This is a genomic window from Effusibacillus consociatus (assembly GCF_042652925.1).
In the GTDB taxonomy this organism is placed as follows: domain Bacteria; phylum Bacillota; class Bacilli; order Tumebacillales; family Effusibacillaceae; genus Effusibacillus; species Effusibacillus consociatus.
Genome location: NZ_JBHSHC010000157.1, coordinates 1 through 86,362 on the forward strand (window position 1 = coordinate 1; position 86,362 = coordinate 86,362).

The window sequence follows — 86,362 nt, forward strand, 5'->3', positions numbered from 1 at the left end:
CCTCCCCAAAAAGCATGGGTACGGCAAATATTATGTTAAGTTAGGGTCTTGACATCGTACCGCTGCTCTTGAGCTAGTGTATCCCCCGTTATAACCTCCGTATTCGGCGATCGCAATCATTGTTCATAGAACTGTACCATTTTGATAATTTTATTGCGCGAAAATTCATGTATGATGTAATGTAGTATGGTAGAAATAAGGAAAGGGATTGGCTGGCTGTTATGAGGAGACATACCATTCGATCATTCGGGTCTATACTTATCTGGATCGGTTCTATTGGGATTATTGCAAGCTTCCTGACAAAAATTCTGTTCCAATTCAATACTCTTCAACCCTATAGCCCGCTCTTTTTTGCATGCATATTAGCCGGAATTGCCTTGCTGGTGATCATTAGAATCTGATAATGCTTTCCCTACTTCTTTGAGATCGTGTTTCAGCATTTCCCGCTTGGCCTCATCACGAAAAACGGCGGACGGGTGATAAGTTGGCATGATTCTTCTGCCTGCTTGTTCCACCCACTCTCCCCTGATTTGGGTGATTTTCGCCTTTGGATCGATTACGGCCTGAACAGCGATGCTTCCTAGACAAACAATAAAAATCGGTTGAATCAACTCGATTTGACGCAGCAAAAATGGGAGGGCCGCCTTTACCTCCGATTTTTTCGGAGTCCGGTTGTCGGGAGGTCTCACCTTAAGCACGTTTGTTACATATGTGCTTTCCCTCTCGATATCCGCCTCCGCCAGATATTTATTTAACAGCCTGCCTGAATTCCCAACGAACGGTCTGCCCGATTTTGCCTCTTCTTCCCCTGGGGCTTCACCGATCAACAGTAAACGGGCATGTTTCGGACCTTCCCCGAACACTAGTTTCTCCCCTTCGGACGGAATAAAGGAACGGACACAGAGACTTTCCAATGCCTCGAGATCCTTTATTGTTTCCAGCGTTTCAAGTACCCCTGTCACTTGGTGACCGCCTCCTTGTCCAACAGTTCCTTCAACATTCGGCCGTTAATTACAGCCTGTGCCCGATAGTGGTTATTCATGCTGATAAAAGTTTTTTCCGTATCTTTCGCCAGCTTCTCAATCTTGGGAACCCATTCTTTCAATTCGTCATCCGTATACAAATAGTCGTACCGCTCATAAGACTCTTTGTGCTGCCACCACTTTTTATAATTTCTCCCATGAAACCGGACATATCCGATCGAACTGGTTGACCTGACAACAGGAGGAACCAACGTTTTAAACTGGGGTTCGTCCACGCACACATACCCCAACCCTTCCTCCTCAAGCAGTTCAAAGACTCTTTCACTGATCCACTCTTCATGGCGAAACTCAATCACAACCGGGATATCTCCCATCAACTCTTTGAACTCTTTCAGATAATCCCTGTTTTCGTCCTTGTTTCGAAAACTTGTCGGAAACTGCGCCAGTATACATCCGAGTTTGTCCGCTTCGATCAATGGTTTCAAAGCTTCCTTGAAATCGGTGAAATGCTGCTCATTGTCCTCCCGCTTATGCGTCATGCCCTTGAATGCCTTAATGACGAACTGAAAATTGTCCGGTGTTTTTTCCATCATATGATAGAGCATGAATCGATTCGGCATGGCGTAAAAGGTGGAATTGACTTCGGTAAATGGGAATTCTCGGGAATAAAAGCCGAGCATCTCTTTTTTGTCCAGATCCTCCGGATAAAAAACCCCCCGCCAATCCTCGTAGCTGTAGCCGGCTGTTCCAATCAGAAGCATGGTCATCCCCCGAGTGCCTTGATTTTTTCCGCACAGATTTGCAAAGATCCATCGGTTCTGCGAAGAACTCCTTCCACTACTATGCCCGCAGGATTTAATTCATATAGACAATTCTTATAAGTTTCGGGATATAAAATCACTTCGGCCATTTCCGAATCATCCTGCAGCACAAGTATCAAGACATATTGCCCATTCGCGGCCGGTTGACGGCGGCTGTGAATAATCGTTCCGGCGATTCGTACTCGACCGTCCTTTCGTAACGAGCCTAATGAAGCAATCGGAACAATTCCATAATGGTTCAGAAAATGGCTCCATTCGTTTGAAGGGGACTGTTCCAAAGCGAAGCCAAGCAGGGCTTTTTCCATTCTTCTCTTTTCTTTTGCTGAAAAATCGGCTGCTGAATCCTCGTTTTCACCGGAGTTCTCATGAAACAGTTCCATTTGGGAAGAACACGATTTGCCCAATAGGACAACCATCTTACGCCGGTTGTCGCCCAAACTGTCACAGGCGCCCGCTTCAATCCACGATTTTAAAATTGGCCCTTTGATCCGATAAGTTTTCATTCTTTCCACCAGGTCCTGAACGGAGGCAAAATGTCCTTGTTTTCGGCGGGAGTCCAGCAAAGCAGCGACAGCGTCCGGCCCGGTTCCCTTGATTACATCCATTCCCACCCGAATTCCTTTCTTCTCAGCCCGAAACCCCAAACCGCTTATGTTTACATCCGGCCGCAGGAAACGAATGCCTTTTCGGGCCGTTTCCCTCAGGTACACCCGCCTGTCATAGTACCCGCCCTCCGAACTGAGCAGAGCAGCCATATATTCTTTTGGATAGTGAGTTTTCAGATAGACGGTCCAATAAGAAATATAGGCATACGCTGTGCTGTGCGCTTTGTTAAAACTGTAACCGGCAAAGCAGGTCAGGAATTCAAATATGTGGGAAGCCTCCTCTTTAGAATAAGCTTTCCGCATCGCACCTTGCAGAAACCTTTCCCGGTGCAGCGCCAATGCATCAACCGATTTTTTCGATAGGGCCCGCCGTAGGGCATCCGCTTCTCCCATCGAATAGCCGGCGACCACATTCGCGATCTGCATCACCTGTTCCTGATACAGAATCACCCCGAAAGTAGGGGAAAGAATCGATTCCATCGCAGGCAATAAAAAATCGGCTTTCGCTTCCCCCGAACGTCTGCGGAGATACGTTTCAACGATTCCTTCTTCCCACGCCCCTGGTCGGTACAACGACAACAATGCGGTGAGATCCTCAAGATGTTTCGGTTTCATTCTTCTCATCAAGCTTCGAAGCCCCATGCTTTCCAATTGGAAGCAACCGAGTGTGTCACCTTCGCCAAGCGTTTGAAAAGAGGCGGGGTCATCGAGGGGAATCTCACTCACCGACAATTCCTTTCCCGTCAGTTCCTTGATTGACCGAAATGTATCCTCAATAACCGTTAACGTTCGCAGGCCCAATACGTCTACTTTCAAGAATCCAAGAGCTTTCAGATCATCTTTGTTCAAGGGGGTCATCCATTCTCCGTTAGGAGTTTGCTGTATCGGGATCGTACGAGCTAAATCCTCATGGCCGATCAGAAGTCCCGAAGGGTGAGTCGAGTAATTTCTCGGCAATCCCTCGATCTGTTCAGCCAAACGGAATAGAGACTTATAAGGTTGTTTGTGAAGCGGCAGATTTTGCAGTTCCGGCAATGTTTGCAAGCAATGGGCGATTCCCCCGGTTCCCGAAAATGCCGGAAGAAGCTTGGCAAGGAGATTGACATGTTCCGTCGGCAGCTGCAAATATTTCCCCGCTTCTCTTACGGCGCCCCGCGTTCCAAAGGTGTTTACCACACCGATATGGGCAACCCGGTCTGACCCGTATTTTTCCTTGATGTAGCGCAGAACCTCGGGCCTCCGCTTCTGACAAACATCAAGATCGATGTCGGGCAATTCCGTACGGTCAAGACTTAAAAAACGCTCGAACGACAGTCCGTGTTCAAGCGGATTCACCTGGGTAATGCCGAGTAAATAAACAACCAGACTCCCCGCTGACGAACCCCGGCCCGGTCCGATTGGGATCCCTTTTTTACGGGCAAATTGAACAAGATCCCAGACAATAAGAAAATAAGAGGCCAATCCACGGCTGAAAATCACGGACAGTTCATAATTCAACCGCTCACGAATCATCTGTTCTTGCGAGAAACTCAGTGAATTTACCTCAAAACGTTTACGCAGACCTTCCAAACAAAGATGCTTTAGGTAGTTTTCCTCGTTCGAACCTTCCGGAACCGGGAATTTGGGCAATTTGTGCTTCCCGTGTTCGATTGTGAACTTACACCGCCGGGCAATTTTTGCAGTATTGGTCAGAGCATCCGGCAGTCCACTGAATTTTCTTTTCATTTCCAGAGGGGAGGGAAGGTAAAACAGACCTGAAGCGGCTTGTTTATCGGTACTGCCAGTCGCGGGTAAATGAACGAGATTTGCATCTTCCGGGCGAATGTAATGCACATCATGGGTTGCAACCAATGGGATCCCCGTGCTTTCAGACAGCTGAACCGTTTTCTCAATCAAGGCTGAGTCTTTCGGAAGTCCGTGGTTTTGAACCTCCAAGTAAAAATTCCCTTGTCCGAACATCTTGACATATTCCAATGCTTTTTCCCGGGCAGCCTCCACTTGGTCGTTCTCCAACAAACGGTGGATAAGTCCTCTTTGTCCTCCGCTTAAAGCAATTACGTCACCTGAAGAAGACTGTCTTCCAATTGAACCTGAATTCAGACATTCCACAATGTACTGATATCCACTCGCATTACATGCGAGAAGAATGAGCGAACCGTGTGTCTCCTCCCTGTCGATCTCACACCCAATAATCGGGTGAATCCCATATTTTGCAGCCAATTGAGAAAAACGGATTGCACCATTGATTGAATTTTTATCTGTGATTGCAAGAGTTGTCATATTCCAATCCGCAGCCTGCCTCAGCAGTTCGTCCAGCCGGCAGACCGCTTCCGGAAAGCTGTATTCGGTATGAACATGCAGATGGACAAAATCGTCTCTACTATGTAACATGGCAAGCCCCTTTCGATCGGAACGTTTGTTCCCATCATACTTTGAGCGATGATACTTGTCCAATGGGGTTTTTTGGTTCATAAAGCGTTTTGTATACTTGACTAATTTTGGTTAAATTTTCTAATCTGTTTATTGCATGGGTAAAATATTAAATTAAAGGTGATGGGATGAAAAGAATTCTTGTTGTTTTCCTAATGATTGCAGTTTTATTTAGTTCCTCTGGAGTTGTGGGGCAAGTTTCTGCCGAAACTGAAACCGTTTCTTTTCAACAGGACTGTAACTGTTACAAGGGAAGTAATAAGTTAAGTAAAGAAGAGGCTTTGAAAAAGCTAAAAGACTCAGGAACATCTGTTAATGAAAATCTTCCCCAACAAGAAATAGCGAGAGCGGAAAAAGCACTAAAAAATCTGAAACGTTTAAAGAAACACTGAAAAATATCGAAAAAGAAGGATTCAAAACGGTTAAGAATAGTGAAAATTATGTTAGTATTAATCACGTAGCACTGGGAAATAAGCTTTATAACGAAGTGATCGTTGCGAGTGGGCTTCTATCTCAAAAAGATAACAATTCAAGCTTGATATTTTATCAAGCATTTGTAGATGTCTCAAATGATGAAGTAATAAAGTACCAGGTATCTAAAATAGAAAAAAACAAGGCCCAAGTTAAGCAACTTGCCTCTTACCAAATTGCAAATAGTGAGGAAGTTGTAACTTATATTGATTGGCCCGGTGTTCAATGCGATCTTATTTCGTTAGTCTTGTGTGCTCATTACTGTTTTTTATGGGGACCTGCATTTGAAGTTTGCGACTTAGTTTGTGCAGTTACGTTTATATTTGTTTGCAATTGGAACTAATATAAAAATTTAGAAGGATACACTTGTTTAGAAACCAGTTAATTTAAACACGGGGTGATAGCGGTGTGGAGATGGGTAATTGCGATTGCTATAGGAGCCACTGTGGGCATTTCTACATTTAACTTTATAGTAAAAGACCTGTTATTGGCTATATATCTTTTTATTACTTGGTCGACAGCTATTAGATTTTCTTCCAACATTAAAAAATTAGGGAATAAAAAAGCAACTGTAAGCTTATTGGTATTAGGAGCAACTTTTTTAGGTGTTAGCGCCACTTTAAACATCCCGTCTGAATTACGGATAGCACTCAGATTATTGGTTCTAAGCACTGGATGGGCAGCTACAGTTTTAACAATCCATACTATTACCAAGTGGAGAAACCATCATAGTGAGTAAGAAGTAAAGAAGAATTAAAACCCCGATGAACTGATCGAGCGTTATAAATCTTCGATGATGACCACAATCGAGGGTTCATACACGATACGACAGCATATTTTGAGAACGGAGGGAATAAGTGACACGGATTTCAGGCGTTTCACCAGAATCGGCTGAAGGATTTATACGTGAAGTTTTCGATGCCCAACTCGAACGTTACGGAAAGGTTCTTGAAAATCATAAGCTGTATGCCAGAAGGCCATCCATTTTTCAAGCAGTAAGAGGCATGTGGACGGGACTTGAAGAATCCGGCCTAATCCCGAAACAACTGGTTACACTCGTTAACATGCGAGTAGCAAACCTCAACGGCTGCCCTTTCTGAATGGACATAAACGCTGCCGTCGGCAGTGGAATGGGAATTCCAACTGAAAAGATTCTTGCCTTGCCGCAGTATAAAACGAGCCAATTCTATGATGAGCGCGAAAAATTGGTGTTGGAGTACACCGATGCCATCACATTGTCCGATAAGGATGTGGATGATGATTTGTTCGAGCAGCTTCGCAGTCATTTCGAGGAAGACGAGATTGTAGAGCTAACTGCAGTCATTGCACGGGAAAACTTTTCGAGCAAATTCAATCGGGCACTGCGGATTCCATCCCAGGGATTCTTTGACACCGAATGTTCAAGCGAGGCCTAGATCGTTCCGACAAACCAAAAGGGCTGTACTCAAAAAGTAGTCTTCTACTTTTTGGGTACAGCCCATCTTCCAATCCGTCAAATGACACCTTCGAGTAATCGACAATCTCATCCCGTTTCTCCTATGGAAAAGGGTCATTCGCGTGACCGGTTTCGGAAAACATCCATAAAGAAAAGAGCACTTCAACCGGAGGCTCGATGCTCTTTCTGCTGGCTGGCTTGTCACAGGAAAAATTGCACGTTTTCCACACAAGCCGGACACAAGGTCGGGTGCTCACTTGTCTTGCCCACTTCCGATGTTACGACCCGGCAGCGTTCACAGGTCTCGCCTTCTGCCACTCGTACCCGGATTGCTAAACCGGAATATGCAGCCGCATCATTCGGAACGGTTTCACCCGGAGCAGCCAAATTCACCTCGGATACACCCAATACTTCTTTCAGGCGTGGTGTACCCTGCAGCGTATTGAGGACATCCTGAGTTTCCGGATAGAGATCGACAGCAGCCACCAGTGATTTGCCGATCACTTTTTCTTGGCGGGCAACTTCCAACGCTTTTAGTACTTCGTCGCGGACAGCCAGAATGGCTTCCCATTTTGCATCCAATTCTTTATCGAGATAATCGGTACGCACTTCACTCCACTGGGTTAACTGGACACTCTCCTCTGTTACACCCGGAACAAATTGCCAAACTTCATCCGCAGTGTGAGTGAGAATGGGAGCGGTTAATTTCACCAACTCAACAAGAATGTGATACATCGCAGTTTGGGCAGACCGCCGTTCCAGCGAATTGGGCGCACTTGTGTACACACGGTCTTTCAGAACATCAAAATAGAACGCCGACATATCAACTGTACAGAAGTTGTTGATATCGTGATACACCACATGGAAATCGTAGTTGCCATATGCTTTCATGGTTCGCCGCTTGAGTTCTTCCAGCTTGTTTAACGCCCAACGGTCAATTTCAAGCATCTGATCAAGCTGCACAGTGTGCTGGGCCGGATCGAAATCGTTCACATTCCCGAGCAGGTAACGGAACGTGTTGCGGGTCTTCCGATACACTTCCGCCACCTGCTTCAAAATTGCATCGGATACCCGCACATCGGAACGATAATCGACCGATGCCACCCAGAGGCGCAGAATATCGGCACCCAGGTTCTGCAGCACCTTCAGCGGGTCTACCACATTCCCGAGACTTTTGGACATCTTGCGTCCTTCGCCGTCCAATACAAAGCCGTGCGAAAGAACCTCTTTATAAGGAGCACGCCCCTTAACCGCAACCGCAGTGGTTAACGAAGAATTAAACCAACCGCGGTACTGGTCGGATCCTTCAAGATACAGATCGGCCGGCCATTGCAAATCTTCCCGGCTGTCGCACACCGCAATGTGGGAGGAACCGGAGTCAAACCATACGTCCATAATGTCCGTTTCTTTACGGAACTCCGTGTTGCCGCATTGACAAACCGTTCCTTCCGGAAGCAGGCCGGACGCCTCCCGTTCAAACCACACTTGTGATCCATGCTCCGCAAAGAGACCCGCCACATGTTCGATGGTATCTTTCGTAATCAATTCTTTATTGCAGTCGGTGCAATAGAAAATCGGGATGGGAACCCCCCACACGCGCTGACGGGAGATGCACCAGTCCTGCCGCTCAGCCACCATATTGTGCAGGCGAACTTCGCCCCAGGACGGATTCCATTTTACCTGCTGAATCTGTTCGAGCAGTTCGTCCCGGATTGTATCGATCGATCCGAACCACTGCTCCGTTGCCCGGTAAATCACCGGATTCTTGCAGCGCCAACAGTGAGGATAGGAGTGATCCATCGCCTCCTCATGCAGCAGGCTACCCGCTTCCTTCAAGGCTTCCGTGATAACAGGGTTTGCCTTTGCATAAAATTGACCCGCAAACGGACCAGCTTCTTTCGTAAATTTCCCATGGTCATCAATCGGTACGAGCACCGGCAATCCATAATGCTGCCCGACCAGGAAGTCTTCCATACCGTGTCCGGGAGCAGTGTGTACACAACCGGTACCGGCATCCAGAGTTACATGATCTCCGAGCACAACCAGTGATTCGCGATCAAACAGCGGGTGTTTTGCTTTCGCCTGTTCCAGTTCTGCCCCTTTGAACTCGGCAACAATCTCTGCCGGTTCCTCATGCCCTGCAGCTTTCAGAACAGCTCCAAGGAGTTCTTTCGCAACAACAAGTTTCTCACCGTTCACCTGCGCCACAACATACTGGATTTCCGGATGAACCGCAATCGCAACGTTGGCAGGAATGGTCCAAGGTGTGGTGGTCCAGATCACAATGAAAGAACCTTCCGGCAGCTTCCCTTTGCCGTCTGTAACGGGAAACTTCACATAGATCGAAGGCGACTTTTTGTCCGCGTATTCAATTTCCGCTTCCGCCAATGCAGTTTCACAATGCGGGCACCAGTACACAGGCTTCATCCCTTTGTAGATGTAGCCTTTGGTTGCCATTTCACCGAATACGCGAATTTGCGCTGCTTCATACTCGGGAAGCAGCGTGATGTAAGGGTTCTCCCAATCTCCCCGTACGCCCAAACGTTTGAATTGACCGCGCTGCCGGTCAATAAAATCAAGCGCATAGTCATAGCACATTTGACGGAATTGCGGAATCGGGATCTCATGTCGGTTGATCTTCTTGTTCTTGATAATCGCCTGTTCAATCGGGAGTCCGTGTGTGTCCCATCCCGGAACATAGGGCGCGTCAAACCCTTCCATTGTTTTCGATTTGACAATGATGTCCTTCAAGATCTTATTCACCGCATGCCCCAAATGAATATCTCCATTTGCATAGGGTGGTCCGTCATGCAGCACGAACTTCGGCTTGCCTTTTTGAGCTTGCTGCACTTTTTTATATAAATTCAGTTCTTCCCATTTGTTTTGGATCTCCGGTTCCCGTTGAGGGAGATTCCCCCGCATCGGAAACTCCGTCTCCGGCAGATTCAGTGTTTTGCTGTAATCGATTGACATTTATCTAACCCCCCAAATAAAAAAACCCCTCGTCCATAGGGACGAGAGGTTGAATTCCCGTGGTACCACCCTAAGTTACCCAACTATTCAACACATCCAGGAATGTCGGGTCACTCGTTTGAGCTTGTAACGGTGCCCAACCGGCTTATCCTACTTTTCACGAACAGGGAATTTCAGTAAGCAACTTCCGGGTGATTTTCCCAACCTTCCACTTTCCCGGCTCACACCAATCCCGGTTCGCTGCAAAGTGTTCAGCGGTACTTTCCCGATCATCGTTTTTAGAGGTTTATTTTAAAAATTATTATATGCAATGGCGAACCGCATTGTCAAATATCGCGATTATTCTTCGTTCAGTTTGTCCCAATCGCTTGTCTCGAGCATTTCCAGCTGAGCCTGAATTAAAGAACGGAAACGTGCACGATAAACAGAAGCCTGTTTCTGCAAGTTTTCCAATTCAAGCGAAATTTCGCGGGATCTCATCAGCGCTTCGTTGACAATCCGATCCGCATTTTTCTCCGCTTCCTTCACGATCAGTTGTGCCTCTTTGCGGGCATTGGCCTTGACTTCCTCTGCCGTTTCCTGTGCCACAAGGATGGATTTGCTCAAGGTTTCTTCAATATTTTCAAACCGTGTTAACCGTTCCTTCAGTTGGGCTACTTGATCTTCCAGGTTCTTCTTGTCACGAAGCAGCGCTTCATAATCCTTTATTACATGATCAAGGAATTCATTTACCTCATCCTCATTGTAACCGCGAAAAGTCCGGGCAAATTCCTTGTTATGAATATCCATGGGCGTTAATGGCATAGAACGGCACCTCCAAATATAGTAGGACGAAAAAGCTTCTGCCCATTATTTCGACAAAATCAAAACCGATTCCTGCCGAATTCTTAGAGATATTTGCCAATCCGAATCACCGTTCGTCCTTTTTTTGTCTGCCCCCCGATCTCGAGAATCCGAAGGCGCCCCAGTCCCCTTAGAGAAATCACATCTCCTTCTTCCACCTGTGTAGAGGGATCTGTAACGGTCTGCCAATTCAATTGAAGTTTTCCGCTTCGAATCGGATCGGTGATTTTATTGCGGGCCAGTTGAAATCCTTCAGCGGCCACTGCATCCACCCTCAAGGACATCACGGTAAATTCCCGTTCGGTGAAATGAATCTTGAGTGGACGATATTCCTCTTTTTTAATCGGGCGGACCAGCACGGAGGCACGCCCCACCTGGTTGAGATGCAGGGTTAAAAAGTCTTCAATTTCCTTCGCTGCAACAAGATCACAGCCATCTTCATGAACGGACAGATCTCCGATCTTTTCCCTTTTCAATCCAAGCCCTGTCAACGCCCCCAAATAATCCCCGTGCTTGAGTGTCACATAATCCCCCGGGATTTCAATCCGCAGCCAACATAACTCCATTTCTTCCGGTTCGGGCCTCCAATAGTCGGGAGCCAGCAGCACCCTTCTTCTTTCTGCCTCTTCCCATCCGCCGTCCGTAAAAACAGCAACATCGCCCACCGTTCGGGCGATGTTCACAGCAATCCGCACCTGTCGCGGATCCAGAAAAGCGGTTAAACTCGGGGAATGGCGGGAGGCTGCACGATTGGCCAGCTCAAGCGTCCGTTGGATAAACGGTTTTTCCTCCGGCCTGTAATGCATAAACACATTATCCGTCATATTTCCCTCACTTAGAATAAAATTCTTCTCAACACGGTATCCAAACCGAGTTGGATCAGATACAGCGCAAAAAACGCCACAATCGGAGAAAGATCAATCATCCCCAGAGGAGGAATAAATCTTCGGAAGAACCCCAGATAAGGTTCTGTTATTTTATAAAGAAACTGTCCGATTCCGGTCCGTTCCATATCCGGTACCCAAGACATTAAGATCCGGGCCAATAAAATATATCGAAAAATTTGAAACAAAAGATCAATAGCAGTTAGTAGTTGCGGCATTCCGTCACCTCATTTGACTTTTTGAAACTGCGTTGTTCAACTCAGCTTGCTGCTTCAGAAGATCGCTGATCACACCTTGAACTTCCACATTGTCCGGAGCGCACAGGAAAATCTGATGGCCGATTTTTTCGATCCGTCCTCCCAAAGCATACACCGTTCCGGAGATAAAATCCACAATTCGGATCGCATGGTCAAACTGCGCCTTGTGTAAATTCAAAACGATAGCCCTATGTGTCCGCAAATGATCCGCGATCATTTGAGCTTCATCAAATGATTGAGGCTCGCAGAGCACCAACTTGACCTGTTTTTGCGTATGTAAATTCACAATAGCCGCTTTGCGCTGCATAGGTACCACATCCGGCTGCGCATCCTCACCGGCTTTTTCCTGTTTGTTGGCTGTCCCTGCTTCTTCATCGGCCAAACCGAGAAATTGCATCATTTTATTCCACATGATGGTTTCCCTCCATGAGTTTATGGTTTTACCAAAATACTGCCTATCCGAACCATCGTGGCACCTTCTTCAACCGCTACCTCGAAATCATCGGACATCCCCATCGACAAATGGTTCAATTCGGGATAAACGGGCTTTAAAGAGTCACGCAATTCAAGCAAACCTCGAAAAACCGGCCGTACCTCTTCCGGATCTGCCGCAATCGGAGCCATGGTCATCAGTCCGCGTACTTGAAGGCGTGCCATTTCCGATATCTCAGCAAGGAACGGTTCTACCTCCTCTGGAGAGAATCCGCTCTTCGACTGTTCCCCCGATATATTTACCTGTACCAGGCAGGACACGGAAATATCAAGTTTCTCCGCCTGTTTCTGCAGTTCCTTTGCCAGTGACATGCGGTCAAGCGAATGAATCCACTGAAAATGGGGCAGGACGTCTTTTACCTTATTGGTCTGCAAATTGCCGATAAAATGCCAGCATACCGGTTCCTTAATGGCTGTCACCTTAGGAAGCGCCTGTTGAACCCGGTTTTCCCCGAGATCCCGGATGCCCGCTTCCAGAATCGCAAGAGTTTCCGGGACGCCCACATACTTTGTCACTGCTATTACAGTGACGTCGTTATGATCCCGACCGGATCGCTCGCATGCACGAAGAATCCGGTGTCGTACTGAGTCCGCTTTTTCACGATAGTCCATCTGAATCACCACGTTTGTCCCTTAGTTGCGCCATCCCTCACGGGCCATGTAGTCAAGTCCGTTTCATCGGCACTCGCGACGCACGTACACTAATTCCCCTCCCCTTTAGAGTGGGTACTTTGAATATTATTCTTCCTTTAGGGGGATTTTCCTGCCGAATATTCTATGTCAGAGGAGAACAATCAAGCCCGCGTGGCGACCGGTTTTTCCTTTTTCCGCCCGATGAGAGAAAAATGTATCCGTATTACATGCCGTACAGCCTCCAACACGGGTCACATGCTCCGGCAATAAACCGGCTTCCAAAAGGATTTGACGGTTCGCTGCAGGCAGTGACAACTGCCACCGCTGATTTTCTTTTGCCGTAAAAAACGATTCACCTTGCGGGTATTCTTCGATAAAAGGAATGTAAACCTGTTGGTCGACTTCATAACAACAAGTATCAATCGAAGGGCCAATGGCGGCTAACAGTTGCGAAGGGTCGCTCCCGAACTCCTTTTGCAGCGTAAGAATTGCTTCCTTCGCAATTTGACTTTTGGTTCCTTTCCATCCTGCATGAACGGCTGCAATCGCTTCATTGACCGGATCAAGCAGCAAAATCGGCACACAATCCGCGGCGAAAGTGGAAAGTACGATGCCGGGCTGATTGGTGACAAGGGCGTCTGTTCCCGGAATCGCCTCATCGTAAGAATAGGCTCCCCGCCCCCGATTTTCAGCCCGGATCACCGCCACCCGTTTTCCGTGTACTTGTTCTCCGCACACCCACAGATCGAGAGACAGGTTTACCTCTTTAGAGACAAGCTCGCGGTTGGCAATCACATGTTCCTTCCGGTCTCCCACATGAAGCCCCAGATTTAATCCTCGCCAATGACCCGTTGATACTCCCCCGATCCGGGTGGTAAATACAGCTCTTGCCACACCTGTTCGGTTTAACTCTTCCGCATCTATGAAACGAGTCTTCTCCACCACAATCTCCTCTTTTCGGTTCTTTTATTGAATGTAACATGTTATCGGGTTCCCCGCAAAGCACGACTTGGCTTTTTACTGCCAAAACGTGACTTGTGCTCTTTGAGTGCAAAACGAATCGGTATTTACTATTCGAAAAGCGGCTGGTATATTATGCTTATATTTAAATGAACTATAAAAAAATAAGTTGTTGCTCTGTTTGACTGGGAAAGGTGATGGTAATGTACGCGCGTTTAATCATGTTTACGTTAGGGCCAAACAAGAGATTTTTAGCTGAAATGATTGCGGATCGTTGCAATGGAATGGTAAGGAAACTAAAAGGCTTTAATAATATAATATACCTAATGGATGATGCAGCCGGTGAGTACGGAGCCTTGACTCTATGGGAGTCGAAGGAGGACGCAGAAGCTGCCATTCAAATCGTTTACCCGCGTGTGCGACGCACTTTGGATGATTATGTACAGGTTACTCCTGATATCCGACTCTTTGAGGTATACGAACCCACAATCTAATCTTTTTGTTGCAAACGTTAGTGTTCATGTATGTTAAATGTTCCATGGCAGAAAAAATGCGCCTTCCGGCGCAATGTTCCTTCCCGACTCTGTCCTTTAGTAACCGCCCGAATTTCCCCCGTATCCATCCGAACTACCGCTGTTTCGGAACGGCGTGGAGTTCGGAGGCACGTGGGTGGTCGAAGAAGTCAGTTCCACCAACACTACATCCGCCCCAATCTTCACGATTTGGCTCCATGGAATCACGTAATCTTGAGAAGCTCCGAACATACCGAAGAACCGCCCGGAACCCGGCACTACAATCGCCCGAATCATCCCGTTCTCAAGATCAATATCGAGGTCTCCGATCATCCCCAGCCGTTTTCCATCCGAGATATTCACCACATCTTTGGATTGCAGTTCCGATACTTTAATCATGCAAACCCCTCGTTGTAAATTATTGTCCTTTTACACTGTATGCACGATCAAAAAGAAAAAGTCGCCCAAGCGACTTTCTGAAAGAGTGGTTTCTTAAGGCCGGATATATTTCTGCATGTGACTGATCGCGGCTTTTTCGAGACGGGATACTTGCGCCTGTGAGATGCCAATTTCATCAGCCACTTCCATCTGGGTTTTCCCTTCAAAGAAACGCATTGATAAGATCCGTTTTTCCCGCTCATTCAACTTCTGCAAAGCTTCGAGGATCGCAATTTCTTCCACCCACTGGGAGTCCTGATTTTTCTCATCGCTGATTTGATCCATCACATAAATCGGATCTCCCCCGTCATGGTAAATCGGTTCAAACAAGGAGACCGGATCCTGGATCGCGTCCAAAGCAAACACCACATCTTCCTTTGGGACTTCCATCGCCTCCGAGATTTCGTTAATGGAGGGCTCCCGCAAATTTTTGTTCGTCAGCTGGTCGCGGACTTGGAGTGCCTTGTAGGCGATGTCCCGGAGACTGCGGCTTACCCGGATTGGATTGTTATCCCGAAGATATCGCCGAATCTCTCCGATAATCATCGGCACTGCGTAGGTCGAGAATTTCACATTCTGTCCCAGGTCAAAATTATCGATTGCCTTCATGAGACCAATGCACCCGACTTGGAACAAATCGTCTACATACTCCCCCCTGTTGTTAAAACGTTGAATCACAGAAAGCACAAGCCGAAGGTTGCCATTGACAAGCTTCTCACGGGCGGACAATTCCCCCCGCTGCAACTCCACAAACAACTTACGCATTTCCGTATTTGTCAAAACAGGAAGCTCCGCTGTGTTCACACCACAGATTTCCACTTTATTACGCTTCATGTCATTCCCTCCCCGTTGAAGGTCCGCCGTGGGATTCGTCAACAGTATTTCCTCGGAGGGAAGATTTATGCACTTATGGAAAATCAAAGCATCTTGTTGAATTCTTTGCGCAGACGCTTGATAATTCGTTTCTCCAAGCGTGAAATGTAGGATTGGGAGATCCCCAAAAGATCGGCAACATCTTTTTGCGTCATTTCTTTTCCATCTGCCAAACCAAAGCGAAGCTCCATGATGCGACGCTCCCGGTCCGACAATTTGTCCAGCGCTTTATAAAGCAGTTTCCTGTCTACCTGTTCCTCGATTCCCCGGTAGATCGTATCATTTTCCGTACCCAGGACGTCTGACAAAAGCAGCTCGTTACCGTCCCAATCGACGTTCAGCGGCTCGTCAAAAGAGACTTCCGAGCGAATTTTATTATTTCTGCGGAGGAACATGAGAATTTCATTCTCAATGCAGCGGGAGGCATATGTAGCCAGTTTGATTTTCTTTTCCGGATCAAACGTGTTGACCGCTTTAATCAAGCCGATCGTGCCAATGGACACCAAGTCTTCTATATTGATTCCCGTATTTTCGAACTTGCGAGCAATGTACACAACCAATCGAAGGTTGCGTTCGATTAAAACCGCCCGCACCGCTTCATCCCCGCTTGGAAGTTTTCCCAACAGAAATTCTTCCTCTTCTCGAGTCAAGGGAGGCGGAAGAGCCTCACTTCCACCCACATAATAAATCTCCTCAGGTTGAGTGCCCAGTTTGAACAGAAGCCGCAAATACCATAAACGAAGCTGCAGTCGGAGTTTGAATGGGATAATCATGTAGAGGTCCTCTCCTTCCTGGTAAGAAAGATAACTGGTTAGGACGCGATAGAAGAATCGGTTTCTGCTATGCACGCCGGAGGCAGAATTGCGTGATATGCTTCATCACCCGACATTGGCTTCGGGTTAATTGCCACCAAAATCTTGGAAACTGCACTTACCGTTTCGCCCTGACGAACCACGAATTTGGAAGGTCGAAAGGCCAGCAGCATACCAACTGTTCCTCCCACACCCCGATAGGGCACGATTCGCAAACGGGATTGCCAATCACCTTCTACCGCCTTCTCGCCAAGATCCATTGTTACATCGCGATGTTCCCGATAAGCCTCAAGCAGAGAGGGAGGCAGCAGCGGCTCCAGAGCGCGCCATTCGACTACAGCTACAGGCAAGCCGGAGATTGGATCCGTTAAGACATTCCCCGTATCCAGCAGCCCTGTGAATTCAACACGGACACCCTCAAGCGCAAGTTCGACATGCCACAGATTCCCTTCCCTCTTCTTGAAACGTTCGATTCGGTTCCATGCCACTTTTCCAATCAGATAGATGACAGGGATTGACAACAAGACAAATTGCTTATTCACTCCCCAAACAGCTTCATGAGAAACGAGAACCATTCCGCCAATGGGACGAGTTTCCCCCAGCAAAAAATTCAACCCGTAGGTGGCCCCCCCAATAACAAAAGAAGCAAGATAAAACAAACCCCAGAACCGTAAAAACTCCAAGACATTCTTCGGGTGAAACGTAAGGATCACCATTAGGCAGGAAAACAAAATTTTGGCACCCCAACTGATAAATGGCTCTGTTCCCCCCGGCATCAGAAACAGCAATGCATAGCTGGCACCAACCGCAGAACCTAGAGCAATTCGCCACCAGCGAACCTTCCTTCTGCCCATCCAGGCAGCTGCAACCAGAATTACCGCATCCATAACGAAGTTAATCAGCCAGACCACATCGATAAATATTACTGGCATGCGGTTTCACTCCCGCACTCTTCGATGTCCCTAGTATAGTACATATCTATTACAAATTTTGTCGCAACTTGACGGTAGAATAGGGAAATATTTCGACGCGGGATACAATCCTGTCAAGAAATCTGCCAAAACAAGACCCTCCTTAAGAGAAGTCCCGAGATTCCCGGAATTCCCCCTAAGCAGGGTCAATTTTGTTCAATCGGCCATTACGCCGCATTTTGCATTTGGTTCTTGGAACGAAATAACACACGGTCTAACAGCTCTCTCTCGTTAAAATTGAAAACCAATATGGCTTAACGTTCCGTAGTTATAGCTCCGGTGTAAAAGCTTTGGGGACAATTCCGGATTTCCGCTTCCGAGTGTGATAAACAGAGGTACAAAATGTTCCGCCCTGGGAACCGCACGTCGAGCATAGGGTGCCAATGTTTCATAAGCAAAAAGGGAATCCAGATCCCTCTTCTGCACCTTATCAATCAGCCAATCATCGAATTCCAACGCCCATGGCTCCGCAGTTTCTTTCCCCCACGCCAAAGTTCCCAAATTGTGCACGGTTGCGCCGCTACCAATCACCAAAATGTCCTCTTTCCCCAAATCCCTAATAGATTCACCGATTTTGTACTGCTCTTCAGGTGAGAGGTAGGGATTCACAGACACTTGAACGACCGGTACCTCCTCTTCCGGATACATATGTCGCAAAACAACCCAAGAACCGTGATCCAACCCTCTTTTTGCGTCTTTCCGTACGGGTATGCCTTGACGTTGAAACATTTCTTGCAGCATCGAGGCCGTTTTTCTGGAACCTTTCGCTGGATATTTCACTGAATACAGTTCCTCCGGAAAACCGCCAAAATCATAAATTGTCTCATAAATATCATCAGAATCCGTTATCGATAGAACCTGATTTTCCCAATGCGCTGTAAAAATTACGATCGCCTTCGGTTTTTGTGTTTGTTCGCCCAAATTGCGTAAAAAGCGGGTGTATTCGTTATCTTCCACCGCAAGTGTTGGGGACCCATGACAAATAAAGTACGATAATGCCATTATTCCACCTCCTTCTATCGGTTACTTTTCGTAAGTTAATATATAATAATAACCACATGATGTCAAGCATATAACTTTTTAAAAGTAAATTTCCTTTTGAAATTAAATTACCTCAAGGAGTATAATATGACAAAACGAGGTGATTCATAGTGAAAATCAATGCGGCAGACTCCTTTCCGGTAACGAAAAAACGGGCGTCCAAAATGGATACCCGTTTCATAGTATTTGCATTACTTATCGTTGTTACGACGAAGAAAAGCAGGTACGTCTAAGTTGTCCATCGAAGTTCCGGCACTGTTAAATGGACGGAGGTCGAGCTTATTCATAGGTTTGGCAGCTGCCGGACGCTCCTTATGTTCAAAGCCGGTAGCAATAACCGTTACAATGATTTCATCAGTCAAGTTTTCGTTGATCACGGCACCGAAAATCATATTGACTTCCGCATCAGCTGCAGATGAAACAATATCAGCAGCTTCATTTACTTCAAACAAGGAGAGGTTGGAACCGCCGGCAATGTGCATCAATACGCCTCGTGCCCCATCAATTGAAGTTTCCAGAAGAGGAGAGCAGATAGCTTTCTTGGCAGCTTCGGTTGCGCGATTTTCACCACTTGCAACTCCAATTCCCATAAGGGCCGAACCGCGCTCAGTCATAATCGTTTTGACGTCCGCAAAGTCCACGTTAATCAACCCTGGAACCGCAATCAAATCGGAAATGCCGGAAACACCTTGACGAAGTACGTTATCCGCTTCCCGGAACGCTTCTACCATAGGAGTATTCTTATCGACGATTTCAAGCAGACGATCATTCGGAATGACAATTAATGTGTCTACCTTCTCTTTCAGATTGGCAATCCCTTGCTCTGCCTGTATCATACGGCGACGGCCTTCAAATGTAAAAGGCTTGGTAACGACACCAACCGTCAGTGATCCCAGTTCTTTTGCAATTTCTGCGACGACAGGCGCTGCCCCGGTACCTGTACCGCCCCCCATACCGGCCGTTACAAACACCATATCAGCCCCGCGAAGTGCGTTTGTAATCTGTTCACGGCTCTCTTCCGCCGCTTTTTTGCCAATATCGGGATTTGCCCCCGCACCAAGACCGCGAGTTAACTTTTCGCCGATTTGGAGGCGATGGTGAGCTTTCGACAATTGAAGCGCCTGAGCGTCTGTATTGACGGTAATGAATTCGACGCCCTTTATTCCTGCCTCGATCATTCGATTGACCGCGTTACACCCGCCGCCACCGCACCCGATGACCTTTATCTGGGCAAGTGCGTCTATTTCAAGATCAAATTCCAACATACAGTTTCCTCCTCGATCATCATACCCATTAAGCGACTATGAACTGTTCCTTATACAAATTCGCTAAACCAACCCTTAACGCGATTCATAAAGCCACCGGATTTGCGGTGTACTTGAGCGGGATTCGTTACATGGGTTCGGCGCATATAGTTCCGAATCGCATATTGAATGATCCCAACACCGTTAACAAACGAAGAATCACGTACCCCCAAGTGCTCGGGAACCGAGATCCGAACGGGTGCGTTCAACTCGAATTCTGCCAACTTGTCGACAGCAGGCATACAAGCTACCCCACCGGACAAAACATAACCGCTGGGGATTTCTTTCTCATACCCCATACGTTCGACTTCTCTTCTGACCATGTGAAAAATTTCCTGCATCCGCGGCTCAATAATATTGGCCAAATCTGATTGAGAGTATTCCTTATCCACGTTGCTCCCAATACGGGGTACTTTAAATGTCAATTCGTGTGAGGCACCGGCTACCATGGCATATCCGTAACGAATTTTAACAGCTTCGGCCATTTCTGTTTGAGTACGCAAACCAATGGCAATGTCATTTGTTACGTGATCTCCGCCAATAGGAAGCACGCACAGAGCGACTAAAGCTCCATTTTCAAACACGGAGACTGTTGTTTGACCTGCACCAATATCAACCAGGACAACCCCAAGTTTCTTTTCATCACCGGAGAGCGCAATTGAACTTGCAGCCAGTGGCATTAGAACAAGTCCGGCATTCCGTATGCCCGCTCTTTCAACACAACGAATAAGGTTGGAAATGACGGTACGGGAACCGGTAACAATTGAGCCTTCCACTTCAAGGCGAACTCCGATCATACCTCTTGGATCGTTAATTTCATCAAGACCGTCAACAATGTATTGTTTGGGAACAATGCCGATAATCTCTCGTTCAGGAGGGACTGCAATTACTCTGGCCGCCTGAAGAACCCGTTCGATATCCTCGTCCCCGATCTCTCTATCGGGAGAAGATACGGCAACAACGCCTTGACTCGGTTGAAGTGTAATATGATTGCCGGTTATTCCGATAAAAGCGGATTCAATCTGAATCCCCACCATGCGTTCCGCATGCTCGACAGCTTCCCGGATGGATTGTACAGTTTTATCTATATCAACAATTGAACCTTTGCGTATCCCTTCACCGTCAGCAGACCCAACACCGATAATGCTAAGGGTCGAACCGTTGTATTCCCCGATGATAGCACGTATTTTGGATGTTCCAATATCCAGACTGACGATGATATCGCCTTTAGTCAAGCGGTGGCACCTCCCTAAACATAAACAGACCTTCTACATAAAGATTCAACGCGATATGTCGAATCCCTTTTTTCTCAGGAAACTTTTTTGCCTTTTTGCATTAAGAGCCGCCTAATTGTGGCAATATTGTTAAACAATCTCACACCGAACGCGAATACCGCAGCCAAATAGAGATCGACGCCTAATTCGGATCCTATATAAGCCAATAACGCTGCAAGTAATGTATTGGAGAAGAACCCTGAAATAAACACGCTGCTGTCAAAATGACGTTCGAGGCTTGCACGAATTCCTCCAAACACCGTATCAAGCGCCGCAAGAATCGCAATCGACATGTAACTGCTGTATTGCAAAGGGATGTTGACATTGAGAATCAATCCGAGGGAAATCCCCAAAGCCAGTCCAACAATCGGGATCCAGATCATTTTTTTGCTGCTCCTTCCGCTTTATCCTCTGTTGTGAATTGATAATTTGGGCTCCGTGTATAAGGGGGCAATACCAGCTTCTTCCCATCCCGATATTCGGTGATAATCAGCGCTTTCCCTTTGGATCGAAAGAAGTCTTCACCGATATAAGTTAAAACGGCTCCCTTCATCTTATCAATATCACCTACAGCATCGATTACATAAGGCAGGGTAACAACGTTAAAGTTCACCTGCATGGTCCCCGGATAGATGATCTGGTCGACTTTGCTGACACCGATTTCCCTGATTCCAGTAGATGTAACGACTCGCTGATTGTTAAACGAAACCGCTCGAGCACCATTGGACTGAAGGATATTGACCAGATAGACCAACTCGTGATCAAAAATATGATATTTTTCCTCATGCGGATCTCTGGGACTTGGGGAAATGATTGAAAACGTCGGATCTTCTTTAATTTCAATTCGAATCCCGTTTCCTTCAAGCGGGGTAAGGCCAGCCTCCACTTTCGCCTTGTTCAGGTCATCTTTCATTTTCGCAAGAACACTTTCCTGGTTACCTGGGGAACTTTCATAGACCTGCAGTTTTCGTTCCATCTTGTTAATCTGTTCCAGTAATTGCTCATGGTGGGTGCTTTCGTAAGCAAGTGCATTTTTAACCTGAATGATATCGGCACCGGCAAAGTTTGACTCTTTATTTTTACCGGATGTCATTTGGATTGTGAGCATTGCCCCAAGCAGGGCACTGACAGCAAACAGACTCCATTTAAATTTACTTACTGACTGGTTTCCCATTTTCCAGCCCTCTTTTCTATCTGGTTTCTCTCTCCTGGCATTTATTGACTGACACTGTTGGACGACAGCTTATTCGGGTCTCCCGAATAGCCCTTCATTTGAATCAGGGCAACTTCTTTCGGTCCCTGGACCTGCAGAGCTCGATCCTTCCCTCTCAGCTCATCGAGAATGCCACCGCGAAACGTCAAGCCGGTAATGAGGGTGGCCGGATCCCCGATCGCTTCGATTTTATAGGGAGGAGTCAGCAGACGGTCGTTCACGCGGACAGTCGGACCGACACACAGAATACCGGTAGCAGAACCGATTCGTTCCCCATTAATGCTGACCGCTTCCGCACCCGCGAGAAAAATCTCGTTCACAATTCGCATCACATCCGTATCGTGTGTTACAGGATTCGGTGAACTGGTCGCTTTCTTGCTGTCATCGATCGTAAGCACGATTCCTGGACCTTTCACAGGGGAAGTTCCTGCAAGAATCCTGGCCCGCTCCAATTGTTGCTGAATATCGGTTGTATCGTATTTTGCCGCTTCTTGCTCAATCGCAACAACTTTCTTGTTCAATTCGTTCAACTGGTTCTCCAGAGCTTTATTTTGCTGCTGGATCGCCGCAAGCTTTTCCTTAGCCTGCTGAACATCCTTGCTCGAAACACCCCAACTGACTTGTTCATTGATTTTTTGGGTATTCTTATATTGAACTGCCATCATCAATCCCAAGGTTAAAGAAATGACAGTTAGAGACACCGTGAGTTTGGTCTTTGCAGGGTTCACTTTTATCACTCCTTTTTGGGAACCCGCTCGCTTCCTTTTTCATACCAAGCTTCTTCCCTACTATAAATATAAATGATTCCGGAAGATTTGCCTTCTAGTTGCTTTTTCCAAAACTGCGTAAATACTTCCAGCGTAGTATTGATATCTCCGGGTGGAAAGCGGATTTCGAACGATGCGGGATCGGGATTCGTCCATGCTGACCATAAATTTCCTTCTTTGATCTCAAAGTTAGAAATAGGTTCAAGAAGCGAACGGTCCACTTTCACGATCTGTTCGCAAAATTTCTGGATATCCGGATCGGGGATTTGTTTTCCTACCTCAATTTGGAATTGACGTTTCGAAGAAAGCAAAGGTACGCCTGCTCCAGAAGGGTTTTTCACCAAATCGAATACCGTCCCATCACTTAACAACCGATAGTTTTTTCCGCCTTCCTTTGTGAGAATGGCGGCCACCGGTTTTTCAGCCACAGCAATCACGACATTCCCGGGAAATTTCACTTCAACGTCCGCTTTTGCAAGCAGCGGAAGCTGGCTCTTTAACCGCTTGTCCACTTCGGCAGGTTCCACTTCCCAAATATTCATGCCCACCTGTATACCGCTGATCCTAAGAATTTGATCTTTCACTATCTGGCTGTTGCCCACAACCTCAACGGACCGAACCTCGGACAACGGAGAGGTAAAAAAAACGGCAACCGCGATCCCCAGAAAAAAAATAATCAGCAATAGCAGAGCTTTCCAACTGGGCTTACGTTTTTGTTCAGGTACCATAAGATGCCCCCAAAAAGAATTCCAATCAGTAAAATAGAGCGGCATATCCGAAGGTATGCCGCTCGTTGTCTTGTATTCAATCATGAATACGGGTGATTCGTGCGCCAAGTGAGCACAGCACATCTTCAATCCGCTCGTATCCGCGATCTATATGATGAGTATTCTCCACAAACGTGGTTCCATTAGCTGCCAGGCCAGCTATAATGAGTGCTGCGCCCGCGCGCAGGTCGGTCGCTTCCACATTTGCCGCTGTCAATTCGGAAACACCTTCGATAAAGGCAGTTCGGAGATCGATTTTGATCTGTGCACCCATTCTTCGAAGTTCGCTTACGTGTTTAAACCGTTCTTCAAATACCGTTTCCGAAACAATCGAAGTTCCGTTTGCCACCGTAAGCATCGACATGAAGGGAGCTTGCAGATCAGTGGGGAATCCCGGATAGTAAGATGTCTGAATTCTGTCAACCGCGGAAGGTCGATTACTAGATTTTACAGTCATTATATCACGATCAACCTCGATTTCAACACCGGTCTCCCGCAGTTTGGTGATTACAACCCCCAAATGTTCCGATACCACATTCTCTAACTGAATATTTCCTCTCGTGATAGCTGCGGCTACCATTAAAGTTCCGGTTACAATCCGATCGGGTATGATCGAATGCTCAACCGGGTTTAATTCCGATACGCCTTCCACATAAATAGTCGCTTCACCCGCTCCGGTGACTCTGGCTCCCATCTTGTTCAGATAGTTTGCCAAGTCAACAATTTCCGGTTCTCTGGCCGCATTTCCGATCATCGTGGTACCTTCGGCAAGTGACGCGGCCATCAAGATGTTTTCGGTTGCTCCGACGCTAGGGATATCCAAATAAATCGACGTACCCTTTAACCGATTCGCTTTGCAGTGCATATACCCGTGACTGTCGTGAATGGTTGCCCCCATGGCCAGCAAACCTTTGGTATGCAGGTCGATAGGTCTTGAACCGATGGTACAGCCGCCCGGTTTCGATACACGGACGGAACCGAATCGGGCCAACATGGGCCCCATCAAAAAAATCGAAGATCTCATCTGCCGCATTAATTCATCCGGAATTTCCGTCAAGTGAATGGGAGTCGGATCTACAGTGACAGTGGAGCCATTCCTTGTGACACGAGCTCCCAAACTGCGAAGAATTGATTCCATCACTCGAATATCCTGCAAGTCGGGGACGTCATGAATCACGCTTTCCCCTTTAGCCAACACACTTGCAGCAAGGATCGGCAGTGCAGCATTCTTTGCTCCGTGAACACGAACAGAACCAATGAGCGGTTGACCACCCTCAATGGCAAATCGTTCCACGATGTCACCCCCTGATGTAGTCCTGTTGTCAATCCTCTCCTACGATTCGCACTTCAGGGATGAGAGTAATACCGTTTCGTTCACGGATCGTCGTTTGTACCAAATCAATTAGGGCCAATACATCCACCGCTCTCGCTTTTTGGACATTGACAATAAAGTTGGCGTGAAGATCCGAAATCTGGGCCCCACCGATTTTGGTTCCTTTCAATCCAGCCTGTTCAATCAGGAAACCTGCATGAGTTCCTTCCGGGTTTCGAAAAACGGACCCGCAATTAGGCAGCTGAAGGGGTTGGGTGGTCTGCCGACGTTTGGTCCAAGCCCTAACCTTTGCCTGCATCTCTTCGGTGCTTCCGGGCTGCAATTGAAAAGTTACCCGAACGACGATCCTAGGCTGATCTTTCAGGATGCTGTACCGATATGCAAACTGCAGATCACGATTTTGAAGAGTCCGGATTGAACCATCCTCTTCCACAATATCTGCGCTTAGGAGTACGTCTTTTGTTTCTCCCCCATGCGCTCCGGCATTCATCATTACGGCACCGCCGACGGTTCCGGGAATACCGGTTGCAAACTCGAGCCCTTGTAAGCCACTGCGAATCGCAGTATTGGCCGCTGAAACATAAGAACGTCCGGCTTGGACAGTCAACTGATCCCCTGATATCGATATGTCTGCAAAATTATCAGCCAGCTTGATGACAACCCCCCGCAGCCCACCGTCCCGCACCAAGAGGTTGGACCCCCTGCCAATCACATACCACGGAACTTTATTTTCAGCACATGTTTTCGCCAAAAGCTGCAGGTGCTCAGTCTTTGAAGGAATCACAAACACATCCGCCGGCCCGCCAATTTTCCACGTGGTGTGTTTGGATAGGGGCTCATTGAATAAGACTGTTCCCACATCCAGTCCGTGAAAAATGGCTTGCAGATCTTTGTTGCTCATACCATACCTCCGTTAACCCGGCCGTTGCTCAGCGTCTACGTACCCTATACTATGCGCACCTCTTCGATGTGTGACTGCAGCCCAGAATTACCCCGGAAAGTGAAGAACAGCTTTGCAGTCAATTCCGAGTACTTTCCGGGGACCCCGTAATAATATATTGGGCCCCCGGAAGAAACAACCAAAACAGAGTTGTCTGATTCCGGCACTTTTGCGGGCACACGTGATGACGCAAGTGGCTAAAACGACCGGATCTGATTGATTATTTTAATAAGTCCATAACAGCCTGATGGATATTGCTCAACGCCTCCGGAATCCCGAGACCGCGGCTCCGTTTTTTCATTTCCTGCAATTTGGAGGGGGATTCAATCAACGAGGAAATCGTATCATAAAGAAGATCTGGAGTAAGATCTGACTCCTTGATCATGATTCCGGCTCCCTCGTCCGCCAACCATCTCGCATTGTGTTCTTGATGGTTGTTGGTTACATAAGGGGAAGGAATGTAGATGCCCGGAATACCCAGTGCCGTAACTTCGGCGATGGTAGTTGCCCCTGCTCTCGAAACCAGAATATCCGTACCTGCCAGAAGAGGGAGGATATTGTAAACGAACGGTTGTGTAAAAATCCCTTGCTGCGGCCCGTAACCCTTTTCCTGTATTTGACGGACAACATCGTTATAGTGGATCTGACCCGTAATATAGATCAACTGAAAGTTTTTTTGTTTTGCAACCGATTCCAGCATACCTAATGTAGCATCGTTAATCGGCTTCGCTCCGCGTGAACCGGACACAACCACGACCGTTTTTTTCGTCAAATCAAGACCGAATTCCTGCTTCACCTTCCGAATATCATCGGGTGAAACCTTTACGACTTCGCTCGCTCGCGGGTTCCCCGCCACCACAACCTTATCCTTAACGTGCGAAAAGTACTTCACTGCACCTTCAAATGAGACGCCGATTCGATCCGCAATACGGCTTAAGGAACGATTCGTGAGACCCGGCAGTACATCCATTTCATGAATATACGTGGGAATTCCCCGCATCTTGGCCATAAAAGCAACAGGAGCTACGACATAACCGCCGCAGCCAATTACAACATCCGGCTGAAACTCCTTCAAAATCCGCCCGGCTTGCACCAGCCCTTTCCCCAAACGCCAAAAGGTTTTTACCGTGTCCAAAGACAAACTCCGCTTCAGTCCGCTGACCTCAATAGTTCGAAAAGCAAAACCCGAGCGGGGTACGATGTCGCTTTCAAGCCCCCGCTCGGTTCCTATGTAAAGAATCTCAGCGTTTTCCACGTCGGCGAAATATCCGGCAATCGCGAGAGCGGGATAGATATGTCCACCCGTTCCCCCGCCAGTAACAACAATCTTCATTGAAGACTCACACCTCACTAGCACCCACCAAAGTGACGCAACAAAGTAGCAAACAACGGGAACCGCAACTACGCGTGCAAGGTCTCGCTAAGGGCTAAGCCCAAGTCTCGCCGTGTTGGTGGGGGCCCGAAATACCTTTTCCATCATTATTATCTCGAATATCTGGAAATGTTCAAGAGGATGCCGACCCCCGTCAGCATCAACAGCAAGGAGGACCCTCCATAGCTGATGAACGGAAGCGTGATCCCTGTTACAGGCATCGATCCTGTTACCACACCGATATTGATAATGACTTGTACCGCGATCATTCCGGTAATGCCGATTGCCAGCAAACTGCCAAATGTATCCTTCGCGGTGACCGCGGTCCGAACCCCGCGCCATAGAAGCAGCAAGAACAGAATTAAAACCGTTGCTCCCCCAATAAAACCAAGCTCTTCCGCCAGTATAGCAAAGATAAAGTCTGTTTGCGGCTCCGGCAGATATAAAAACTTTTGCCGGGAGCGGCCCAGTCCTAATCCCATCAGCCCTCCGGGCCCCAATGCGTAGAGCGACTGAATGATCTGATATCCCGCGTCCAGTTCATATTTCCAGGGATCCAAGAAAGCAAAAATCCGCTTGAGACGGTAGGGTGCCACAATCACCAAAGCGACAAAAACCGGAATCGCAAGTGAGGCCAACGCAAGCAAATGTTTCACCCTGGCACCCGCAGCAAAAATCAGTATGAGCGTGGTGCCCGCGATTACTGTGCTTTGTCCCAGGTCCGGCTCGAGCATAATCAGGCCAACCGCCAACACCATTAAACCAAGGGGCGGCAATAAACCTTTTTTAAACTCATGAATTTGATCCTGATATCTCTCGAGATACCAGGCAAAGAAAATGATGAGCCCAAGCTTCGCCGCTTCAGACGGCTGGATTCCAAATGAACCGATGCCAAGCCACCCCTGCGTACCATTGCGTTCAACACCAAGCGGCGTGAGTACGATGATGAGCAGGAAGAAACAGCTCAGCATGATCACCTTGGCCCATTTTTTCAGGCGGGTGTAATCGAAATCCATCATAAAGAACATCATGCCAAGACCGGCCACCGCCCAAATTAACTGTCGTTTGGCAAAATAAAAACTGTCCCCGTAGACCTGGGCCTTTATTGCGCTTGCGCTGTAAACGGTCACTACACCTATACCCAGCAATAAAAGAACCGTCACAATGATAACCAAATCCGGATTTTTGCGATCGTGCGAAGTCAACTGGAATCCCCCTGTTCCTCGGTCTCGTCCAATCGCTACATTGTATGCACGGCTTTCTTAAAAATACGTCCCCTTTCCTCAAATGAGGTGTACATGTCCCAACTTGCACACGCTGGCGAGAGAAGTACCGAATCCCCGGCTTTCGCAAGACTTGCAGCCTTTACCACCGCTTCTTCAATGGAACCGACGCGGTGCCGTTCACGGATTCCCGCCTTCTCAGCGGCGGCAGCCAGCTTATCAGCCGACTGACCCAACGTAACAATCGCCTTCACATGCTTTTGAAAAACGGGAATCAGCTCGGCAAAATCGGTTCCTCGATCCAGTCCCCCGGCAATGAGTACAACCGGATTGGAAAAGGAAGTGATGGCACGGGTAGCCGCTTCTGCATTTGTGGCCTTGGAATCGTTATAATAGGCTACTCCGTTTACCTCAGCCACGTATTCAAGCCGGTGTTCCACACCCTTAAACCCGAGAATTCCTTCCCGAATGGCTTCGGGGCTTGCCCCTGCGGAAAATGTGATGGCAGCCGCCGCCAAAACATTTTCCAGGTTGTGGGCTCCTTTTAAGGGGATTTCTTTTACATCGCATACCTGGACGTCCTGACCATTCGAACGAATACAGATACTCTCATCTTTGACAAAAACGCCCTCATCCAGACTCTTTGTCAAGCTAAAAGGGAAAATTCGTCCTTCTATTGACGCGGCCAGTTCCATTACCACCCGCTGATCTGCGTTCAATACCGCGGTGTCTTCCTTCGTTTGATTTGCAAACATGCGGCTTTTGGCAGCAATATATTCTTCCATGGTTCCATGATAATCAAGGTGAGCTTGGTACACGTTCAAAAGCGCTCCCACCCGAGAACGAAACGAAGATGTTCCCATCAACTGGAAAGAAGACAATTCTGCCACCAGCCATTGATCCGGGGTTACGTCTTCGATAATCTCGGATAATGCGGTGCCAATGTTGCCCGCCACCACCGGCCGGAGGTTCGCAACTCGCAAAATTTCACCAGTCAGGCTTGTTGTGGTTGTTTTTCCATTTGACCCGGTAATTCCGATAATTGGAGCTTTCGAGAACTGATAAGCGATCTCAACCTCAGTCACGATCGGAATTCCAAGGGCAGCTGCCTGCTGAAGGGGAGCAGCCGAATACGGGATCCCGGGATTCTTGACCACCAGGTCCAAATCCGACGACACAATTCCTTCCGGATGTCCACCGCAAACAACTTGAATCCCCATTGTTTCAAGCTCATCCGGAACACGCCCGAATGATTCCCGCTCTTTCCGATCATTCACAAGTACGTTTGCACCGTGTTTGGTCAATAAACGAGCAACGGCCGCGCCGCTGCGGGCGAGGCCAAGCACCAAAACTTTTTTGCCTTGATAGTCCACGATTTCACACTCCCAGAAGGGGCCCATCAAAGTCCCTATTTCAGATACGCAGACAAAGCCACGATCGAACTTACTAACCCCGCCGCCCAGAAAGTGGTGACGACCCGCCACTCCGACCAGCCGGACAATTCAAAATGATGATGCAGCGGACTCATCTTGAACACCCGCTTGCCGAACGTTTGAAACGAGAAAACCTGGATCAGGACCGACAATGTTTCGGCAACAAATACAAACCCGATGATGACAAGCAGCACTTCTGTTTTCGTCAAAATCGCGGCCGCCGCCAATCCCCCGCCTAAAGCAAGAGAGCCGGTATCTCCCATGAATACCTTAGCAGGATGGGCGTTGAACACCAGGAAACCAAGCAGCGCTCCCACCATGGCCGCACAGAAGATCGCCACATCAAATTCACTCGCCCAAACAGCCGCTATGCCTGCGTACGTACCAAACGCAACAGCGGATGTCCCTGCCGCCAAACCATCCAATCCGTCCGTCAAATTTACCCCATTGGTAGCTCCAATGAACATGAGAAAGAGAAAAACGGAATAAAAAATGCCCAGATCCCATTTGATATCAGTAAACGGAATCGATACGTAAAAGTCAAATCCCCGCAGATATAACACCACAAAGAAAATGGCCGCCACAATAAACTGCCCGAGCAGCTTCTGTCTGGCCCTGAGCCCGAGGTTCCTTTTCATGACAACCTTGATATAATCATCGATAAATCCGACCAAACCAAACCCTAGAGTGGCCAACAGCATCAACCAGAGCTCATCGGAACGTTCTGAGAATTGGATGGCCGTAATCGTCAATGCCACCAGAAAAATCGTTCCCCCCATCGTAGGGGTTCCCGATTTTTTTTGATGCCCCTGAGGACCTTCGGTACGAATCGATTGTCCGAATTTTAATCTGCGCAAAAGCGGAATGAACAGCGGGCCAATTGCTGTAGCGACCAAAAAAGCCACACCTGCTGTCCAATACAATGCTTGCAATTCCATTTAGTGGTCCTCCTTACGCCAATAGCCCTGTTACGACTTCTTCCATCTTCATTCCCCGGGATGCTTTCACAAGAATGACCGGCTGCCGTTTCGTGGAAGTGGTACGGTTTATAAAATCAATCGCGCGTTGTTTCGAATCTGCAACAAAAATCTGTTCTTTTGCCAGACCGGCTGCAAGTGCACCTTCCGCGATATCACCTGCATGTTGGCCTACCGTTACAAGCAAATCAATCGCCAGCTCGCCGGCAAGATGTCCTACTTCGTAATGCATCTCACGGGCGACAGCCCCCAATTCCAGCATATCCCCAATCACGGCTACTTTAAAATCGGTATCCGGTGTTTCCGATAACATTCGAAGCGCCGCTTTCATTGAAGTAGGGCTTGCGTTATACGCGTCATTGACCACATATCCGCCCGCTGCACGTTTTTTCACTTCCATTCGCATGGCGGATAAGGAAGCCTTTGACAATCCGCTCGCAATCTCTTCTTTTGTCATGCCCAAACGGCGTGCAATTGCGACCGTAGCCAACGCATTGCCCACTTGGTGTCTGCCCGGAATCGGTACATGGTATTCAGAATGATCGCCTTCCAGACGAAAAACGGTTCCTTCCAGCCCCAGCGAACGAACTTCCACCGCACGAACATCGTTCGATTCTCCAAATCCAAACCATTCAACCTCGCAAGGAACCTTCTCCCGCAAGGCACGGAGGAGAGGTTCATCTCCATACAACAAAGCCAGGCCCGAATCGGGCAGTCTTTCAATCAATTCAAATTTCGCATCTGCAATCCGCTCTCTTGAACCCAGGTACTCAATATGAGCTTCTCCGATGTTTGTGATCACACCGATCTCCGGGGCCGCTATGTCAGCCAGAAGTGCAATCTCCCCTATCCCGCTCATCCCCATTTCAAGCACCGCAACATCCGTATCAGGTTCCAATGCCAGTACCATTAAAGGCAATCCGATGTGGTTGTTTAAATTCCCCTGTGTTTTCTGTACCTTGAATCGTTCAGCCAGAACGGCTGCAATTAAATCTTTCGTTGACGTTTTTCCGTTACTGCCCGTCACGCCTATTAAGCTCAACTGTAAGGTTTGACGGTATGACTTTGCAAGCTGCTGCAAGGCAAGGAGCGTATCTTCAACCCCAATGACGGCAACACGCGGGTCGAGAGCTTCCGGCAAAGGACGGTTGGTCTGCCACAGAGTGGCAACTGCCCCCTGCGAAATTGCCTGAGTCAGGAAATCGTGACCGTCAAAACGTTCACCCACCAACGGCACAAAAAGCCGACCGCTTATCCCAGCCCGTGAGTCGGTGGATACTCCCTTTATTTCTGCTGCCGGATTGCCGGTTAGCAATTCCCCCTGCGTCATTTGAACCAATTGACTTATCGTTGCTCGAATCATAGTTCCCCCCGGATCGCCTTGGCAGCTACTTCCCGATCATCAAAATGATGCTTTGTCTTGCCAATGATTTGATAGGTTTCGTGGCCTTTTCCCGCAATTAATACCACATCGTCTTCGGTCGCAAGCCGAATCGCATGCCGGATGGCTTCCGTCCGATCTGTCAATCGAACATACCGTTCCCGCGAACAATCTGCCAACCCTTCTTCCATATCGTCGAGAATGCGCTCCGGATCTTCCGTTCGCGGGTTGTCGGACGTAATGATTGCAACATCACTGTACTGGGCCGCAATCCGAGCCATTGTTGGCCTTTTCGTGCGATCGCGGTCACCGCCGCATCCAACAACGGTGTAGACCCTTCCTCTGGCAAATTCCCGAATGGTCTTCAGCACATTCTCGAGCGAGTCCGGCGTATGGGCATAGTCGACGATAACCGTAAAATCCTGGCCGGCTGCCACTCGTTCAAAACGTCCATCGACCCCTCGTACCGATTCGAGGGAGGACTTGATTGCAGACAGAGGTACCCCTTCACACAGGCAGGCGGCAGCTGCAGCCAAAGCATTGTAGACAGAAAATTTGCCTGTCATCTGAAGCGAAATCTCAGTTGTCCCTGCAAAACTGTCCAAAGTGAAAGAAGCCCCTTTTGCTTCAATTCGCACATTGGTTGCACGCACATCAGCCGTTTGATTGATACCGTAGGTGACCACCTGGGCAACAGTTTGCTGAACAAAGAAGCCGGCAGATGGATCATCCGCATTGATGACAGCAAACTGCGAATCATCCCGCTTATCCCCATATGTATTACCCAGCCGGGAGAAAAATTTCCCTTTTGCGATTCGATACTCGTCCATTGAACCGTGAAAATCCAGATGATCCTGTGTCAGATTTGTAAAAACGGCGGTCCGAAATTTTGTCCCTGCAACCCTTTTTAAATCGAGCGCATGCGACGAAACTTCCATGATCGGATAGACAGTTCCAATTTCACGCATTTGATGGAACGTTTCCTGCAGCTCCAGTGCCTCGGGAGTGGTATTGGCCATATCAAATTCCTGTGCGCCGATACGCTTTTTTATAGTACCGATCAAACCTGTCAAATGACCCTGATCCGTTAAAATTTTATCAATTAAATGGGTAACTGTCGTCTTGCCGTTTGTCCCGGTTACCCCAATGATCTTCATCGATTTGGAAGGATGTTGATAAAACACGGCTCCGAGAATCGGAATCACATCTCGGGTATCCTTTACGATAATTTGCGGAACGGAAAGGTTGTCGATAATCCTTTCCACTACAACAGCTACTGCTCCCCGGTCTACCGCCTGAGATACGAAATCGTGCCCGTCGACCGTATGTCCCCGCAGGGCAACGAACAAGGAACCGGGACCCGCAAGCCTTGAATCGGCGGTAATGGCGGAAATCTCCAGTTCATCTATCGAGCCAATCACTTTTTTTAACAAAACAGGAGCAAGTAACACATGTAGCTGCAATGCAACGGCCTCCTCAAAAAATTTGTCCGGTACTGACAGAAAGCCCGAAAAGAGCCGATCCCGGCAAGGCAGCCGGGATTCGGCACAAGTGGTACATCCCGCTAGTGTGAATGTAACGAGTCTACAGTTACCTGTCAAGGAGCAGGCTGTTCGCTCAGAAAGATTCTTATGGCAGAACCGGGTGGAACCTTGGTACCTGCAGCAGGCGCTTGCGCTACAACGTATTTGCCCTGTCCGACCGTCTCGACCCGAAGATGTGCAGCGCTTTGGATCATCACCTTCTGAGCTTCTTCAATTGAGAGTCCCGCTAATTGTGGAACCTCTACCGGACGAATGTCCCCATATTTGTATTCGCGAGAAATTCCGTTTTTCCTTGCCGGAACATTTAAATAATGAAGAGAATCTGCCAGAACGTTTCCTACTACCGGTGCGGCGATCACTCCCCCGAAAACCAGACCGGCTTTCGGATTGTCAACCGCAATATAGGCCACCAGTTTCGGATCATCTGCCGGAGCCATACCGATAAATGACACAATATAATGACCTTGCTTATACCCTCCGCCCGGAGCTGCCACCTGGGCGGTACCTGTCTTCCCTGCAATCCGATATCCTTCCCGAAACGCATTCTTTCCGGTTCCCCGAGCGACCACACTTTCGAGCGTCTCACGAACTGTCTTGGCGGTCACTTCGGAAACCACCCGCTGTTTTTCCTTCGGTTCAATTCTTTCGATCACTTTTCCGGTTTCCGGTTCAATCCATTCTTTCGCCACATGGGGTTCCATTAAAAGGCCGCCGTTTGCAATAGCGGAAACCGCCATTACTTGTTGGATAGGAGTCACGGATACCCCCTGACCGAACGAAGTGGTGGCAAGTTCCAACGGACCCACTCTGTTCAATTTGAACATAATTCCTTTGCCTTCACCCGGCATATCGATTCCGGTTTTTTGACCGAATCCGAATTTATAGATATAGCTGAACAGCTTCTCCTTTCCCAATCGCTGTCCCATAAGCATAAACCCGGGGTTGCAGGAGTTCTCCACAACCTCCAGAAATGTTTCCGAACCGTGTCCGCCAGCTTTCCAGCAGCGAATTTTGCGACCTGCAACTTCATAATAACCCGGGTCATAAAAGCGGTCTTTTAAATTGATTTTGTTCTCTTCCAAAGCGGCAGCAAGAGTTACGATTTTAAAAGTCGATCCCGGCTCGAATGTTTTCCAGATTGCCAGATTTCGATTAAATACTTCTTGCGGATAATCTTTATAGTTTCCCGGCTTGAACGTCGGGTAGTTTTCCATCGCCAGGATTTCGCCGGTCTTTGGATCTGCTACAATTCCCATGACCCCGTCAGGATTTGTTGTCGCCACGACATTCTCGATCTCCCGCCGCAAAAATGTCGAGATTTCCTTATCGATCGTCAATTTCAGATTTTGTCCGTTCTCCGGAGGCGTATAAGTATCATCTTCCCCACTTATTCTCTGTCCGGTCACGTTTGCCATAAACGAAATACTGCCCTTTTTCCCTCGCAAACGCTCATCATACCATTGCTCCAGTCCCGTCAGTCCCTGATTGTCAATTCCGGAGAACCCCAGAATATGAGCTGCCAAAGATTCGAAAGGATAATAACGTTTGCCCTCTTCGGTAACATAAATGCCAGGCAATTTCAAGGCACGAACTTCCTTCGCTTTTTGCTCCTCGATTTTGCGTCCCCCCGGCGTCACATATACAATTGATGTCCGTTTGCTGATCTTTGACAGAATGTCTTCCGTTTGGACTCCCAAGACCTTTGCCAGTTTCTCCGCTGTTGCCGGCTTGTCTTTAATCTGTGCCGGGATAGCAACCACAGTAGGAGCACTGCCGTTGTATGCAAGCACTTCTCCATTGCGATCCAGAATGGTGCCCCTTTTGGATTCAACCGGTATGTCTCGACGCCACAGGTCTTCCGCTTTCTTTGTTAACCACGGGGACTGGATCAATTGTATATAGGCCAGGCGTCCGATCAACGCCAGAAAAACCGTACCCAGTACGAATAATACCAAGACCAGTCTTTTTCGAAGAATCCCGTTTACAGCGCGCACACTTTCCGCCCCCTCTTGTCGCCACAGATTCATTACCAACCATATGCTTGTCATGCTCGGACTAGAAGTGGGAAGCTGACAAACGAAAAGATTGGACAGGCAGCGCAAACTATTCTGAAAGCGGGGACTAAAATGGACTCTCACATTTTAGCGCTTATCTTGCTTGCAACTGCCGTTGGCCTGGGATTCGTTACTATGGCCCGTCATGGTCTGAGAACAGAAGAAAGCGAACCCGAATAACTCCGTATTGAAAAATAAACAAGGCAGAAGTCATGCACTATGGCTTCTGCCTTGTTATTCGTCTCAATACTTCTGCGTTCCTGAGAGATGCTAGTGAAGTTTCACTTCAATTTCCGGAAGGATGATGGAGGCGGCATTACGGTCAATACCATGGATGCCCCCGAGTGATTCAACCTCCACCTGACGGGTAAGGAGCGAGTCAATCTGGGCGTCAATGTCTGCCAGAGATTGTTCCAGAAACCTGAGGTGTGCCCAAGAACCGCGGAGTAAAAAGCGATGGTGAAGGGAGAGCTTTATGTCCAGCGCATCAATCTCCCCATGATCCATGAGATGCTGGAGAATCACGCGACCTGTAACTCCAAACACATCGGAAACTGCAGAAGCCAGCTTGTTACCGGCTGTGTCCAAGAGTTTTTGGATTCGGTTTTTCTCAATCGTAATATTCTGAATGAGTTTTTTCTTATGGCGGGTGAGTTCCCGAAGCGTACGAATGTCTTGCGGGGGAACAAAACTGCCTGCAATGTGCCCGGAACGGAGAAGCTTTGCAATCCACTCCGCATCCGAAATGTCGTTTTTCCGTCCTGAAACATTCTTAATCCGCTGGGCATTGGCCAGCTTGATGTTGAAGTGTCCTTCCAATACCTGAAACACAGGCTTCCAGTAGGTACCCGTACTTTCAATGGCTACATGGGTGCAACGTTCAGATTGCAACCAAGCCAGAAGTTCTTTAAGCCCATTCGACATGGTGGAAAATGTACGGATTTCCTTACGGGGTCGTTGGTCCAGGGAACCGGCAAGCAAACAGGCTACCACAGTGTGCCGATGAACATCCAAACCGCAACAGCTTTCGAGAATTGCCTCCACATGCATCCCTCCAAAAGTAAACTTGGGGAAGAGAGCGGGTATTTCTTCTGCCTTATGCGATGATGTTGGGCAAAAAAGCGCGTCACCTGACGCGCTTCATCAAGACACTTTAACTGACTTAACCGGGGCCAAACGTTAATTTGATCTTGGAGCCGGCAGGGACAAACGAGCCGCCTTTCTGTTCTTGACCGGTTACATACCCTGACCCGGTTGGATCCGGAACCAGATCCAGGATCGATAAAATCTCAAATGCTTCTTTCATGCTTTTTCCTGTTAAATCAGGTACCTGCACGTTCCCTTGACTGTCTTTTCCGTTTCCGGCGATCACAATGCCGGACCCTCCAGCCAGAATCTTAGTCCCTGCTTTCGGCCACTGGGCCGTGACTTTCTCTCCCGTACCGAGGATTTGCAACCGGATCTGATTCACTTTGGCAGTCTCCAAAGCTTGATTCCGGTTCATTCCGATCCAATTTGGAACATTGGAGTATTTGATCAGATTGTTGGGGTTGACCTGGACCGGTTTGGAACCTTCTACCTTAAACCCGATATACGGAAGCACATTCGCAAACACTTCTTTGGCAAACGGAGTAGCCACAACGTTTCCAAACTGCAGGTCATTATTTGGCGAATCGACAGTCACATAGACGAGCACTTTAGGCTTGTCTGCAGGTGCGAAACCGATGAACGAACCGATATACCGGTCGTCCTCATAACCGCCAGTCGCTTTCGCAATCTGTGCGGTACCGGTTTTTCCCGCAATTCGGTACCCCTCGATGTAACCCGCCTTTGCCTCGTCGTTCTTGACGATGCCTTCCATGACATCCCGCATCGTAGCCATCACTTCGGGCGTCGCCACTTCACTGATCACATGCGGCTTCTGCTCCTGAATCGTAGCGTCTGTTTTCGGATCGCGAATTTCTTTCATCACAAACGGTCGCATGACCTTTCCGCCATTTGCCACTGCCGAAACGGCAGCCACTTGCTGCATGGGGGTTACGGCATTTCCTTGTCCGAAGGATGTGCTGGCAAGGTTTATGTCACTCTTCTGCTGCGGTTCGAACAAGATCGATCTTCCCTCACCCGGCAAATCCACACCGGTCTTTTGGTTAAACCCGAAACGATAGATGTAATCGTACAGCTTGTCCCAGCCAAGTCGTTGTCCGAGCAGGATCATTCCTACGTTACTGGATTGTTCCATACCTTGACGGAATGTGAGAGGACGAGAGCCCTTTTGAGAATAGTTCCAGTCATGGATTGGCGTACCGGAGACATTTAAAACACCTGCCGTGAAGGTTTCATTAAGACTGACTTTTTGTTCCGCCAGGGCGGCTGTCATGGTCACGATCTTGAATGTCGAGCCCGGTTCAAAGGTCGCGTTGACGGCCCGGTTGTTATCGAGTACCTTTTGCTCCGATTCACCGAATTTGTTCGGGTTAAAAGTCGGGCGGTTCGCCAATGCAAGAATCTCACCTGTATTTGGATCTGCAACTACAATCGAGGCGTTTTCCGGTTTATACTTTTGTACCAAACTATCAAGTGCATCCTCGGCGTAGTGTTGAATTGTTTCATCGATCGTAAGCCAAATATCCTTGCCGTCTACTGCTGACTTGATCTCTTCCTCTTCATACGGCAGCGGATTCCCTTTGCTGTCTTGCAAAAATCTTCGTGAACCGTCCTTTCCCCGCAGTACATCATCATACTGCAGTTCAACTCCGGCGCCGCCTTTCCCGTCCTTTGTCACAAATCCCAAGACGTGAGCCGCAAGAGGACCGTTCGGATAATGACGAGTGGTGGTTTTGGTCAAGAAGATTCCATTTAAATTAAGCTTCTCGATCTTTTCCGCTGTATCTGCATCCACCGCTTGTTTTAAATCGACTCCCCCTTGTGGTTTACTTGTCAGAATCTCGTAGATTTTATTCTCAGGCATTTTCAGGAGCGGGGCCAATTTTTGCGCATACACCTGCGGATCTCCCTGCCACGCTTCCAGTTCCTTCGATTTTTTCGCTTTCGGATTGTCAACTGCCTGTTTCGCTGCTTTCATTTGGTCGATATCGGCTGACACGTTATAAGCCGCTGTGGTATATGCGAGTTTTTTCCCGTTACGGTCGTAGATAGTGCCTCGAACCGCTTCTATTGTTGCTTTTGTGCGCCAAATGGCTTCGGCTGACTTTGCCCACGCTTCGCTTTTAAACAGTTGAATATAACCAAGTCGAAGAATCAATACGGCCAACCCGAAAACCAAAAACAGCCGCAGCCATCTGGAGCGGACTTTAATGTTGTGATCGATCATTCCGTCGATCACTCCCTGCCCGCCTTGGCGACAGCCCCCGGATTCGTCGACACCATCCCAATTTCACGGGCTTTCGAAACGATGCGACCAGGAGATTTCAATTCATTTACCCGGTCATTTAGTTTGGCGTTTACTAACATCTGTTCTTCCATTTGTATCTTCAACCGTTCCACTTCAATATTGGTTCGTGCAATCTCGGAGTATTGACCAATAATTCCGCAGAGAACAATTGTGCAGAACAGAATGGTCGCCATCCACTTCAGTCGTTCCCCACTGGTCTTCTGAACTGCTGTTTGTTGGACGCTTGGACGAGAGATTTCCGTTTGTTTCCCCCATGCTGCCGTAGTGCCGTGCACTGATCTTGCTGCTAACATAAACCTATCCCCTCTCCAATTTTTTATATACGTTCGGCTATCCGAAGCTTAGCAGACCGTGCACGCGGATTTTGTTCCAGTTCTTCATCAGAAGGCAAAATCGGCTTTCGCGTGATCATCTTTAACTTCGGTTCGTTGCTGCATTGGCAGATCGGTAACTCAGGAGGACAAATACATCCTTTTGACGCTTCCTGAAAAACGTTTTTTGCAATCCGATCTTCCAACGAATGGAATGTAATAATCGAGATTCTGCCTCCCGCTTTTAAACAATCAATGGCATCCCTGATTGCCTGTTCAAACACATTCAATTCATCATTCACTGCAATTCGAAACGCTTGAAATGTGCGTTTCGCAGGATGCGGGCCATCCCGTCGGGCGCCCGCCGGGATGGCTGCTTTGATGATATCCACCAATTCCCCGGTCGTGTGGATCGGCCCATTTTTCCTGGCCTTCACGATGAATTCCGCGATTCGTTTGCCCCAGCGCTCTTCTCCGTATTGGAAGATCACGTTGGCTATCTCTTTCTCGTCCCAAGTATTCACGAGATCATAAGCACTGAATGGTTGGGTGGTATCCATACGCATGTCGAGTGGGGCATCCTTCATGTAACTGAAGCCTCGTTCCCCTTCATCCAACTGAGGTGAGCTGACCCCCAGGTCGAACAAAACACCGTTAACACCATCCGGCTGATACTGTTCCACAACGCGCCTCAAATAACGAAAGTTGGAATGGACAATTTCATAGCGACCCTGAAAATCGGCCAGCACCTTTTTGGCATTCTCGATAGCCCACATGTCTTGGTCGATCGCGATCAATTTTCCGTTTGGAGACGTACGCTCCAGGATCCGTTTGCTGTGGCCTGCTCCCCCAAGGGTGCAGTCGACGTAGACACCACCCGGTTGCGGCGCTAACCCTTCTACCGCTTCTTCTGCAAAGACTGACACATGATGAAAATCAGACATGAACTACACCTCATAAAACATCTCCCATTAAAACCTACGAAGCTTATTCCGAGTACTTTAATGGGGACCCGAAAGATCTCAAAAGTAGTCGGAACGTCCTTCGCTTTAGAAGTTGAGATCGGTGAGTTTCTCGGCAATTGCCGCAAATGAATCGGCCGCATCGTTGCTGTAGGATTCCCAAGCTTCTTTCGCCCAGATTTCGACCCGATTGGATACGCCGATGACCACACAATCCCGGACCAATTTTGCATAGTCCCGGAGCGGCCCGGGAATCAAAACTCTCCCCTGTTTATCCAATTCACACTCGCTGGCTCCCGAGAAGAAGAAGCGGACGAATGCACGGGCGTCGGCACTGGTTAATGGAAGACTTTTCAATTTTGCTTCTAGATTCTCCCACTCCTTGCGGGGGTATACGAACAGGCAGTTATCAAGGCCACGGGTAACAACGAAGCCAGCCCCCAGTCCATCCCGGAATTTTGCGGGTACGATCAGGCGGCCTTTCTCGTCGACACTATGTTGATATTCACCCATGAACACCCTGCATCACCACCTCGAGGGAATGTTCACCACTTCCCTCCACTTTCCTCCACCTCTTGTTTAACAGATTCGTTTCACAGGAAAAAAATCCTGCTATCCACAGGAAAAATTTTTTTGAGAACATTGATGCAATCGCAATTTTTAGGCAGTAAGCCCTATTGATCCACAGGTTATCCACAGTCTGAACGGGACTATTTTCCCAGTTTGCATGAAGCGGGGAAAAGTGGCGTGTTCAAAAGCGATTTTGGTCAATCCGAAACCGGTGGGGGAAAGTGGAGGAAAAACGTTCGAACCATTGTTTACTTCGCTCTCGCATAATCTTTTGCTGCTTCAGTTAATTTTGATCCGCAATCAGGGCAGTGTTGAAGCCCAGGCCGGAAATAAACGTTTTGTGATGGAGGGGGGCATAATTTACTTCGACACAGGAATTGGAAAATAATTGTCCTTCGGAGAAAAAAAAACCGCGGTTCAAAGAACCGCTGCTGATTCCATTCCCTGCCAAATCTCTCGTTTTACAACACCCGCCATAAAGTTCATCACGATATTGGCTGCGATATGGGAAGTGAAATTCTCTTGTGGGTCATACCACGGACTCACTTCATTGATATCCATCCCGACCACAGGAATCGATGAACAGATTTCAAATACGCTGTCCATAACTTCATAAGCAAAGAGACCGTTGGGATTTGGTACACTGCAACCTGGGGCAAATGCTTGGTCAATGCAATCGATGTCGATAGACAAGTAAGCGCCTTTGGTGTGTTTCAGCACATGGTTGATGGCTTCCTGAATAACACTCTCACGCCCATACTTTCTCAGTTCATAGACCGTCCAAATCTTAGCTCCCCTCTTTTCAAGCTCAGCCATATAGTACTCGGAGTAAATAGGCGCGCCAATTCCAATCATCGCAACATTCCTATAATCAATGACATCCTCTAAGGTCCTCAACCAATGCCCGGAGTGCTCCTTACCGGTCAATGGCTCCCGGAAGTCAAAGTGTGTGTCGAACATAATTAAACCGAAATTTTGGGCCGATCGCTGCTGCATGCCACGGATAATAGGGTCCGTAATGGAATGGTCACCACCCAAAAAAATCGGTATGTACTCTTTAGGTATTTGTACAACAGCATTTTCCATATTTTTATAAGACTGTCGAAGATCGTGAACGATATCTACCAAACCCAGGTCATGAAAAACCGTGTTTTGTAATGATACGCGCTTATCCGTACAATACAGGCTGTAGCTGTTTAAAACATCTAAAATGCTTTGTGGACCGAATCGGGTCCCCGGCCGATGGCTCACCGCATAGTCGAAGGGGATGCCTAGAAAACCAAATTGTACAAAGTCCGCCCCCAACTCCTTTTTATTTCCCCAATTCTGCGAAATCCATTTGACAGTTGGATCATTCACAACTCTTATTTTGTCAATATCCATAATAATCCCCCAGATTCATGATTCTATCGAGTCACCCAGAATGAACGGGTCGCTAAAAAAATTTGAGTCGTAGAAACAAATGCTGTCTGGATGTTGTACTGGTGAACTGGAACATCCTTGCCTATTTCCATGTCAAACTCGACATCCAAAGCGGCACGCGGTTTTACGGAAACTCTTTGAATCGCCTGTTTTGGGCAGACTGCGTATTCGGCACTCCTTCTTACCGAAACAAGGTTAAATCCGTCATACTCCTTTTCAGAGTCATTGGTTAAACGAACCGTTACTTTATGAACACTATTTCTCTTAAATAGCTCATCAAAGTTGATCTGCATCGAAAACAGCAAATCAGGCTTATCTTCAATTCCGCCGCAGTTAGTGCAGATCATTTCCACACGAAAAAGTGACGGCCTTAGAATGTGTCGCAGATAACGATGAATTAACTTTTTTCCGCAGATGTAGCATCGCTTCTCTTCTTCCATAGTCTTTAACAAAAAGTTGTCTTGGTAGTGCTCCGAAAAGCGGAACGAAGTTTTGCTGATCGAGTCATACAGCGCTTGGGCAATTTCGACATCGAGCTGATCCACTTCATCCAAAAACTTTTTACAGGATGAGTACAGCTTTTCTGTCATGTTCGGATCTGTAAAGCTTGATTTATAGAGTCGGGAGATGTTCAGGATCCTATTTTCAAGATTCTTTTTACCACCTTGCTTGATCCAGTTGGGATACAAGCGGTTGAGTCCAAGTGAAGGACTCAGGTTCTGTTCGATAAGTTGATACTTCTCCAGAACCTTCAAATACGTTTTGTGAAATCGATTTACCTCGATGATAAATTCATCAGCTATGTCTTCATAAGCGTAAAGAAAGACATACAGAGCTTCTTGCGTTGTGGTCGGAATGGATGATACAAAAAGGGATTTTTTATTTTTTATCCAAATAAATAGTTGACAATCAAAGAACGATTTTATTAAGGTTGGGGAACTGATCTTCAAAATCTTAAAGCCGCCTTCTATCCGGATGCGATTCTCCCCTTCGGACAATTCATCGAACCTTTGGGCCGGAATCGCGTTTTCAAGCTTCTCATCCGGATCCCCGATTAGATAAAAGACATCGTTCGTACTCTCAAATTGATTCGAGAAGAGAGAATGATTGAGGAGAAAAGCGGCCTCTCCTAACGTAAACCCGGATTTTAAGAGGTGATAATAAAGCAGGCTCTCTGAACCGTGTCCGTCCTTCCATCTGATCGATCCAACGAAACTTTTCGCTTGGCCTTCCAACACCGTATAGCTTACATTAAACAGTGGGTCGAAGTTACTTTCCCGAAACCGGAGAGAGCCGCAGGAATTGATAAAAACATGATCTGCCTGGATTTCGTGAGCAAGTATCGGATTCCCACTCTTTTTGAAGAAGCAGAAACCCCCCTCTTCCATACAAGAGGGTATTTTCGCCGTCTTAAATTCGGAAACGTTAAGATAAGGACTCTTCCCGCAGATATAATCACTATTGAGGTGAATCAAATCACTCATCCCGTGCGAAGTGATTGACAACAGATTGATATTCGATTGACCGGCGATTGTCTCACGGCTCACCTCTTGATACGGAACAGCGATAACATCTTCGGATATTCGTCGTGGTTTTTCCGATAAAAAGGAGTCAATGATCAGATCGACCGGGTTGTCGTTCCTATTTAAGCTGCCAAACCTTTGTTTTGCATCCAAATAAGTCATCATTTCGAAATTGCGTGCGTGAAGATATCCTATTCCAAATGCTCGTACGCCTTCAAATATCTCTTGTTGCGGTTCCGAATTAGAGGCGTTTTGAAGATAGACGACATCTTCATCCTTCAGATCCTCTACAACCACATAAAGACTTTTCGCTTTAAACCTGAGGTGGGAAATCTTCTCGTCCTGCAAACTTTCGACCGCCAAAAATTCCCTTCCGTCAGCTAAAGCCCGCAGCGCTCCGAGGCCTGCACTTCTACCTACTCCGATTACATAAGACAAAGTCGTTTGTCCTCGAGAAGATACCTTCTCTTTCAGACGGTTGTAAAATTGGGTGATCTTTACGATTTCCCCTTGTTCAATCATCGAGATCAATTCCGTACCCAGATCCAAAACTTCCCGAGAAAATTGGTTTGCTGAATTGAAAACACACGGTACGTCTCTCTTCTCTAAAAGAGAGTACGTAATCTCGGGGAATCTGGTAAGAACAGGGAAAACCTTCGTGCCTTCTGGATCAATCAGGGATTGGATATAAGCGCAATAAAATTGAAGCTCGTTGTCTACCAGAACAAATTGCTCCATACTTCTTCTCCTCTCACTGATGAATGACTTTGACCTTTACATGGGCAGCTGCTTCTTTTGCGAGCTCCAATGCTTGTTCAGGAGTTTCCCCCCCCGTAACAAGGCGTGCTACAAAATCACCGTTTGAAAGTGGCGGATAGTAATAGCGCTCACCAATATCTGCCATCACTTTCATATGGGCCACTCCCGGCATTTTCTTCACTTCCTCCAGGTTTTCAATCCCGCCAAAAAGTCCGGTTTGTGGCATGCAGATTCCATACATCGCCGCCCCACTTTCTTTTTTCGGCTCCCAAGGAATCTTATTTCCTAAAGCGGTCTCGACAACAAACTGAATAGGGCTTGTTCCAAGTGCCAGTTCGATCATATGACTCCCCGCCATATCGCCCATCAAACGTGGATTGATCTCCAGAATCTTTACCTTGCCGTCTTTTATTCGACACTCTGTATGTATTACACCGCAGTCAATGTTCAGGCTGCGGAGAGCATTTGCTACTTCTTTGTACAAAATTTCGGATTCCGGAGTACGAGTCGGGAAGCAAACTCCGATCTCCACGAAATAACCACGTTTGGCACCTGTTAAAACTTTTTCGGTTACACCTATTAGTTGGATCTTACCGCCTTTATGCTGTACAGTTTCAACACTAAATTCCTTTCCTTCGATATAACCCTCCAGCAATACTCCGTTCGAATATGGCTGTCCAGCGGAATTATACTTCCATTGTTTTGAAGCCCGCATATAGTCGACCAATTGGTCCTCAGTATGGATCCGGATTACATTCAAGCTATCGTTGGCATCTTGAGGTTTAGCAATTAATGGAAACCCCCACTCTCTCGCCATCTTTAACGCTTCCTCTTCGGTGAACACCAATCCAAAGGTCGGATTAAGATGCGGCAGGTACTTTTGCAGATTTAGTCGCATATAATACTTGTTTCGAGCATGAGCAGCCGCTTTGTATGGCATTCCTGAAAGCCCCAAAGCTTCGGCAGCAAGAGCTGCTTGAGGGACATAAAAATCTGCCGTGGTCGTGATTCCGTCAATCTTTTGTTCCATGTCCAGCTTCTTTACTGCTTCCACTAATTCTTCCTGATTGTTCGTTTCGCACTGGAGCACTCTTGTCGTGGGCCGCAGGATCGAAGAATATTTATCCGGATTACGGCTGACTATCGTCACATGATAACCTTGCTCCTGGGAGTATTCGATAGCTTTTTCACCCGCGCCGGTCATACTCATTTCAATAAACACGATGTGTTTGGTCATGTTCCTCCTCCATCCTTTCAGGAAGTTTCTTTTGTTGAACAAACAAAACTTGAAATCCCCATGCAGCTACAAAGAAAAGAATAATCCCAGCCGACAAGATCACCCAGTTTGCTGTAAGTCCAGAGTAGCTCAGCAAGCCTCCCGACATACCGGCTCCTACAATAAACGCCGTCCTTGAAAGGATCGATTCATAGGCAAAAATGTGGATAAGCTCTTCCTTTGGACTGTTTGTTTGCAGCAGTGTTCTTACTGCTACTGCATACATCATGTTAAAAAAACCGATTATCGCCATAAGGAAGAAGACGGGCCAGACTATCGAGTTGAGTCCCATCAAGACCATCGATAGGGCCATGCCCGAGTACCCTATTAATCCTAGTACTCTATCGGAAACCTTCACAAGACCCCAGGAGATTAAGAATCCGGCCATTGTGGCAAAAAAGGATTGGAGCATTTCAAGATGGCCGATCGTGATGCTGTCCACAGACAGATAATGTCTTGCATAGACTACAAACATTGCCATAAAGATTCCAAAAGCAACTCCCGCCATCGTTTCGCCATACATAAGAAACGATTGTGTTTTGTTTTTGCTCACGGAAACAACAGTTTCCCAAAAGGAAATTTTTACGTGGTGTTTGTTGTCGAGTCCTGCACCTTGATACGAAGTTTTAAGGAACAGAATCGATATACCGGAAATAAAGAAGGTTAGCGAATTCAAAGCAAAAACCCATTGAAGAGGAAGGTAGTGATATGCATATCCCCCCAAACCGAATCCAACTGCCGTGGCCACCGCTTCCAACGTTCGGTCATAGGAATTGAATTTTCGTAATGAGTCTTCCGATACAATATGGGTAATAAATTCAATTCTTGTTGGCCTGAACAGCGTTGAAAAAAGATTCATTACAAAGAACAAAAAATAGACAAGATAAATTAAGCTTGTATTCAAATAAAGCAGGGTTGATATGATTAGTAATATTACAAACCTGCTCAAATCGTAAAAAAAGATCAAAGTTTTCGGAGTAAAATATTTTCTCATTCTGCCAGAAAGAAAAGCGAGGAAGTTAGGCAGCTGGGTCAAGATAAATACAACGCTGACCTGTAAGGCCGATCCGGTTAGGTCCAACACCATTAAGGGTAAAACCATTACTAGCAAACTGTCTCCCACAATCGATACACTTTGCCCACCGATTAGAAGCCATGCATTTCTGTTTAAACCCATTCCCTTTCACCACCATTAAAGTTACGAAGGGGAACTTTGTCCCCCTTCAATGAAAAAACCACTTGCCCTACTTAACTTCATTCAGATCTTCAACTGTGATCAGCTCATTCGGATTCTCACGCTTGCGGAGACCTGACAACAGGATGGGGTCCGAACCGTTCACTTTTTCCCACAGATAGTAATCTTCCAATTTGCGGTCAAAGCCTTTCAATTGTGTCTCATCCCAAACACGTTCGCGCACTGCACAGTGCCCATCTTGTTCTTTGTCACGGACGTGACGTGCGTATCTCGAATTCCAGATGTCTTTCAGGCTGTTGACACGGATATGTCCCAGGAACCTGCCTAAACCGTTACAGTCATAAACCTCACCATACAAGTTAACGAAAAGCCCCACATTCACTTGACGGCACCTGTAACCTCCGGCCATTGGGAGAACCGGTTCGTATTGCAATCCAAATTCTTCCTGGTCAATCTTTGCCAGATGCTTAACGAAGCTGTACGCTCTATTCTTCTCAAACAATTTGGATTTGCGATCCGCGATTCCTTCGGGGATCAAGGTGGAGATGTAGTTATGCACATTGTTCTCACGACACCATCTAAAGATGTTCGCAACATCTTCCAAATCTTCGTTTCTGGGGGTCATAACCAAGTCAATAGCCAGGCGTGTTGGGACGCTCCCGCTCAAGCCTTTCGCCACCAGTTTCTTCAGTACCTTATCAACATATTCTCCGTATCCCTTTACCATCACAATATCGTCGTTAATTTCCGGATTGGTGGAGTTATATTTTAGGAAGATAGTTGCACCAAGATCGTACAGTCGGTCGATCGCTGAGTCGTCCAAATGCCATCCGCTCGTAAATATAACTGGTGTCATACCATTGAGATGGACAAATTCAATGACCTCCCAGAATCCTTCATCGATCATCGGTTCACCTGAGCCAGGAAATTCCACGGTACGGGCACCCAGTTCTTTTGCCTGAAGTATAAGATTTTTGCGATCCTCAGTGGTAAGCATTTCCCGATTTCCCTGTTGAAACCGGTCCGGAGTTCTGTCACAGTAGTAACAGTGCAATTGACAATCACTTGTGAAATCCATGTCAAGCAACAACATCCGGTTTTGTTCCTTGGCAGATGCCACTTCTTCCCGACTAAAATCAACCCCTTTTGCCCATAGTACTTCAATCTTCTCCTTGGCTCGTTCCAAGTGTTCAGTAGTGGTTAAAAATTTTTCAAGTCTCATTTAAACCCCTCCTGTTACTGTGTAACCCCGCCAGCCCGCTATATGTAGTTCCATGACGTGTTCGTAGACCGGTTAATTTTATACTGCAGCGTTGTTTCCGGTACTTTCACTCCATGTTTTGATGAAGTGCGGAACCTACCTCCTTCGTGTAAGGACACGATTGGTTAGTGACTAGATTTCAGAAAGTAAGTATTTCTAATAAAGGAAAAATTTTCTACATAGATTTTTTACCACAAATTTCTATTAACGTCAACTGGTTTTTTAGTTTTTTATTTAAATTATATTAAAGTTTATTTGTTTATAGATGAAGTTTATTTGTTAACAAAAATAAATCTTGACAATTTGTAATCGAGTGGTTGTTCGGAATGGATGTGATAAAGCCAGGAGATACACCCTCGTCGTAAATCAACTGTCAGATCAGCTTGGGGGGCATACAAATACATTAAATAGGATATTTTTCCAACTAAAGGATGAGGAATTGTCTAGTTTACAGAAGGGGCAGAGAACACTGCAAAAAATACTGAAACAGCCAGATCACATATATGCGTCCTAGGCGGTTTATCCGGACTTAAAGGCTTTACCTCCTAAGAAAGTGATTCGCCTGCTCTATAATGGTGGGCTTATAAAAAAACCGACGGTCCGTCTCAGACAACGTCGGTTAAAAAATGTGCGTCACTTTCGCGGGAGCATTGTCCCACTCGGAATTCTCTTCAAAACTTTACGTCACTTTGATGGGCCTATCTTAGTACCCCAATTTATAGACTCCCGGCATTTCCATCTCCACCCCGAGTGCCAAGGCGGCTGTTTTTGCCCAGTAGGGATCCTTCAGCAGTCCGCGCGCAATGGCCACCAGATCCGCACGTCCATGGCGGATTGCTTCCTCCGCCAACTGTGGACACTCCATGCGTCCCACCGTTATCACAGGGATACCGGCTTCTTTGCGGATCTTTTCGGCAAAAGCCAGCTGGTAACCAGGAAACTGTGGAGGTGCAACAGGAATGCTTCCTCCGGACGAGACGTCGATCATGTCGACGCCCGCTTCCTTAAACTGTTTACTCATTTCTGCCATCTCATCAAGACTGTATCCTTCTTCCGAATATTCGACGGCGGAGACTCTCATCAGGAGCGGCATGTCAGAGGGAATCTCCTCTTTGACTCTGTGAATGACCTCCATTGCAAACCGCATCCACTTTGCCGGGGTACCCCCGTATTCATCCACGCGCTGATTGGCAATAGGAGATAAAAATTCATTGATCAAATACCCGTGAGCTCCGTGAATTTCAACTGTATCAAATCCGGCTTGCACAGCCCTTCGGGCAGCCCGCCCAAACGCTTCGACTATTTCTTCGATCTCCTGGACAGTTAATTCTTTCGGAACACGGTATTTTTCTGAAAATGCGATTGCACTCGGAGCCACATTCGGTTCATCTGTCACTTCCGACTTCCGACCGGCATGGGCCAATTGGATCCCTATTTTTGCCCCGTAAGCATGGCAAAAATCCACAATTCGCTTCAGTCCGGCAATGTGGTCATCGGAGAAAATCCCCACGTCACGGGAGGAAATCCGTCCACGGTTTTCGACTCCGGAAGCTTCCACCATGACAAATCCCACTCCCCCGACAGCCCGTGATCCGTAGTGCACATAATGCCAATCTGTGACGGTTCCGTCGGTATTCGCCTGATACTGACACATTGGGGACATCATCACGCGGTTCTTCAGCTGGAGCCCCTTTAACTCGAATGGATCAAATAACGTCGGCATTTTCTTTGCCTCCCTGGAAGTTTGTTACAAGAACCATCGTACTCCTTTCAGGTGCTAACGTAAAGTGAGCTGGCTTACAGCATTCTAAAAACCCGCATTTTCTCAACAATCTGCCGGTTCACCGGTGTGTCGACAGACATCTCTTCCCCCAACCGAACAATGGCACCATTGAGGGAATCAATCTCGGTCCGTCTGCCTTTTTCAACATCCTGCAGCATGGAAGAACGGTTGTCGGCAGTGTCTGCAGCCACCTGAACCATGCGCTCGATTCCTTCCTCTGCCTCTTGTGGAGTTAAGACACCCAGGGCCACGGCCACATTCCCCGCTTCTTTGACCGCCGCCACCGCAATTTCCTTCAACTCCCCACGTTTTGCAATTTCTCCATTGGTCACCCTATAAATCGCCGTAATCGGGTTAATCCCGATATTCACCAACGCCTTCTTCCACACTTCCTTCTGCATATCATATCCGATTCGCACATTCCATCCCGCTTCCGTAAAAATGGCCGACAGCTTGTGCGTAATAGGGTTCGTTTTGCGAAAGCCCCCCAGTACCAGTTCTCCCTCTCCTCTTTCGGCCACTTCACAATCAGAAACAGAAGTGGCGCCGTAAGTCGTCAGTCCCAGTAAAACAAACTGATCCCCAAGGATACGGGAAAGTGTGTCTCCGTTGCCAAGCCCATTTTGCATCGAGAGTACGAACGGAGTCCTGGCCAGAGACGCAACCTGTTTGGCAGCCGGCTCCGTATCAAAACTTTTTACCGTGAGTATCACCACGTCCGGATTATTTGCATGCATGTCCACTGCCGCTTTAACACGAAAGACGATCCGTTCCCCGTCGGTCCGTATCAGAACTAGCCCTTTTTCGTTCAGCTGTTGCGCCTGCTCCACTCGCCGTACAAGAAGGGTAGCATCCATGCCGGCTTGAATGAATTTTGCCGCTGCCAGCTTTCCGATGGCTCCACCGCCCATGATGGTGATTCGAATGTTTTGATTGCCGCCCATATTCTCCACCCCCGCTTATACTTGTCATCTTACAAGAAAAAAACCACTTTTGGAAAAAAAGTGGTCCGTTTCTTATGTTTCATTGCTATCGGCTGCTTTTATGGGGATGTTTTAACCGAAATACTGCAATCAACATGGGCACCACTGCAATGACAAGCAGGATAGCCCAAACATATTTTCCCGCCATGTGAGACACCCCCGAATCTTCCGCCAGAATTCGTCCGGCGGTCCAGGCGAGGATCCCGGACCCGATTATCATCAACTGCGGGATACGATCCAATACCATGCTGATCCACACGCTAGCCACCAACATAAACAGCATGCTGATAAGAAGTCCGGAAGTAAGCAGCAGCAGATTGCCTTCGGCCATTCCCGCGATGGCCGCCACATTATCAACACTCATGGTCACATCCGCCAGCAGAATTGTCCCCGCTGCAGAAAGCAGAGAGCTTCCGCCTGACAAGGACATTTTCGGTTCCTCATTAACCGCCATTTTGATCGCAATTCCAACCAAAAGAAGTGCACCCAACGCCCGTACAAACGGAACCGTCATTACTTCGGCGGCAACTCCCGTCAAGACCAAACGAATGATCAGAGCCCCGAAAACCCCCAACAGCATTGCCAATTTCCGTTGACGCCGTGGAAGTCCTGACGTTGCCATTGCAATCAACAATGCATTGTCACCGGACAGCACAAGATTTACCAGAACGATCTCACTCAACTGAAGCCAGAACCCCTCCACCACAATCGACCCCTCAATCGAATCTGTCTCTATTGAAGGTATGCAGCAGCCGGACAGGTATGACCTTTTCCTATGAACCCCGGTGCTAAGCCTCGTCGGCCCCGACCAACCTCCGGATACTGTCTGCGTCGAGCCCAATGACATACCCCTTGTCCGCCTTTACGATCGGCCGTTTAATCAGAGTCGGTTCGGTTGCAATCACAGCCGACAGTTGTTTTTCATCCATTGCAAGCAATTCCTCTTTCCGCTCTTTATAGACAGGAGAATTGGGGCGCAGCAATTCATGAACCCTGATTCCAAGCGAACGGGCGATCTCCAGCACTTCCTCTTGATTCAACATCGATTCTGCCAAATTCCGCTCCGTATACGTAAAACCAGAAAGAACCTCTCTGGTACCTTTGTTTTTGCTTCAAGTCGGATGGTACATCATCGTAATCGTCATGAAATTCTTCACCTCTTCAAACATTTTCCTTTAGAGTACCATAAGAAAAGCCCCGTGGGGGGCTAAGGGCTAGGATCCGACAAAGGATGTTTTCTAAAACCAAGCCAATTTTTCATGCAGATCAACAACTTGCCCGATTACGATCACAGCAGGATTTTTAAAGTTTTCCGCCGCGACTTGATCCACAATGTCGGACAATGTCCCTGCCAATGTTTTTTGACGGGCATAGGTTCCCCAGCGAACCAGAGCAATTGGAGTTTCGGGACTTTTTCCTGCGGCGAGCAAATTCTCGACGATAAACGGTAAATTCCCAATCCCCATCAGAATAATCAAGGTTTCTGACGATGAGCCAAACCGCTTCCAATCGATGGAGGACCCGTTTTTTTCGGGATTCTCACAACCTGTGATCACGGTAAATGAGGAGGCAACCCCACGGTACGTAACCGGAATTCCGGCATAAGCAGGGACTGCGATCGCGGAAGTGATTCCCGGTATGATTTCATATTCGATCCCATGTTCCGCCAAGACTGCCGCCTCCTCACCGCCGCGGCCAAATACAAACGGATCCCCTCCCTTTAGACGGGTGACCGTTTTTCCCTGCAACGCATAACGCACGAGAAGCTGATTGATTTCTTCCTGACGCAGAGTATGGTTGTCGGGGAATTTGCCCGCAAAGATCAGTTCCGCATTTGCAGGGGCGTACTTTAACAGTTCAGGAGACACCAGCCGATCGTAGATGATGACATCCGCACACTGAATGGTTTCCAGCCCCCGCACCGTGATCAGTTTCGGATCACCGGGACCTGCTCCGGTTATATAGACTTTTCCTTTCCCCATTCCGCTTCCCCTCTCCGCTCGTCTAGTCTTGTAAAAAGATCCAATCAGTCCCCGCAAACCGGTTCAATCGTTGTGACAGGCACGGAATGATCCCACCGGAATCCTGCCACTTCCCCCTGCCGCTTCAGAAATTTGTGGAATCTTTCTTTCGGATGGGCATTCCGCTTATACTCTTCCACAATTTCTCTCACCATTCCGACCACTTCTTCAGGAGGAATTCCTTCCGCCACTTTTTGACCGGGATGCGGGGCGCATCCACCGCGTTTCCCACCCAAATAGAGCTCAAAGAAACCCCGGCGGTAAACCACTCCGATATCCTCCATTACCGCGCCGTAGCAAGCCATTGCACACCCGTTAAAGCCTATTTTCAATTCGTTTGGCATCTCTTCCCCGTGCAGCAGCTCATGAAGTTCTTCCGCGTAAGGAACCCCCTCCGTTTTCTCCCCTTCACAGAAGTCGCACGCCACGATGTGGGCCTTTAAACCTGTAGGTGAGATCAACAGCCCCATCGCAAGCAAATGTGGGGTGACCTCTTCCGGATCTCCTCCGGGAATCTTTAAGATCATTTCATGACTCGGCGTATAAGTGATGCTGCCGGTCTCCCCCACTAATTCTGCAATACCCATCAGTTGGGCCGAGGTAAAGTTTTTGTTCGCCACTCCCGGTGAAACAGCGATCTCCAACACCGGAAGATGTTGAGGGTGAACAGGGTTGACCGCAGCAGCAGCCATCGTCGGTACAGAAACAGATCCTTTTTCATACGTCTGCCCGGCATCCCTGGGAAGAGGACTGGTTACAAGAGACTGAACCTGAGTGGTTCTCGCCTCAATCGACCGGACCTGCTCCCCTTGCGATTCCATGTTGACCGGAACGGTTGCATCAAGCGACCATGGGCTTGGCATCAAGCCCCGCGGTTGCCCTTCCAACCGCCCCCCTTCCCTGGAAAGCGTATATTTGCGCTGATAGCCACGAGGAGTAACTATTAAATCATGGTAGTTGATCGTCGAAGAATTTCCGATAATCACAGTGGTTAACATGCCGATGTCATAATTCAGCATGTCTTCCAACGTAGTCACCACAACGTTCTGCGCTTCTCGAAACGCGCTTTTCACCAGTCCTACAGGAGTCTTGGGGGAGCGGTATTTTAGCAGAATCTTTTGTGTCTCAACGATTTGGCGCGTGCGTCTTCCGCTCCTTGGGTTATACAAGACTACGACGAAATCGCCCATTCCGGCCGCTTCCACCCGTTTGGCAATCACTTCCCAGGGAGTCAGCAAGTCAGACAGGGAGATTGACACAAAGTCATGCATCAAAGGCGCACCTAACAGAGAGGCACAAGATGCAAGTGCCGGAACCCCCGGTACAACCTCGACTTCCGGATTATCGCCAGGTTTCCACCCTTGCTCGATCAGCACTTCATAGACAAGACCGGCCATCCCGTAAATCCCCGATTCTCCCGACGAGATTACAGCGACAGTACGCCCCTCTTTTGCCTGCTTCACCGCTTCTTGCGCCCGCGAAACTTCTTCAGTCATTCCGGTTCGCACAATTTGTTTATCGGAAATCAAACCGCTGACAATATCGACATACGTCTTGTACCCGATCACCATTTCACTTTGTTCAATCGCGAATCTGGCCCGTTCGGTCATCTGCTCGTAAGCGCCCGGCCCGAAACCTACGACAAAAACCTTCCCCATGGCTCTCCCTCCTCTCTGTTCCGATCAGATCTTCTCCTTAAACACAACTGAATCTTGATGGTCATGATGCTCATCCTGGTGTCCATGATCATGGTGGTGCACGTGATCATGCCCTTCATGATCGTGGTGGTGGTCATCATGGTGATGATCATGGTGGTGGAGTGCCTCCAGGCGATATTTGCACATGTCGCAATTCATCCTGGCCTCGCCGTGGTCAACTTCCTCAATCCGATCGATCACAATGTCAACCAGTTTGGGGTGATAACCGAAATAATGTGCCAGAGAAAACGTGACATTTGCAAATTCGCGGGAAAGTTCCTCCAGCATCGTTTCCATTCGCTTGATGAGAACACCGGTGAACAGAAAATACGGCAAAACAATCACGTGGGAACTTCCCGTTCTTGCCGCACGCAAAATACCCGTTGGAAAATCCGGGTAGGTCACACCGATAAAACAATTTTCCACGTTCGCGACCCCTGTCCGTTCCCACAGAATTCGAGCTAGTTTATAGAGATCCCCGTTCGCATCCGCATCACTCGAACCGCGACCGACCAGCAGGATGGTGGTATCCTGACGATCCTGACCTTCATGTTCCGCCTGCCGCAGCCTTTCCTCCAAGATGTGAAGCACTTCTTCATGCAAACCTAAGTGGCGTCCATACTGAATCTGCATTTGGGGATGTCGCTGTCTCGCTTCGTCCAAAATATGCGGGATTTCCACTTTCACATGACCGGCAGCGAGCAGGATCACCGGCACAGCCGTAATATGAACAATCCCTTCCGCCGCAAGACGATCAATCGTTTCTCCGATTGTCGGGTGGGCCAATTCCAGATAGGCGAATTCAAGCCTTGCATCGTTCTTCTTCTCCCGGATCCGCTCCACAAAGGACTCAAACTGCCGATTGCCTTCCGCATCCCGGCTGCCGTGACCAATAAGCAGTACAACTTCCTGCACTAGCACCCCTCCTTCTTTTTCCTCACGTGAAACTGGTGACAACGTTCGATCAGGGAACGGACCGCGTTGACGTTTGATCCAAAATGCAGATGAGTGTAACTCGCTAAAAGATTCCCGTCAGCATACCCCTCTGGTGTCTCCCCTTTACGGCCCGACAGACGCCAAGCCCATGGATAGGCCTCCTCCTCCAGAGTCAAAACGGAGTAATGAAACTCATGCCCCCGCGCGGTGCCGCCCTCTTCCAGCAAAAGATGGTCAACTGCCGCGACCGCCTCCCGATAGCCGAGAGCTGCCAAACGCCGCTGCATCTTGACTTTCGCCGGGACCAAACCCACCATCGGGAATTCCCTGCCCTGCCGATCGGTCAGGCTCCGGCACAAATACATCAAGCCACCGCACTCCGCGTAGATCGGCATACCGGATACGTGCACATCGCGGATGTCTTCCATCAGAACGCTCTTGGCCGAAAGCTCTTCCGCAAATTCCTCCGGAAAACCGCCGCCAATATAGAGCCCGTCAATGTCGTTTGGCAATCGTTCGTCTTCCAGCGGTGAAAAAAACACCGGTTCTGCCCCATATGCTTCCAACAGCTCCAAGTTCTCCGGATAGTAGAAGTTAAAAGCGGAGTCCCTGGCCACACCGATACGCACACTTGCAGCAGTCCGCTCCGCAGGAAACAGTCTGGTTTCAGGCGATTCAATTTCAGGAGCGGTTCTCGCCAACTCCCAAAGACGGTTAAGATCCACATTTGAGCTCACCTGATCGGCAAGCAAATGAAACAGATCATTCAGTTCTCCCCGCTCGACAGCAGGAATCAGACCGAGATGGCGTTCAGGCATTGTAAGAACATCATCCCGTTCCAAATACCCCAGACAAGGAATCCCGCATTCCTGCTCAATCGCCGCTTTTACAAGGTCAAAGTGGCCTTTCGAACCGACTTTGTTCGCAATTACACCGATGATCCGCACGGTAGGGTCCAATTTTTGAAATCCGAGTACAACCGCTGCCGCTGAACGGGCCATCGAATGGGCATTAATCACCAAAATTACAGGTGCATCCAGCAGCTTCGCAACCTCTGCCGTGCTGCCCTGATCGCTGAGTGGGCTTTTTCCGTCATAGAACCCCATGACCCCTTCGATGACAGCCAGATCGGCACCGTCCACCCCGCGCAGAAAGCATTCCCGCATGGTATCGCGGGTGAGCATCCAGGTATCCAGGTTGCGAGACTGCCTCCCCGTGACAGCGGTGTGATAGGAGGGATCGATGTAATCAGGTCCCACTTTATAGCCTTGAACGGTAAAGCCCTTTTTCTGAAAAGCGGCCATCAGCCCGACAGTCAATGTGGTTTTTCCGACACCCGAGCCTGTGCCCGCAATGACCAAACGTGGGATTCGACTCATGATGGTACCTCCATACCCTCAACTGCAGGAGTTGTACTTGACTTTTTAGAAAAATTGACCCTTGCCAAAGCGATGGTCACATTGCCGCTCGCAGTCTTTTCCAGCAAGAGCTGGTCTGTTGAAGCGGAAAGCATTGCGGCCGGTTCGCTCACTCCGTAAGCTCCCGTGAATTTGTGTACCGTATCCGACGGGTTCGGAATCGGCACCCGGTTTAATTCCTCCGGCTCATAGGCGACTAACGGCCAACCGTATTTTTGTGAGAGGGCCAGAAATCCTTCTTCGTCTTTTTTCAAGCTGATCGTCGCAATACAAGCCACGCTTTTCCACGATAACCTTTGCTGTTCCAGAGTGGTGAAGACCACATTTTCGATCTCTTCCAACGATGTGCCGCGATTGCAGCCAAGCCCCAACACAATTGACTTCGGACGGTAAACCACCCGATAAGGTGCAATCGAGAGTTGGTCTTCAGTCAGTAACCTGTCGCTCACCCAGAGTACCGCGTTATATCCCTGGGCGCGGATCGCCCTCGCCTCTTCCACACAGCCCACCACTTGGATCTGCTTGGGAATCGGCGATTTGCGTTTCCACCAATTGGTTTCCCCGGTCTCCTGTATTACCACAACCGGTTCTTCATTTACCACCGCAGCCGATGCGGGGGTTACCTGCCTGTCATCATCGATCTTCCAGCCAAACTCCCGTCCGAGCAGATCAACCGCAATCGTGCCCGATACATCGGATGCTGTGGTAACTACAGGTGCTGCCCCAAGGATTCCAGCCACCCGCTCCGTCAGCGCATTGGCGCCTCCCAGATGACCGGACAGCACTGAAATGGCGAACTGGGCTTTGTCGTCAACCACAACAACCGCCGGGTCAACTTTTTTGTCCTTGAGAACGGGTGCGATCATACGCACTACCGCCCCAAGGGAGATCAAAAGAATCCATCCTTCGTAGTTGTGAAAGATCTGTTCCAGCAACAGCCTGACGTTGGTCGGAAACGAATAAACAGTTTCCTCGTCTCCCTCCTGCAGAAACTTTTCGGACAAATAGAGGTCTGCATCCGGCATCTGATCGGCCAATTGACGGGCAAGCTCCGCTCCGTGTTTGGTGATTCCCACAATCGCGTACGGTTTCGGATTTTCTGCGATCCGCATCACAATTCACCTCGAACCGCTGTTTTCACGCCATCCGCCGGTGGATGGTCAGCCGTGGCCGCCGTCTCGCCTTCGGATGAACCGCCTGGCAATCCGGTCTCTTTAACAGCCCGCCGATATCGATGCGCAAACGACTTGTCGTACAGTTTCGATTTATGTTCATGCGACCACTGCAAACTTTCGTCAAGAGCCTTACCCGCCAGTACCATGGCATGGGATCTGATTCCGAGACGCTTCATCTCCCCTGCCACTTCCCCTACTGTGGAGCGGAGAATGATTTGATCAGGCCATGTGGCTCTTTGTACAACCGCCACCGGGGTATCGTCACTCCAGCCAGCTTCCCTTAATTCGGACACCACTTTCTCCATCAGGGTGGCAGACAGGAAGAGAGCTATCGTCGCCCCGTGTTTCGCGAGATCTGCCAACTTCTCCCCTTCCGGTACCGGGGTTCGGCCTTCCGCACGGGTCAAAATCAATGTCTGTGTCAGTTCGGGCACGGTCAATTCAGCCCCCAGCACTGCGGCGGCCGCAAACACAGAAGAAACGCCCGGTACAATCTCCCATTCGATTCCCGCTTCGTTCAGATGAACAATCTGTTCCAGAATCGCCCCATACACCGCCGGGTCCCCTGTGTGAACCCTTGCGACTGAACCGCCAGCTTCGGCAACTTCCACCATCCGGGCTACAATCTCTTCCAGGGTGAGACCTGCGCTTTTCTCAACAACCGCCCCCGGTTTTGGGTTGGCAACCAATTCTTCATTCACCAGAGAATCCGTATATAGAATCAAATCCGCCTCTTCAATCAATCTTTTTCCTTTCACGGTGATCAATTCCGGATCACCGGGACCCGCTCCAATGATATAGACCTTGCCTGCCACCATCTCACGCTCCCTGGCGCGACCCGGCACCTGTGGTGCCTTGGCGCGACTTGTGCTCTTTGAGTGCTTTTTTGACGATCATCAGGGTCAGATATTCAAGCTCCTGCCCTTCCAGAGAAGCCACATCCTCATAGATCACTTCTTCGGGCGAACCCACTTTGGTCACAACTGTAGCTTTGTCGACGAGATCCATTTCTTTCAGAATTCCGATCACCTCGGTCAGGACCTTCGCCACTTTCAGGAATACTACCGTATCGTGCTCCTCAAGTGCTTTACGCATTGCGTCCATATCGTAGGTTGCCGGGATAATCCCCAGTTGTTGATCCCCGTCTGCAAGAGGAATGTCGAGCTTGGATGCAGCTCCGTTAATCGAAGAGATACCCGGTATAATCTCAATTTCCACTTCAGGATGACGCTCTTTCATCAACCCCGTCAAATGAATGGCCGTACTGTACAGGTAGGGGTCACCTTCTGTAACGAATGCCACATTTTTGCCGCTCGACAGCTTTTCCCAAACCTCCTGCACAATCGCTTCCCATTTGGCCTTGAGCAGTTCCTTGTCTCGGGTCATGGGAAAATGCAGTCCCACACGCTCGACCCCTTCCTGCAAATACTCTTCCACGATCGACAACGCGTAGCTGTCCCCGTTCAATTTGCGCGGATAAGCAATTACATCCGTTTTTGACAGGATTCGATATGCTTTCAATGTGACCAGTTCTTTATCTCCAGGGCCAACGCCCATTGCATACAATTTTCCGATGTTCATTCTTCGTCTGTCTCCTCTCGGTCTTCCATTCGAACGGCTTTCACAATATACACGGGATCAAACGACTCAAACCGCGTCAGATTCAAAATCGGTTTGCTTCTCGCCACCTGCAGCATCGTGATGTCCACATGCATATCAAGACGCTTGAATCCTTCAACCGCCCCATATAAATTCTCGATTGTCGCCGCATTCAGCACGATTCTCCCGCCCGGTTTCAACTTCCGGACACATAATTCAAGCAAAGGCTGCATCTGCCCGGACGTACCCCCGATAAAAATCGCATCAGGTTCAGGCCACGCTTCAAGTCCTTCCGGAGCCTTCCCGCATTGAAAAGTAACATTCGGCCGTCCAAACTTCTCCACATTGGCGCGGAGTATGTCCATGTCCTCGGCGTTTTTCTCAATCAAGTACGCATGACCGTACGGAGCCAACATGGAAGCTTCAATCCCTACGGATCCCGTTGCCGCCCCGATGTCCCATATAATGTCATGCGGTTTGATCTGCAGCTTGGCAAGGCTGACAGCCCGTACTTCGGACTTGGTAATCAGTCCGCGCTTCGGTTTGCGTTGGTGAAAGTGGTGGTCAGGTATTCCCATGGGGAAAGAGGAGGAGACCGTATCCGCCGCCAGAGCGGTGTCCGCCGTCGAGGCAGTCTCGTCCTTCGTAGCTGTGAAAGCAGCTTCCCCATCCCGCAGCAAAATCAATACATTCAGCGGAGAAAACTCTCCTTCCGCCAACTCCTCCAGAGTATAGAGTCCGGCACGTTCCCCTTCGCCCCCGAGATTCTCACCGACAAACGCTGTGACTCCGGCAATTCCTGCAGCCAGCAAATCTTTTGCAATAGCGGCTGGTGTGTTGTCGTCATCTGTGAGCAGGGCCACCTTCGGATGTTTTCTCACCCAGCCCGCCACTTGTTCCCGGGTCTTGCCGTGCACAGAAGCAAGAAACGCGTCATGCCAGCTTTCCTTCAGCCTCGCAAACGCCAACTGGATCGAAGACAGACCAGGGTGGATTTCAATTCGATCCTTGCCAAGTTTTTTGCCAATATAGCCGGCGATGCCGTAAAAGTTCGGATCCCCCGATGCGAGTACGACTACCTGTTTCCCTTCCGCCTGAGCAGCCTCAATCGCCTGCACCGCTTTGGAGAGCCCCTCCTGGACAGCAAGCTTATCCGCATTCACATCCGGAAAGAAACCGAGGTGCCGCTCCCCGCCAACAAGCAGATCCGCTTCCGCTACCCACTTGAGCTGCGAGGATGTCAGGCTTGCAGCCCCGTCATCGCCAATCCCGATAATTCGGACTGGATGCATCTGTAGACCCCCTCCCGATAATGCGTCCGTCAAATTCAGCCAAAACTGTATCCACTTCAAACACTCCCCCGCCGTGTTTCCTGCATTCCTCACTAATCATCGAACACAACAGCGCGAAAAATTTCTGATATCCGGCTGCCTCGAGCATGTCGCCCACCTGCTTTGCGGTATTGGCCTGCCTGATTTCTGCAAGCAGTTCCGGTGGAACCCCGACTTTGGATGCCACCGAGGCCAGAAATTCAAAATCCACCTGCGAGCCTTTCGAATGCAGGTTCATATGACCGGCCGCCAGCTTGGAGAATTTCCCCATCATTCCGGACATTGTGACTTTTTTAACACCCTTCTTTGCACATTGCTTTAAAGCGATTCCGGCAAAATCCCCCATTTGGATGAAAGCCTCTTCCGAAAGCTCCGGCAAATCCTCTTGCGCAACACGTTCACTTCGACCGCCCGTGGTGAGCACCAGATGGTCGCACCCGTTAGCTACCGCTACATCTATTGCCTGAATAACACTTGCAATGTACGCCGCCGAAGAAAAAGGTTTTACAATCCCGGTCGTTCCCAGGATCGAGATTCCTCCGATAATTCCAAGACGGGCGTTCAACGTCTTTTTGGCAATCTCTTCCCCGTCAGGGACGGAAATTACCACTCGAAGCCCACGTTCCTCCAAGAATTCGCCCGCTGCTTGCGAGACCGCCTCCCGGATCATCTTCTGCGGAACCGGATTGATCGCGGGGGCTCCCACCGGAAGCCCCACCCCCGGCTTGGTAATCCGTCCGACACCGACTCCACCGTCCAGATCAATTCCTGGCTGCTTCGAATACGTTACCGTTGCAAAAATATGGGCCCCGTGAGTGGCATCCGGGTCGTCCCCCCCGTCCTTAATCACGGAACAGGTTGCCATATCCCGGGTAAATTCAAGATTGTGCACTTCAAAGGTCACATCCAACCCCGCCGGAATACGGATCGTTACATGCGCCCAAGCCTCTCCTGTCAACAAGGCATGAGCGGCCGCTTTCGCGGCCGCTGTTGCACAGGCGCCAGTCGTATATCCGTGGCGAAGAGGTTTCTCCTTGTCAGCCTCTTTTGCCATGGAACACTACTCCCGAGCAGCCAACAGTGAAAGAGCATTGACGATCGATACAGCAACCGGCGATCCGCCTTTGCGTCCGATATTTGTAATAAACGGAACCCCTTTTGACTTGCTGAGCAGTTCTTTCGATTCGGCTGCGGAAACAAAGCCCACCGGAACGCCGATAATGAGACCGGGTTTGGCTTCCCCCGTTTCCACCAACCGAATTAATTCAAGCAATGCGGTCGGAGCGTTTCCGATTGCCCAGATTGCCCCGTCATAAAGACGGGCCGCCTTACGGGTCGCAACAATTGCTCTGGTTGTATTGAGTTTTTTTGCTTCCTCCATGACATCCGGATCTGAAATGAAGCAGTGAACCTTACCCCCGAACTTTTCCAATCGGGGTTTGGAAACCCCTACCTCTACCATCTGGACATCCGCGACCACCGGACAACCGGAGCGGATCGCTTGAATGCCGGCCTGAATCGCATCAGGGGTGAAAAGAAGCGACCGTCCAAGTTCAAAATCAGCCGAAGCATGGATCACCCGCTGCACCACAGGGAACTGTTCTGCGGTGAAAGGGTGCTCCCCCAGTTCCTCTGCAATAATCTCAAAACTCTTTTCCTCGATTTCTTGCGGTTGAGTTGTCAACGGAACAAACGTCATTTGAGTCACTCCTTTTGCTGTTCAAAATTCCAAATCGCATTCTCCAAACATCAATAGATGGCGGTAGTCACGCAAAAGCTGCCTTTCTTCGCTTCCCTCCAACCACTCCGATCACGAGTCCCGCAGCCACGACCGCCAACATTAAAATACCTGCCCGGATTTGGGCTCCCAAGCTTGGATCGACCGGAGGCACTTCAAAAGAAAACTCGCCGTCAAACGGTGCGGAAAGCGTTGATTGCGGCGAATTTGGTGCCGCATGCACAACAACTGCAAACTCGGCAGTATCCGGAAAAGCATAATCAAATTCCAACTGCCCATTTTGAATCTGGGTGCGTGTGGAGAACATCGTCAAATTGTCATCAATATGGTTCAGGGATACGTTTGCGTCAATTCCCTTCACCGGTTCACCCGTTTTTGCGTCCCGGAAGGTCATTGTAAAATGAACAGGCTCGCCTTTTTGTACTGGTTCTGCAGGATTCATCTTTAATTCGGCTTTTACACCCTCCTTTTCGATCTGCATCGTGCCACCCGGTCCGGATGGAGCCCCATTCCCATGTGCCAATGCAGATGGGACGCTTCCTGCAACCAGCAGCCCAACAACAAGAACGGAAACGACAGTTTTAATCGCTCCACCTGAATTGGAGGCTTTCTTAAACGGATTCTCAAGAGTTCCTGCAATATAGCCGCTGATCATCGCAGCAATCAAAATAGCCGCAAACAAGCCGATTGTATTCACGATTTTCCCCAACGGCACTTTTACCTCAACCGGAATCTGAACATCAACCGGCGATTTTAGTCCGGGTGCTGTCGCGTGGATTGAGACTGTATAGGAACCTGCATCCCAGAAGTTCGATTCCAGTTGAATTTTTCCGTCGTGCAGCAAGTAGTCCATCTCATAGACCAAACCGGTACCTTGATTGTCCTCGCGGAGATATCCGACATACAGCCAAGGATTCAGCGCTTCCGTTTTGACAATTTCCATATGTACCGAAGCGTTTTGGAGCGGCTGATTCGTGGCCGGATCGAGTAACTGATAAGAGAACGTGGCACTTTCGTGTGCGATAGGATTCTGAGGAACCAGATATTCCCCTTTTTCCTCATAACTCTCCAGAATCCCTACGCTAAAGACGATAGAACTGATAATGACAACGGGAAGAATTAAGAAAAGTACAAAGCGGAACAGATTGAACTTCACAATTTCCATCTCCTTTTTCCTACCAAAGTATGTTTCCGGCAAATCTATTGCTCAAATGTTCAGGCATGCGGGGGATAAGTAACAGGATAGGACTAGTGACAGGGAACCATCGTCATGCTGTGACGGGTCGGATGGACCGCATCGTGCAGCGGAGCAATGGGAGTAAAGAACAGTCCGTATAATGTAAAAGGGATCCACCCGATTAGAAGCACCCACTGTAAAACATATAAAATTTTGGCGAGTGTCGGACTCACCTGAATCGCAAAAAGCTTTTGAGCGATTGTAGTCATCTGTTCACCTCCTTCCCTGAATATCAATCCGGCTCCCCCGCATGCCTGACTACTTCAGCCCAGTAAAAAACCCCAGCCGAAAAGGCTGGGGTCTAAATAAGCATGGTAACCTGCACACGAACACCATTGATCGCAGGATTCCTACTCATACACCGTACCTTTTCCTCGAAGGCAGACTTGGGTGTGCTCGCTCCAGGTAGGTCTCCTGGCTTCCGGATCATCGCGCTCTTTCGCCTTCCCCGATTCCTCGAGTGACATCATGAAAGAGAGCTCGCCGGTTACAGTGGCGGGACCGCTCGGGATTTTCACCCGATTCCCTGTTACCCCCATTAATCTTGGGGCACCTAGACGAGTACGCTATTGAAATAATTATGAAAGACAAGATTTTTATATTCGTGTTAAGCATACATGGATTTGGCAAAGTTTGTCCATACCCAATTTGTTTGCGATCAGAGATCATCCCAATTTAAATTCGAAGATTTGCTATAGTTGGTCACCTTTTGCTCAAAGAAGTCGGTTTTGATTCCGTTCATATTGCTGAAGCTTTCTACCCATTTCATCGGGTGATCTGTAACCTCCGGATACAGAATTTCCAAATTGAGTTTCTTCAATCTTTCATTCGATAAATACTTAATATACTTTTCAATAATTTCATCATTCAATCCGGGAATCTCATTGTTTGTGATGTATTGTCCCCATCCGATCTCATGCTCGACAGCTGTTTTCATCATTTGCCGGAGATCTTTAATAAGTTTGGGTGTGAACAATTCCGGATTTTCTTTCCGAATTTCACGAAAAATTCCCTGAAATAAAGCTAAATGAGTCAACTCATCGCGTTGAATGTACTTAATGACAGATACAGTACCCAGCATTTTTCCCTGTCTGCCTAACGCATAGAAAAAACTGAAACCACTGTAAAAGTAGATGCCCTCCAAAATATAATTCGCCATGATGGTACGCAAGAGATTCTCTTCTGACGGATTTTCTATAAAGCTCTCATACAGATCCGTAATAAATCGGTTACGCCTGAGCAGGTGCTTGTCTTCCCGCCATTGATTGTAAATACTGTCCCGCACTTCGGCGGAACACACACTGTCTAATAGATAGGAATAGCTTTGGCTGTGAACCGCTTCCTGAAACGTTTGGACAGTCAAACAAAGATTGACTTCAGGTGCAGTGATGTAATCATTAATGTTAGGAAGATTAGCCGTTTGCAAAGAATCCAAGAAGATTAGGAAACTGATGATCTTATCGTAGCTTTGCCGCTCTTCAGCAGTCAATTTCTTATAATCTTTGGCATCTTGCGCTAAAGGAATTTCCTCCGGAATCCAAAAATTGTTCATCATTGTGCGATACATTTTGGTAGCCCATTCATATTTTACGTTATTTAACTCGATCAGATTGGTCGTATTCCCGCCAATCATACGGCGCTTGCCCCAGTCTCGGTCACCAGATTCGTTGAATAACTTTTTCTTGGTTAGCTCCACCCTTACATCCTCCAATCATGCTACGCCGAACAGCTTATACAATCTTCCACTTCCAAACTCTTATTTCGACAATAATAAACAGTTTTGAGACCGTTTTCCCAAGCCGCCACATAAAGTTCGAGGAACTCCTTCACAGAGATTCCGGGTGTAATATACAAGTTAAAAGATTGCGACTGATCAATATGACGCTGCCGTTTTCCTGCCGCTCGAATACTCCAGCGTTGGTCAATGTAGTGAGCCTCCTTGTAGTACCAAAACGTTTCCGGGTTTAAATCAGGTGCTGTTTGCGGAATGACAGCATTTTTCTTCTCCTCAATGAAAAACTTGTTATAAATCGGGTCAATACCCGCTGTAGAACCCGCTATCAAGGAGGTGGTTGAGGTAGGCGCAATCGCAAACATCCATGCGTTTCGCACTCCGTATTTTGCAACATCTTCTTTTATTTGGTCAACATGATAGATTCCCCGGAGATTGTCCGGAACCGTATCAATAAAACAGCTCGACAACTGATGATGCGGCTTTCTCGCGTTCGCTAATGTAGGCGTAGCTACTGTCATTTCCAGACTGCTCAACACATCGTAGAATTGCTTCGCCCATTTTACTTTCTCACGTTCCTTCATAGCCAAATGCATGGCGACTCCCATAAACAGCTCCTGTGGAAGTTCCAAAACTTCCCCATTCACTCCCTTGATAAGGTACCGATCCGCAAGGTTCTTCAATCCAATGTAATTAAACAGATAGTCCCGGTCCGGCTTGATATACGCTCCCAGCTCGTCCACTTCGTCCTTTGAATAGTTATCCAGGATATAACTGCCGTAAAGTCCTTTCTCTGTGAGGTCTACGAGCAAGGTATAGAAATCCCCATAGCCAAAATGATCGTACTTCCTATGAATGGCCGCGTCCTTGTAGAGGTCATAAACGAGCAGCTTCGCGGCAACGAACTGCCAATTCGGCTGCTCCACACTTGTTTTCTCAACTGCCACCTGGATCAATGTTCTTTGAATTTCTTTTGTGGTGATGTTGTTTTTAAAGTGCGGTAAGAGTGCCGTCTCCAACTCCAGTGGATCACACCCCGCGTGCTCCTCACACGCAAAATCAATCACTTTTTTAAACTTGGCAAATATAAGTTCTTCTGTTTGACCATTCCGTTTGATAATGTTCATGGGTATCTCCTTTTGTTGTTCACTTACATTTCACATGTCATTTTTTTGGCAAACACGGTCCAACGCGATGCAGCTGCGGGATCGCTTTCGAACACCGGACTCCCGAATGGATATCCCCCATCACGCCAAACGTCAGCGCGAAAAGGTTCAGCTGTTCCTAATTGTCCTGCTATCACTAATTCTTCCAAAGTATCCGTTGATTCCAATTCCGGTCGAACGGGTTCTGCGCGGCCCATTCATTATAGAGAAAGCCGCAGAAACTGCATTTACTATGCGCCAATTCGATCGTCCTCCCTATTCTTTGCGTATGCTCATCTCCGAAAAGAAGGTAATATGGGGTTTCCCTGTAATCGGATGAATGATGACCTCTGTTTCTACGCCAAACACATTCCGCAACAACTCCGGTCGCAGCACTTCTTCCGGGGTGCCGGAAGTGACAATTTCTCCGGATTCAATCACATAGAGACGATCGCAATACACTCCGGCAATATTTAAATCATGCAGTGCGGCAAGCACAGTAATTTTCAGATCTTTTAGCAGATCCATGATTTGCAGTTGATAACGAATATCAAGATGGTTGGTAGGTTCATCAAGCACCAGAAATTTGGCCTGTTGAGCAAGGGCCCTGGCAATGAGTACCCGCTGCTTTTCCCCGCCGGACAGCGTCATATAACTTTGGTCGGCAAGGTCTCGCATACCGACACGAGACAGCGAATCATTGACAATGTCTTGATCATCTGTCGAATCAGATTGGAGCAATCGCTTATGCGGAGAACGTCCCATCTTCACAATTTCACGGACCGTAAAATCAAACTCAACCGGTGCCTCTTGCCGTACAACGGCCATACGCTGCGCTGTTTGACGGGGAGACAAGCGAAAGATATCTTCGCCGTCCAAAGAGATGATTCCAGCGTCGGGTTTCATGATGCGGTAGACACTTTTCAACAATGTCGATTTTCCGCTTCCGTTCCGCCCGATCAGACCTATAAATTCTCCCGTCTCCACTTGCAACCCAATATTTCTCAAAAGATTTTTCTTCTCGATGGTAATCGAAATGTTCTCCACCAGAAGATTCATCGTCCGCCACCTCCAAATGAATAGGAGCTGCGGCGCATCAACCAGATAAAAAACGGACCTCCGCACAACGAAGTGATGATGCCGATCGGTATCTCCTCCGGTGCGAACACAAGTCTTGCCAAAACGTCCGCCCAAATAATAAAAATCGCCCCGAGCAGTGCACTCACCGGCAAGACACGACGATGATCAGAGCCAACGATGAGTCGGACAATATGAGGCATCATCAGCCCGACAAAACCGATCGCCCCGCTTATTGCGACAATCACACCCGTTAACAGTGCGGTTAGCACCAAGAGAAATTTGCGGAAACGATCGGTATTGACCCCTAGTGTACTCGCTGTCTCCTCGCCCATTAGCATGACGTTGAGCGTTCTGTATTGGAAAAGAAGAACAATCGTGCCGGCAATGACCGCCAGAGCCGGAATCGTGAGGTAGTCCCATTTTGCCCCGGCCAAGCTGCCCTTGATCCAAAACAGTACAGAACGGATGGCGTGCTCTTTCGGTGCCGCAAAAATTATCATACTTGTGACTGCCATCAGGATTGCAGAAACGGCAATACCGGCGAGCAGCAGCCGAACCGTTGAGATACGGCCTCCCACCTGTGAAAGAAAAAAGACAAAAATAACGGATAAAAGAGCCCCCACAAACGCGCCAAACGAAAGGGCATATTGACCAAAGACACTAAACGCGCCAAACAAGATCACAAGCGTAGCACCGACTGAAGCACCAGAGGATGCGCCAAGAAGATAGGGATCGGCCAGCGAATTTCTTACGAGGGCCTGAATAGCCACTCCCACGACGGATAATCCTGCACCGACAATAGCTCCGAGCAGCACCCGCGGAAAGCGAATGTCCCAGATAATGTGTTCTTGTGCCTTCGACCAGTCAGCTTCCACCCATTCACTGAAGAAAGGGATGTGAGATAAGGCGATACGCCATACCGTTTCTGGCTGGATCGGAACCGGTCCAAGGGTGACCGCAATAGTCATTGAAACAACAAGGGCAATCGTCAAGCTGGCGGAGATGATTGAAAACCAAACCCGATATTGTCTGATATCGGGTTTTTCAGTCTCAATCTGATAGGAATCGGATCTCTGAAAAGGTAACTCTTCTTGCTGAATTGCTTTCTGCACAACAATTCACCTCTTTTCGGGGTACAACATTGCTACCGCTTTATTCTTTGAATTTATCCGGGTAAAACCCTTTGGATAGTATCTTTAGTGCAAGAGGTGCACGGATTCCCTCGGCTGCTGCTGAAAGAGGAAGCACTATAAACCTCTTGTTTTTTATAGCGGGAACATCGGCAAGCTCTTTTTTAGCGAGAAGCAGGTCTTGTTTCTGTGCGACAGTCTTTTCACCATAATCCACAATAATGATAACCTCCGGATTTCTGTTTACGACCTCTTCCCAGTTAACTTTAGCCCAGCCTTTCTGGATGTCATCAAATACGTTTTTTCCTCCCGCCAAGCTGATCAAACGGGTCATGTAGTTGTTGGCCGCCGTAAAAGCTTGATCCTCCCCGCTGTCATAAACGAAAACCTTGAGAGGTTTATCGACTGGTCCGATTTGCTTGGTGATTTGTTCCATATCCTTCTTCATTTTGTTGATCGTTTCGTTTGCCTTCGCTTCGACATTAAAAATTCGCCCGATGTTCTGGATATCCTTATACACATCCTCCAGGGTAGGGGCTGTCATGTCAGAGGACTCCTGAAGATATGCTCGAATTCCTGCTTTTTCCAACTCCTCAACCGTTCCGACCGCTTTTTCCGTGAAAGCACTTTTCCAACCTGCATAGACAAAGTCCGGCTGAGCCGCCATAAACACTTCTTTCGAAGGATACTTATTTGACAGTACGGGAATTTTGGAGTATGCCTCCTGAAATTCCGGCAATATTTTATCGTCCAGATACGCGGTGCCCACCATTCGATCCTCCAGCCCCAAGGCAAGCATGATTTCCGTCACATGTTGGTTTAATGTGACAGCCCTCTTGGGTACTTCCTTGAAAGTGAGAGTCCGGTTATAGTTTTCTATCGTAACCGGTTGGTAGGCAGTGGATTTTGCAGATTCTTGGGTGGTGGCCTGTGTTGAAGTTTCTTTCGTTGAGCTTCCGCATGCAGGCAGTACTGCAAGCACGGCCGTTAAAAATAAAAGTACAAAGTTACGTGCATTTTTGATCCATTTCATTTTGTTGAAATCCTCCTGTTCCCTATCCAGATGTGATGTCAGTTTCCGCTTGCATAAACCGTTCAGCCCAACTAAAAAACCCCAGCCAAAAAGGCTGGGGGAATAAATGCATGGTGATCTGCGCAATCAAACAAACAGTCGCAGAGATCCAATTCTTTACACCGAACCTTTCCTCGAAGGCTGACTTGGTGAACTCGTTTAGGTAGGTCTCCTGGCTTCCGGATCATTGCGCTCTTTCGTCTTCCCCGATTACTCGAGTGACATCAATGAAAGAGAGCTCGCCGGTTACAGTGGCGGGACCGCTCGGGATTTGCACCCGATTCCCTGTTACCCCTTGCTGACACAAGGGCACCTAGACGAGAACAATATGAAATTATATGACAAGCGAAATTTTCATCTTCGTGTTAAGGATACAGTGATGTGACAGAGTTTGTCTATACCCGTTTTGATTTTTACACCCTTTTGAATTCTTCCTCTCTCAGAGTTCGACGAAGAATTTTTCCAACGGCTGTCTTGGGCAGCTCGGATCGGAATTCGAAGATGCGGGGCACTTTATAGGCAGCCAATTTTTCACGGCAGAAGACGGACATTTCTTGCTCCGTCAGAGTCACTCCCGGCTTCGGCACAAGAAATGCCTTCACGTTTTCACCGCGATATTCATCGGGAACTCCAATCACCACAGCCTCCTGCACTGCCGGATGCTGGTATAATACTTCTTCCACGTCACGCGGGTACACGTTAAAGCCTCCCGCAATGATCATATCTTTCTTGCGGTCAAGAATGTAATAATAGCCGTCTTCGTCTCTTCGGGCAATATCTCCTGTGTGAAGCCAGCCATCCTGAATCGTCTCCGCCGTTTCTTCCGGCATGTTCCAGTATCCCTTCATGACTTGCGGACCGCGAATGAGAAGCTCACCCGCCTCATATGGCGGAAGTTCCTTCGTTCGATCACTCACATCGACAATTTTGGCTTCTGTGTAAACAAGTGTGCTGCCGATCGATCCGGGCTTCCGTTTTTCAAGCGGATTGAAGTGGGTAACAGGCGACGCTTCTGACAAGCCGTACCCTTCGATCATTGTTCCGCCCGTCTTCGCTTCGAATTCTTTAATGACTTCAACCGGTATGGGGGCAGAACCGCTCACGCAAATGCGAATTGACGAAATCCCGTACTCTTCCGCTTTCGGATGAGAGTTAATCGCTACATACATAGTGGGGACACCCGGAAAAATCGTCGGTCTTGTTTCCCTGATTGTATTCAAGGTTTCTTCCAGATCAAAACGCGGCAGGATGACCAACTGAGAGCCACCCACGATGCCGGCGTTCATTGCCACTGTCATTCCATACACATGGAAGAGCGGAAGAACTACCAGAAAACGATCCTGTTCCTTCTGTTCTCCCCCCATCACGACATATGTTTGATAAGCATTGACAGCAATATTCCGATGGGTCAGCATAGCGCCCTTGGACCGACCGGTCGTTCCGCCGGTATACTGCAAAACCGCTACATCCTCCGGTGAAATTTCCACTTGGGAGGTTGGTATGGGTGCTCCAGCAACGAAAGCTTCAAACCCTACCGCATCCCCCTCATAAACCGTACCGGTTGGCGGCAAATCGACAACGATTTTCTTCACCAGATTCGCAGAACTTGGTGCTCCTGCGACCTTTGGCAACAGCGGGGCAAACACCACCATTGCTTTGGTCCCCGAGTCACTCAGAAAATAGTCGATCTCTCGCTCTACCGACATCGGGTTGAGCTGGACCACAATTCCGCCCGCCAGCAAAATCCCGTAATAGGCTACGACGTACTGAGGACAGTTTGGGAGCATAATGGCCACCCGGTCTCCCTTTTCGATTCCAAGTCCGGATAACCCGGCAGCAAAACGATTCGCATATACCCAAAGTGTTTGATAATCCAATTCCAGTCCCTTAAAGTGAATGGCGGTTCGTACAGGAAACCGCTTACAAGCTTGTTCCAAAAATCCTGGCAAAGTAAGATTGAGCAGATTTTGTTCTTCAGTCGTGGTCATTTGCCTCTCCCCCAAAAAATATTGGCCTGCCTCATGATATGATAACAAGACCAAATGAATGAATATTCATTCATTTGAAGAGTGAAAATAAATACTCAGGTTATCTATCGAATTTAATTTTATAATATTTTGTAAAACATCTCAATATCGAAAGCCGAAACAACTAACCGCTTTCCTTCCCCGTGAAATTTTTGGGATCGGCAGGATTTTAAGCAACCGTTCCGAATACATGGATATGGAGTTCGGACTAATGAACAATTGGATATTTTCGGGAACAGGAAAAAGGGAAGTTTGGTGCAAATCCAACGCGGTCCCGCCACTGTAACGAGGAGTCCTGTATGGAAGCCACTGAGCATATGCTTGGGAAGGGAGTACAGGATGAAGATTCGAAGCCAGGAGACCTGCCTGTTCCAGCGGCACCGTAATGTCGCGTCGCACGACGCGCTGTACCTACGGGAGATAGGGAGGTGTCACACGGGACTGTTTCTTTGTCTGCATGGTCTTGGTGTGTCCTTCCCCTCCCTGGCGAGGGGTTTATTATTGTTTAATAATTATGGGGCCCCCAAAAAGTACTCGGAATTCCCGTTGAAACGTTTTCTTCACTTTTTGGGGTGTCATTGGGGGTATGATCAATGATTTTCTTCTTGGCGGGCACGAGCGACGCCCGCGAATTGGCGATTGAACTGCGATCCGCGGGATATTCGCTGCTCACTTCGGTAGTCACGGAATCAGCTGCGGAATCTTTAAGGGAAGCGGGACTTGCGGTTTCTGTGGGACGCAAAACGACGGAGGAAATGGTTGAAATGCTGCAGCGGGAAAAGATAATCGCCGTTGTCGATGCCAGTCATCCGTTTGCCGAAATCGCTTCGCAAAATGCAATGCAGGCAGCCAATTTCACGGGAATTCCTTATTTCCGTTATGAACGTCCCGGTACGATTTTGTCGGATCATCCTCTGATTACGTATGTCCGGGATTATCGGGAGGCTGCCGAAGCCGCTTTGGAACGGAAAGGAACCATTTTTTTGACAACAGGTTCCAAGACACTCCACATATTTGCCGAAATTCTCAACGGCATAGATGGAATCCGCATGATTGCCCGCATGCTCCCCACGGAGGACAACATGCGCAAGTGTTCTGAACTTGGGATCCCGCAAAAGAATATAGTGGCAATGCAGGGCCCTTTTTCCGAAGACCTGAATGTCGCTTTCTATCGTCATTATAATGTAACCACCGTGATCACCAAAGAATCGGGTGCAGAGGGATCTGTCAAAGAAAAGGTGAAAGCTGCCTTGGACAACGGCATCCGGGTGATCGTGATTTGCCGGCCGGGAATCGACTACGGGCGGGTGTATGAATCTGTCAAAGATGTGATTGAATCATTAAAGGAGGCAATTCCGGATGAGCATTTACACACGCAGCGGTGATCAAGGAACGACAGCTCTTGTCGGGGATCGACGCAGCAAAGATGATTTACGGGTTGACGCTTACGGCACCGTAGATGAAGCGAATTCTTTCGTTGGCGATGCATTGGCATTACTTGAAGAGTGGCCGGTCGATCTGCGGGATATGGCGGATGTTTTGGATGACGTCCAGCAGGAACTGTTTGATGTTGGGAGCGATTTGGCAACGGTCGGAGAGGTTCGTCCGTACAAAGTGACAGCCGAAATGGTGGATCGTCTTGAACCATTGATCGATCAGTATATGCAGCAAGCCGTGCCGGTAAAAAAATTTATTGTGCCCGGAGGTTCACGTCCTGCCGCCAAGCTTCACGTCTGCCGTACGGTAACCCGTAGAGCGGAACGGCGGGTGGTCGCTCTGTCCAAAACGGAATCGATCAATCCGGAATGCTTGCGTTATTTGAACCGGCTGTCTGACCTGTTTTTCGCGATGGCCCGTGCCGCCAACGCACGCTGCGGACGTTTCGACCGGGAATACATTCGTTCCCGCAATGTTTTCCGGCATGCAATGGGCAAAGGCAAGGAGGCAGATTCCCAATGAACCGCCACGCTTTTACCGATCAAGAACGCGCTGCCGTCTACAAAGCCATCTATGAAAGGCGTGATATCCGTTCTTTCCTGCCTGATCCGCTTGATGAAGATGCGGTTGCCCGGATCCTGGATGCCGGACACCATGCCCCTTCCGTCGGGTTCATGCAGCCGTGGAACTTTATTTTGATTCGTTCGCAGGAAGTGAAGCAACGCTTACGAGACGCGGTAGATCGGGAAAGAGTCGCCGCCTCCCTGCATTTCGAAGACAACCGTCAAGATCTTTACCTGAAACTAAAGGTGGAAGGAATTCTTCAGGCACCGTTAACGATCTGTGTCACTTGTGATCCTACCCGGGGCGGCCGACATGTATTGGGCCGCAACTCGATTCCCGAAACGGACGTGTTCTCTGTATCCTGTGCCATCCAGAATATGTGGCTGGCTTCTCGGGCAGAAGGAATCGCCATGGGCTGGGTGTCAATTTTCAAAAAACCGGACATCCGCCACATTCTCGATATACCTCCGCACATCGACCCGATCGGTCTGATCTCCCTCGGGTATGTCGATGATTTTCCTCCGCGCCCACTGCTCGAAACATCCGGCTGGCGGGGGCGAATTCCTCTTGCAGATCTGGTTTTCGATGAAAAATGGGGAGCTCGAAGGGGAGGCTGATGCAACGCGCCTCCCCGCTTAACTTGCAGCCATCCAATCCCCTCGAGATTCGATTCAAATGACCTCATCATGTTTCGAAGCGTTGGGATTCGGGCTGCTGCTTCGGGCAAATTTTCGATGCCTTTTTTCAAAATATAAACCCACTCTCGCGAAAACAAATGTCGTGATGACCGAAAAAATCACGATCCCATAGAATCCGGCCCCAATCCCAATCCCCACTCCACCCGCAAAAAAGATCATGGCGGCAGAGGTTAACCCTTTGACCTGCCAGCCGTCTTTTAAAATTACCCCCGCTCCCAAAAAACCCAACCCCGTCACAATCTGTGCCGCGAGGCGCATGGGATCCATCATCGTACCGCTGTTCGGACTGCTGTAGAGTCTCACACTATAAATGGAGACAAGAGTAATCAATGTGCAAGCGACGGATACATACATATAGGTCTTCAGCCCGGCAGGTTTATTTTTATACGACCGATCCCAGCCTATGTAAAGTCCTAAGACAGCACTTATCAGAATCCGTACATACATTTCCCAGTTGGCTTGAATTAGCAGCCGATAGATCATCTCAAGAAAATCCATGCGTTCCCCTCCCTTGCCGAAAAAAAGCGACTCCTTCTGTGCCCGGCTCCTCTTTACAATTGGGTATGCATTAGAAAATCGTATTATTCGAAAAATCCAAATTAAAAAGAGGCTCCCCCCATTGATAGGAACCCCTCTTTCATGCTTTCCTTTATAGGTTTATGCCAAAAAAAGCATCACACCGGATAGAACGGATAACCGTTTGTCTGTTTCCGTGTCGTTTGATAAAAGGGGCATTAATTTGCCCCGACCAGTATTTTCAGAGTTCCGACAATCACCGGCTCTCCTGTTTGCTTTTTTACTTCATGTTTCACAACAAGCAAACCTCCCGACCGCCGTTCATGTTTTTCAAGCAGTTCCATTTCCACATGGACTGTATCCCCGATAAACGTTGGCGCGGTGAATCGAAGTTGATCGATGCCGTAAAAAGCCAGAACTTTGCCGGGAAAGAAATCCATTAACCCTGTTGAAATCGATAAAACCAACATTCCATGCGCGATTCGTTGTCCGAACGGTGTTCCTTTGGCATACTCTGCATCCGTATGCAGCACATAGAAATCTCCACTTACCCCGGCGAAATTCACAATATCTGATTCTGTTAACGTCCTGCCGCGGCTGACCCACTGTTCCCCTACCTCATACTCTTCAAAAGTCCGATTAAACATCCGTTTCCTCCTAACCGCTTACTTCATTATCACACCGGATACACAGGGTGTTTCCGCTCCGAGAACACCATGTACTTCGATGAATATGCCTTAAACCGCTTTATCAACTCATCCCGCAGGGAATTGGCCGGGATGATGCCATCGATCACCATTTCGGATGCCAGACGGTAGATATCGATATCCTTGCGATATTCCTCCCGTTTTGCTTCGATAAAAGCAGCCCGCTCCTCTTCCGGCAGCTCGGCAATTTTGTTTGCGTACACCGCATTCACCGCAGCTTCCGGTCCCATGACGGCGATCTGTGCCGTAGGCAGAGCCAGGCAGCAATCCGGTTCAAACGCAGGCCCCGCCATTGCGTAGAGACCCGCTCCGTACGCCTTCCGTACAATCACCGAAATCTTGGGCACAGAAGCTTCCGACATTGCGGAGATCATCTTGGCACCATGACGGATGATACCTGCACGTTCGACCTTCGTTCCGATCATAAACCCTGGCACGTCAGCCAAGAACAGGACCGGTATATGGAACGCGTCACACAATGTGATAAACCGTGCCGCCTTATCTGCAGAGTCATGGAACAACACGCCGCCCTTTACGCGCGGTTGGTTCGCGATGATGCCGACCGCTTTTCCGTTCATGCGGGCCAATCCCGTGATTAATTCACCCGCGAACAGTTTCTTGATTTCAAAGAACGACCCTTCGTCGATGATCCGGTCAATCAGGTCATACATGTTAAATGGAGCATTCTGGTTGGCCGGGATAATTTCTTCAAGCGTTTTCTCGAATTGCTTGGGTGCCTTGGCTTCTTGGACAGGCGGTTTTTCGGAAAAATTGGCCGGAAAGTACGAGAGATACCTGCGTGCCAATGCAATAGCTTCCTCTTCGTTGGCAGCCAACACATCCCCGCACCCGGACACTGAGCAGTGCATCCGGGCTCCGCCCATCTCCTCAAGGGTGACTTTTTCACCAATGACCATTTCCGCCATGCGGGGAGATCCCAAATACATTGACGCATTGCCGTCAACCATAATCACAATGTCACAAAACGCGGGAATATACGCTCCCCCTGCGGCGGAAGGTCCAAACAGCAAACATACCTGCGGGATTTTGCCCGACAGCTTCACCTGATTGTAGAAAATCCGTCCGGCTCCCCGTCTTCCCGGGAACATTTCGATCTGATCCGTAATACGCGCCCCGGCCGAGTCAACCAGATAAATCAACGGGACCCGCATCCTCTCTGCAGTCTCTTGAATCCGAATGATTTTTTCAACCGTTCGGGAACCCCAAGAACCCGCCTTGACCGTAGAATCGTTGGCCATCACACAAACCACTTGCCCGTTTACCTTGCCGATTGCGGTGACAACACCGTCTGCCGGGAGGTCTTCGGCCATGCAGTTGGCAAACAGTGCATCCTCCAACTCAAAGCCCCGATCAAACAACAACTGCAAGCGATCTCGCACGAACAGCTTTCCCTGTTCCGCATTCTTTTCATGATATTTCGAAGCTCCACCCTTCTTGATCTGTTCGACGCGAGCCTGCAAATCTTTTTCGAATGACACGCTGATCTCTCCTCTCCGCAAATAATTTTTTAATGGGAGTTTTTTACTCCCCGATATAGTTTGGCGCCCGTTTTTCCTTAAACGCCTGCAATCCTTCGAGCCGATCCTTCGTCGGAACGGTCACTTCATAAGCATTCATCTCAATCGCAAGGCCTGTATTGAGATCCACATCAAAGCCTTTATCAATCGCATATTTGGCTTGGGCCACTGCAATGGGGGCATTGCGGACAATCTGTTCCGCAATTTCCAAAGCTTTCTCCATTAAGGATTCGGCGGGTGTAACATACTCAACCAGTCCGATAGCCAAAGCTTCATTTGCATCGATTCGTTTGGCGGTAAAAATCAGCTCTTTCGCCCGTCCCTTGCCAATCAGTCGAGGCAATCGCTGGGTGCCACCCGCCCCCGGAATGATTCCGAGAGACGTTTCAGTCAGACCAAACTTCGCGTGTTCAGATGCCACCCGGATGTCACAGGCCAGTGCCAGTTCTGTTCCTCCGCCCAGCGCCACACCGTTTACGGCCGCAATGACCGGCTGTGGAAGCGATTCCAGATCATTCATATCCCCCCGGATCAGGGAGACCGTTTTCCGAACCTGCGTTGGATCCATCCCGGAGCGCTCTTTCAGATCCGCCCCCGCACAAAACGCTTTCTCCCCCGCTCCTGTAATAATTACGCAGCGGACAGAGCGGTCAAACCGGATTTCATTTATGGCCTCATGGAGTTCATAAAGCATCTGGACCGACAATGCGTTTGCCGCTTCCGGACGGTTTAATACGAGAGTTGCAATTCCATCTTCCCGCTTTGACACTAAGATTGCTTTGTTATCCACTTTTAGCACCCCCTGGCAACTTGAAGGTTATGACTTGGCAGGGGCCGCCCTAATTTCTCCTCAATAAAGCGGGCGGCAGAAAACAGTTTTTCCCGATCTACACCTGTTTGGATGCCCATTCCTTCAAGCATGTAAAGTAAATCATCCGTCGCCAAGTTGCCGGATGCTCCAGGCGCATACGGGCAGCCACCGAGGCCTCCAAGGGATGCGTCAAATGTTGCAATTCCCACATCAAGTGAAGCCAGCACATTCGCCATAGCAGTGCCCCGTGTGTCGTGAAAATGCATGGCCAAGCGATCTGCGGGGAATCGTTTCAAAAGGACATGCAAGACGTTTTGGACCTGTTTGGGATTGGCAAGTCCAATCGTATCGCCGATCGACAATTCGCCGATTCCCATCTCAAACAGCTTTTCCGCTACGCGGACAACCGCTTCTACCTCCACAGCCCCTTCGTATGGACAACCAAACACTGTAGAAACATATCCGCGCACCGATTTTCCGGCCTCGAGTGCATCCTCCACCACTTCGCGTAAAACCGGATACGTTTCATCAATCGACTTGTTGATATTTTTCCGGTTGTGGGTTTCGCTCGCAGACATAAAGACAGCCGCTTCATCGATGTTTGCTTCGAGCGCCCGCTCAAGTCCTTTTCGATTCGGCACAAGTGCCGTATAAGTGACTCCCGCTACCCGTTCGATCCCGTTCGCCACTTCAAATGCGTCCGCCAGTGCGGGAATCCACTTTGGATTTACGAACGAAGTGATCTCGATATATTTCAGGCCTGAATGGGACAATTGGTTAATCCACTTGATTTTATCCTCAGTGTCGATAAACGCTTTCTCGTTTTGCAGCCCGTCCCGCGGCCCGACTTCTTTTATGGTAACAGTTCCCGGAAATTTCACAGCCTGCTCCCCTCACTCTCTATTCCAGCTCGACCAGGACGTCCCCTTCATTGACAAAATCGCCTTCATTGATTTTGACTTCCTTCACTTTTCCACCAAAGTCAGCTGCGATAGGGATCTCCATTTTCATCGATTCAAGAATCACCACATCCTGCCCCGCTTCCACCGTATCTCCCGGCTTGACCAGAACCTTCCAGACATTGCCCGCCATGCTTGCCAACACTTGATTCATCATCGATAACCTCCGTTTTTCTTATTTGCCCTGTAAATGTTGTGCCACAAAGCTTGTGGTCGTATCCCCGGCGAGGAAAGCGTGGTGTTCAGCCACCGCTCGCAGCATCGGGATGTTTGTTTTAATGCCCTCTACTTCATACGCGGCAAGTGCCGATTGCAGTCGAGCGATTGCTTCCTCCCTTGTTTTCCCTTTCACAATCAGCTTTGCGATCATCGGATCGTAGAAGGGGGTTACCGCCGAGCGCTCGCTCACCGCAAGTTCATGACGAATTCCCGGACCTTGTGGTGTGACCAATTTTGTAATCGTGCCCGGAGATGGAAAAAACGTTTTCGGATCTTCTGCGTAAATCCGAACTTCAATTGCGTGTCCTTCCCGTTTTACATCAGCCTGATTCAATCCAAGCGGTTCTCCGCAAGCAATCCGCAGCTGTTTTTCCACAAGATCCAACCCGGTGATTTCTTCCGTAACAGGGTGTTCTACCTGTAGACGCGTGTTCATTTCCAGAAAGTAAAAATTCTTTTCCGCATCAACCAGAAACTCAATCGTACCCGCATTGCTGTAGCCAAGTGATTGCGCGGCCTTGACAGCCGCTTCGCCCATTTTTCTTCGGGTCTCTTTATCCAGGAACGGAGAAGGAGCTTCCTCGACCACTTTTTGGTGGCGGCGCTGAATGGAACACTCTCGTTCCCATAAGTACACGGTGTTTCCCTGTTGATCAGCCAGAATTTGAATCTCGATATGACGGGGATTTTCAATATATTTCTCCACATACATCGCGCCGTCTCCGAAAAAATCGGTTGCGCGTTTTTGGTTGCCCGCATATGCCTTACGGAGTTCCTCTTCATTGCGAACCACCTGCATTCCAATTCCGCCCCCGCCTGCCGAGGCCTTCAGCATCACCGGATACCCCATGTGATTGGCAACTTGAACCGCTTCTTCAACATCCGCAAGAGGATGCGTGATTCCGGGAACCACCGGAACTCCGACTTCTTCCATGGCTTTGCGGGATTCAATTTTGCTTCCCATTCGGGCAATCACATCGGGAGACGGACCAATGAAGACGATCCCTGCTTCCTCACACTTACGGGCGAACTCTGCATTCTCCGAAAGCAAACCGTACCCCGGATGGATCGCTTCGGCTCCCGTAACTTTTGCGATCTCCAAAATGTTGTCCATATTCAAATAGCTCTCATTTACACGCGGCCCACCAACCAGATACGCTTCATCCGCCATTTTCACATGCGGTGCTTCCGCATCCGCCTCGGAATAGATACCGACCGTTCGGACGTTTAAAGCTATACAAGTACGCATGATGCGAGCCGCAATCTCGCCCCGATTTGCAATCAGAATTTTCCCAAACATAGATGTCCCCCTCACCAGTTCTTCTCTGAACACACGTCTTTACCCTCTTACTTCTACAATATACACGAAAAATCCTCTTATGAACGAGCGCTCGCTCATAATTTTTCAAAAAATTATTTTCAGGGCAGGCTAAGCACCAGAAGGAGGTTATATCATTGTGAAACAAGTCATCGGTCAATTTCAAGATATGGATCAGGCTGCTCGGGCGGTTCATGAGCTAAAACCACTTTTTGAAAATCGGATTACCATCGTGCGTCGCGGCCCGGAACCGGATCAAGATGCGGATACGCTGTTGAATAACGATGTCAGCATTACAGCTGCTGCTTTCGGAATCGGAGCTGCGGTTATCCCAGTAACCGGAGCCGGATTCTCTGAAAGTCCGGTATCCAATGCGATAAACAATATCGGGGTTCAGGACTCTATTGAAACAGGCGGCGAAACCTACATCCAGGAAGAGGCGGCAAACGAAGAAGAGGCAATTCGAGCCCGCTATACGTCCACTCTGGTAATCGTCGACACAAACGATATCGATAAGGGTGAAGCAAAGCGGATTTTACAAGCGCACGGCGGCACCTTACTTTCACCTGCGAAGGCAGCAGCGCTCGGCCACGATGATCCTTTCGTGACAGCCGATCCGATTGAGCCATTCAGCCCTCGCGGATACATCGATCCTAATATTGGACTTGGCAACTTTGGAATTGTGGATCCGATGAAAAGGTAATCGCATCCTACGGGGTTCTTGCTTGTTTGACGGGGTTCCCATTCGCTGGGAGCTCCGGATTATATCCCACATTGCCAAAATTCCGCAACGCAAGGTGGTATCCCAGATTCCGAATGAGATTCCACCAGAGACCGGTTCTTGATTTCCACATCCGCTCCACAATGGAAGGTACAGAATAAAATTGGCGGGCAGCCCACTCCATCCCCATTAACAATTCCTCCGGGGACATTAGTGCCGGTTGGTAAACAACGTCTTTTTTACCGTTGTATTTTTCCCAATCGTAGCTCAGGATTCTTCCTTCCGCTTCCAATTTGCGGAATAGAGGCGTATTCGGAAAAGGAATCAAGACACTGATCGTAGCAGAATCAAGTCCAATCTCCCGATAAAATTCCACCGTCGTGCGGAAAATTGAACGATCATCATGATCGAACCCGAATACGGTTCCTGCCTGGACAGCGATTCCGTAGTAGTGAAAACGCCGCAGAATCTCCTTATATTTCTCCACATTGTTATGCTGCTTGTTGGCAGAGTTCAGGCTTTGCTGAGAAATGGTTTCGAGACCGAGAAAAAGAGCTTTACACCCGCTCTTTGCAGCAAGCTCCATAAACTCATCGTCAAATGCGGCATCCGATGTGGTTTGACTGGTCCACCAACGTTTGAATGGTGTGATCGCCTTAAACAATTCCTTGGCATACGCGCGATTCGCCCCGATATTGTCGTCCCAAAAGATGAGAGCCCGCCCGGGCATATGCCGTAATTCTTCCACGATCGAGGAGATGGGACGATAACGCATTTTTCGTTGGTACATGGCCGGTATCGTACAGTATTCACACGCATACGGGCAGCCTCGGGTGGCAATCGTTACCCCTTTTCCATAAACACGTCCTTTTATTAAATCCCATCGCGGTCGCGGCATATCTTGTAAGTCAGGCAACTGACAAGATGAATAAAGAGGTCTCAACTCCCCTTTTTCATAGTCGGCGAGCAGCTGTGGCCAAACCAACTCGCCCTCCCCCACAACAACAGCGTCCGCATATCGCTGCACTTCTTGCGGTAACAAAGTTGCATGCGGTCCCCCTATTACGACCGTTACACCTCGTTTTCTGAACTCCGCCGCCAGTCGATATGCATGGGGTGCAGCCGGAGTATTTGCAGTAATTCCAACTACGTCTATTTTTTTATCGAAGTTTACCTGTTGAACAATTTCATCCGTGTGAGTAACTTCCCAGTTAGGGGGCGTATAGGCTGCTAGCATAGGCATTGTTAGCTGTGGAAAACGAATGAGGCGTCTATGACGTACAAAACGTGAAGCTTCGGATTCTGCTGTAATAAGCTCTACCTTAAATTTTTTCTCCATAATTTCACCAACCAATAGAAGATGGTTATGTCGCCGATTCATAGTTTGGAGCCGGAGTCTGTTGCTACTTCAATAAAGTTTTACCACTATTTACCTTCCAATGTAAAGAAGCGGATTTAATGAACTTGCGCGTGACTGATTCCTACTGGTAGTCTTCTTGCATTTTCGGTAAGATGTTTTTACGAATGAATTTAGGAAAAAGGGGATTTTTCTTTGAGTCCATCCACTCGCCCACTTGAGGGTCAAACTGCAATAGTGACGGGAGCTTCCCGGGGAATTGGTCGTGCGATAGCACAGGAACTCGCCAAACTCGGCGCTTTTGTCGCCGTGAATTACCTCCATTCGAAGGAGTATGCGGAACAAGTGGCATTGGAGTGCGAATCGTTCGGAACAAAAGCACTCCCCGTGCAAGCGGACGTCACAAAACCTGAAGATGTCACCCGCCTTGTCGAAACCGCCTCCCTGTATCTGGGAAAGCCTGATATCTTGGTGAACAACGCAGGCATCGCCAGCCATAGTCTTTTGATCGATACTACGGAGTACGAATGGAATCAAGTAATTGCGGCCAATTTGAAAGCTCCTTTTCTGTGTGCAAAAGCGGTTTTACCGATCATGATACAAAAACAATATGGCCGAATTATTAACATGTCCTCGATTTGGGGAATTGCCGGCGGATCCGGAGAAGTGGCCTACTCGGCAGCAAAAGGAGGGCTGATCTCGCTTACGAAAGCCCTCGCAAAAGAGATGGGTCCTTCGGGAATCACGGTAAACGCCGTGGCTCCCGGTGTGGTCGATACGGACATGCTTGCCGGTTTGAATCCCGAGGATCGGGAAAGTCTGTCACAGGAAACGCCTGTCGGGCGTTTGGGAACCCCACAAGACATAGCCACAGTAGTCGGATTTCTCGCCCTTCCCGCGTCAGGATTTATCACAGGACAAGTCATTTCACCGAACGGAGGATTGATTACGTGATTGAGTGCCACTCCATTCACCATATAAGCATAGTCGTTACGGACCTTGAACGAGCGAAGTCGTTTTACCGGGATGTGCTCGGTTTGCGTGAGATACCAAGGCCAAATTTTGATTTCCCGGGTGCCTGGTTCGAGATTGGAAATCAGCAGCTGCATGTAATTGTTCATCCTCCCTCACAAACTTTGCGTACAGAGGGCGGCATCGATTCAAGAGATGGCCATTTTGCAATTCGAGTGACAAGTTACGAGCAAACTCTCCGCCATTTGGAGAAACTCAACGTTCCCCATAAAGCGAAACCTGACAGTATCACGGGCTGGGCACAAATCTTCTGCTGTGATCCGGATGGTAATATCATCGAACTGAACGCCGAGAGGGAAACAGGTACAATTAAAAATGGCTGACCTCGTCAGCCATTTTTAATAGAATCTTTCGGTTTCGGTCTTGATCATATAAAACGAACATCCGCGATGATCCCATGCTGTTTCTGCCATCTGTATGGTCAGAGTTCCGGATGACACGTACTTGTACAGGTCTGCCAAACTTGTAAGCGGGATCAAGATCCGATTGAGTTTGCCAAGAACCCACTCGCCCGTTTCCGATATCTTGACCTTTCCTGCATACGCCAGGTTGAATCGTTCGGACAAGTCATCCCCGACAAACGTCTCCACGATGGCAGCATACTTATAAGCGGTATCCACAAACAACATGCGGCGGGTTTCTTGGCCTTCCGCTTTTACCTGACCGAGAATCTCCAGCGCATTCGTCAGCTTTTCCGCTGCCTCCACCTGTTTGAATTGTTGATACGCCTCCGTGATGTCTTTCCCCGTGGAGTCAAACACTTTGCCATTTTTCATGGTTAACGGAAAGAGAAATGGTTTCTCCAACAAGTAAATCCCCCCTACCGGTCCGCCCCCACGTCCCGGTTCCTGCAAGAGTCTTACTATCCATTATCCCTTTTTCAGCGCAGTATAAACTTCCGTATCGTATTTTTCCGCCAATTTTGGATCATATGTTTTTTCATACTTCGGTTCAGCCAAGAGCTTCGCTCCGTAAAACATTACATCACGAACCTCATCGATTGCAATTTCCACTTTGATCATTTTGAGCGCTACACCCTCCAGGTTCTCTGTGTCCGCTTTCGCCACACCGCTTATGGAGTAACAGGAATCGGGCCCAAGTACCGCAACAGAGACGCGGCCATCTTTCTTAATGTTCGATACGATGCGGGAACGAGGATCAACAGCAAAGCGAATCACCTTCGGGCTGATCGCAAGCAGCCAGGAGATCGCCGCCACATTTGGCGCACCCGTTTCAAAATCGGTTGTATGTAGGAAGACCAGTTTTTCCCCCTGTAAAAAGTTAACCAGGTCTTGGGATAATTCAGTAACCACTTTTTCAGCCATATGGAAACCCCTCTCGCTTATGATGAAAATTTTTCCCTATTATACCACAACCATAAAATGTACAACCTATATTTGGCACATTTCTGCACATACGAATCTAAATAAGGAGGTTTAAATGCAAATGATGGAACGACCCACCCTTTCTGAAGCTGATCGCGAAAACCCCCTGCTTGCCGCTCAGATTGAAGAGGAAGAATGGTTAAATAAGGAGCAGGATGAGGCGGCGGACACTTCCTTTCCCTTTTTCCTCTCCGATCAAATATAGACTGGAACATCAATCGGGTAGGAGGCTACCCATTAATTGAGTAGCCGGCCTCCCACACCACCGTACGTACCGTTCGGTATA

84 protein-coding genes, 1 pseudogene, 3 riboswitches and 1 other annotated feature are annotated in these 86,362 nt (G+C 48.5%); of the genes and pseudogenes, 13 read left to right on the top strand and 72 right to left on the bottom strand.

What is annotated here, in order from left to right:
• Positions 1-362 precede the first annotated feature (362 nt).
• The 3 genes from ACFO8Q_RS23040 to ACFO8Q_RS23050 are packed head-to-tail and all read right to left on the bottom strand — an operon-like array spanning position 363 to position 4,800.
• Positions 363-962: a uracil-DNA glycosylase gene (locus ACFO8Q_RS23040; protein ID WP_380029551.1), complete on the bottom strand. Its 600-nt coding sequence runs from the start codon at positions 960-962 to the stop codon at positions 363-365.
• On the bottom strand, positions 959-1,744 hold the full coding sequence (locus ACFO8Q_RS23045; protein ID WP_380029553.1) for a DUF72 domain-containing protein: 786 nt from the start codon (positions 1,742-1,744) through the stop codon (positions 959-961). The genes ACFO8Q_RS23040 and ACFO8Q_RS23045 overlap by 4 nt, the downstream gene beginning before the upstream one ends.
• Before the next feature lie 2 nt (positions 1,745-1,746).
• Positions 1,747-4,800 (bottom strand): DNA polymerase III subunit alpha, encoded by a 3,054-nt coding sequence (locus ACFO8Q_RS23050; protein WP_380029555.1) that lies wholly within the window; start codon positions 4,798-4,800, stop codon positions 1,747-1,749.
• A gap of 167 nt (positions 4,801-4,967) precedes the next feature.
• On the opposite strand from ACFO8Q_RS23050, the gene ACFO8Q_RS23055 reads away from it, so the two are divergent.
• The 4 genes from ACFO8Q_RS23055 (at position 4,968) to ACFO8Q_RS23070 (ending at position 6,725) form a co-directional block, all read left to right on the top strand.
• The gene (locus ACFO8Q_RS23055; protein ID WP_380029557.1) at positions 4,968-5,231 is read left to right on the top strand and encodes a hypothetical protein; all 264 of its coding nucleotides are present in this window, start codon (positions 4,968-4,970) and stop codon (positions 5,229-5,231) included.
• A gap of 485 nt (positions 5,232-5,716) precedes the next feature.
• Complete coding sequence (locus ACFO8Q_RS23060) at positions 5,717-6,049, top strand: hypothetical protein (protein ID WP_380029560.1); 333 nt, start codon at positions 5,717-5,719, stop codon at positions 6,047-6,049.
• A 118-nt stretch (positions 6,050-6,167) separates the two neighbouring features.
• The gene (locus ACFO8Q_RS23065; protein WP_380029561.1) at positions 6,168-6,410 is read left to right on the top strand and encodes a carboxymuconolactone decarboxylase family protein; all 243 of its coding nucleotides are present in this window, start codon (positions 6,168-6,170) and stop codon (positions 6,408-6,410) included.
• The gene (locus tag ACFO8Q_RS23070; RefSeq protein WP_380029562.1) at positions 6,411-6,725 is read left to right on the top strand and encodes a carboxymuconolactone decarboxylase family protein; all 315 of its coding nucleotides are present in this window, start codon (positions 6,411-6,413) and stop codon (positions 6,723-6,725) included.
• Between the two features lie 221 nt (positions 6,726-6,946).
• On the opposite strand, the gene ileS is transcribed toward ACFO8Q_RS23070, so the two are convergent.
• From ileS to pgeF, 7 genes are all read right to left on the bottom strand, one after another.
• Positions 6,947-9,718 carry an isoleucine--tRNA ligase gene (gene ileS, locus ACFO8Q_RS23075; RefSeq protein WP_380029563.1) on the bottom strand — a complete coding sequence of 924 codons (2,772 nt, stop codon included), beginning with the start codon at positions 9,716-9,718 and terminating at the stop codon, positions 6,947-6,949.
• Positions 9,719-9,752: 34 nt separating this feature from the next.
• Positions 9,753-10,000, bottom strand: a binding site (T-box leader).
• Positions 10,001-10,057: 57 nt separating this feature from the next.
• Positions 10,058-10,522, bottom strand: coding sequence for a DivIVA domain-containing protein (locus ACFO8Q_RS23080; protein ID WP_380029565.1), 465 nt, complete (start codon positions 10,520-10,522; stop codon positions 10,058-10,060).
• A gap of 83 nt (positions 10,523-10,605) precedes the next feature.
• Entirely contained in the window at positions 10,606-11,385 is a 780-nt protein-coding gene (locus ACFO8Q_RS23085) for a YlmH family RNA-binding protein (protein ID WP_380029567.1), read from the bottom strand.
• Between the two features lie 11 nt (positions 11,386-11,396).
• Positions 11,397-11,663 (bottom strand): YggT family protein, encoded by a 267-nt coding sequence (locus tag ACFO8Q_RS23090; protein ID WP_380029569.1) that lies wholly within the window; start codon positions 11,661-11,663, stop codon positions 11,397-11,399.
• Positions 11,664-11,667: 4 nt separating this feature from the next.
• Positions 11,668-12,114 (bottom strand): cell division protein SepF, encoded by a 447-nt coding sequence (locus tag ACFO8Q_RS23095; RefSeq protein WP_380029571.1) that lies wholly within the window; start codon positions 12,112-12,114, stop codon positions 11,668-11,670.
• Between the two features lie 20 nt (positions 12,115-12,134).
• Positions 12,135-12,806, bottom strand: a complete 672-nt coding sequence (locus ACFO8Q_RS23100) for a YggS family pyridoxal phosphate-dependent enzyme (RefSeq protein WP_380029573.1) — start codon at positions 12,804-12,806, stop codon at positions 12,135-12,137.
• Positions 12,807-12,974: 168 nt separating this feature from the next.
• Positions 12,975-13,769: a peptidoglycan editing factor PgeF gene (gene pgeF / locus ACFO8Q_RS23105; protein WP_380029575.1), complete on the bottom strand. Its 795-nt coding sequence runs from the start codon at positions 13,767-13,769 to the stop codon at positions 12,975-12,977.
• Positions 13,770-13,990: 221 nt separating this feature from the next.
• Between pgeF and ACFO8Q_RS23110 the strand changes: the two genes are divergently transcribed.
• Entirely contained in the window at positions 13,991-14,281 is a 291-nt protein-coding gene (locus ACFO8Q_RS23110; protein ID WP_380029577.1) for a hypothetical protein, read from the top strand.
• 96 nt (positions 14,282-14,377) lie between these two features.
• On the opposite strand, the gene ACFO8Q_RS23115 is transcribed toward ACFO8Q_RS23110, so the two are convergent.
• The 25 genes from ACFO8Q_RS23115 to mraZ all read right to left on the bottom strand — a co-directional run bounded on the left by ACFO8Q_RS23115 (position 14,378) and on the right by mraZ (position 41,223).
• Positions 14,378-14,698 carry a YlmC/YmxH family sporulation protein gene (locus ACFO8Q_RS23115; RefSeq protein WP_380029579.1) on the bottom strand — a complete coding sequence of 107 codons (321 nt, stop codon included), beginning with the start codon at positions 14,696-14,698 and terminating at the stop codon, positions 14,378-14,380.
• Between the two features lie 93 nt (positions 14,699-14,791).
• Complete coding sequence (gene sigG, locus ACFO8Q_RS23120) at positions 14,792-15,571, bottom strand: RNA polymerase sporulation sigma factor SigG (RefSeq protein ID WP_380029581.1); 780 nt, start codon at positions 15,569-15,571, stop codon at positions 14,792-14,794.
• 83 nt (positions 15,572-15,654) lie between these two features.
• Positions 15,655-16,383, bottom strand: coding sequence for an RNA polymerase sporulation sigma factor SigE (sigE, locus tag ACFO8Q_RS23125; protein ID WP_380029583.1), 729 nt, complete (start codon positions 16,381-16,383; stop codon positions 15,655-15,657).
• Positions 16,384-16,421: 38 nt separating this feature from the next.
• On the bottom strand, positions 16,422-17,354 hold the full coding sequence (gene spoIIGA, locus ACFO8Q_RS23130; protein ID WP_380029585.1) for a sigma-E processing peptidase SpoIIGA: 933 nt from the start codon (positions 17,352-17,354) through the stop codon (positions 16,422-16,424).
• Between the two features lie 270 nt (positions 17,355-17,624).
• Positions 17,625-18,395 carry a DODA-type extradiol aromatic ring-opening family dioxygenase gene (locus tag ACFO8Q_RS23135; RefSeq protein WP_380029587.1) on the bottom strand — a complete coding sequence of 257 codons (771 nt, stop codon included), beginning with the start codon at positions 18,393-18,395 and terminating at the stop codon, positions 17,625-17,627.
• Between the two features lie 230 nt (positions 18,396-18,625).
• Positions 18,626-19,699 carry a cell division protein FtsZ gene (gene ftsZ, locus ACFO8Q_RS23140; protein WP_380029589.1) on the bottom strand — a complete coding sequence of 358 codons (1,074 nt, stop codon included), beginning with the start codon at positions 19,697-19,699 and terminating at the stop codon, positions 18,626-18,628.
• A gap of 50 nt (positions 19,700-19,749) precedes the next feature.
• Positions 19,750-20,973 (bottom strand): cell division protein FtsA, encoded by a 1,224-nt coding sequence (ftsA, locus tag ACFO8Q_RS23145; protein WP_380029591.1) that lies wholly within the window; start codon positions 20,971-20,973, stop codon positions 19,750-19,752.
• Between the two features lie 74 nt (positions 20,974-21,047).
• Entirely contained in the window at positions 21,048-21,395 is a 348-nt protein-coding gene (locus ACFO8Q_RS23150) for a small basic family protein (protein WP_380029593.1), read from the bottom strand.
• Positions 21,392-22,186 carry a DUF881 domain-containing protein gene (locus ACFO8Q_RS23155; RefSeq protein WP_380029596.1) on the bottom strand — a complete coding sequence of 265 codons (795 nt, stop codon included), beginning with the start codon at positions 22,184-22,186 and terminating at the stop codon, positions 21,392-21,394. The genes ACFO8Q_RS23150 and ACFO8Q_RS23155 overlap by 4 nt, the downstream gene beginning before the upstream one ends.
• A 41-nt stretch (positions 22,187-22,227) precedes the next feature.
• Positions 22,228-22,953 (bottom strand): DUF881 domain-containing protein, encoded by a 726-nt coding sequence (locus tag ACFO8Q_RS23160; RefSeq protein WP_380029598.1) that lies wholly within the window; start codon positions 22,951-22,953, stop codon positions 22,228-22,230.
• Between the two features lie 5 nt (positions 22,954-22,958).
• The gene (locus ACFO8Q_RS23165) at positions 22,959-23,720 is read right to left on the bottom strand and encodes a cell division protein FtsQ/DivIB (RefSeq protein ID WP_380029600.1); all 762 of its coding nucleotides are present in this window, start codon (positions 23,718-23,720) and stop codon (positions 22,959-22,961) included.
• 76 nt (positions 23,721-23,796) lie between these two features.
• A complete protein-coding gene (murA, locus tag ACFO8Q_RS23170) occupies positions 23,797-25,053 on the bottom strand; it encodes a UDP-N-acetylglucosamine 1-carboxyvinyltransferase (RefSeq protein WP_380029602.1) in 1,257 nt (418 codons plus the stop codon).
• Positions 25,054-25,081: 28 nt separating this feature from the next.
• On the bottom strand, positions 25,082-25,993 hold the full coding sequence (gene murB, locus ACFO8Q_RS23175; RefSeq protein ID WP_380029604.1) for a UDP-N-acetylmuramate dehydrogenase: 912 nt from the start codon (positions 25,991-25,993) through the stop codon (positions 25,082-25,084).
• Positions 25,994-26,252: 259 nt separating this feature from the next.
• Positions 26,253-27,365 (bottom strand): undecaprenyldiphospho-muramoylpentapeptide beta-N-acetylglucosaminyltransferase, encoded by a 1,113-nt coding sequence (gene murG / locus ACFO8Q_RS23180; RefSeq protein WP_380029606.1) that lies wholly within the window; start codon positions 27,363-27,365, stop codon positions 26,253-26,255.
• A gap of 149 nt (positions 27,366-27,514) precedes the next feature.
• Entirely contained in the window at positions 27,515-28,609 is a 1,095-nt protein-coding gene (spoVE, locus tag ACFO8Q_RS23185; protein ID WP_380029608.1) for a stage V sporulation protein E, read from the bottom strand.
• 35 nt (positions 28,610-28,644) lie between these two features.
• Complete coding sequence (gene murD, locus ACFO8Q_RS23190) at positions 28,645-30,000, bottom strand: UDP-N-acetylmuramoyl-L-alanine--D-glutamate ligase (protein ID WP_380029610.1); 1,356 nt, start codon at positions 29,998-30,000, stop codon at positions 28,645-28,647.
• Positions 30,001-30,035: 35 nt separating this feature from the next.
• Positions 30,036-30,998 carry a phospho-N-acetylmuramoyl-pentapeptide-transferase gene (mraY, locus tag ACFO8Q_RS23195; protein ID WP_380029613.1) on the bottom strand — a complete coding sequence of 321 codons (963 nt, stop codon included), beginning with the start codon at positions 30,996-30,998 and terminating at the stop codon, positions 30,036-30,038.
• A gap of 13 nt (positions 30,999-31,011) precedes the next feature.
• Positions 31,012-32,400, bottom strand: coding sequence for a UDP-N-acetylmuramoyl-tripeptide--D-alanyl-D-alanine ligase (locus tag ACFO8Q_RS23200; RefSeq protein ID WP_380029615.1), 1,389 nt, complete (start codon positions 32,398-32,400; stop codon positions 31,012-31,014).
• The gene (locus ACFO8Q_RS23205; RefSeq protein ID WP_380029617.1) at positions 32,397-33,881 is read right to left on the bottom strand and encodes a UDP-N-acetylmuramoyl-L-alanyl-D-glutamate--2,6-diaminopimelate ligase; all 1,485 of its coding nucleotides are present in this window, start codon (positions 33,879-33,881) and stop codon (positions 32,397-32,399) included. The genes ACFO8Q_RS23200 and ACFO8Q_RS23205 overlap by 4 nt, the downstream gene beginning before the upstream one ends.
• Positions 33,882-34,015: 134 nt before the next feature.
• Complete coding sequence (locus tag ACFO8Q_RS23210; RefSeq protein ID WP_380029619.1) at positions 34,016-35,956, bottom strand: stage V sporulation protein D; 1,941 nt, start codon at positions 35,954-35,956, stop codon at positions 34,016-34,018.
• A 330-nt stretch (positions 35,957-36,286) separates the two neighbouring features.
• Positions 36,287-37,060 carry an IS110 family RNA-guided transposase gene (locus tag ACFO8Q_RS23215; protein ID WP_380029621.1) on the bottom strand — a complete coding sequence of 258 codons (774 nt, stop codon included), beginning with the start codon at positions 37,058-37,060 and terminating at the stop codon, positions 36,287-36,289.
• A 118-nt stretch (positions 37,061-37,178) separates the two neighbouring features.
• Positions 37,179-39,362 carry a penicillin-binding transpeptidase domain-containing protein gene (locus ACFO8Q_RS23220; protein WP_380029623.1) on the bottom strand — a complete coding sequence of 728 codons (2,184 nt, stop codon included), beginning with the start codon at positions 39,360-39,362 and terminating at the stop codon, positions 37,179-37,181.
• Positions 39,359-39,724, bottom strand: a complete 366-nt coding sequence (locus ACFO8Q_RS23225; RefSeq protein WP_380029625.1) for a hypothetical protein — start codon at positions 39,722-39,724, stop codon at positions 39,359-39,361. Before ACFO8Q_RS23225 ends, ACFO8Q_RS23220 begins: the two co-directional genes overlap by 4 nt.
• 23 nt (positions 39,725-39,747) lie before the next feature.
• Positions 39,748-40,686 (bottom strand): 16S rRNA (cytosine(1402)-N(4))-methyltransferase RsmH, encoded by a 939-nt coding sequence (gene rsmH, locus ACFO8Q_RS23230; RefSeq protein WP_380029627.1) that lies wholly within the window; start codon positions 40,684-40,686, stop codon positions 39,748-39,750.
• A 105-nt stretch (positions 40,687-40,791) separates the two neighbouring features.
• Positions 40,792-41,223 (bottom strand): division/cell wall cluster transcriptional repressor MraZ, encoded by a 432-nt coding sequence (mraZ, locus tag ACFO8Q_RS23235; protein WP_380029629.1) that lies wholly within the window; start codon positions 41,221-41,223, stop codon positions 40,792-40,794.
• Positions 41,224-41,446: 223 nt separating this feature from the next.
• Between mraZ and ACFO8Q_RS23240 the strand changes: the two genes are divergently transcribed.
• The gene (locus ACFO8Q_RS23240; RefSeq protein ID WP_380029631.1) at positions 41,447-41,662 is read left to right on the top strand and encodes a hypothetical protein; all 216 of its coding nucleotides are present in this window, start codon (positions 41,447-41,449) and stop codon (positions 41,660-41,662) included.
• Between the two features lie 29 nt (positions 41,663-41,691).
• On the opposite strand, the gene ACFO8Q_RS23245 is transcribed toward ACFO8Q_RS23240, so the two are convergent.
• From ACFO8Q_RS23245 to ACFO8Q_RS23375, 27 genes and pseudogenes are all read right to left on the bottom strand, one after another.
• Positions 41,692-42,657, bottom strand: coding sequence for an agmatinase family protein (locus tag ACFO8Q_RS23245; protein ID WP_380029634.1), 966 nt, complete (start codon positions 42,655-42,657; stop codon positions 41,692-41,694).
• 23 nt (positions 42,658-42,680) lie between these two features.
• A complete protein-coding gene (locus ACFO8Q_RS23250) occupies positions 42,681-44,957 on the bottom strand; it encodes a hypothetical protein (protein WP_380029636.1) in 2,277 nt (758 codons plus the stop codon).
• Positions 44,958-44,970: 13 nt separating this feature from the next.
• The gene (locus ACFO8Q_RS23255) at positions 44,971-46,215 is read right to left on the bottom strand and encodes an ATP-grasp domain-containing protein (protein WP_380029638.1); all 1,245 of its coding nucleotides are present in this window, start codon (positions 46,213-46,215) and stop codon (positions 44,971-44,973) included.
• Entirely contained in the window at positions 46,190-47,431 is a 1,242-nt protein-coding gene (locus ACFO8Q_RS23260; RefSeq protein ID WP_380029640.1) for an MFS transporter, read from the bottom strand. The genes ACFO8Q_RS23255 and ACFO8Q_RS23260 overlap by 26 nt, the downstream gene beginning before the upstream one ends.
• Before the next feature lie 67 nt (positions 47,432-47,498).
• Entirely contained in the window at positions 47,499-48,671 is a 1,173-nt protein-coding gene (locus ACFO8Q_RS23265; RefSeq protein WP_380029642.1) for a radical SAM protein, read from the bottom strand.
• 742 nt (positions 48,672-49,413) lie between these two features.
• Positions 49,414-50,433, bottom strand: a complete 1,020-nt coding sequence (gene namA / locus ACFO8Q_RS23270; protein ID WP_380029645.1) for an NADPH dehydrogenase NamA — start codon at positions 50,431-50,433, stop codon at positions 49,414-49,416.
• Between the two features lie 74 nt (positions 50,434-50,507).
• Positions 50,508-51,437: a ketopantoate reductase family protein gene (locus ACFO8Q_RS23275; RefSeq protein WP_380029648.1), complete on the bottom strand. Its 930-nt coding sequence runs from the start codon at positions 51,435-51,437 to the stop codon at positions 50,508-50,510.
• An 85-nt stretch (positions 51,438-51,522) separates the two neighbouring features.
• Positions 51,523-52,179 (bottom strand): YjbE family putative metal transport protein, encoded by a 657-nt coding sequence (locus tag ACFO8Q_RS23280; RefSeq protein ID WP_380029650.1) that lies wholly within the window; start codon positions 52,177-52,179, stop codon positions 51,523-51,525.
• Between the two features lie 85 nt (positions 52,180-52,264).
• A complete protein-coding gene (locus ACFO8Q_RS23285) occupies positions 52,265-52,531 on the bottom strand; it encodes an arsenate reductase family protein (RefSeq protein WP_380029652.1) in 267 nt (88 codons plus the stop codon).
• A 186-nt stretch (positions 52,532-52,717) separates the two neighbouring features.
• Positions 52,718-53,458: pseudogene (gene cobA / locus ACFO8Q_RS23290) on the bottom strand (uroporphyrinogen-III C-methyltransferase); the annotation flags it as partial.
• A 44-nt stretch (positions 53,459-53,502) separates the two neighbouring features.
• The gene (gene cobJ / locus ACFO8Q_RS23295; protein ID WP_380029654.1) at positions 53,503-55,155 is read right to left on the bottom strand and encodes a precorrin-3B C(17)-methyltransferase; all 1,653 of its coding nucleotides are present in this window, start codon (positions 55,153-55,155) and stop codon (positions 53,503-53,505) included.
• Between the two features lie 24 nt (positions 55,156-55,179).
• Positions 55,180-56,109 (bottom strand): sirohydrochlorin chelatase, encoded by a 930-nt coding sequence (locus ACFO8Q_RS23300; protein ID WP_380029656.1) that lies wholly within the window; start codon positions 56,107-56,109, stop codon positions 55,180-55,182.
• A complete protein-coding gene (locus tag ACFO8Q_RS23305) occupies positions 56,109-57,509 on the bottom strand; it encodes a cobyrinate a,c-diamide synthase (protein WP_380029658.1) in 1,401 nt (466 codons plus the stop codon). Before ACFO8Q_RS23305 ends, ACFO8Q_RS23300 begins: the two co-directional genes overlap by 1 nt.
• Positions 57,506-58,660, bottom strand: a complete 1,155-nt coding sequence (locus tag ACFO8Q_RS23310; protein WP_380029659.1) for a cobalt-precorrin 5A hydrolase — start codon at positions 58,658-58,660, stop codon at positions 57,506-57,508. Before ACFO8Q_RS23310 ends, ACFO8Q_RS23305 begins: the two co-directional genes overlap by 4 nt.
• Positions 58,660-59,541 (bottom strand): precorrin-4 C(11)-methyltransferase, encoded by an 882-nt coding sequence (gene cobM, locus ACFO8Q_RS23315; protein ID WP_380029661.1) that lies wholly within the window; start codon positions 59,539-59,541, stop codon positions 58,660-58,662. Before cobM ends, ACFO8Q_RS23310 begins: the two co-directional genes overlap by 1 nt.
• Position 59,542: 1 nt before the next feature.
• The gene (cobI, locus tag ACFO8Q_RS23320; protein WP_380029663.1) at positions 59,543-60,304 is read right to left on the bottom strand and encodes a precorrin-2 C(20)-methyltransferase; all 762 of its coding nucleotides are present in this window, start codon (positions 60,302-60,304) and stop codon (positions 59,543-59,545) included.
• Positions 60,301-61,614: a precorrin-6y C5,15-methyltransferase (decarboxylating) subunit CbiE gene (cbiE, locus tag ACFO8Q_RS23325; protein WP_380029665.1), complete on the bottom strand. Its 1,314-nt coding sequence runs from the start codon at positions 61,612-61,614 to the stop codon at positions 60,301-60,303. The genes cobI and cbiE overlap by 4 nt, the downstream gene beginning before the upstream one ends.
• Complete coding sequence (locus ACFO8Q_RS23330) at positions 61,580-62,707, bottom strand: cobalt-precorrin-5B (C(1))-methyltransferase (protein ID WP_380029667.1); 1,128 nt, start codon at positions 62,705-62,707, stop codon at positions 61,580-61,582. The genes cbiE and ACFO8Q_RS23330 overlap by 35 nt, the downstream gene beginning before the upstream one ends.
• A gap of 6 nt (positions 62,708-62,713) precedes the next feature.
• Positions 62,714-63,352: a precorrin-8X methylmutase gene (locus ACFO8Q_RS23335; RefSeq protein WP_380029669.1), complete on the bottom strand. Its 639-nt coding sequence runs from the start codon at positions 63,350-63,352 to the stop codon at positions 62,714-62,716.
• Positions 63,353-63,419: 67 nt separating this feature from the next.
• Entirely contained in the window at positions 63,420-64,547 is a 1,128-nt protein-coding gene (locus ACFO8Q_RS23340) for a hypothetical protein (protein WP_380029671.1), read from the bottom strand.
• A 92-nt stretch (positions 64,548-64,639) separates the two neighbouring features.
• Complete coding sequence (locus ACFO8Q_RS23345; protein ID WP_380029674.1) at positions 64,640-64,837, bottom strand: CbtB domain-containing protein; 198 nt, start codon at positions 64,835-64,837, stop codon at positions 64,640-64,642.
• Positions 64,838-65,015: 178 nt separating this feature from the next.
• A riboswitch (cobalamin riboswitch) is annotated at positions 65,016-65,200 on the bottom strand.
• Positions 65,201-65,286: 86 nt separating this feature from the next.
• Positions 65,287-66,324, bottom strand: a complete 1,038-nt coding sequence (locus ACFO8Q_RS23350; protein WP_380029676.1) for a ribonucleotide-diphosphate reductase subunit beta — start codon at positions 66,322-66,324, stop codon at positions 65,287-65,289.
• 20 nt (positions 66,325-66,344) lie between these two features.
• Positions 66,345-67,487, bottom strand: a complete 1,143-nt coding sequence (locus ACFO8Q_RS23355; protein ID WP_380029678.1) for a ribonucleotide reductase N-terminal alpha domain-containing protein — start codon at positions 67,485-67,487, stop codon at positions 66,345-66,347.
• 294 nt (positions 67,488-67,781) lie between these two features.
• A complete protein-coding gene (locus ACFO8Q_RS23360; RefSeq protein ID WP_380029680.1) occupies positions 67,782-68,564 on the bottom strand; it encodes an ABC transporter ATP-binding protein in 783 nt (260 codons plus the stop codon).
• Positions 68,561-69,553, bottom strand: a complete 993-nt coding sequence (locus tag ACFO8Q_RS23365; protein WP_380029718.1) for a FecCD family ABC transporter permease — start codon at positions 69,551-69,553, stop codon at positions 68,561-68,563. The genes ACFO8Q_RS23360 and ACFO8Q_RS23365 overlap by 4 nt, the downstream gene beginning before the upstream one ends.
• Positions 69,554-69,737: 184 nt before the next feature.
• Positions 69,738-70,748, bottom strand: a complete 1,011-nt coding sequence (locus ACFO8Q_RS23370; RefSeq protein WP_380029682.1) for an ABC transporter substrate-binding protein — start codon at positions 70,746-70,748, stop codon at positions 69,738-69,740.
• Positions 70,749-70,932: 184 nt separating this feature from the next.
• Positions 70,933-71,119, bottom strand: a riboswitch (cobalamin riboswitch).
• An 81-nt stretch (positions 71,120-71,200) separates the two neighbouring features.
• A complete protein-coding gene (locus ACFO8Q_RS23375) occupies positions 71,201-72,775 on the bottom strand; it encodes a long-chain-fatty-acid--CoA ligase (RefSeq protein ID WP_380029684.1) in 1,575 nt (524 codons plus the stop codon).
• A 259-nt stretch (positions 72,776-73,034) separates the two neighbouring features.
• Positions 73,035-73,198: riboswitch (cobalamin riboswitch) on the top strand.
• Between the two features lie 209 nt (positions 73,199-73,407).
• On the opposite strand from ACFO8Q_RS23375, the gene cobK reads away from it, so the two are divergent.
• Genes cobK through bluB form a run of 3 tightly spaced genes read left to right on the top strand, consistent with a single transcriptional unit; the run spans position 73,408 to position 75,432 of the window.
• Positions 73,408-74,199, top strand: coding sequence for a precorrin-6A reductase (cobK, locus tag ACFO8Q_RS23380; protein ID WP_380029686.1), 792 nt, complete (start codon positions 73,408-73,410; stop codon positions 74,197-74,199).
• Positions 74,174-74,773, top strand: coding sequence for a cob(I)yrinic acid a,c-diamide adenosyltransferase (locus tag ACFO8Q_RS23385; protein ID WP_380029688.1), 600 nt, complete (start codon positions 74,174-74,176; stop codon positions 74,771-74,773). Before cobK ends, ACFO8Q_RS23385 begins: the two co-directional genes overlap by 26 nt.
• The gene (gene bluB / locus ACFO8Q_RS23390; RefSeq protein ID WP_380029690.1) at positions 74,770-75,432 is read left to right on the top strand and encodes a 5,6-dimethylbenzimidazole synthase; all 663 of its coding nucleotides are present in this window, start codon (positions 74,770-74,772) and stop codon (positions 75,430-75,432) included. The genes ACFO8Q_RS23385 and bluB overlap by 4 nt, the downstream gene beginning before the upstream one ends.
• Before the next feature lie 54 nt (positions 75,433-75,486).
• Here bluB and ACFO8Q_RS23395 read toward each other — a convergent pair whose 3' ends face one another.
• The 7 genes from ACFO8Q_RS23395 to ACFO8Q_RS23425 all read right to left on the bottom strand — a co-directional run bounded on the left by ACFO8Q_RS23395 (position 75,487) and on the right by ACFO8Q_RS23425 (position 81,563).
• A complete protein-coding gene (locus ACFO8Q_RS23395; protein WP_380029692.1) occupies positions 75,487-76,011 on the bottom strand; it encodes an MgtC/SapB family protein in 525 nt (174 codons plus the stop codon).
• 236 nt (positions 76,012-76,247) lie between these two features.
• Entirely contained in the window at positions 76,248-76,676 is a 429-nt protein-coding gene (locus ACFO8Q_RS23400; protein ID WP_380029694.1) for a MaoC/PaaZ C-terminal domain-containing protein, read from the bottom strand.
• Between the two features lie 29 nt (positions 76,677-76,705).
• Positions 76,706-78,235: an acyl-CoA carboxylase subunit beta gene (locus tag ACFO8Q_RS23405; RefSeq protein ID WP_380029696.1), complete on the bottom strand. Its 1,530-nt coding sequence runs from the start codon at positions 78,233-78,235 to the stop codon at positions 76,706-76,708.
• A gap of 43 nt (positions 78,236-78,278) precedes the next feature.
• Positions 78,279-79,064, bottom strand: coding sequence for an enoyl-CoA hydratase (locus ACFO8Q_RS23410; protein ID WP_380029698.1), 786 nt, complete (start codon positions 79,062-79,064; stop codon positions 78,279-78,281).
• A 2-nt stretch (positions 79,065-79,066) separates the two neighbouring features.
• On the bottom strand, positions 79,067-79,966 hold the full coding sequence (locus ACFO8Q_RS23415; RefSeq protein ID WP_380029700.1) for a hydroxymethylglutaryl-CoA lyase: 900 nt from the start codon (positions 79,964-79,966) through the stop codon (positions 79,067-79,069).
• Between the two features lie 19 nt (positions 79,967-79,985).
• Positions 79,986-80,198, bottom strand: a complete 213-nt coding sequence (locus tag ACFO8Q_RS23420; protein ID WP_380029720.1) for an acetyl-CoA carboxylase biotin carboxyl carrier protein subunit — start codon at positions 80,196-80,198, stop codon at positions 79,986-79,988.
• A gap of 21 nt (positions 80,199-80,219) precedes the next feature.
• Complete coding sequence (locus ACFO8Q_RS23425; protein WP_380029702.1) at positions 80,220-81,563, bottom strand: acetyl-CoA carboxylase biotin carboxylase subunit; 1,344 nt, start codon at positions 81,561-81,563, stop codon at positions 80,220-80,222.
• A 157-nt stretch (positions 81,564-81,720) separates the two neighbouring features.
• Here ACFO8Q_RS23425 and ACFO8Q_RS23430 point away from each other — a divergent pair, with 157 nt between their 5' ends.
• On the top strand, positions 81,721-82,284 hold the full coding sequence (locus ACFO8Q_RS23430; RefSeq protein WP_380029704.1) for a hypothetical protein: 564 nt from the start codon (positions 81,721-81,723) through the stop codon (positions 82,282-82,284).
• A 7-nt stretch (positions 82,285-82,291) separates the two neighbouring features.
• Here the strand turns inward: ACFO8Q_RS23430 and ACFO8Q_RS23435 are convergent, their stop codons facing one another.
• Entirely contained in the window at positions 82,292-83,641 is a 1,350-nt protein-coding gene (locus ACFO8Q_RS23435; protein WP_380029706.1) for a B12-binding domain-containing radical SAM protein, read from the bottom strand.
• A gap of 213 nt (positions 83,642-83,854) precedes the next feature.
• Between ACFO8Q_RS23435 and ymfI the strand changes: the two genes are divergently transcribed.
• Positions 83,855-84,613, top strand: coding sequence for an elongation factor P 5-aminopentanone reductase (gene ymfI, locus ACFO8Q_RS23440; RefSeq protein ID WP_380029708.1), 759 nt, complete (start codon positions 83,855-83,857; stop codon positions 84,611-84,613).
• Positions 84,610-85,014 (top strand): VOC family protein, encoded by a 405-nt coding sequence (locus ACFO8Q_RS23445; protein WP_380029710.1) that lies wholly within the window; start codon positions 84,610-84,612, stop codon positions 85,012-85,014. The genes ymfI and ACFO8Q_RS23445 overlap by 4 nt, the downstream gene beginning before the upstream one ends.
• Positions 85,015-85,029: 15 nt before the next feature.
• Here ACFO8Q_RS23445 and ACFO8Q_RS23450 read toward each other — a convergent pair whose 3' ends face one another.
• Both ACFO8Q_RS23450 and ACFO8Q_RS23455 read right to left on the bottom strand, forming a co-directional pair.
• Positions 85,030-85,500, bottom strand: a complete 471-nt coding sequence (locus ACFO8Q_RS23450) for a hypothetical protein (protein WP_380029712.1) — start codon at positions 85,498-85,500, stop codon at positions 85,030-85,032.
• 60 nt (positions 85,501-85,560) lie between these two features.
• Entirely contained in the window at positions 85,561-86,016 is a 456-nt protein-coding gene (locus ACFO8Q_RS23455) for a pyridoxamine 5'-phosphate oxidase family protein (RefSeq protein ID WP_380029714.1), read from the bottom strand.
• 121 nt (positions 86,017-86,137) lie between these two features.
• Between ACFO8Q_RS23455 and ACFO8Q_RS23460 the strand changes: the two genes are divergently transcribed.
• Positions 86,138-86,281 carry a hypothetical protein gene (locus ACFO8Q_RS23460; protein ID WP_380029716.1) on the top strand — a complete coding sequence of 48 codons (144 nt, stop codon included), beginning with the start codon at positions 86,138-86,140 and terminating at the stop codon, positions 86,279-86,281.
• Positions 86,282-86,362: the final 81 nt, after the last annotated feature.

What these genes read in the sequence shown, in the direction of transcription:
- ACFO8Q_RS23110 (WP_380029577.1), top strand. Translation starts at nt 13,991, where the DNA reads ATGTACGCGCGTTTAATCATGTTTACGTTAGGGCCAAACAAGAGATTT.
- ACFO8Q_RS23115 (WP_380029579.1), bottom strand. Translation starts at nt 14,698, where the DNA reads ATGATTAAAGTATCGGAACTGCAATCCAAAGATGTGGTGAATATCTCG.
- ftsZ (WP_380029589.1), bottom strand. Translation starts at nt 19,699, where the DNA reads ATGTTGGAATTTGATCTTGAAATAGACGCACTTGCCCAGATAAAGGTC.
- ACFO8Q_RS23265 (WP_380029642.1), bottom strand. Translation starts at nt 48,671, where the DNA reads ATGAGACTTGAAAAATTTTTAACCACTACTGAACACTTGGAACGAGCC.
- ACFO8Q_RS23080 (WP_380029565.1), bottom strand. Translation starts at nt 10,522, where the DNA reads ATGCCATTAACGCCCATGGATATTCATAACAAGGAATTTGCCCGGACT.
- ACFO8Q_RS23395 (WP_380029692.1), bottom strand. Translation starts at nt 76,011, where the DNA reads ATGGATTTTCTTGAGATGATCTATCGGCTGCTAATTCAAGCCAACTGG.
- ACFO8Q_RS23310 (WP_380029659.1), bottom strand. Translation starts at nt 58,660, where the DNA reads ATGCGGATCGCAGAAAATCCGAAACCGTACGCGATTGTGGGAATCACC.
- ACFO8Q_RS23435 (WP_380029706.1), bottom strand. Translation starts at nt 83,641, where the DNA reads ATGGAGAAAAAATTTAAGGTAGAGCTTATTACAGCAGAATCCGAAGCT.
- bluB (WP_380029690.1), top strand. Translation starts at nt 74,770, where the DNA reads ATGAACCGCCACGCTTTTACCGATCAAGAACGCGCTGCCGTCTACAAA.
- ACFO8Q_RS23375 (WP_380029684.1), bottom strand. Translation starts at nt 72,775, where the DNA reads ATGACCACGACTGAAGAACAAAATCTGCTCAATCTTACTTTGCCAGGA.
- cobK (WP_380029686.1), top strand. Translation starts at nt 73,408, where the DNA reads ATGATTTTCTTCTTGGCGGGCACGAGCGACGCCCGCGAATTGGCGATT.
- ACFO8Q_RS23305 (WP_380029658.1), bottom strand. Translation starts at nt 57,509, where the DNA reads ATGAGTCGAATCCCACGTTTGGTCATTGCGGGCACAGGCTCGGGTGTC.
- ACFO8Q_RS23135 (WP_380029587.1), bottom strand. Translation starts at nt 18,395, where the DNA reads ATGGCATTATCGTACTTTATTTGTCATGGGTCCCCAACACTTGCGGTG.
- ACFO8Q_RS23275 (WP_380029648.1), bottom strand. Translation starts at nt 51,437, where the DNA reads ATGGGCGGCAATCAAAACATTCGAATCACCATCATGGGCGGTGGAGCC.
- ACFO8Q_RS23250 (WP_380029636.1), bottom strand. Translation starts at nt 44,957, where the DNA reads ATGGAGCAATTTGTTCTGGTAGACAACGAGCTTCAATTTTATTGCGCT.
- ACFO8Q_RS23055 (WP_380029557.1), top strand. Translation starts at nt 4,968, where the DNA reads ATGAAAAGAATTCTTGTTGTTTTCCTAATGATTGCAGTTTTATTTAGT.
- ACFO8Q_RS23090 (WP_380029569.1), bottom strand. Translation starts at nt 11,663, where the DNA reads ATGCCGCAACTACTAACTGCTATTGATCTTTTGTTTCAAATTTTTCGA.
- ACFO8Q_RS23050 (WP_380029555.1), bottom strand. Translation starts at nt 4,800, where the DNA reads ATGTTACATAGTAGAGACGATTTTGTCCATCTGCATGTTCATACCGAA.
- ACFO8Q_RS23200 (WP_380029615.1), bottom strand. Translation starts at nt 32,400, where the DNA reads ATGATTCGAGCAACGATAAGTCAATTGGTTCAAATGACGCAGGGGGAA.
- ACFO8Q_RS23345 (WP_380029674.1), bottom strand. Translation starts at nt 64,837, where the DNA reads ATGACTACAATCGCTCAAAAGCTTTTTGCGATTCAGGTGAGTCCGACA.
- cobJ (WP_380029654.1), bottom strand. Translation starts at nt 55,155, where the DNA reads ATGGGGAAGGTTTTTGTCGTAGGTTTCGGGCCGGGCGCTTACGAGCAG.
- ACFO8Q_RS23355 (WP_380029678.1), bottom strand. Translation starts at nt 67,487, where the DNA reads ATGAACATTATCAAACGGAATGGTCAAACAGAAGAACTTATATTTGCC.
- ACFO8Q_RS23155 (WP_380029596.1), bottom strand. Translation starts at nt 22,186, where the DNA reads ATGGGAAACCAGTCAGTAAGTAAATTTAAATGGAGTCTGTTTGCTGTC.
- ACFO8Q_RS23360 (WP_380029680.1), bottom strand. Translation starts at nt 68,564, where the DNA reads ATGAATCTTCTGGTGGAGAACATTTCGATTACCATCGAGAAGAAAAAT.
- rsmH (WP_380029627.1), bottom strand. Translation starts at nt 40,686, where the DNA reads ATGTCTGATTTTCATCATGTGTCAGTCTTTGCAGAAGAAGCGGTAGAA.
- spoIIGA (WP_380029585.1), bottom strand. Translation starts at nt 17,354, where the DNA reads ATGCCAGTAATATTTATCGATGTGGTCTGGCTGATTAACTTCGTTATG.
- sigG (WP_380029581.1), bottom strand. Translation starts at nt 15,571, where the DNA reads ATGAAGCGTAATAAAGTGGAAATCTGTGGTGTGAACACAGCGGAGCTT.
- ACFO8Q_RS23400 (WP_380029694.1), bottom strand. Translation starts at nt 76,676, where the DNA reads ATGTTTAATCGGACTTTTGAAGAGTATGAGGTAGGGGAACAGTGGGTC.
- ACFO8Q_RS23460 (WP_380029716.1), top strand. Translation starts at nt 86,138, where the DNA reads ATGATGGAACGACCCACCCTTTCTGAAGCTGATCGCGAAAACCCCCTG.
- sigE (WP_380029583.1), bottom strand. Translation starts at nt 16,383, where the DNA reads ATGATTATCCCATTCAAACTCCGACTGCAGCTTCGTTTATGGTATTTG.
- ACFO8Q_RS23070 (WP_380029562.1), top strand. Translation starts at nt 6,411, where the DNA reads ATGGACATAAACGCTGCCGTCGGCAGTGGAATGGGAATTCCAACTGAA.
- ileS (WP_380029563.1), bottom strand. Translation starts at nt 9,718, where the DNA reads ATGTCAATCGATTACAGCAAAACACTGAATCTGCCGGAGACGGAGTTT.
- ACFO8Q_RS23370 (WP_380029682.1), bottom strand. Translation starts at nt 70,748, where the DNA reads ATGAAATGGATCAAAAATGCACGTAACTTTGTACTTTTATTTTTAACG.
- ACFO8Q_RS23385 (WP_380029688.1), top strand. Translation starts at nt 74,174, where the DNA reads ATGAGCATTTACACACGCAGCGGTGATCAAGGAACGACAGCTCTTGTC.
- ACFO8Q_RS23260 (WP_380029640.1), bottom strand. Translation starts at nt 47,431, where the DNA reads ATGGGTTTAAACAGAAATGCATGGCTTCTAATCGGTGGGCAAAGTGTA.
- ACFO8Q_RS23225 (WP_380029625.1), bottom strand. Translation starts at nt 39,724, where the DNA reads ATGTTAGCAGCAAGATCAGTGCACGGCACTACGGCAGCATGGGGGAAA.
- murG (WP_380029606.1), bottom strand. Translation starts at nt 27,365, where the DNA reads ATGAAGATTGTTGTTACTGGCGGGGGAACGGGTGGACATATCTATCCC.
- ACFO8Q_RS23245 (WP_380029634.1), bottom strand. Translation starts at nt 42,657, where the DNA reads ATGGATATTGACAAAATAAGAGTTGTGAATGATCCAACTGTCAAATGG.
- murB (WP_380029604.1), bottom strand. Translation starts at nt 25,993, where the DNA reads ATGAGCAACAAAGATCTGCAAGCCATTTTTCACGGACTGGATGTGGGA.
- ACFO8Q_RS23420 (WP_380029720.1), bottom strand. Translation starts at nt 80,198, where the DNA reads ATGAATCAAGTGTTGGCAAGCATGGCGGGCAATGTCTGGAAGGTTCTG.
- ACFO8Q_RS23255 (WP_380029638.1), bottom strand. Translation starts at nt 46,215, where the DNA reads ATGACCAAACACATCGTGTTTATTGAAATGAGTATGACCGGCGCGGGT.
- ACFO8Q_RS23425 (WP_380029702.1), bottom strand. Translation starts at nt 81,563, where the DNA reads ATGTTTGGGAAAATTCTGATTGCAAATCGGGGCGAGATTGCGGCTCGC.
- ACFO8Q_RS23100 (WP_380029573.1), bottom strand. Translation starts at nt 12,806, where the DNA reads ATGGACTATCGTGAAAAAGCGGACTCAGTACGACACCGGATTCTTCGT.
- cobM (WP_380029661.1), bottom strand. Translation starts at nt 59,541, where the DNA reads ATGGTGGCAGGCAAGGTCTATATCATTGGAGCGGGTCCCGGTGATCCG.
- ACFO8Q_RS23085 (WP_380029567.1), bottom strand. Translation starts at nt 11,385, where the DNA reads ATGACGGATAATGTGTTTATGCATTACAGGCCGGAGGAAAAACCGTTT.
- ACFO8Q_RS23165 (WP_380029600.1), bottom strand. Translation starts at nt 23,720, where the DNA reads ATGGTACCTGAACAAAAACGTAAGCCCAGTTGGAAAGCTCTGCTATTG.
- ACFO8Q_RS23335 (WP_380029669.1), bottom strand. Translation starts at nt 63,352, where the DNA reads ATGACGTTTGTTCCGTTGACAACTCAACCGCAAGAAATCGAGGAAAAG.
- ACFO8Q_RS23095 (WP_380029571.1), bottom strand. Translation starts at nt 12,114, where the DNA reads ATGTGGAATAAAATGATGCAATTTCTCGGTTTGGCCGATGAAGAAGCA.
- ACFO8Q_RS23455 (WP_380029714.1), bottom strand. Translation starts at nt 86,016, where the DNA reads ATGGCTGAAAAAGTGGTTACTGAATTATCCCAAGACCTGGTTAACTTT.
- namA (WP_380029645.1), bottom strand. Translation starts at nt 50,433, where the DNA reads ATGCCGACGTTATTTGATCCATTCGAGTTAAAGGGGCTCCAGCTGAAG.
- ACFO8Q_RS23330 (WP_380029667.1), bottom strand. Translation starts at nt 62,707, where the DNA reads ATGGCAAAAGAGGCTGACAAGGAGAAACCTCTTCGCCACGGATATACG.
- ACFO8Q_RS23365 (WP_380029718.1), bottom strand. Translation starts at nt 69,553, where the DNA reads ATGACTATTGCGGTCACCCTTGGACCGGTTCCGATCCAGCCAGAAACG.
- mraY (WP_380029613.1), bottom strand. Translation starts at nt 30,998, where the DNA reads ATGGAATTGCAAGCATTGTATTGGACAGCAGGTGTGGCTTTTTTGGTC.
- ACFO8Q_RS23045 (WP_380029553.1), bottom strand. Translation starts at nt 1,744, where the DNA reads ATGCTTCTGATTGGAACAGCCGGCTACAGCTACGAGGATTGGCGGGGG.
- cobI (WP_380029663.1), bottom strand. Translation starts at nt 60,304, where the DNA reads ATGAACATCGGAAAATTGTATGCAATGGGCGTTGGCCCTGGAGATAAA.
- ACFO8Q_RS23150 (WP_380029593.1), bottom strand. Translation starts at nt 21,395, where the DNA reads ATGATCTGGATCCCGATTGTTGGACTGGCTTTGGGGATTTCCCTCGGA.
- cbiE (WP_380029665.1), bottom strand. Translation starts at nt 61,614, where the DNA reads ATGCATCCAGTCCGAATTATCGGGATTGGCGATGACGGGGCTGCAAGC.